This is a genomic window from Saccharopolyspora shandongensis (assembly GCF_900106995.1).
GTDB lineage: Bacteria > Actinomycetota > Actinomycetes > Mycobacteriales > Pseudonocardiaceae > Saccharopolyspora > Saccharopolyspora shandongensis.
The window spans coordinates 55,147-167,356 of sequence record NZ_FNOK01000013.1; the positions used below are offsets into that span (position 1 = coordinate 55,147).

The 112,210-nt window shown below is 70.1% G+C and carries 109 protein-coding genes and 1 pseudogene (2 of these 110 running past the window's edge); 52 read left to right on the plus strand and 58 right to left on the minus strand.

Translation table 11 applies throughout. The features are described from left to right. The 3 genes in view from BLW84_RS16085 to bioD are tightly spaced (each overlapping or abutting the next) and all read left to right on the plus strand, a layout consistent with a single transcriptional unit that may run on beyond the window. Nucleotides 1-655, plus strand: partial view of an adenosylmethionine--8-amino-7-oxononanoate transaminase gene (locus BLW84_RS16085; protein ID WP_093266169.1) — the 3' portion only. Its footprint begins 605 nt before the window's first position; the window shows 655 of its 1,260 coding nt (coding positions 606-1,260); the start codon falls outside the window, past its left edge; the stop codon is at nt 653-655. After that, nucleotides 652-1,791, plus strand: a complete 1,140-nt coding sequence (locus tag BLW84_RS16090; RefSeq protein ID WP_093266171.1) for an 8-amino-7-oxononanoate synthase — start codon at nt 652-654, stop codon at nt 1,789-1,791. Before BLW84_RS16085 ends, BLW84_RS16090 begins: the two co-directional genes overlap by 4 nt. Beyond that, nucleotides 1,788-2,471, plus strand: a complete 684-nt coding sequence (gene bioD, locus BLW84_RS16095) for a dethiobiotin synthase (protein ID WP_093266173.1) — start codon at nt 1,788-1,790, stop codon at nt 2,469-2,471. Before BLW84_RS16090 ends, bioD begins: the two co-directional genes overlap by 4 nt. Here bioD and BLW84_RS16100 read toward each other — a convergent pair. Continuing rightward, nucleotides 2,456-3,205, minus strand: coding sequence for an IclR family transcriptional regulator (locus tag BLW84_RS16100; RefSeq protein ID WP_093266175.1), 750 nt, complete (start codon nt 3,203-3,205; stop codon nt 2,456-2,458). The two genes, bioD and BLW84_RS16100, sit on opposite strands and share 16 nt — an antisense overlap. A 157-nt stretch (nt 3,206-3,362) precedes the next feature. Between BLW84_RS16100 and BLW84_RS16105 the strand changes: the two genes are divergently transcribed. The 4 genes from BLW84_RS16105 to BLW84_RS16120 all read left to right on the plus strand — a co-directional run bounded on the left by BLW84_RS16105 (nt 3,363) and on the right by BLW84_RS16120 (nt 10,131). Next, nucleotides 3,363-4,526 (plus strand): pyridoxal-phosphate-dependent aminotransferase family protein, encoded by a 1,164-nt coding sequence (locus BLW84_RS16105; protein WP_093266177.1) that lies wholly within the window; start codon nt 3,363-3,365, stop codon nt 4,524-4,526. A gap of 272 nt (nt 4,527-4,798) precedes the next feature. Beyond that, nucleotides 4,799-7,741, plus strand: a complete 2,943-nt coding sequence (locus tag BLW84_RS16110; RefSeq protein WP_093266179.1) for an FAD-binding and (Fe-S)-binding domain-containing protein — start codon at nt 4,799-4,801, stop codon at nt 7,739-7,741. A 247-nt stretch (nt 7,742-7,988) separates the two neighbouring features. Beyond that, nucleotides 7,989-8,741, plus strand: a complete 753-nt coding sequence (locus tag BLW84_RS16115; RefSeq protein WP_093266181.1) for a fumarylacetoacetate hydrolase family protein — start codon at nt 7,989-7,991, stop codon at nt 8,739-8,741. An 85-nt stretch (nt 8,742-8,826) separates the two neighbouring features. Next, nucleotides 8,827-10,131, plus strand: a complete 1,305-nt coding sequence (locus BLW84_RS16120; protein ID WP_093266183.1) for an SLC13 family permease — start codon at nt 8,827-8,829, stop codon at nt 10,129-10,131. A gap of 11 nt (nt 10,132-10,142) precedes the next feature. On the opposite strand, the gene BLW84_RS16125 is transcribed toward BLW84_RS16120, so the two are convergent. The 3 genes from BLW84_RS16125 to BLW84_RS16135 form a co-directional block, all read right to left on the minus strand. Beyond that, complete coding sequence (locus BLW84_RS16125; RefSeq protein WP_218157334.1) at nt 10,143-11,819, minus strand: hypothetical protein; 1,677 nt, start codon at nt 11,817-11,819, stop codon at nt 10,143-10,145. 158 nt (nt 11,820-11,977) lie between these two features. Continuing rightward, on the minus strand, nt 11,978-12,853 hold the full coding sequence (locus BLW84_RS16130; RefSeq protein WP_177226497.1) for a macrolide 2'-phosphotransferase: 876 nt from the start codon (nt 12,851-12,853) through the stop codon (nt 11,978-11,980). A gap of 43 nt (nt 12,854-12,896) precedes the next feature. Beyond that, the gene (locus BLW84_RS16135; protein WP_093266188.1) at nt 12,897-13,757 is read right to left on the minus strand and encodes an alpha/beta hydrolase; all 861 of its coding nucleotides are present in this window, start codon (nt 13,755-13,757) and stop codon (nt 12,897-12,899) included. A 163-nt stretch (nt 13,758-13,920) separates the two neighbouring features. Here BLW84_RS16135 and BLW84_RS16140 point away from each other — a divergent pair, with 163 nt between their 5' ends. The 11 genes from BLW84_RS16140 (at nt 13,921) to BLW84_RS16185 (ending at nt 26,681) form a co-directional block, all read left to right on the plus strand. After that, the gene (locus BLW84_RS16140) at nt 13,921-14,706 is read left to right on the plus strand and encodes an AraC family transcriptional regulator (RefSeq protein ID WP_093266190.1); all 786 of its coding nucleotides are present in this window, start codon (nt 13,921-13,923) and stop codon (nt 14,704-14,706) included. Nucleotides 14,707-14,911: 205 nt separating this feature from the next. Beyond that, on the plus strand, nt 14,912-15,958 hold the full coding sequence (locus BLW84_RS49095; RefSeq protein WP_245761181.1) for an AfsR/SARP family transcriptional regulator: 1,047 nt from the start codon (nt 14,912-14,914) through the stop codon (nt 15,956-15,958). Further along, nucleotides 15,876-18,047, plus strand: coding sequence for an ATP-binding protein (locus BLW84_RS16145; RefSeq protein ID WP_245761182.1), 2,172 nt, complete (start codon nt 15,876-15,878; stop codon nt 18,045-18,047). The genes BLW84_RS49095 and BLW84_RS16145 overlap by 83 nt, the downstream gene beginning before the upstream one ends. A gap of 68 nt (nt 18,048-18,115) precedes the next feature. Continuing rightward, nucleotides 18,116-19,603, plus strand: coding sequence for an MFS transporter (locus BLW84_RS16150; protein WP_093266192.1), 1,488 nt, complete (start codon nt 18,116-18,118; stop codon nt 19,601-19,603). Nucleotides 19,604-19,633: 30 nt separating this feature from the next. Then, complete coding sequence (locus tag BLW84_RS16155) at nt 19,634-19,834, plus strand: ferredoxin (RefSeq protein ID WP_093266194.1); 201 nt, start codon at nt 19,634-19,636, stop codon at nt 19,832-19,834. Continuing rightward, nucleotides 19,831-21,006, plus strand: coding sequence for an NAD(P)/FAD-dependent oxidoreductase (locus BLW84_RS16160; RefSeq protein ID WP_093266195.1), 1,176 nt, complete (start codon nt 19,831-19,833; stop codon nt 21,004-21,006). The genes BLW84_RS16155 and BLW84_RS16160 overlap by 4 nt, the downstream gene beginning before the upstream one ends. Continuing rightward, a complete protein-coding gene (locus tag BLW84_RS16165) occupies nt 21,006-22,205 on the plus strand; it encodes a cytochrome P450 (RefSeq protein WP_093266197.1) in 1,200 nt (399 codons plus the stop codon). Before BLW84_RS16160 ends, BLW84_RS16165 begins: the two co-directional genes overlap by 1 nt. A gap of 338 nt (nt 22,206-22,543) precedes the next feature. After that, a complete protein-coding gene (locus BLW84_RS16170; RefSeq protein ID WP_093266199.1) occupies nt 22,544-23,143 on the plus strand; it encodes a TetR/AcrR family transcriptional regulator in 600 nt (199 codons plus the stop codon). Then, entirely contained in the window at nt 23,140-24,795 is a 1,656-nt protein-coding gene (locus BLW84_RS16175; protein WP_245761183.1) for an MDR family MFS transporter, read from the plus strand. The genes BLW84_RS16170 and BLW84_RS16175 overlap by 4 nt, the downstream gene beginning before the upstream one ends. A 69-nt stretch (nt 24,796-24,864) precedes the next feature. Beyond that, a complete protein-coding gene (locus BLW84_RS16180) occupies nt 24,865-25,437 on the plus strand; it encodes a class I SAM-dependent methyltransferase (protein ID WP_093266201.1) in 573 nt (190 codons plus the stop codon). Between the two features lie 173 nt (nt 25,438-25,610). Continuing rightward, on the plus strand, nt 25,611-26,681 hold the full coding sequence (locus BLW84_RS16185; protein WP_093266203.1) for a DUF6924 domain-containing protein: 1,071 nt from the start codon (nt 25,611-25,613) through the stop codon (nt 26,679-26,681). Nucleotides 26,682-26,847: 166 nt separating this feature from the next. On the opposite strand, the gene BLW84_RS16190 is transcribed toward BLW84_RS16185, so the two are convergent. Further along, entirely contained in the window at nt 26,848-28,158 is a 1,311-nt protein-coding gene (locus tag BLW84_RS16190; protein ID WP_093266205.1) for an MFS transporter, read from the minus strand. Between the two features lie 226 nt (nt 28,159-28,384). On the opposite strand from BLW84_RS16190, the gene BLW84_RS16195 reads away from it, so the two are divergent. Next, the gene (locus BLW84_RS16195) at nt 28,385-29,566 is read left to right on the plus strand and encodes a PucR family transcriptional regulator (RefSeq protein ID WP_093266207.1); all 1,182 of its coding nucleotides are present in this window, start codon (nt 28,385-28,387) and stop codon (nt 29,564-29,566) included. A 192-nt stretch (nt 29,567-29,758) separates the two neighbouring features. Beyond that, nucleotides 29,759-31,033 (plus strand): M20 family metallo-hydrolase, encoded by a 1,275-nt coding sequence (locus tag BLW84_RS16200; protein ID WP_093266366.1) that lies wholly within the window; start codon nt 29,759-29,761, stop codon nt 31,031-31,033. A gap of 341 nt (nt 31,034-31,374) precedes the next feature. Here the strand turns inward: BLW84_RS16200 and BLW84_RS16205 are convergent, their stop codons facing one another. From BLW84_RS16205 to BLW84_RS16215, 3 genes are read right to left on the minus strand one after another with little or no spacing between them, the layout of a single operon-like run. Further along, nucleotides 31,375-31,740, minus strand: coding sequence for a hypothetical protein (locus BLW84_RS16205; protein ID WP_245761184.1), 366 nt, complete (start codon nt 31,738-31,740; stop codon nt 31,375-31,377). A 21-nt stretch (nt 31,741-31,761) separates the two neighbouring features. Beyond that, nucleotides 31,762-31,938 carry a DUF397 domain-containing protein gene (locus BLW84_RS16210; protein WP_093266367.1) on the minus strand — a complete coding sequence of 59 codons (177 nt, stop codon included), beginning with the start codon at nt 31,936-31,938 and terminating at the stop codon, nt 31,762-31,764. Further along, nucleotides 31,938-32,804 (minus strand): helix-turn-helix domain-containing protein, encoded by an 867-nt coding sequence (locus BLW84_RS16215; RefSeq protein ID WP_245761185.1) that lies wholly within the window; start codon nt 32,802-32,804, stop codon nt 31,938-31,940. Before BLW84_RS16215 ends, BLW84_RS16210 begins: the two co-directional genes overlap by 1 nt. Before the next feature lie 153 nt (nt 32,805-32,957). Here BLW84_RS16215 and BLW84_RS16220 point away from each other — a divergent pair, with 153 nt between their 5' ends. Beyond that, nucleotides 32,958-33,170 carry a hypothetical protein gene (locus BLW84_RS16220; RefSeq protein WP_093266213.1) on the plus strand — a complete coding sequence of 71 codons (213 nt, stop codon included), beginning with the start codon at nt 32,958-32,960 and terminating at the stop codon, nt 33,168-33,170. A 147-nt stretch (nt 33,171-33,317) separates the two neighbouring features. On the opposite strand, the gene katG is transcribed toward BLW84_RS16220, so the two are convergent. From katG to BLW84_RS49100, 3 genes are all read right to left on the minus strand, one after another. Next, complete coding sequence (gene katG, locus BLW84_RS16225) at nt 33,318-35,546, minus strand: catalase/peroxidase HPI (RefSeq protein ID WP_093266215.1); 2,229 nt, start codon at nt 35,544-35,546, stop codon at nt 33,318-33,320. 17 nt (nt 35,547-35,563) lie between these two features. Next, entirely contained in the window at nt 35,564-35,980 is a 417-nt protein-coding gene (locus tag BLW84_RS16230; protein WP_093266369.1) for a Fur family transcriptional regulator, read from the minus strand. A gap of 292 nt (nt 35,981-36,272) precedes the next feature. Next, nucleotides 36,273-36,425, minus strand: coding sequence for a hypothetical protein (locus BLW84_RS49100; protein ID WP_245761198.1), 153 nt, complete (start codon nt 36,423-36,425; stop codon nt 36,273-36,275). Here BLW84_RS49100 and BLW84_RS50650 point away from each other — a divergent pair. From BLW84_RS50650 to BLW84_RS49895, 5 genes and pseudogenes are all read left to right on the plus strand, one after another. After that, nucleotides 36,424-36,771 (plus strand): annotated as a pseudogene (locus BLW84_RS50650) (RsbRD N-terminal domain-containing protein); the annotation flags it as partial. The gene BLW84_RS49100 and the pseudogene BLW84_RS50650 sit on opposite strands and share 2 nt — an antisense overlap. Before the next feature lie 41 nt (nt 36,772-36,812). Beyond that, nucleotides 36,813-37,454: a hypothetical protein gene (locus BLW84_RS49105; protein WP_281247411.1), complete on the plus strand. Its 642-nt coding sequence runs from the start codon at nt 36,813-36,815 to the stop codon at nt 37,452-37,454. Between the two features lie 110 nt (nt 37,455-37,564). Further along, complete coding sequence (gene tnpA / locus BLW84_RS16240) at nt 37,565-37,963, plus strand: IS200/IS605 family transposase (protein ID WP_093266218.1); 399 nt, start codon at nt 37,565-37,567, stop codon at nt 37,961-37,963. A 4-nt stretch (nt 37,964-37,967) separates the two neighbouring features. Next, complete coding sequence (locus BLW84_RS16245; RefSeq protein ID WP_093266220.1) at nt 37,968-39,212, plus strand: RNA-guided endonuclease InsQ/TnpB family protein; 1,245 nt, start codon at nt 37,968-37,970, stop codon at nt 39,210-39,212. A gap of 43 nt (nt 39,213-39,255) precedes the next feature. Continuing rightward, entirely contained in the window at nt 39,256-39,390 is a 135-nt protein-coding gene (locus BLW84_RS49895; RefSeq protein ID WP_281247409.1) for a hypothetical protein, read from the plus strand. Nucleotides 39,391-39,404: 14 nt separating this feature from the next. On the opposite strand, the gene BLW84_RS16250 is transcribed toward BLW84_RS49895, so the two are convergent. From BLW84_RS16250 to BLW84_RS16265, 4 genes are all read right to left on the minus strand, one after another. Then, nucleotides 39,405-40,820: a phytoene desaturase family protein gene (locus BLW84_RS16250; RefSeq protein WP_093266221.1), complete on the minus strand. Its 1,416-nt coding sequence runs from the start codon at nt 40,818-40,820 to the stop codon at nt 39,405-39,407. Between the two features lie 114 nt (nt 40,821-40,934). After that, the gene (locus BLW84_RS16255; RefSeq protein ID WP_093266223.1) at nt 40,935-42,710 is read right to left on the minus strand and encodes a DUF3556 domain-containing protein; all 1,776 of its coding nucleotides are present in this window, start codon (nt 42,708-42,710) and stop codon (nt 40,935-40,937) included. 87 nt (nt 42,711-42,797) lie between these two features. Next, complete coding sequence (locus BLW84_RS16260; protein ID WP_093266224.1) at nt 42,798-44,261, minus strand: class I adenylate-forming enzyme family protein; 1,464 nt, start codon at nt 44,259-44,261, stop codon at nt 42,798-42,800. A 269-nt stretch (nt 44,262-44,530) separates the two neighbouring features. Continuing rightward, the gene (locus BLW84_RS16265; protein WP_093266226.1) at nt 44,531-45,097 is read right to left on the minus strand and encodes a TetR/AcrR family transcriptional regulator; all 567 of its coding nucleotides are present in this window, start codon (nt 45,095-45,097) and stop codon (nt 44,531-44,533) included. 97 nt (nt 45,098-45,194) lie between these two features. Here BLW84_RS16265 and BLW84_RS16270 point away from each other — a divergent pair, with 97 nt between their 5' ends. After that, on the plus strand, nt 45,195-46,118 hold the full coding sequence (locus tag BLW84_RS16270) for an NmrA family NAD(P)-binding protein (protein WP_093266227.1): 924 nt from the start codon (nt 45,195-45,197) through the stop codon (nt 46,116-46,118). A gap of 470 nt (nt 46,119-46,588) precedes the next feature. On the opposite strand, the gene BLW84_RS16275 is transcribed toward BLW84_RS16270, so the two are convergent. Continuing rightward, a complete protein-coding gene (locus BLW84_RS16275; RefSeq protein ID WP_093266229.1) occupies nt 46,589-47,350 on the minus strand; it encodes an SDR family oxidoreductase in 762 nt (253 codons plus the stop codon). Nucleotides 47,351-47,431: 81 nt separating this feature from the next. Here BLW84_RS16275 and BLW84_RS16280 point away from each other — a divergent pair, with 81 nt between their 5' ends. The 9 genes from BLW84_RS16280 to BLW84_RS16320 all read left to right on the plus strand — a co-directional run bounded on the left by BLW84_RS16280 (nt 47,432) and on the right by BLW84_RS16320 (nt 54,992). Then, nucleotides 47,432-48,190 carry an enoyl-CoA hydratase family protein gene (locus BLW84_RS16280; protein WP_093266230.1) on the plus strand — a complete coding sequence of 253 codons (759 nt, stop codon included), beginning with the start codon at nt 47,432-47,434 and terminating at the stop codon, nt 48,188-48,190. Beyond that, nucleotides 48,187-49,077 (plus strand): CoA transferase subunit A, encoded by an 891-nt coding sequence (locus tag BLW84_RS16285; protein ID WP_093266232.1) that lies wholly within the window; start codon nt 48,187-48,189, stop codon nt 49,075-49,077. Before BLW84_RS16280 ends, BLW84_RS16285 begins: the two co-directional genes overlap by 4 nt. Before the next feature lie 2 nt (nt 49,078-49,079). Next, nucleotides 49,080-49,847 carry a CoA-transferase subunit beta gene (locus BLW84_RS16290; RefSeq protein WP_093266233.1) on the plus strand — a complete coding sequence of 256 codons (768 nt, stop codon included), beginning with the start codon at nt 49,080-49,082 and terminating at the stop codon, nt 49,845-49,847. Next, complete coding sequence (locus tag BLW84_RS16295; RefSeq protein WP_093266235.1) at nt 49,844-50,914, plus strand: NAD(P)H-dependent flavin oxidoreductase; 1,071 nt, start codon at nt 49,844-49,846, stop codon at nt 50,912-50,914. Before BLW84_RS16290 ends, BLW84_RS16295 begins: the two co-directional genes overlap by 4 nt. Nucleotides 50,915-51,274: 360 nt before the next feature. Next, nucleotides 51,275-52,399 (plus strand): tyrosine-type recombinase/integrase, encoded by a 1,125-nt coding sequence (locus BLW84_RS16305; protein WP_177226499.1) that lies wholly within the window; start codon nt 51,275-51,277, stop codon nt 52,397-52,399. 195 nt (nt 52,400-52,594) lie between these two features. After that, entirely contained in the window at nt 52,595-53,131 is a 537-nt protein-coding gene (locus BLW84_RS46215) for a hypothetical protein (RefSeq protein WP_143060970.1), read from the plus strand. A 55-nt stretch (nt 53,132-53,186) separates the two neighbouring features. After that, nucleotides 53,187-53,459: a hypothetical protein gene (locus BLW84_RS16310; protein WP_093266239.1), complete on the plus strand. Its 273-nt coding sequence runs from the start codon at nt 53,187-53,189 to the stop codon at nt 53,457-53,459. Beyond that, complete coding sequence (locus tag BLW84_RS16315; protein WP_177226500.1) at nt 53,456-54,565, plus strand: AAA family ATPase; 1,110 nt, start codon at nt 53,456-53,458, stop codon at nt 54,563-54,565. The genes BLW84_RS16310 and BLW84_RS16315 overlap by 4 nt, the downstream gene beginning before the upstream one ends. 106 nt (nt 54,566-54,671) lie before the next feature. Further along, complete coding sequence (locus BLW84_RS16320) at nt 54,672-54,992, plus strand: hypothetical protein (protein WP_093266242.1); 321 nt, start codon at nt 54,672-54,674, stop codon at nt 54,990-54,992. 894 nt (nt 54,993-55,886) lie between these two features. On the opposite strand, the gene BLW84_RS50325 is transcribed toward BLW84_RS16320, so the two are convergent. From BLW84_RS50325 to BLW84_RS47490, 4 genes are all read right to left on the minus strand, one after another. Continuing rightward, on the minus strand, nt 55,887-56,177 hold the full coding sequence (locus BLW84_RS50325; protein WP_177226501.1) for a PIN domain-containing protein: 291 nt from the start codon (nt 56,175-56,177) through the stop codon (nt 55,887-55,889). A gap of 329 nt (nt 56,178-56,506) precedes the next feature. Continuing rightward, nucleotides 56,507-56,815 carry a hypothetical protein gene (locus BLW84_RS46220; protein WP_143060971.1) on the minus strand — a complete coding sequence of 103 codons (309 nt, stop codon included), beginning with the start codon at nt 56,813-56,815 and terminating at the stop codon, nt 56,507-56,509. A 2-nt stretch (nt 56,816-56,817) separates the two neighbouring features. Continuing rightward, a complete protein-coding gene (locus BLW84_RS16325) occupies nt 56,818-57,327 on the minus strand; it encodes a DUF3039 domain-containing protein (protein ID WP_093266244.1) in 510 nt (169 codons plus the stop codon). Continuing rightward, nucleotides 57,324-57,494: a hypothetical protein gene (locus BLW84_RS47490; protein ID WP_177226502.1), complete on the minus strand. Its 171-nt coding sequence runs from the start codon at nt 57,492-57,494 to the stop codon at nt 57,324-57,326. The genes BLW84_RS16325 and BLW84_RS47490 overlap by 4 nt, the downstream gene beginning before the upstream one ends. A 72-nt stretch (nt 57,495-57,566) precedes the next feature. Here BLW84_RS47490 and BLW84_RS16330 point away from each other — a divergent pair, with 72 nt between their 5' ends. Continuing rightward, complete coding sequence (locus BLW84_RS16330; protein ID WP_218157335.1) at nt 57,567-58,403, plus strand: helix-turn-helix domain-containing protein; 837 nt, start codon at nt 57,567-57,569, stop codon at nt 58,401-58,403. A 12-nt stretch (nt 58,404-58,415) separates the two neighbouring features. Then, nucleotides 58,416-58,973: a class IV adenylate cyclase gene (locus BLW84_RS16335; protein ID WP_093266245.1), complete on the plus strand. Its 558-nt coding sequence runs from the start codon at nt 58,416-58,418 to the stop codon at nt 58,971-58,973. An 86-nt stretch (nt 58,974-59,059) separates the two neighbouring features. Here the strand turns inward: BLW84_RS16335 and BLW84_RS16340 are convergent, their stop codons facing one another. Next, entirely contained in the window at nt 59,060-59,518 is a 459-nt protein-coding gene (locus BLW84_RS16340) for a mycothiol transferase (RefSeq protein WP_093266247.1), read from the minus strand. Between the two features lie 169 nt (nt 59,519-59,687). After that, complete coding sequence (locus tag BLW84_RS16345; RefSeq protein ID WP_093266248.1) at nt 59,688-60,182, minus strand: MarR family winged helix-turn-helix transcriptional regulator; 495 nt, start codon at nt 60,180-60,182, stop codon at nt 59,688-59,690. A gap of 91 nt (nt 60,183-60,273) precedes the next feature. Here BLW84_RS16345 and BLW84_RS16350 point away from each other — a divergent pair, with 91 nt between their 5' ends. Next, entirely contained in the window at nt 60,274-60,687 is a 414-nt protein-coding gene (locus BLW84_RS16350) for a RidA family protein (RefSeq protein ID WP_093266250.1), read from the plus strand. A 59-nt stretch (nt 60,688-60,746) separates the two neighbouring features. On the opposite strand, the gene BLW84_RS16355 is transcribed toward BLW84_RS16350, so the two are convergent. The 9 genes from BLW84_RS16355 to BLW84_RS16395 all read right to left on the minus strand — a co-directional run bounded on the left by BLW84_RS16355 (nt 60,747) and on the right by BLW84_RS16395 (nt 70,250). Then, nucleotides 60,747-61,562: a MaoC/PaaZ C-terminal domain-containing protein gene (locus BLW84_RS16355; protein ID WP_093266251.1), complete on the minus strand. Its 816-nt coding sequence runs from the start codon at nt 61,560-61,562 to the stop codon at nt 60,747-60,749. Continuing rightward, nucleotides 61,559-62,749 (minus strand): lipid-transfer protein, encoded by a 1,191-nt coding sequence (locus tag BLW84_RS16360; protein WP_093266253.1) that lies wholly within the window; start codon nt 62,747-62,749, stop codon nt 61,559-61,561. Before BLW84_RS16360 ends, BLW84_RS16355 begins: the two co-directional genes overlap by 4 nt. Continuing rightward, complete coding sequence (locus tag BLW84_RS16365; RefSeq protein WP_093266254.1) at nt 62,746-63,186, minus strand: MaoC family dehydratase; 441 nt, start codon at nt 63,184-63,186, stop codon at nt 62,746-62,748. The genes BLW84_RS16360 and BLW84_RS16365 overlap by 4 nt, the downstream gene beginning before the upstream one ends. Beyond that, complete coding sequence (locus BLW84_RS16370) at nt 63,183-64,295, minus strand: acyl-CoA dehydrogenase family protein (RefSeq protein ID WP_093266256.1); 1,113 nt, start codon at nt 64,293-64,295, stop codon at nt 63,183-63,185. Before BLW84_RS16370 ends, BLW84_RS16365 begins: the two co-directional genes overlap by 4 nt. Before the next feature lie 24 nt (nt 64,296-64,319). Continuing rightward, the gene (locus BLW84_RS16375; RefSeq protein WP_093266258.1) at nt 64,320-65,267 is read right to left on the minus strand and encodes a bifunctional MaoC family dehydratase N-terminal/OB-fold nucleic acid binding domain-containing protein; all 948 of its coding nucleotides are present in this window, start codon (nt 65,265-65,267) and stop codon (nt 64,320-64,322) included. Then, nucleotides 65,264-66,430: an acyl-CoA dehydrogenase family protein gene (locus tag BLW84_RS16380; RefSeq protein WP_093266259.1), complete on the minus strand. Its 1,167-nt coding sequence runs from the start codon at nt 66,428-66,430 to the stop codon at nt 65,264-65,266. Before BLW84_RS16380 ends, BLW84_RS16375 begins: the two co-directional genes overlap by 4 nt. 63 nt (nt 66,431-66,493) lie before the next feature. Further along, complete coding sequence (casI, locus tag BLW84_RS16385; RefSeq protein ID WP_093266261.1) at nt 66,494-68,155, minus strand: steroid-22-oyl-CoA synthetase; 1,662 nt, start codon at nt 68,153-68,155, stop codon at nt 66,494-66,496. 14 nt (nt 68,156-68,169) lie between these two features. Then, the gene (locus tag BLW84_RS16390) at nt 68,170-69,402 is read right to left on the minus strand and encodes an NADH:flavin oxidoreductase (protein WP_093266262.1); all 1,233 of its coding nucleotides are present in this window, start codon (nt 69,400-69,402) and stop codon (nt 68,170-68,172) included. An 86-nt stretch (nt 69,403-69,488) separates the two neighbouring features. Next, the gene (locus BLW84_RS16395; protein WP_093266263.1) at nt 69,489-70,250 is read right to left on the minus strand and encodes an SDR family NAD(P)-dependent oxidoreductase; all 762 of its coding nucleotides are present in this window, start codon (nt 70,248-70,250) and stop codon (nt 69,489-69,491) included. Nucleotides 70,251-70,456: 206 nt separating this feature from the next. Here BLW84_RS16395 and casG point away from each other — a divergent pair, with 206 nt between their 5' ends. Continuing rightward, a complete protein-coding gene (casG, locus tag BLW84_RS16400) occupies nt 70,457-72,091 on the plus strand; it encodes a steroid-24-oyl-CoA synthetase (protein ID WP_093266264.1) in 1,635 nt (544 codons plus the stop codon). A 60-nt stretch (nt 72,092-72,151) separates the two neighbouring features. Here the strand turns inward: casG and BLW84_RS16405 are convergent, their stop codons facing one another. The 3 genes from BLW84_RS16405 to BLW84_RS16415 form a co-directional block, all read right to left on the minus strand. Further along, the gene (locus tag BLW84_RS16405) at nt 72,152-72,997 is read right to left on the minus strand and encodes an alpha/beta fold hydrolase (RefSeq protein ID WP_093266266.1); all 846 of its coding nucleotides are present in this window, start codon (nt 72,995-72,997) and stop codon (nt 72,152-72,154) included. 291 nt (nt 72,998-73,288) lie between these two features. Continuing rightward, a complete protein-coding gene (locus tag BLW84_RS16410; RefSeq protein ID WP_093266267.1) occupies nt 73,289-74,260 on the minus strand; it encodes a nucleoside hydrolase in 972 nt (323 codons plus the stop codon). A gap of 79 nt (nt 74,261-74,339) precedes the next feature. After that, complete coding sequence (locus BLW84_RS16415) at nt 74,340-74,543, minus strand: hypothetical protein (RefSeq protein ID WP_093266269.1); 204 nt, start codon at nt 74,541-74,543, stop codon at nt 74,340-74,342. A gap of 227 nt (nt 74,544-74,770) precedes the next feature. Between BLW84_RS16415 and BLW84_RS16420 the strand changes: the two genes are divergently transcribed. Next, nucleotides 74,771-77,497, plus strand: a complete 2,727-nt coding sequence (locus BLW84_RS16420) for a sensor domain-containing protein (protein WP_093266270.1) — start codon at nt 74,771-74,773, stop codon at nt 77,495-77,497. A 300-nt stretch (nt 77,498-77,797) separates the two neighbouring features. On the opposite strand, the gene BLW84_RS16425 is transcribed toward BLW84_RS16420, so the two are convergent. The 4 genes from BLW84_RS16425 to BLW84_RS16440 all read right to left on the minus strand — a co-directional run bounded on the left by BLW84_RS16425 (nt 77,798) and on the right by BLW84_RS16440 (nt 82,911). Then, nucleotides 77,798-78,427, minus strand: a complete 630-nt coding sequence (locus tag BLW84_RS16425) for a PaaI family thioesterase (RefSeq protein WP_218157336.1) — start codon at nt 78,425-78,427, stop codon at nt 77,798-77,800. Further along, the gene (locus BLW84_RS16430) at nt 78,424-79,296 is read right to left on the minus strand and encodes a MaoC/PaaZ C-terminal domain-containing protein (protein WP_093266272.1); all 873 of its coding nucleotides are present in this window, start codon (nt 79,294-79,296) and stop codon (nt 78,424-78,426) included. The genes BLW84_RS16425 and BLW84_RS16430 overlap by 4 nt, the downstream gene beginning before the upstream one ends. Before the next feature lie 248 nt (nt 79,297-79,544). Next, complete coding sequence (locus tag BLW84_RS16435) at nt 79,545-81,749, minus strand: acyl-CoA dehydrogenase family protein (protein ID WP_093266273.1); 2,205 nt, start codon at nt 81,747-81,749, stop codon at nt 79,545-79,547. A 1-nt stretch (nt 81,750) separates the two neighbouring features. Next, nucleotides 81,751-82,911, minus strand: coding sequence for a steroid 3-ketoacyl-CoA thiolase (locus BLW84_RS16440; protein WP_093266275.1), 1,161 nt, complete (start codon nt 82,909-82,911; stop codon nt 81,751-81,753). Between the two features lie 211 nt (nt 82,912-83,122). On the opposite strand from BLW84_RS16440, the gene BLW84_RS16445 reads away from it, so the two are divergent. Then, entirely contained in the window at nt 83,123-84,055 is a 933-nt protein-coding gene (locus tag BLW84_RS16445; protein WP_093266276.1) for a 3-oxoacyl-ACP reductase, read from the plus strand. A gap of 182 nt (nt 84,056-84,237) precedes the next feature. Here BLW84_RS16445 and BLW84_RS16450 read toward each other — a convergent pair whose 3' ends face one another. Beyond that, entirely contained in the window at nt 84,238-84,870 is a 633-nt protein-coding gene (locus BLW84_RS16450) for a TetR/AcrR family transcriptional regulator (RefSeq protein ID WP_177226503.1), read from the minus strand. A gap of 238 nt (nt 84,871-85,108) precedes the next feature. Then, a complete protein-coding gene (gene hsaA, locus BLW84_RS16455) occupies nt 85,109-86,275 on the minus strand; it encodes a 3-hydroxy-9,10-secoandrosta-1,3,5(10)-triene-9,17-dione monooxygenase oxygenase subunit (protein WP_093266278.1) in 1,167 nt (388 codons plus the stop codon). 148 nt (nt 86,276-86,423) lie between these two features. Between hsaA and BLW84_RS16460 the strand changes: the two genes are divergently transcribed. Genes BLW84_RS16460 through BLW84_RS16470 form a run of 3 tightly spaced genes read left to right on the plus strand, consistent with a single transcriptional unit; the run spans nt 86,424 to nt 88,645 of the window. After that, nucleotides 86,424-87,572 carry a 3-ketosteroid-9-alpha-monooxygenase, oxygenase component gene (locus BLW84_RS16460; RefSeq protein ID WP_093266279.1) on the plus strand — a complete coding sequence of 383 codons (1,149 nt, stop codon included), beginning with the start codon at nt 86,424-86,426 and terminating at the stop codon, nt 87,570-87,572. Continuing rightward, the gene (locus BLW84_RS16465) at nt 87,572-87,844 is read left to right on the plus strand and encodes a ferredoxin (protein WP_093266281.1); all 273 of its coding nucleotides are present in this window, start codon (nt 87,572-87,574) and stop codon (nt 87,842-87,844) included. Before BLW84_RS16460 ends, BLW84_RS16465 begins: the two co-directional genes overlap by 1 nt. Further along, nucleotides 87,845-88,645: an SDR family NAD(P)-dependent oxidoreductase gene (locus tag BLW84_RS16470; protein WP_093266282.1), complete on the plus strand. Its 801-nt coding sequence runs from the start codon at nt 87,845-87,847 to the stop codon at nt 88,643-88,645. It begins immediately after the preceding gene. Between the two features lie 308 nt (nt 88,646-88,953). Here the strand turns inward: BLW84_RS16470 and BLW84_RS16475 are convergent, their stop codons facing one another. Next, nucleotides 88,954-89,442 (minus strand): hypothetical protein, encoded by a 489-nt coding sequence (locus BLW84_RS16475; RefSeq protein WP_093266284.1) that lies wholly within the window; start codon nt 89,440-89,442, stop codon nt 88,954-88,956. Nucleotides 89,443-89,507: 65 nt separating this feature from the next. On the opposite strand from BLW84_RS16475, the gene BLW84_RS16480 reads away from it, so the two are divergent. Beyond that, a complete protein-coding gene (locus BLW84_RS16480) occupies nt 89,508-90,473 on the plus strand; it encodes a helix-turn-helix transcriptional regulator (RefSeq protein WP_093266285.1) in 966 nt (321 codons plus the stop codon). 104 nt (nt 90,474-90,577) lie between these two features. Here the strand turns inward: BLW84_RS16480 and BLW84_RS16485 are convergent, their stop codons facing one another. From BLW84_RS16485 to BLW84_RS16500, 5 genes are all read right to left on the minus strand, one after another. Next, the gene (locus tag BLW84_RS16485) at nt 90,578-90,751 is read right to left on the minus strand and encodes a DUF397 domain-containing protein (RefSeq protein ID WP_093266287.1); all 174 of its coding nucleotides are present in this window, start codon (nt 90,749-90,751) and stop codon (nt 90,578-90,580) included. 28 nt (nt 90,752-90,779) lie between these two features. Beyond that, nucleotides 90,780-90,956, minus strand: a complete 177-nt coding sequence (locus tag BLW84_RS16490) for a DUF397 domain-containing protein (protein WP_177226504.1) — start codon at nt 90,954-90,956, stop codon at nt 90,780-90,782. Next, on the minus strand, nt 90,953-91,804 hold the full coding sequence (locus BLW84_RS16495) for a helix-turn-helix domain-containing protein (protein ID WP_177226505.1): 852 nt from the start codon (nt 91,802-91,804) through the stop codon (nt 90,953-90,955). Before BLW84_RS16495 ends, BLW84_RS16490 begins: the two co-directional genes overlap by 4 nt. 420 nt (nt 91,805-92,224) lie before the next feature. Then, a complete protein-coding gene (locus BLW84_RS46225) occupies nt 92,225-92,425 on the minus strand; it encodes a hypothetical protein (protein WP_143060973.1) in 201 nt (66 codons plus the stop codon). 49 nt (nt 92,426-92,474) lie between these two features. Then, the gene (locus BLW84_RS16500) at nt 92,475-93,734 is read right to left on the minus strand and encodes an MFS transporter (protein WP_245761186.1); all 1,260 of its coding nucleotides are present in this window, start codon (nt 93,732-93,734) and stop codon (nt 92,475-92,477) included. Nucleotides 93,735-93,898: 164 nt separating this feature from the next. Here BLW84_RS16500 and BLW84_RS16505 point away from each other — a divergent pair, with 164 nt between their 5' ends. Beyond that, nucleotides 93,899-94,831, plus strand: coding sequence for a helix-turn-helix transcriptional regulator (locus tag BLW84_RS16505; protein ID WP_093266290.1), 933 nt, complete (start codon nt 93,899-93,901; stop codon nt 94,829-94,831). 253 nt (nt 94,832-95,084) lie between these two features. On the opposite strand, the gene BLW84_RS16510 is transcribed toward BLW84_RS16505, so the two are convergent. The 9 genes from BLW84_RS16510 to BLW84_RS16550 form a co-directional block, all read right to left on the minus strand. Further along, the gene (locus BLW84_RS16510) at nt 95,085-96,557 is read right to left on the minus strand and encodes an FAD-dependent oxidoreductase (RefSeq protein ID WP_093266291.1); all 1,473 of its coding nucleotides are present in this window, start codon (nt 96,555-96,557) and stop codon (nt 95,085-95,087) included. Nucleotides 96,558-96,564: 7 nt separating this feature from the next. After that, entirely contained in the window at nt 96,565-97,485 is a 921-nt protein-coding gene (locus BLW84_RS16515) for a VOC family protein (protein WP_093266293.1), read from the minus strand. Nucleotides 97,486-97,518: 33 nt separating this feature from the next. Further along, a complete protein-coding gene (locus BLW84_RS16520) occupies nt 97,519-98,703 on the minus strand; it encodes an acyl-CoA dehydrogenase family protein (protein WP_093266294.1) in 1,185 nt (394 codons plus the stop codon). Then, nucleotides 98,703-99,749 (minus strand): 4-hydroxy-2-oxovalerate aldolase, encoded by a 1,047-nt coding sequence (gene dmpG, locus BLW84_RS16525; protein WP_093266296.1) that lies wholly within the window; start codon nt 99,747-99,749, stop codon nt 98,703-98,705. Before dmpG ends, BLW84_RS16520 begins: the two co-directional genes overlap by 1 nt. Nucleotides 99,750-99,756: 7 nt before the next feature. Beyond that, complete coding sequence (locus tag BLW84_RS16530; RefSeq protein WP_093266297.1) at nt 99,757-100,662, minus strand: acetaldehyde dehydrogenase (acetylating); 906 nt, start codon at nt 100,660-100,662, stop codon at nt 99,757-99,759. Between the two features lie 34 nt (nt 100,663-100,696). Continuing rightward, entirely contained in the window at nt 100,697-101,482 is a 786-nt protein-coding gene (locus BLW84_RS16535; protein WP_093266299.1) for a 2-keto-4-pentenoate hydratase, read from the minus strand. Between the two features lie 152 nt (nt 101,483-101,634). Next, the gene (locus BLW84_RS16540; protein ID WP_093266300.1) at nt 101,635-102,678 is read right to left on the minus strand and encodes a ferredoxin--NADP reductase; all 1,044 of its coding nucleotides are present in this window, start codon (nt 102,676-102,678) and stop codon (nt 101,635-101,637) included. 13 nt (nt 102,679-102,691) lie between these two features. Further along, nucleotides 102,692-104,344 carry an FAD-binding protein gene (locus BLW84_RS16545; protein ID WP_093266302.1) on the minus strand — a complete coding sequence of 551 codons (1,653 nt, stop codon included), beginning with the start codon at nt 104,342-104,344 and terminating at the stop codon, nt 102,692-102,694. Further along, nucleotides 104,341-105,207 (minus strand): alpha/beta fold hydrolase, encoded by an 867-nt coding sequence (locus BLW84_RS16550; RefSeq protein ID WP_093266304.1) that lies wholly within the window; start codon nt 105,205-105,207, stop codon nt 104,341-104,343. The genes BLW84_RS16545 and BLW84_RS16550 overlap by 4 nt, the downstream gene beginning before the upstream one ends. A gap of 223 nt (nt 105,208-105,430) precedes the next feature. On the opposite strand from BLW84_RS16550, the gene BLW84_RS16555 reads away from it, so the two are divergent. Then, on the plus strand, nt 105,431-106,012 hold the full coding sequence (locus BLW84_RS16555; protein ID WP_342743153.1) for a flavin reductase family protein: 582 nt from the start codon (nt 105,431-105,433) through the stop codon (nt 106,010-106,012). Nucleotides 106,013-106,061: 49 nt separating this feature from the next. Here the strand turns inward: BLW84_RS16555 and BLW84_RS16560 are convergent, their stop codons facing one another. After that, nucleotides 106,062-106,949: an IclR family transcriptional regulator gene (locus BLW84_RS16560; protein WP_218157337.1), complete on the minus strand. Its 888-nt coding sequence runs from the start codon at nt 106,947-106,949 to the stop codon at nt 106,062-106,064. A 231-nt stretch (nt 106,950-107,180) separates the two neighbouring features. Here BLW84_RS16560 and BLW84_RS16565 point away from each other — a divergent pair, with 231 nt between their 5' ends. From BLW84_RS16565 to BLW84_RS16575, 3 genes are read left to right on the plus strand one after another with little or no spacing between them, the layout of a single operon-like run. After that, a complete protein-coding gene (locus BLW84_RS16565; RefSeq protein ID WP_093266305.1) occupies nt 107,181-108,035 on the plus strand; it encodes a TIGR03619 family F420-dependent LLM class oxidoreductase in 855 nt (284 codons plus the stop codon). Between the two features lie 15 nt (nt 108,036-108,050). Beyond that, complete coding sequence (locus BLW84_RS16570; protein ID WP_093266307.1) at nt 108,051-108,560, plus strand: nuclear transport factor 2 family protein; 510 nt, start codon at nt 108,051-108,053, stop codon at nt 108,558-108,560. Then, nucleotides 108,557-108,964, plus strand: a complete 408-nt coding sequence (locus tag BLW84_RS16575) for a nuclear transport factor 2 family protein (RefSeq protein ID WP_093266309.1) — start codon at nt 108,557-108,559, stop codon at nt 108,962-108,964. Before BLW84_RS16570 ends, BLW84_RS16575 begins: the two co-directional genes overlap by 4 nt. A 214-nt stretch (nt 108,965-109,178) precedes the next feature. On the opposite strand, the gene BLW84_RS16580 is transcribed toward BLW84_RS16575, so the two are convergent. Continuing rightward, nucleotides 109,179-109,928, minus strand: coding sequence for a glucose 1-dehydrogenase (locus BLW84_RS16580; RefSeq protein WP_093266310.1), 750 nt, complete (start codon nt 109,926-109,928; stop codon nt 109,179-109,181). Between the two features lie 284 nt (nt 109,929-110,212). Here BLW84_RS16580 and BLW84_RS16585 point away from each other — a divergent pair, with 284 nt between their 5' ends. Next, complete coding sequence (locus tag BLW84_RS16585; RefSeq protein ID WP_093266312.1) at nt 110,213-111,676, plus strand: MFS transporter; 1,464 nt, start codon at nt 110,213-110,215, stop codon at nt 111,674-111,676. A 270-nt stretch (nt 111,677-111,946) separates the two neighbouring features. Here the strand turns inward: BLW84_RS16585 and BLW84_RS16590 are convergent, their stop codons facing one another. Then, nucleotides 111,947-112,210, minus strand: partial view of an SDR family oxidoreductase gene (locus BLW84_RS16590; protein WP_093266313.1) — the 3' portion only. It continues 513 nt past the right edge of the window; the window shows 264 of its 777 coding nt (coding positions 514-777); its start codon lies beyond the right edge, outside the window; the stop codon is at nt 111,947-111,949.

The window sequence follows — 112,210 nt, forward strand, 5'->3', positions numbered from 1 at the left end:
GGACCGGCTCGCCGGGCTGATCGTGGAGCCGCTGCTCCAGGGCGCCGGCGGCATGCACCCCTACCCGGCCGCATGCCTGCCGGTGTTCCGCGAGATCGCCGACGAGCACGGACTGGTGCTGGTCTTCGACGAGATCGCCACCGGATTCGGCCGCACCGGAACCCTTTTCGCCGCCGACGCCGCCGGGGTGACCCCGGACGTGCTGTGCGTCGGCAAGGCGCTCACCGGGGGCTACCTGTCGCTGGCCGCCACGCTCTGCACGGCGGAGGTCGCCCGTGGTGTGTCCGCCAGCGATTCCGGCGTCCTCATGCACGGCCCCACCTTCATGGGCAACCCGCTGGCCTGCTCGGTCGCCTCGGCCAGCCTGGATCTGCTGGCCACCGGCGACTGGGCGGCGGACGTGCGCCGGATCAACACCGGTTTGCAGGCGCTGCACGACATCGACGCCGTCGACGTGCGGGTCCTCGGCGCGGTCGGCGTGGTCCAGCTCGACCGCCCGGTCGACGTGGTCAAGGCGACCGAAGCCGCCCTGGAGCAGGGCGTGTGGCTGCGCCCGTTCCGCGACCTGATCTACGCGATGCCGCCGTACGTGTGCACCGACGACGACGTCGCCGCCATCTGCGCCGGGATCGCGGCCGCTGCGGAGGCGGGATGAGCGGCTGGGAAGCGTGGTTCGCCGAGCAGCGGGCCAAGCGCGAAGACGCCGGGTTGCAGCGAACGCTGCGGCCGCGGGCGGTCGAGGACGACGTCATCGACCTCGCCAACAACGACTACCTGGGGTTGAGCTGCGATCCCGAGGTGCGCCGGGCGGCCGCCGATGCCGCCCTCGCCTGGGGCGCCGGGTCGGGTGCCTCCCGGCTGGTCACCGGCACCACCACGCTGCACGCCGACCTGGAGCGCGAGCTCGCCGAGTTCACCGGCCGCGAGGCGGCGCTGGTCTTCTCGACCGGCTACCACGCCAACCTGTCGGCGGTGACCGTGCTGGCGGACAAGCAGACGCTGATCGTCTCGGACGCGCACGTGCACGCTTCGCTGATCGACGCCGCGCGGCTGTCCCGAGCGGCGATCGAGGTGGTCCCGCACAACGACGTCGCCGCGGTCCGGGCCGCGTTGGCCGAAACCGGTGACCGACGGGCGATCGTGCTGACCGAGTCGGTCTTCTCGGTGCTCGGCGACGCCGCTCCGCTGGCGGATCTGGCGGCGGCCTGCGCCGATCACGACGCGCTGCTCGTCGTCGACGAGGCGCACGGGCTCGGCGTGGTCGGTGACGGCGGCCGAGGACTGGTGCACGCCCACGGCCTGGCCGACGACCGGCACGTGGTGATGACCGCGACGCTGTCGAAATCGCTCGGCGCGATGGGCGGCGCGGTGCTCGGCTCCGCCGCGCTGATCGACCACCTCACCAACCGGGCCCGCCCGTTCATCTTCGACACCGGGCTGGCACCGGCACCCACCGCCGGCGCGCTGGCCGCCCTCCGCCGGCTGCGCGGGCGGCCCGGTTTCCCGGCCCGGATCCACCAGCGCGGCGGCGAGCTGGCCGACCGGCTCGGCGTGCCGCGGTCGGCGGGCGCCGTGCTCTCGGTGCCCATGCCGTCGCCGCAGGTCGCCGTCGCCGCGCAGGCCGCCGCGCTCGCAGCCGGAGTCCGGGTGGGCTGCTTCCGGCCGCCATCGGTGCCCGACGGGATCTCCCGGCTCCGGATCACCACCCACGTCGGCCTCGACGACGAGCGCTGGGCGCACGCCGTTGACGTGCTGGCCCGCACCATCGACGACCACGGGCGGCAGGCATGATCACCATCATCACGGGCACCGACACCGGTGTCGGCAAGACCGTGGCCACCGCGGCGCTCGCGGTCCGCTCCGGTCCGGGCACGATCGTCGTGAAGCCCGCGCAGACCGGCATCGGCACCGACGAGCCCGACATCTCCGTCGTGGCGCGGCTGGCGGGCTGCGAGGTCGCCGAGTTCACCCGGCTCGAAGATCCCCTCGCGCCGGACACGGCCGCCCGGCGGCGCGGCATCGAGATCCCGCCGATCGGCGAGCACGCGGCCCGCATCCGCGAGCTCGCCCGGACCCGCGACACCGTCATCGTCGAAGGCGCGGGCGGCCTCCTGGTCCGCCTCGACACCGAAGGCGGCACCCTGCTGGACCTCGCCACCGGGCTCGCCGTGGACCACCCGGTGCGGGTGTACGTCGTGACCCGGGCCGGGCTCGGCACCCTCAACCACACCGAACTCACGGTCAACGCCCTGCGTTCGCGACACCTGGAGCCGGCGGGACTCGTGCTCGGCGCGGTGCCGGAAACGCTTGGCCTGGCCGAGGAATGCAACCTCGCCGAGCTGCCCCGCGTCACGGGAGTTCCGATCGTGGCGGCGATCCCCGACGGCGCCGGCGGTCTCGAACCGGAGCAGTTCCGGGCGCGAGCCGACTCCTGGCTGGCCGGCTTCCGGGCCGGTTACGCCGTTTCGTAGCCGAGCCGGGCGCCGAGGTTCCTCGCCGCCTCGCGCACCGCGGCGCCGAAGACCGCTTCGTTCTCCTCGGTCAGGCGGCTCATCGGGATGTTCACGCTGAGGCTGGCGATCGGCTTCTCCGGGCCGTCCAGGACGGCGGCGGCGACCGAGCCGACGTCGGCCCGCCATTCCCCGTGGTTGAGCGCGAATCCGCGGTCCCGGATCCGGGCCAGCTCGGCGAGCATCTGGTCCGGGTCGGTGATCGTGTTGTCGGTGTAGCGCGGTAGCTCGTCGGCGAACAGGCGCTTGAGGACTTCCGGGCCGCTGTTGGCGAGGACCGCCTTGCCGTTGGCGGACGCGTGCAGGGGAAGCGCGTGCCCCAGGGCCATGCTGATGCGCAGCGGCTTGGACGTCTCCAGCCGCTCGATCAGGACGACCCTGTCCTCCTCGGGGACCGTGAGGTGGATCGTCTCCTCGGTGCGGCTGCGCAGGTCCTCCATGATCGGCCTGGCCGCGTCGCGCAGGCCGAGATCGCCGCTGGCGCGGCCGCCGATCGCGAGCGCCTTGGTGGTCATCACCCACCGCTTGACCTCGCCCGATGCCGGGCGGATCCACCCGGCCTCGTCGAGGGTGAGCAGCGAGCGCTGGACCGAGCTCTTGGGCATGTCCAGCGCGCGGGCCAGGTCACCGACGCCGATCGGCTGCCGCGCGGCGACCTCTTCCAGTACCCGCAGCGTGTTCAGGACGTTGCGCAATGCCTTGACTCCTCAGTCCGCCGTGCCTACTCTCTCGGCGCTTTCATACGGCACAGCGTACCACCTCACGGCACAGTGGTTTCACGATACGGCGACTTCCCGGCACAGCTGCTTCACGGCACGGCTTCGGCTACTCGGCGCAGAAGGGTTTGGTGCAATGGCCGCCAACAGCGGACGGCATTTCCTGCAGATCCCCGGACCGACCAACGTCCCCGACAGCGTGTTGCGCGCCATGGCGCAACCCACGATCGATCACCGCGGGCCGGACTTCGCGGAGCTCGCGCAGGACGTGCTGAGCGGGGTCCGCCCGGTGTTCGGCACCGATCGGCCCGTCGTCATCTACCCGTCCTCGGGCACCGGGGCCTGGGAGGCGGCGCTCGTCAACACCCTGTCCCCCGGCGATCGCGTGCTCGCGTTCGAAACCGGCCACTTCGCCACCTTGTGGCGCGACATGGCCGAAGGCCTCGGGCTGATCGTCGACTTCGTCCCGGGCGACTGGCGGCGAGGCGTCGACCCGGCCGTCGTCGCCGAGCGGCTGGCCGCGGACGAACAGCACGGCATCGCCGCGGTGATGGTCGTCCACAACGAGACGTCGACCGGGGCCACCAGCCGCGTGCCGGAGATCCGGGCGGCCATCGACGAAGCGAACCACCCCACACTGCTGCTGGTCGACACGATCTCCTCGCTGGGCTCCATCGACTACCGGCACGACGAGTGGGGCGTGGACGTCACGGTCAGCTGCTCGCAGAAGGGCCTGATGCTGCCGCCGGGACTGGGTTTCAACGCGATCAGCGAGAAGGCGCTCGCCGCCGCCGAAGGGGCGCGGCTGCCGAAGTCGTACTGGAACTGGGCGCCCATCCTCGAAGCCAACGAACGCAGCTTCTTCCCCTACACCCCGCCCACCAACCTCCTCTACGGACTGCGGGAAGCGCTGTCGCTCCTCGAAGCGGAGGGAATGCCCAACGTCTTCGCCCGGCACGACCGGCACGCCGGGGCGACCAGGGCCGCCGTGTGGGCCTGGGGCCTGGAAGTGCTGTGCGCCGACGAACGCGAGTACTCCAGCTCGCTGACCGCCGTGCGGTTGGGCGAGGAGCACGATGCGAACAAGGTCCGCGAGGTCATCCTCGACCGCTTCGACATGTCGCTGGGCGCCGGCCTGGGCAAGCTCACCGGTCGCGTGTTCCGCATCGGCCACCTCGGCGACTTCAACGACCTGACGCTGGCCGGCACCCTCGCCGGCGTCCAGATGGGACTCGAACTGTCCGGGGTGCCCATCGACCCCACCGGCCTCCAAGCAGCGCTGGAGGTGTTGCGCGCCTAGGGAATGTTTTGAATTCGGTTTGCGTGGCGGTGCGGGTGGCGGAACCTCAGGAGTCTTCTCGCTGTGGGATCCCCGACATCATGAATGACCTATTCACCACGTCGGGGCTGTCCTCGCGAGAAGCCCCCTGAGAACCCGCGGCGGTGCGAGGTGAGTCCCACACCGCAAGCGGCTACCGCCGCTTATAAAGCATGGCCTAGGTAAATCAGTGCGGCGCCCTGGCCCGGCCGGGCGCGGCGACTGCGAAGACGAATCGGTGGAGAGGAATCGCGATGACCGTCCCGACAACTGACGCTTCCGCCGCACAGCACACCCTCGGTTCGCGCCTGGAACGCGCGCTCCGCGCCGCGCTGGACGGCGAGGTCGCCTTCGACGACTACACCCGCCACCTCTTCTCGCGCGACGCCAGCATGTACTCGATCACGCCGCTGGGCGTCGCGTTCCCGCGCCACGACGAAGACGTCGCCGCGGCGGTGAAGGCCGCCGCCGAGCTCCGTGTGCCGGTCGTGCCCCGCGGCGCGGGAACGAGCCTGGTCGGCCAGACCGTGGGGCCCGGCCTGGTGCTCGATATGTCCCGGCACCTGAACCGGATCCTGGAGATCGACCCGGTGGCGCGCACCGCGCTGGTGGAGGTCGGCGTCGTGCAGGACCAGCTCAACCAGGCCGCCGCCGCGCACGGGCTGATGTTCGGCCCGGACACCTCCACCAGCAACCGGGCCACGATCGGCGGGATGATCGGGAACAACTCCGCGGGCAGCGGCTCGCTGACCTACGGCATGACGATCGACCACGTGCGGGCGCTGGACGTGGTGCTCGCCGACGGCTCGTGCACCCGGTTCGAGCCCGTCGACGAAGCCGAGCGGGCGCGCCGGGCTTCGGCGGAGACCCTCGAAGGCCGGATCTACCAAGCACTTCCGGGCCTGGTCACCGCCAACGAGCACGTCATCGAGGCGAAGATGCCGGCGTTCTGGCGCCGCGCCTGCGGCTACCGGCTCGACCGGCTGGTGGGCTTCGGGCCGGAAAAACCGTTCGACCTGGCGAAGTTCGTGGTGGGCGCGGAGGGCACGCTGGTCATCGCCACCCGCGCGCTGGTGGACCTGGTGCCCAAGCCCCGGCGGACGGTCTACGCCGTCGGTCACTTCACCGACACCGCGAGCGCCATCTCGGCCACCACGGACGCGTTGAGCTGCGATCCGCACCAGGTCGAGCTGATGGACCGGACGATCCTGGACCTGTCGCGGCAGAAGATCGAGTTCGCCGGCCTCGGGAACGTGCTGGTCGGCGACCCGGGCGCGCTGCTGTTCGTCTCCTTCACCGGCGACGACGAAGCGGATCTGGTCGCGCAGCTCGACCGGCTCGATGCGCGGTGGCAGCAGAGCGGGCACGGCTACCACACGCTCCGCGCGGTCACGGCCGCCGAGCAGTCGGCGCTGCTGAAGGTCCGGAAGTCCAGCCTGGGCCTGCTGATGGCCGCCGGTGAGGGGACCCGCCGCCCGCTGGCCTTCGTCGAGGACACCGCCGTGGACCCGGTGCACCTAGCCGAATACACCAAGCGGTTCAAGGAGATCCTCGACGAGCACCGGATGGAGGCGGGGTTCTACGGCCACTGCTCGGTGGGCTGCCTGCACATCCGCCCGTTCGTCGACCTGACCGACCCCGGCGAGGTCGCCAAGATGCGCGCCGTCGCGGAAGCCGTCAAAGACCTCGTCGCCGAGTACGGCGGTGTGAACTCCAGCGAACACGGCGACGGCCTCGCCCGCAGCGAGTTCAACCGGGAGATCTTCGGCGACGAGCTGTACGAGGCCATGCGCGAGGTCAAGCGGCTCTTCGACCCCGGCGGCGTCATGAACCCCGGCAAGATCGTCGATGCGCCGTCGATGACCGAGAACCTGCGCGACCGCGACGCGCTCCCGCCCGCCCCACCGCTGCGGACGGCGCTGGAGTTCGAGGTCGTCGGCGGCATGCGCGGCGCCGCCGACCGCTGCATGAACATCGGTGCCTGCCGGAAGTCCACCGCCGGCGTGATGTGCCCGTCCTACATCGCGACGAAGAACGAGGAGCACTCCACCCGCGGCCGCGCCAACGCGTTGGTGAAGGCGCTGTCCGAACCGGATCCGCACGCGGCGCTGGGCGGCGAGCGCCTCCACGAAATCCTCGACCTCTGCCTGATGTGCAAGGCGTGCAAGAGCGAATGCCCGATGAGCGTGGACATGGCCTCGCTGAAGGCCGAAACGCTCGCGCACCACCACGAGATCCACGGGACTCCGCTCCGGTCGCGCGTGTTCTCCTCGATCCGCGCGCTCAACCGGCTCGGCTCGGCCACCGCCCCGCTGTCCAATCTGCCCGGCCGGATCCCCCTCCTGCGCCGGATCCTGGATCGCACGCTCGGCATCGCGGCGGCCCGCCCGCTGCCCACGTTCCAGCGGGTCAGCCTGCTCCGCTGGTTCCGCCGCCGAACGCCCGCGCCGCCCGCCGCGCCGCAGGGCGCGGTCACCTGGCTCGCGGACTCGTTCACGACCTTCACCGAACCGCACATCGGCCGGGCGGGCATCGAGCTGCTGGAGCGGTCGGGTTGGCGGGTGGATCTCGCGGGCGGCGGCTGCTGCGGGCGGTCGAGCATGTCGAAGGGAATGCTGGACGACGCGAAGAAGAAGGCGACGGCGCTGGTCACCTCGCTGGAGCGGGACACCGCACCGGATTCGCCGATCGTGGGCTGCGAGCCGTCGTGCGTGTTGATGCTCCGCGAGGAGCACAAGGCGCTGCTGCCCGATTCCTCGGCGGTGCGCGCCGTGGCGGAGCGGGTCAAGCAGGTGGAGGAACTCCTCGTCGAGGCGATCGACGCGGGCCGGCTGGCCCTGCGCGGGGATTCGTGGCTCGCGGGGCGCCGCATCGTCTTCCACGGCCACTGCCACCAGAAGGCCGAAGTCGGCACCGCCGCCACGGTCGCCCTGCTGCGCCGGATCCCGGGGGCGGAGGTCGTGGAGATCGACGCGGGCTGCTGCGGGATGGCAGGCTCGTTCGGCTTCGAGTCGGAGCACTACGAAACGTCCATGACCGTCGGCGGGGACCGGTTGTTCCCGGCGCTGGCGGCGGAACCCGAGGACACGGTAGTGGCCGCGACCGGGATTTCGTGCCGGCAGCAGATCTTCCACGGCGCGGGGCGCACCGCGTGGCACCCCGTGGAGCTGGTGCGCGAGGCCCTGTCCGTCGGCTAGAGCCTGTTTCCGAACTTGCTCTGCTTGGCGGTGCCGGTAGCGGAACCTCAGGCGCCTTCTCGCTGTGGGATCCCCGACTCATGAAAGCCAATTCACCACATCGGGGCTGTCCTCGCGAGAAGACACCTGAGAACCCGCGGCGGTGCAAGCGGCGAGGGCGGGCTAAGCGGCTGCGCCGCTTCAAAGACAAGACCTCACGTTGCCACGCCGCACACCACGACATTCAAAAGAGCCGCTAGGAGGCACCATGCGAATAGTCCGCTACCGCCTCGGTGACCGGGTCGGCCGCGGCGTCGTCGTCGGCGACCTGGTGCACGAGCTGCCCGACGGCAACGACGCCCCGGGGCGAGTCGTGGGTCCGCTGTCGGGCGTCACGCTGCTCGCCCCGTGCGAGCCGCGCGTGATCGTCTGCGCGGGCAGCAATTACGCCGACCAGATCGCAGAGAAGGGCAGGCCCTGGCCGGAGCAGCCGTCGCTGTTCCTCAAGGCTCCCAACGCGATCACCGGTCCGGATGCGGAGGTGCTGCGGCCGCCCGAGGTGCGGCGGCTGGAGTACGAAGGCGAACTCGCCGTCGTCATCGGCCGCACCGCGCGCGACGTGCGGGCCGATCGCTTCGCCGACGTCGTGTTGGGCTACACCTGCGCGAACGACGTCACCGCGCACGACTGGCGCGCCGACGGCCAGTGGACGCGGGCGAAGAGCGCGGATACGTTCTGCCCGCTGGGCCCCTGGATCGAGACCGAGGTGTCCGACCCGTCCGCCCTGCGGATCACCACGAGGCTGGCCGGGGAGGTCGTCCAGCGGGGATCGGTCGCGGACATGGTGTTCGGGATCGGGGAACTGCTGGCCTTCGTCACCCGCTGGATCACCCTGGAGTCCGGTGACGTGCTGCTCACCGGCAGCCCGGCCGGGGTGGGACCGATGGCACCCGGAGACGCCGTCGAGGTCGAGATCTCCGAGGTGGGCGCGCTGCGCAACGTGGTGGCCGACCGGGTGTGACCCGGCCAGCCGACCGCCAGATTCCGTCGTCGTACCAACGAATCCACCAACCCCTGCGAGCCAACGTCTGCCTCGAGGAGTGTCGATGTCCTTACAGGTAATATCGATCATCGGCCTGGTTCTGATCTTCGCCTTCGCGACCGTGCGCTCGGTGAACATGGGAGCGGTCGCGTTCCTGGGCGCTTTCCTGCTCGGCACGTTCGTGTTCGACAAGTCCAACGACGATCTCTTCGCCGGCTTCCCGGGTAACCTGTTCGTCACCCTGGTCGGCGTGACCCTGCTGTTCGCCATCGCCAAGGCGAACGGCACGGTCGACTGGCTCATCCACAGCGGAGTGCGGGCCGTGCGGGGGCGAATAGCACTCATCCCGTGGGTGATGTTCCTGGTCACCAGCCTGCTGACGATGGTGGGCGCCGTGGTCCCCGGCGCGGTGGCGATGATGGCCCCCATCGGGATGAACTTCGCGACGCGCTACCGGATCAACCCGCTGCTCATGGGGTTGCTCATCATCAACGGCGCGAGCGCGGGCGGCTTCTCGCCGATCAGCATCTTCGGCAGCATCACCAACGGCGTGGTGGAACGCAGCGGCCTGCCCGGGAATCCCGTGCTGCTGTGGATCAGCTCGCTGCTGTTCAACACGCTGCTGAGCGTCGCGGTGTTCTTCATGTTCGGCGGGCGGCAACTGCTCGGCAGGCGGGTCAGCACCGATCCGGCGCAGCAGGAGGACGAACCGACGGGTGGCGGCGGCACGGCGACCGCGACCCGGACGACCACGGCCATCGAGGCGACCACCTTGAACGTGCAGCGGATCGCGACGCTCGTCGGGCTCGCCACGCTGGCCGTCGGCGCGCTGGTGCTGGAGTTCGACGTGGGCCTGCTCGCGCTGAGCATCGCCACGATCATCATCCTGCTGTGGCCCGGTGTCACCAAGAAGTGCGTTTCCGAGGTCGCGTGGCCGACCGTGCTGCTGGTCTGCGGCGTGGTGACGTACGTGAGCCTGATGGAGGACGTCGGCACCATCGAGTACCTGGGCAACGGCGTCGTCGGCATCGGGATCCCGCTGCTGGCCGCGTTCGTCATCTGCCTGATCGGCGGCGGGGTGTCCGCGTTCGCGTCGACCACCGGGATCCTCGGCGCGCTCATCCCGCTCGCGGTGCCGTTCCTGCAAACCGGCCAGGTCGGGGCGATCGGCCTGATCATCGCCCTGGCGATCTCGTCGTCCGTGGTCGACTCGTCCCCGTTCTCGACCAGCGGTGCGCTCGTCGTCGCCAGCACCCCGGAGGAGGCGCGGGACACCACGTTCAAGCGGCTGATGGCGTGGGGCATGAGCATGATCGTGGTCGCGCCCGTGTTGTCGGTCGCGATCTTCGTGCTGCCCGGCTGGCTCTGACGGAACCGTTCCTAGGGTGAATGGCCGCTGTTGGCCAGATCGCCACAATCCGGACTGACAGTCCGGTGATCTCCCGAACGGTCGTGGAGATCGGGGAACAACACGAGTTGCTCACCTCGGCGCAGACAGGTCTTCCCACCACGTCGTGGTGTGCCCGCTGTCCTCGGTGGTCGCGTGCGCCCACGTGGCCTGGGGGCGGGTGCGGTCTGGCCGGTAGCTCTCCGCAAACCGATCCTCCGGTCGGGTGCGGTCACACCTGGCCGACGCCGCACCCGGTGTCCCAGGCCACGTCTGCCGATGGCCACCGCGGCAGCGTGATGCCGCGTGACCACAGTCTTGCTTTGCCTTTGGAGTGGGGTTTTCCAGTGCTTCTCGCCCCACCTGCTGGTGTACGCCGGATCGACAGCGATCACCAGCAGCCCGGCGTGGTAGACCATCCCGCGAAGGCGTTCTCGAAACCGCGCGGTGGGAATCCCGGCCACGGTGCGGCGAAACCGCTTGCCGCGCTGGCCGCGTCCCATCGTTTCCCGGCCGGTGGTGCGGGCATCGGTGAAGCCGAGGTTTTCGATCGCGATCCCCACACACCCATGCTCGCGGGCGAGATAGATCAGGTCGCTGATCGCCTGGCGCAGCCTCCCGTCCCGCCTGGAGGCGGGCCCGGTGAGATCAAGCGGGATGGTGTGCGGTGCACCGACCGGGTTGCCGTGCGGGTCGACCACCGTTGCGGCGAGGTGATCGGCATTGAGGTCGGCACTCACCAAACGCCCACCCTCAGCGGCGATTTCGTCCGGGGTGGGAACAGCAGCCGTCGGTGTGGACCACGATGCGTCGATGTACCAGCGTCCCCGCTGCGGATCCTGCACGATGTCGTAGCGCACCGCGGTGTTCGCGGTGATGCGGTCGAGCCACTCGCTGCGGCGGTGGTGGAAGGTCACCGTGCACTCAAGCTGGTACCGGCCGCGCGCCGCATTCGCCAGATGCCGCAACGGCTCCGGCAACACGATCGTCACCACACCTGTATCCGGATGAACGCTGATGGTGTAGTTACCGAAGGACGCCCCGGATTCGCCGTCAGCGGTGAGAAAAAGGCGCGTAGCATCCCACTGTTCGCGCCACCGTTCGACGGTCAATCCCGCATCGTCAAGGCGATGGCGGGAGCGGGCGAGGCGTCGCCCGCCCACCACGATCGAGGGGCGGCCCTCCCGGATGAGCTGCTCGACCTTGGCCAACCGTGTCTGAAGCACCTGAGCGCGACGGTACTTCTGCCAACGCTCGCTGGCGTCGGCATATCCCCGGACCCCGTTCGTACGCTGACCACACGGCGCGGACAAGCGGCGCTTGATCGTCCTGATCGCCTGCTTGAGACTAATTCGCTCGGCGTGCAGGCACCGCATCGACAGCCGGTACTGATCCTCACTGACCCGGGTAATCGCACCCGCCCACCGCGACGACGACACCGCCGTCAGAGCTTTCTTCCGCCACGCCCGCCCGCTCTCCTTTGCCGAAACATCGCCGATACGGACTCGTTCGGCCAGATCAGCACGGGCAATACGGCCAAGATGCCGACCAACGAGCGCCAGAACCCTCTCATCAGCCGGTGAGACGCGGAGCCGGTCGCGAATGCGGGCCCCGGAAGGCGCGGCGACGGTAAACGACGCAGCAATCCGCCGTAACCGTCGCTTTCCCACCAGTCACACCCTCCACACAAGATCACAGAAAGACTAACAGTCAGTCACAACACCGCTCACACAGGGTGTCGAATGACCGACTCCGGCCAACAGCAGCAAAGACAGCTGACGACCCGGGGTTCGGTGGCGCGTGCCGCCGAACCCCGGGCCACCGAACGTCATTCCCGCAGGCGTTCCTGGGCGATCTTCACGTAGCCGTCGTGACCGGTGTCGATCCCGTGGATGCCGAGCGAGACGCTGAACAAGAACGACGACAGCTGCTCGACGTGCTCCCGGAAGTGCTCGCGCGGCCGTCCGCCCGCGTCGACGTAGGCGGCCAGCAGCCGGTCGAGGCCGGATTCGCCGAAGGCCCGGCGCGGGGCGATGAAGTCGAGCGCCGGATCGTCGACCGCGGCGTCGGTCCAGTCCAGGATTCCGGTCAGCATCCCGGAATCGTCCACGAGCAGGTGTCCCGGGTGCAGGTCGGCGTGCACCAGGTGGAGCCCGGCGGGCTCGCCGATCCAGTACCGGTCGTCGTCGATCCACTCCCGCCACCGGCGAGCCCGCCGCTCGGGAACGTCCAATTCGGACTCCGCGCGGCGGAGGTGGTCGTCGGCCTCGTCGCGCACCGCCGTGCGCGCCGACACCGGAACACCGAGCTCGGCGATCGCCGCCACTGGCGCGCGGTGGAGTTCCGCGATCACCGCGCCGAGGATCCCGAAGAGCTCTTCGGGCACGTCGATCCACCACTCGTACGCCAACGTCACCGGATCTTCCGGCGCCAACGGCGAACCGGGCAGCCGCCGGTAGGCGACGAACTCGGAGGTGCACACCTCCCACCGCGGCAACGCGACGTCCAACCGCGGCCGCAGGAACTCCAGCAGCCGCTGCTCCCCGGCGATCAGCTCGCTGACGTCGGGACGCCGCGGCACGCGCAGCACCCACCGCACGCCATCGGCATCCACGGCATGCCCGACCTGGAAATCCCAGCCCCTCTCATCGATTTCGAGCACGCGAACCTGCAGCCCGTGCTTGCGGGCGAGATCGACGAACACGCCACGAACCGTAGCGCCCGGAGGCCGCTCGCCGCGATTCATTTCAGGCGCCGCGGATCATGGCGAGCACCACCTCGCGCAGCGGACCGTCGGTGGCGAGCCGCTCCACGGCGTCGAAGTGATGGCCGTCGGCCTGGTCCACCACCTGGCACGGCACCTCGTGCGCCGACCACGCGCGCACGAGCTCCGCCTGCTGGCGCGCGAACTCCGACGACTCGGCTCCGCCGAAGGTCAGGATCAGCGGGGCGACATGGGCAGGCCGCTGCCGGACCGGGCTGTTGCGCCGCGCGGTCTCGCGCGTCATGCCCAGCTTCTCGTTGAGGTAGCAGGCCTGGATCGGTTCGAGGTCGTAGAGGCCGCTGATCGCGCACGCCCCGGTCACCAGGTCGGCGGGCAGGCCGAGATCTTCCCAGCGCGTGGCCATGGCCGTGGCCGCGAGGTGACCGCCGGCGGAGTGCCCGGCGACGAAGATCCGCCCCGGATCGGCCCCGAACTGCGGGGCGCGCCTGGTGATCTCGGCGATCCCGGCGCGCACATCGGCGACGATCTCGTCCATCCCCGCCTCGGGCGCGAGCCGGTAGTCCAGCGAGGCGAAGCAGATACCGCGGGCCGTGTACGGCGCGGCGAGGAAGCCGAACATCTCCTTGTCCAGCGACTGCCAGTACCCGCCGTGCACGAACACCAGCAGCGGATCAGCCCCGGTCGGCGCCGCCGGCGGGTAGACGTCGAACGCCTGCTTCGGATGGTCGCCGTAGCCGACCGACCGCACGTCCGCCGCGGAGCGCAGCTGCTCGCTCTCCGCGACCCACCGGGCGAAGATCTCCTCGTGGTCCGGGATCCCGGCGCGCACGTTGTACTCGGCGTCCAGCCACTCCCGGCTCCGCTCGATCCCATCGACGATCATCGCGCAAAATCCTCCGCGTAGTCCCTGCACAACAAGTCCGGCCGCTGCCTCCGACGTCTCGCGGGCACTCGATCACGCCCGTCGGCCGGCCGGACTACAGTCTCCGGCGGACAACCGCTGGCTGTCTCGCGCGAACCGGCCACACACCGTCGAAGGGCTGCCAATGTTCGGCAAGAGCGAGGACCGCGAGGACTACCAACGCACCGCCCGGCCGCTCGCCGCGATGGCTCGCGACCTGCCGGACGGCCACGCCATCCCGGAGCACTCGCACCGCCGGGCCCAGCTGATCTACGGGACGTCCGGAGCGATCACCGTCACCACCCCGGAGGGCACCTGGGTGGCACCGCCGCAGCGCGCGGTCTGGATCCCCGCCGGAGTCCGGCACGCGATGCGCACCTCCGGCCCGGTCCCGATGCGCACCGTCTACGTCGAGCCCGGTGCACGCCCGCACCTGCCGACGTCGTGCACCGTGGTGGCGGTCACGCCGTTGCTGCGCGAACTGCTGCTCGCGGCGACCAAGATCCCGATCGACTACGACCCGCGCGGCCGCGACGGCCTGGTCATGGAGCTGCTGCTGGACGAGTTCGCGCCCCTCGCGGTAGTCCCCCTGCAACTCCCGCTCCCCCGCGATCCCGTCCTGCTGCAGATGTGCCGGCGCCTCATCGGCGAACCGGAGCTGGCGTGGACCACCGCCGACGCGGCGAGCCACGCGCACATGAGCGAGCGGACGCTGGCCCGCCGATTCGTCGCCGAGGTCGGCTGCACGTTCGGCCGCTGGCGCCAGCAGGCGCGGCTGCTGGCGGCCATCGAGATGCTCGCCAAGGGCGAGTCGGTCACGAGGGTATCGGCGCAGCTGTCCTACGAGAGCCCAAGCGCGTTCACCGCGATGTTCCGCCGCAGCCTCGGCAAACCCCCGTCCCAGTACTTCGACGGCCTCCCGGCGGAATGACGGCGCGTCCCGATATTCCACTGTGGACCCGCATAGGCTGCGCCGCGAGCCCGAACGAGACCGGCCTGCCGGTGATTCCGGGTCCGCGTCGACGAGCGGGCTTCCCATTCCCGGACCAGGGCACGCGCCTGGCCCTACGATGAACTCGCCCGCGGTGTGGCTCGCCGCCCTCGGGGACGACGGGCGATGCGAAGGACTGGAGACCATGCGGGTAACGGTGCTCGGGCCGGTCGGAGCCTGCGCGGACGACGGGACCCCGATCCGCGTTCCGGGCGTCAGGCCGCGCATGCTGCTGGCCAGGCTCGCGCTGACCGCGGGCGAAAGCGTGCCGACCGGCGCTCTCATCGACGACCTCTGGTCCGGCGATCCGCCGACCGAGGCGGTCAACGCATTGCACGCGCTGGTGTACCGGCTGCGAAAGGCGTTGGGCAACGCCGTGGCGCTGGAGTCGATGGGAACGGGCTACCGGCTCGCGATGCCGGCGGAGAACGTCGACGCCCACCGGTTCGAGGAGATGGCCACACGGGGCAGGCAGGAACTAGCAGCGGACTTGCCGCGGGAAGCGACCGCATCGCTCGGCGCGGCGCTCGCGCTGTGGCAGGGCGCCGCCCTCTCCGACGTGCGCGACGCCCCGTTCGCGACCAGGGCGAGCGCGCGCCTGGAGGAACTCCGGATCGGCGCCCTCGAAGACCGTTTCGATGCGGAGCTGCGACTCGGTCACCACGCCGGGATCCTGGCCGACCTGGAGGCGCTCTCCGCAGAACACCCGCTCCGGGAACGGCTGGCCGCGCTGCGCATGCGCGCGCTGCACGCGGCCGGCCGCCAGGCCGACGCCCTGGCCGTGCACGAGGAACTTCGCCGCGCGCTCGCCGACGAGCTCGGCGTCGATCCCTCGGCAGAGGTGCGGGAGGCCCACCTGGCCGTGCTGCGCGGCGCGACGAACCGGCAGGGCACGGCCCGAATCGGCACCGGGCCGCCTACCCGCGCCGCTGACCGCGTTCGTCGGCCGGGACGACGAGTTGGAGCTGCTCGCCGAGTTGGTGGAAACCTCCCGGCTGGTCACGGTCCTCGGCCCCGGCGGGGTGGGCAAGACACGGCTGGCGGTGGAGGCGGCGTCCCGGCATCGGGCCCACCGGCGCGGCCGGTTGTGGCTGGTCCCGCTCGCCGGGGTGAGCGGACCGGACAGCGTGGCCGACGCGGTGCTCGGCGTGCTCAGTTCCCCGGACGGCAGGCTCTCCGGCGGCCAGGGTGATCCGCTGGACCGGGTGGTCGAGCTGCTCGGCGGCGGGGAGTCCGTGCTCGTCCTGGACAACTGCGAGCACGTCGTCGGGGCCGCCGCGGAGTTCGCCCGGCAGCTGCTGGAACGCCAGCCGCAGCTGGCCATCCTGGCCACCAGCCGGGAATCGCTGGAGGTCATGGGCGAGGCGCTGTGCCGCCTCGGGCCGCTCGACCTGCCGCGGCACCGCGCGGACCCGGCGGATGCGTCCAGGTCCGCCGCGGTGCGGTTGTTCGTCGACCGCGCGGCGGCCGTGCGACCGGGTTTCGAACTGAACACGTCCACTGTGGATGCTGTGGTGAACGTGGTGCGCAGGCTGGACGGCCTGCCGCTCGCCCTGGAGCTGGCCGCGGCGCGGCTGCGGGCGATGAGCCCCGAGCAGATCGAGCGGCGGCTCGACGACCGGTTCCGGTTGCTGTCCACCGGAAACCGAGCGGCGCAGCCGCGCCAGCGCACCCTGCACGCGGTGATCGAGTGGAGCTGGGACCTACTGACCGAGCAGGAAAGGCTGCTGGCACGGCGGATGTCGGTGTTCCCCGCCGGGACCGGTGGCGCCGCGGCGGAGGCGGTGTGCTCGGACGCGGCGGACCTGCCGGCCGACGATGTCGGCTACGTGCTCGACGCGCTCGTCGAGAAGTCCATCGTGGAGCAGGCCGGGAACGGGTACCGGATGCTGGAGAGCATTCGGGCCCATGCCGCGCAGAAACTCCGGCAGGCAGGGGAAGAAGAGCAGGTCCGAGGACGGTTCACGCGCTACTTCGCCGGGTTGGCCGAGGAGCACGAGCCGCTGCTGCGCTCCGCCCGGCAGCTGGAGTCCCTGCTGATCTTCGACTCCGAGTACGACAACCTGATGTTCGCACTGCGATCGGCCATCGACGACGGTGATCCGGGCACCGCGGTCCAGATCCTCGGCCCGCTGTACTGGTACTGGAACTCCCTGCGCTACGACGCGCGGACCGACAACTACGTGGCCAGGGTGGTCGAGTTCGGCGACGCTCTGCCCGAGGACGCCCGCGCCGCGTTCACCGCGATCCACCTGCTGGCCGGAGACAGCGGGCCGAAGGCCGACGCCGAGCGGACTCACGCCCTGATCGAGGACTGCGCACGCACGGGAGCGCTCCAGCGCTACCCGGTGCTGCTGATGGCGACCCTGCCGATGGGGCACTTCCTCGGCCTGGACGAGCTGGTCGCACGCCAGATGCGGGAGGTGCGCGCCCGCCCCGATCGGTGGGCCACCGCATGCACGTTCATGGTGGAAGCGTTCATCCACCACGATCACGGCGACTGGGTCGGCTGCTCGACGGCGCTAGCGCACGCGTTGCGCGGGTTCGAGGCGACCGGTGACCGCCTGTGGACGGCGATGGTGCTGTCCGGCCAGGCGCAGGTGCACTCCGTCGAGGGCGACCACGACGAAGCGATCGCCGCCTTCGAACGGAGCCTCGCGCTGACCCCGCAGGACGCGTTCTCGTACCGGGTCGGGCTCGCCACCGAACGGATGCGCAGCGGCGATCTCGACGGCGCCCGGCGCGACATCGACGCCGCCGAGCAGGAGGCCCGGGACCGCGGCCAGCGACTGCTGGAGACCGAAGCCCTGGTCGTCATGACCGAGTTCCACCGCCGCTCGGGACATCCGGACCGCGCGGACCGGGAGCTCGACCGGATGGCGCTGCTGGCCCGCGAGACGCCGCTGCCCGCCGATGCGATCGAGGCCCGGATCGCCTCGGCGAGAATGGCGAACCGGCTCGCAGCGGGCGACGCCGCGGCGGCACGCGAACTGCTTTCCAGCGCCGTTACCGCTGCATTCGCCCACCGGGACATCGCACCGGCCGCCCAGCAGCTCGCGATGCTGCTGCACCTGGAGGGCGATCCGGTCGGCGCGGCCACCGCACTGGGGATGAGCCAGACCATCCGCGGCGCGTTCGACCACGGCGACCCGGAACTGCGCGAGCTCGTCACCGAACTCGCACAGCGCCTCGGCCAGGCCGAATATGACGAGGCGTACCGCCGGGGCGCCGAAATGCCGCGCCATGAAGCGCTCGAGCGACTGACCGCTTACACGACCTGACAGCCGCGCGGCCGGGCTGTCAGGTCGCTGTCAGACGGCTGTCATCGCCGGTCGGCATCGTTGCCCGCGTGTCGAAAACGCAACGCAACCCACGACGCTGGCTCGTCCTGGTCGTGCTGTGCCTGAGCACCCTGGTCCTGACGATCGACAACCAGGTGCTCACGGTCGCGATCCCGGTGCTGGTCCAGGACCTGGCGGCGGACTCCCAGGACATCCAGTGGATCGGCGACGCCTACATCCTGACCACCGCGGGCCTGCTGCTCACCGCGGGCAGCCTGTCGGACCGGTACGGGCGACGGCGGGTGATGATCAACGGCCTGGCCCTCTTCGGGCTGTCCTCGCTGCTGGCGGCCGACGCGTCGAGCGCGGGCGAGCTGATCGCCTACCGCGCGCTGATGGGCGTGGGCTGCGCGCTCGTGCTGCCCAGCACGCTGTCGATCCTGATCACGGTGTTCGACGACGAGGAGCGGCGCAAGGCCACCTCGGTCTGGTCGTCGGTGCTGATGGTCGGCATGATCGGCGGCCCCATCCTCGGCGGGGTGCTGGTCACCGGCTTCGGCTGGGGATCGGTCTTCCTCATCAACGTGCCGATCGCGGTCGCGGCGATCATCGCCGCGCTCGCCCTGATGCCCGAGTCCAAGGCGCCCGCCCGCCGGGCCGATCCGCTCGGCGCGGTCCTGTCGATGATCGGGCTGACCGTGCTGGTGTGGGCGATCATCGAGCTCCCGGTGACCGGCCTGACCCACCCGGCCACCCTGATCCGGCTCGCGGTGGCCGCGGCCGTCCTGGTCGCGTTCGCGGTCTGGGAGACCAGGACGGCCTCCCCCATGGTCCCGCTCGGGCTGTACCGGGATCGCGACTTCTCCGGCGGTAGCTTCGCGCTGGTCCTGACGCAGGTCGGATTCGGCGGGCTGGTCCTGGTGTTCACCCAGTACCTGCAGTTCGTCCTCGGCTACACCCCGACCCAGGCCGGCGCGATGATGGTGCCGCTCGCGCTGGCCACCATCCTGACCAACGCCCTGGGCGCCACCCTCGGCGACAAGATCGGCAACCGGACCATGACCGCGGCCGGCCTGACCGTGGTGGCCGTCGGATTCGCCCTGCTGGGGAGCCTTTCCCCGGACAGCGGCGTCGTCTCGGTGGCGTTGGCGCTGGCGGTGTTCGGCGTCGGGGCCGGTCTGGCGCAGCCCGCCGCGGTCGCGGCGCTCATGAACGCCGTTCCGCCGGAGCACGCGGGCGTCGGCTCCGCGGTGAACGACACCATGCAGCAGGCCGGAGCTGCCCTCGGGATCGCCGTCCTCGGCAGCGTGCTGGCCGCGAACTACACCGCCGCGATGCCCGCGACCGCACCGGAACAGGCCCGCGCCTCGATCGGCGACGCGCTCGCGCTAGGGGATGCCGGGCTCGCGCAGGCCGCTCGTGAGGCGTTCAGCTCGGGCATGGCGATCACCTGCTGGGTCACCGCCGCGCTGGTGCTCGCCGCCGCCGCGCTCGCCCGACTCGTCATGAAGGGCCGCAACTCCCCCGCGCCGCAGCAGGTTTCCGCAGAAGTCTGACGTACGAACCCGAACGACTAGGAGCACAAAGTGAGAATCATCGTGGACGAAGCGAAGTGCACCGGCGGCGGCCAGTGCGTGCTCGCCGCCGAGGAGGTGTTCGACCAGCGCGACGACGACGGCGTCGTGGTGCTGCTCGACCCGGCGCCGCGGGCCGATCTGCACGATGCGGTGCGGGAAGCCGCGATGCTGTGCCCCGCCGCGGCGATCCGCATCGAGGAAACGCCGTGACCGTACCCGACGACGTGCTGATCGTCGGCGCGTCCGTGGGCGGCCTGACGGTGACGGAAGCCTTGCGCCGCAAGGGATTCACCGGCCGGATTAAGGTCGTCGGCGAAGAGCCGCGCCCGCCCTACGACCGACCGCCGCTGTCCAAGGAGGTCCTCATCGGACGGTGGTCCGCGGAGGCCGTCCACCTGCGTCCCGCCGGCGGGCTGGACGAGCTGGGGGTGGACTGGCTGCTCGGCCACCGCGCCGAGCAGCTGCGGCTCGACACCCGCACCGTCGTGCTGGACCGGGGCAAGGCCCTGTCGTACGGGGCGCTGGTGATCGCGACCGGTCTGGTGCCGCGCCGACCGGCCGGCTTCGCCGAGGCGCACACCCTCCGGACCCTGGACGACGCGCTCCGCCTGAGGAAAGAACTCCAGAACGCGCTGCGAGTCGCGGTGATCGGCGCGGGAGTTCTCGGCTGCGAGGTGGCAGCCGCCTGCTGCGCCCTCGGCAAGCAGGTGACGCTCATCGAGCCGGGACCGGCGCCGATGGCGTTGCAGCTCGGCACCGAGCTCGGCGGTCACGTCGCCGCACTGCACGAATCGCGCGGCGTGCGACTGCGCACCGGCGTCGGTGCCGCCCGGCTCATCAGCGAGGACGGCAAGACCTCCGGGGTGGAACTGACCTCGGGCGAGGTCGTCGAGGCCGATCTCGCGGTGCTGGCGGCCGGGTCAGCACCCGCCACCGGATGGCTGGTGGACAGCGGCCTTCGCCTGGACGACGGGGTGTGCTGCGACGACTCGCTGCGAGCCGCCGAGGACGTGTACGCGGTCGGCGACGTCGCCCGCTGGCACGAGCCCGGCACCGGCACCGCCGCGCGGCTGGAAACCCGCACCAACGCCACGGAACAGGCCCTGATCGTCGCCGAAAACATCCTCGGCGGTGACCGCCGGTACAGCCCGATCCCGTACTTCTGGTCGGACCAGCACGACACCAAGATCCAGGTGCACGGCGTCATCGCGCCGCATGCGCGGATCCGGATCGCCGAAGGCGATCCCCGCGAGGGCCGCTTCCTCGCGCTGGCCGAGGACGACGACGGGGTCACCGCCGCCATCGGCTGGAACCACCCCCGCGGCGTCCGCACCGCACGCCGCACGCTGCGAAATCCCTTACCAGTAGGAGGAAATCGATAATGACCGAACCGTTCACGAAGGCAGAGCTGCTGTTCCAGCGGTCTCCCGAGCACCCGTTCCACCTGCCGCCGGAACTTGTTCGCCTGCGCGAGGAACGGCCGCTCGTGCGGATGAGCTACCCGGACGGGCACGAGGGCTGGCTGGCGACCGGCTACGACCAGGCCCGCGCGGTGCTCGCGCATCCCGGGTTCAGCAACCGGTACGAGCTGCTGCACGTGCCGATGCCCGGTATCACCGAGCCGGCAGCGCCCGCGCTGCCGGGCGACTTCCTCGGGACGGACGCGCCGGTGCACACCCGCTACCGCAGGCTGCTGGCCGGGAAGTTCACCCCGCGCCGGATCCGCCTGCTGGCGGAGCAGGTGGCCGAGTTCACCACTGCGCGCCTGGACGCGATGCAGCGCCAGGGCTCCCCGGCGGACCTGATGGAATTGTACGCGAGGCCGATTCCGGCGCTGGTGATCTGCGAGCTGCTGGGCGTCCCCTACGCCGATCGCGAGAAGTTCCAGCACCTCGCGGACGGCATGGTGCTGCGGGACGGGGCCACCCCGGAGGACCAGATCGCCGCGATGAAGGGGCTGCAGGACTACGTCAGCGAGCTCGTCCTGGCCAAGCGCGCCAACCCCACAGACGACGTCCTCAGCGAGCTGACCACCAGCGACCTGACGGACGAGGAACTGTTCGGACTCGGCGGATTCCTCCTGTTCGCGGGCCTGCACACGACCGCGAGCGTGATCGGGATGGCCACCTTCGCCCTGCTGATCAACCCCGACCAGCTCACCGCCCTGCGCGAGGACCCGGACCTCGCCGACGGCGCCGTCGAGGAACTGCTGCGCTACACCGGAATCGGCCCCTGCACGGTGCGGGCGGCGCTGGAGGACGCGGAGATCGACGGCCAGGTGATCAAGGCGGGCGAAAGCGTCACCGTCTCCATGGACGCGGCCAACCGCGACCCGGCCAAGTTCCCGAACCCGGACGCGCTGGACCTGCGCCGCAACGCGGCGGGACACCTCACCTTCATCCACGGCGTGCACCAATGCCTCGGCCAGCACCTCGCGCGGATCGAGCTGCGCACAGCGCTCCCAGCACTCGTCACCCGCTTCCCAGACCTGCGCCTGGCGATCCCGGCGGAAGAAGTACCGATGCACACGAACTCGAACATCTACGAAGTGGAGAGACTCCCCCTGACCTGGAACGCCTGACCCGCCCCGGCCCAGCGAGACCCACCTCGCTGGGCCGAGTCATGCGCCGCGGCCGAGGTCGCTCATCGCCGCAGAGAAGTGCGCCTTCCCATGAGAACCTCGGAGACTTCAAGAACTCCGCGTCGCAGATGCGGAAGGTGACGCCGCGGGCCTTGACGCGGCGCGTGTACGGTCATCACAGCCTCGCACCCAGTGTCCTCACCAGGGTGACCGGAACACCGGCGGTCTCGATCTGTCGGGTGCGGTCGAGAGCACGGTGGGTATTGATGCACTCTGCAACCGAGAGTGCAATAATGCACTTTGAGATGAATCGTGCAACTAACCTTCGCGAGCGGCGCATGGCCGCGACCGCTGCTCAGGTGACCTCCGTCGCTCTTCGGCTCACCGCCGAACGCGGCCTTTCCGGGTTCACCGTCGAGGAAGTCTGCGAGCAGGTCGACATCTCCCGCCGCACCTTCTTCAACTACTTCGCCTCCAAGGACGACGCCGTCCTGGGAATCACCGCACGCAAGGACGAAGACGCACTCACGGACCAGTTCCTGGCGCGCGGCGACTCCGCGGGCACCGGACTCTCGCCGACCCTGCTCGACGACCTCGCCGAGCTGGCCGTGCAGCGCTGGGAGCGCGCGGACATCACGGCCGAGAGCATCCGTGACGTTCTCGCCGCGTTCGAACGCGAGCCCCGGTTGCTCACCCGGTTCGTCGAGAAGATGCAGCTCGACGAGCAGTCCGACGTGGAACTCGTCGAGCAGCGCGAGGGCCTCGCTCCCGGTGATCTCCGCGCCGCCGCCGCCGTGCAGGTCATCCGGGCCCTGATCTCGGCCGGCGTGCGGGAATTCCTCACCCTGACGAACTCCGACTCCTTCGCGGAGATCCTCGCCCGCCGGCTCGCCGCCGCCCGCGAGCTCTTCGCGCCGAACCTCGAACGGAAGTCATGACCACCACCGCGCCCGCCCCGTTACTGCTGACGCAGCGGCGGATCTGGATCATCTTCAGCGCGCTCATCGCGGGCATGCTGCTGTCCAGCCTCGACCAGACGATCGTCTCGACCGCCATGCCGACCATCGTCGGCGACCTCGGCGGCGTCGAGCACCAGGTGTGGATCACCACCGCCTACCTGCTCGCGACCACGATCGTCATGCCGATCTACGGCAAGTTCGGCGACGTCCTCGGCCGCCGCCGGCTGTTCCTCATCGCGATCGCGCTGTTCACGCTCGCCTCGGTGGGCTGCGCGTTCGCCACGGACTTCTGGACGTTCGTGGTGTTCCGGGCCATGCAGGGCCTCGGCGGCGGCGGGCTCATGATCCTGTCGCAGGCGATCATCGCCGACATCGTGCCCGCCAACGAGCGCGGCAAGTACCTCGGCCCGCTCGGCGGCATCTTCGGCCTGTCGGCCGTCGGCGGTCCCCTGCTCGGCGGGTTCTTCGTCGACCACCTCACCTGGCAGTGGGCGTTCTACATCAACATCCCGGTCGGCATCGCCGCCTTCGTCATCGCGCTCGTCGCGCTGACCCTGCCGAACAAGAAGGCGACCCAGCCGATCGACGTCCTCGGCGTCGTGTTCCTCTCCATCGCCACGACGTGCCTCATCTTCTTCACCGACTTCGGCGGCGACAAGGCGCACGGCTGGACCGCGATCGAGACGTGGGCCTGGGGCCTCGGCCTGCTCGCCGCGACGGTCGCGTTCGTCATCACCGAGGCGCGCGCCGCGGACCCGATCATCCCGCTGAGCCTGTTCCGCAACCCGATCTTCGTGAACGCCACCGCGATCGGCCTCGCGCTGGGCCTCGGCATGTTCGCCGCCATCGGCTTCGTGCCGACGTTCCTGCAGATGTCGTCGGGCACCTCGGCGGCCGCCTCCGGCCTGCTGCTCCTGCCGATGATGGTGGGCCTCATCGGCACCTCGATCGCCTCGGGCGCCGCGATCACCAGGACCGGCCGCTACCGGATCTTCCCGATCGTCGGCACGATCATCACCGCCGTCGCCATGGTCCTGATGACGACGCTCGCCGCCGACACCCCGATCTGGCTGATCTGCGTCTACCTGTTCATCTTCGGCGCGGGCCTCGGCCTGATCATGCAGGTGGTCGTGCTGGTGGTGCAGAACGCGGTCCCGCCGGCCATGATCGGCACCGCGACGAGCACCAACAACTACTTCCGCGAGGTCGGTGCCGCGCTCGGCACCGCGGTGTTCGGCACGATCTTCACCACCCGCCTCACCGAGAACCTCACCGGGGTCTTCACCGCCTCCGGCGCCTCGGCGGCGGACGCCTCGACCGCGACCGCGACGCTCGACCCCAAGACGCTGAGCCAGCTCCCCGAACAGATCCGCGACGGCGTGGTCACGGCCTACGCCGACGCCCTCGCGCCCGTGTTCTGGTACCTGCTGCCGTTCATCGGCATCGCCTTCCTCCTCGCCCTGGTCCTCAAGCAGATCCCGCTCTCGGACGTCGCCGGGCTCGTCGCCCGTGGCGAGGCGATCGGCGGCGAGGAGGCGGAGCGGCTGGAAGCCGAGCAGCGCACGCAGAAGGAGCCGGCGGCCGACCCGGCGAGCGCACGCCGGGAAGGATCCGAAGATCTGGTCCGCTGACCGCCACCTGCGAGTACTACTGGCCTGCCGGTAGTACTCGCAGGTCTCCGGGAATGCGAAGATCGAGCCATGCCTGAAGGACGCGACACCGCCACCGCACCCGCCGAGTGGGACGGCGAGGACTACCAGCGGCGCTTCGACGCCTTGGCGGCCTCCGGTGCGGATGTCCACGGCGAAGCGGGCTTCGTCCGCGCCTACTCCCCCGCGAGCGTCCTCGACGCCGGTTGCGGGACGGGCCGCGTGGCGATCGAGCTGGCCCGGCACGACATCGAGGTCGTCGGGACCGACGTCGACGGCTCGATGTTGACCACCGCCCGCCGCCTGGCCCCGGGCATCTCCTGGGTCCAGGCCGACCTGGCCGGGCTCGACCTCGGGCGGACCTTCGACGTGGTCGTCATGGCCGGCAACGTCCCGCTGTTCACGCCGCCCGGCACCCAAGCGGCACTCGTCGCGGGCGTGGCCCGCCACGTGCGGCCCGCGGGCGTGCTCATCGCCGGTTTCAGCCTCGGCCGCGGTTACCGGATCGCCGACTACGACGCGCACGCGGCGGCGGCCGGGCTCACGCTGAGCGACCGGTTCGCCACCTGGGACCGGGCCCCCTTCACCGACGGCGACTACGCGGTTTCGGTCCACACTCGCTGAAGTCCACAACAGACAGTCGGGCATTCCGCTGCCCATTCAGGCTTCGCAACCTGCCCGCCGGGACAGTCCTCGCCGGATGCGGCGCTGCCTGTCATGGCGCCTGGCTACGTTGAGCCTCTCGTGAGGTGCCGCCGGGCTGGGTGTTCCGGCGCCGTGGTTGTGAGGAGACTTCTGTGCAGTCGGCTTCGGGCGACGCTTCGGTGTTCGTCTTTCGCATGTGGCGGCGCGATCTTGCGGCCGTGGAGTGGGAACCAGGCCCCCGGCTGCTGGTGCACATCGCCGAAGACGAGAGCGCGGTGCCGGAGCAGCTGTCCTGGGTCACGCGGGACGGCGCGGAGTCCTCACTCGCCTTCGCGCCGGACATGAGCAATTGCTTCGGCCACCGCCGAGCGGACAGCGCCCACCTGATCCAGGTTCGCGGCGAGCTCGAAGGCCGGGCGGCCCTTGAGGACGCCGACGGTGTCCACGGGTTCGAGTTCACCACCGAAACCCTGTCCAAGGGGTGGCACCCGGCGGGGCGGCTGCGGTTCCTCATCGACGACGGCGAGGAGTCGCCCCTGCAGTGGGTGGCGTGGCGAGACCGGTCGGGCACCGCGTACTCGGCCGGGCTGTGGAAGCCCGGTTGGTCCGGCGAGTCCGAGGAATTCACGGTCGCCGGCTTGACCCTCAAGAAAGCCGGCGCCGAATTCATGGGCTACCGCCAACCGGCGGGCCACGCCCCGGCCGCATACCGGGGCACGCTCGTGGAGCCCCCTGAGGCGTCGCCGTTCGAAAAGGCGCGCGAACCGGTGGCACCGGCGGAGGTTCCGGCCGGCACGCCGCAGCTGCCGCTGATCGAGTCGGTGCCGCTGGTGCGCACCGATTTCTCCGACGACGAGGCGTGGGCCGCGGCGAGCAGCCAGGTGACCGCACCGCGCCAGGTGTTCGAGGACGACGTCTTCACCGCGGACATGGAACTCGTCGACGACATCAGGTTCGACGGCCTGACGGCCGCACAACTCGTCCAGCTGGTGCCCCCGGACGCCGACTGGGCGCTGCTGGTCGTCGCCGACAAGGCGACCATGGAATCCCCGGAGCGCCACGTGCTGGTCGTCGATCTCGACGAGGAGAACCTCGGCCAGACCTTCCGCGCCACTCCGCCGGCGATCCAGGAGATCGAGAACAACCTGTCGATCGCGAACATGGACTGGGAGGACTTCGCCGACAACGTGGACGAGAACGGCATCGTGCAACCGATGCTCTAGAGCCTGTTTCCAGACTCGGTCTGCGTGGCGGTGCGGGTGGCGGCCCCCTGCCGGAGTTGCTGTCGCCTTCTCGCTGTGGGATCCCCGACTCATGAATGCCACCTCACACCAGGACATTCAAAACAGTCTCCCTAGCAGCGCGGTCAGCATCCGCCCGCGAGCGGGCTCATGCGGCGCTCACGTCGTCCTCGATCCGCAGCCGCTCGCCGATCGCTCCGCCCAAGGCCGTCAGCACGGACAGTCCCACGAGCAGCAGCGCCACCGACCACGACTGCTTCCCGCTCGCCGCCAGCACCGCCGTCGCCGCGAACGGCACGAACCCGCTGACCACGCCGCCCAGGTTGAACGCGATCGACACGCCGCTGTAGCGGAGCTGCGGCGGGAACAGTTCGGTGAGCAGCGATCCCGCGACCGCGTACGGCACCGACAGGCATGCCACGCCCGCGGTGATCGCCAGCACGACCAGGGCCGGGTTCTTCGTGTCGATCAGCCAGAACACCGGGAACGCGACCAGCGCGGAGGCGACGCCGCCCACCACGCACACGTTGCCCGGTCCCCACCGCTCGGCGAGCCGCCCGAAGGCGAGCAGGATCGCGATCTCCACCACCGCCGCCACGAGCGTCGCCCCGAGCATCAACGAGCGGGGCAGGTGCAGCGTTTCCGTGCCGTAGCTGATCGCGAACGTCGTCAGGAGGTAGAACCCGCCGACCCCGAGCAGCGACGCGGACAGGCCCACCAGCACCCGGCCGAAGGACCTGCGCAGCACCTCGACGACCGGCGAGGACGAGCGCTCCTGCTGCTGGAGCAACTCGGTGAACAGCGGCGACTCCTCGATCCTCCGCCGCAGGTACAGGGCGACGAACAGCAGCGGGATGGCCGCCAGGAAGGGCAGTCGCCACCCCCAGGAGTCGAAGGCGTCGGCGGGCAGCAGCGACACCAGCGCGAACGCTCCCGACGAGAGGAGCGTGCCGATCGGCGAGCCGACCTGGGGCAGCGCCGCGTACCGACCGCGGCGCTCCGGCGGGGCGTGCTCGACGGCCAGCGTGACCGCACCGCCCCATTCGCCGCCGACCGCGATGCCCTGGAACACGCGGAGCAGCGTCAGCAGGATCGGGGCGGCCACCCCGATGGCGGCGAAGTCCGGCAGGAGCCCGATCAGCGCGGTCACCACCCCGATCATCGTCACCGTGATGATCAGCGACGCCCGTCGCCCGCGGCGGTCGCCGACGTGCCCGAAGATCACCGCGCCGATCGGGCGAGCGACGAACCCGACCGCGAACGACGCGAACGCGGCCAGCGTGGCCACCACCGGATCGCCGCTCACGAAGTACAAGCGGTTGAACACGATCGAGGCGGCGGTGCCGTAGAGGAAGTAGTCGTACCACTCGAGCGCGGTCCCGACGAAAGCGGCGAAGGCGATCCGCCGCGCTTCCGCATCGGTGACGCGCGGTTCGTCGCGCATTGCAGCACTTCTCATCGGAACTCCGTTGCACAGTGGGAACCCGGTGATCCTGTGCGGACAGCGTGCTCGCACCGACACCCCGGCACAATGACGAAATGCCGCTACTTCCCGGGAGCGGCTTGGGCAAATGCACACGAGCCGCGGCCCGTGATCGCCCGCAGCGCACTCCCCCCAGGTCGACCGCTCACCCGCACAATGAAGCGGACGACCTGGAAGATCGCGACGGAATGGGCGCATACACATGTCGGACGTCGATATCGCGCCGGGCGGCCCGCTGCGCGGCCTGGTGCACGCGTGCTTGGACGACCTGGACGAGCTGGTCGACGACTTCATCGCGGAGCTGAGCGCGATCGAGCCCTACGCCAGCGGCGCGGTGCCGAACGAGGAGCTGCGCGAGGACGCCGAAGCCAGCATCGAAATGCTCCTGCGCACCGTCGCGGGACTACCCGTGCCGCAGCGGATCGGCGACACCGGCGAGCGGATCGGGCGCAGGCGCGCGCACCTCGGCGTCCCCCTGGAAGTCCTGCTTCGCGCGGTGCGACTGGACTTCCGGGTGATGTGGTCGGCGTTCCTGCGCCGGGTGGACCGGTCCGAGCTCCCGCTCCTGGTGCACAACACCGTTCGCGTCTGGGACGTGGTCGAGGAGTACAGCGCCCGGGTGCACCTGGCCTACGAGGACGAAGCCGCCGTGCTGGCCAGGGAACGGGAGGACGAACGCAACCGCCTGGTGGATTCGCTGCTGGCCGGCGGGGGACGTGATCCGCAGTTCGTCGAGCAGGTCGCGCGGGCGCTCGGCATGAACGCGAACGGCGACTTCCTGGTCGCGGCAGCCCCCGTCGACGCGCCGCGCCCGCTGCGCCAGGCGGCCGACCGGCTGCGGGCCGCGTCCGTTCCGGCCCACCTGCAGGACGTCGACCGGCGTCAGGTGCTCATCGCCGAGCTGCCGAACCGGTCGCCGGGGACACCGGCGCGGTGGCTCGACTCCGTGCCGTGCGGCGTCGGGCCGATCGCGAACGGGCTCGCCGACGTGCGCCGGGCGGTGCGGATCAGCGTGGCGGTGGCCGCGACGATCAGCGGCGAGGACGGCCGGCCGCACAACCTCGTCGAACAGTGGCCGCATGTCGTCGGCGCTCGCCTGGGCGAGATCGCGGCAGCCCTGCGGGACGAGGTGCTCCCCGCACCGGCCGCCGGCACGCCGCACGAGCGGGCTCGCATGTTGGAGACCGTGCGGGCATATCTGCGGTCTGGTTCGATCAACGCGGTCGCGAACGAGGTCTTCTGCCACCGCAACACCGTGCTCAACCGGTTGCACCGGTTCGCCGAGCTCACCGGGCACGACGTGACCCGGCCGGAGCACGCCGCCGCGGTCCTGGTCGCGCTGGCCTGCCGAGACCGCGCGGACGGCGAGGCCGACCCTGGTTGATCGGCTTGTGCATACGCCCAAGAAAATCGACGATTCCGGAGGCGGGCGGCAGTTCTCCACGAGCCCGGGTTCGGGTCGAATGGACGGCACGGCCCGTCAACGAGCCCCGCCGACGATCACGACGGCAGCGACTACAGGGATCCGGCCGACCGGCGGATCCGCGACCGCTACCCCGCCCAGAAGGACTTGATCATGAGAAGCGACTCCGCCTCGCCGGCCCCGGACGAGCAGAACACCGCACTGCTGAAGGACTTCGCGACGCTCTCGGCATTCGGAGCGACACCCGGCGGCGGAGTCGATCGCCAGGCCGCCACCGCTGCCGACGGCGAACAGCGCGCCTGGCTGCACGACTGGCTGATCGGCCACGGCTTCGAAGTGCACTACGACGCCGTGGGCAACCAGTTCGGCCTGTTCACCATCACGCCGGGCGCGCCGTACGTCCTCAGCGGCTCGCACCTGGACAGCCAGCCGCTCGGGGGCCGCTACGACGGCGCCTACGGCGTTCTGGCGGCAGCCCACGCCGCGCACCGAGCCGTCGAGCGCTGGAGGAGCTCCGGCGCTTCCCCGCGATACAACGTCGCCGTCGTCAACTGGTTCAACGAGGAAGGTTCCCGGTTCAAGCCGAGCATGATGGGCAGCGCGGTCTTCACCGGGAAGCTGCCCGCCGAGACCGCGCTCGCCACGACCGACCCGGCGGGGACCTCGGTGCGGGCCGCGCTCCGCGAGATCGGGACGATCGGCGACCACGCCGGGCCGGAGCTGGCCGCATACGCCGAGATCCACATCGAGCAGGGGCGAGAACTCGAGAACGCGGGCACCACGATCGGACTCGTGGGCTCGACCTGGGCGGCGCGCAAGTACCAGGTGATCGTCCGCGGCGAGCAGTCGCACACCGGGTCGACGATCATGGCGGACCGGCGCGACGCGCTGTTCGGCGCCTCCCTGCTGGTCGTGGCCGTCCGCGAACTGGCGGAGCGGGCCGCGGCCGTCCCGCTGCACACCTCGGTGAGCGAGATGTACGTCGAACCCAACTCGCCGGTGGTGGTGGCGCGCGAGGTGCGGATGCACGTCGACCTGCGGTCACCCGACGAGGCCTTCCTCGACGACGCGGCGCAGGAGCTCGCCGAGTCCGTCTCCGGCATCGAGGAGCGCGCGGCGGTCGACATCGAGGTGGTGCAGACGCACGGATGGGGCGTGGCGCCCTTCCCGAAAGCCGGGGTGGACCTCGCCGCCGAGGCGGCCGACGAGCTGGGGCTCCGGCACCGGACCATGATGACCATCGCCGGTCATGACTCGGTGAACATGAAGGACGTCACGCCCGCGGTCATGCTCTTCGTCCCCAGCGCCGACGGCATTTCCCACAACGAAGGCGAATTCACCCCCGATCACGACATCTGCGCGGGCACCGACCTGCTGACCGAGGTGCTCCACCGCCTCATGTCAGGCGCCCTGGAATCCCGGCCGTAGCACCGGAAAACGGCGAGACCCCGCCCTGACGGACGGGGTCTCACTGTCCTCTTCGGACCGTTTCAGTTCACCAGAGGCGTCCCGGACTTCGAAGGTCTGGGCATCCTCCGACGCCGGCTTCCACGTGGTGCCCAGATCACGAAGAAGTCGTTGGTCAGCTCGCCCGGGGCGCTGGTGAGGGCACCGCCGAACCGTCGTAATTCACGCCGGGAATCCGGAGACGCCGACGAGCACGGTCATCTCCGTAGCACTCAACGTGAGCCGATTCGCCCTGTTCTCGGGGGCCCATTGCACACACTTCCCCCACGCTTCACCCCCCACACGACTGGATGCAGCGGGCGTTAGTCGCGCTCAGCTCCATCCGGCCAAATGAGGGTGACCGGTAGATCACGCTCGCGAGCGGCATCCACGACATCGGCCGTTCCGCCGTAGCCCCGAGCGGGCTCGCCGTCCCACACTGCGACGAGGCGGTCTGCCGACTCGATCATTTTGACGCTGGCGGCCATGTGGGACTCGGATGTGGAGTCTGGGAAGTCGAGCCGGATGATCTCCGAGGCGCGGCCGAACAGTTCGTCGTAGTCGGCGTGGTGCTCTTCAGGAAGCTTCTCGCGATAGTTCGCAGCCGGAACGATGACGATCAACGCCCCGCCTTGATCGAGGACTGCCCGTGCGAAGAGCGTATCCGCGCCGTCTGCGATGCAGCTCAACAGCGCAGCTTCCGCCTCCGATCAGTGCAGATGACGCAAGAACGCCCGCCACGCGGCGTGGCCGACCACGATGCGCCCATCCTCCGGCGCCTTCGAATCCCGCACCGCCACAGCCTGATCCGTTAATCGGACCTCGACGCAGGCGTCACTGGCTGCGGCGCTTCGGCTGCTTTTGAACCACCCGGTGTCGTAAGCCATCACTCAAGCTCCTTCAGCTTGTCGATCAGCATTGCGCGAGACGCATCTTGGTCCAGCGCGAGTTCCTGCACCCGCCTGTAGGCATGGAACATGGGCACAGTGTCCGCTTCTTGATCGTGGTATGTCGATGGCCCGTAGGGCGCGGGAACAAACGCGATCCGAGGTGCTGAGCTACCGAAGTCGAGTGTGATGAGCCCACCGCCGAGAAGCGGGTTGTTCAGCACTGTCCTGGGCAGCACCTGAACCGCGACGTTCGGTCGTTCACCGAGCTGGAGCAAGTGCAGAACTTGCCCGCGCAGCACGGAGAAACTACCGATGACCTCGTCAAGCGCTCGTTCGGCCATGACGAAGGAGAGATCCTTCGGTTCGTCAGCGTCCAGGACACGCCGTTGAAGTTCCGATCGGAAGGCAACGCGACCCTCCACCTCCTCCTGCGACGACTCCCACCAGACCCCATCACCTGCGTTGATCACAGCTCGCATGTAGTCGGCCGACTGGGCCAAGCCAGGCACGATGCTGGATTCGTAGAACCCGATCGCCTTCGCATCGGCCTGAAGATCGGCCAGACGCTCGAAAGCGAGCGGCAACTGGTCGGTGTAGCCGCGACCGCGTTGGCGCTTGCGAGCTTGTGCGCCGAGTTCGAGGACCGTCTGACGTTCAGCCTCATCTACGCAATAGAAGTCCAGCAGGGCATCCAGTTCTTCGAGGCTGAAGGAACCCTTGGCCGTTTCAACCTGGCTGATGCGGGCCGTGTCTCGGCCGATCGCGCGGGCGGCCTGCTGTTGCGTCTTGCCCGCTCGGTCGCGAAAACGGCGCAGCATCAGACCGAGTTGACGGCGTTCCACCGTTTGACGTCCGGCCGGCACACGACCTCCTTCGTCCGACGATCACCCAACTCGGGCAATGCCAAAGCTCTCCAACAATCCCTATCCTCACCGTAAGGCTCTAACAAGAGCCTTACGGATTTCGTCAGATGAACTGTATCGAGTTCGGGCGGTGTGCCCGGAGGGGAGTCAGCCGTGTACCGAGGGCGAGGGGTTGAGACGGCCACGCTGGTCGGGATCTCGGAGATGGTCGACGTGAGCCATGAGTACGACGAGTGCTCCGACGAAGTGACCCTGATCTTCCGCGGCAACGACGAGCTGGTGCTCAGTTGCACCCGGCGCGGCTTCGCCGTGCTCCGCGATGCGGTCGCCGACGCCAACCGGGACCTGATCACCCGAGCGGTTTGAGGCGAGCGGCTTGGTCGACTAGGAGCCCGCGCAGATTGAACTGGTGGGTTTCGGACGCATGGACGGCGCCGGAAACAGCGAGACCCCGCTCTGGTGAACGGGGTCTCGCTGTCCTCTTAGGACCGACGTCCGGCGCGGACGTCGGGATCAGGCGAGGTCGAACCGGTCGAGGTTCATCACCTTGTCCCACGCGGCGACGAAGTCGCGCACGAACTTCTCCTTCGCGTCATCGCTCGCGTAGACCTCCGCGAGCGCCCGCAGCTCGGAGTTCGAGCCGAACACGAGGTCGGCGCGGCTGCCGGTCCACTTGACCTCGCCGGAGTCGTCGCGAGCTTCGAAGGTCTGGGCGTCCTCCGACGCCGGCTTCCACGTGGTGCCCAGGTCGAGCAGGTTCACGAAGAAGTCGTTGGTCAGCTTGCCCGGGGTGCCGGTGAGGACACCGAGCGCCGAGCCGTCGTAGTTCGCGCCGAGGACGCGGAGACCGCCGACGAGCACGGTCGCCTCCGGGGCGCTCAGCGTGAGCAGGTTCGCCTTGTCCAGCAGCAGGTACTCGGCCGGCAGCCGGTTGCCCTTGCCCTGGTAGTTGCGGAACCCGTCCGCAGCGGGCTCGAGCGCGGCGAACGACTCCGCGTCGGTCTGCTCCTGCGACGCGTCCACGCGGCCCGGCGCGAACGGCACCTCGACGTCGTAGCCCGCGGCCTTGGCCGCCTGCTCGACGGCCGCAGCCCCACCGAGCACGATCAGGTCGGCCAGCGAGACCTTCTTGCCGCCGGTCTGAGCGGCGTTGAACGACTCCTGGACGCCCTCCAGGGCGCTCAGCACCTTCGCCAGCTCGTCGGGGTTGTTGACCTCCCACCCCTTCTGCGGCTCCAAGCGGATGCGCGCGCCGTTGGCGCCACCGCGCTTGTCGCTGCCGCGGAACGTCGAGGCCGACGCCCACGCGGCCGAAACCAGCTGCGAGACGCTCAGGTCCGAGTCGAGGATCCGGGCCTTCAGGCCGGCGATGTCCTCGGCGCCGATGAGCTCGTGGTCGACCGCGGGGAGCGGGTCCTGCCACAGCAGGGTCTCCGCAGGCACCTCCGGGCCGAGGTAGAGCGACTTCGGCCCCAGGTCGCGGTGGGTGAGCTTGAACCACGCCCGGGCGAACGCGTCGGCGAACTCGTCGGGGTTCTCCATGAAGCGCCGCGCGATCGGCTCGTAGACCGGGTCGTACCGCAGCGAGAGGTCGGTGGTCAGCATGCTCGGCGCAATCCGCTTCGACGAATCGTGGGCGTGCGGCACCGTGCCCTCGCCCGCGCCGCCCTTCGGCTTCCACTGCTTCGCGCCGGCCGGGCTCTCGGTCAGCTCCCACTCGAAGCTGAAGAGGTTCCAGAGGAAGTTGGTGGTCCACTTCGTCGGCGTCGAGGTCCACGTGACCTCGAGACCGCTGGTGATGGTGTCGGCGCCCTTGCCGGTGCCGAAGGAGTTCTTCCAGCCCAGGCCCTGCTCTTCGAGGGCGGCGCCTTCGGGGTCGGAGCCGAGGTTGCTGTCCGGCGCCGCGCCGTGGGTCTTGCCGAAGGTGTGACCACCGGCGATCAGCGCGACGGTCTCCTCGTCGTTCATCGCCATGCGGCGGAAGGTCTCGCGGATGTCGCGGGCCGCGGCGATCGGGTCCGGGTTGCCGTTGGGGCCCTCCGGGTTGACGTAGATGAGGCCCATCTGGACCGCGGCCAGCGGGTTCTCAAGCTCCCGGTCACCGGTGTAGCGCTCGTCGTCGAGCCACGTGGTCTCGGGGCCCCAGTACACGTCCTCGTCGGGCTCCCAGACGTCCACGCGACCACCGGCGAAGCCGAAGGTCTTGAAGCCCATCGACTCCAGCGCGACGTTGCCGGCCAGGATCAGCAGGTCGGCCCAGGAGATCTTCTGGCCGTACTTCTTCTTGACCGGCCACAGCAGGCGGCGGGCCTTGTCGAGGTTGACGTTGTCCGGCCAGCTGTTCAGCGGCGCGAAGCGCTGCTGACCGGCGCCGGCGCCACCGCGGCCGTCGCTGATGCGGTAGGTGCCCGCGCTGTGCCACGCCATCCGGATGATGAGCGGCCCGTAGTGACCGAAGTCGGCAGGCCACCAGTCCTGCGAGGTGGTCAGGACCTCTTCGATGTCCCGCTTGACGGCGGGCAGGTCGAGGGTCTCGAACTCCGCGGCGTAGTCGAACTCCTCACCCAGCGGGTTGGCAACCGGGGGGTTCTTCGCGAGGATCTTGAGGTTGAGCCGGTTCGGCCACCACTGGCGGTTCCCCCCGCCCTGGGTCGGGTGCGGGGCGCGCCCGTGCGCGACCGGGCACTGGCCTGCGCTCGCCTCCTTGTTGTCTCCAACAACGGCGTCGGGGCTGTCAGTCACGGGAGTCCCTTTCAGATTCAGCTGTTCTGTTCAGCGGCGGGGTCGGGTGAGCAGGAGGAGCACAGGCCCCAGTAGATGACCTCGGCCTCGTCGATCGTGAAGCCGTGGGCATGGGAGGCGGCCAGGCAGGGCGCGACACCAACCGCGCAGTCGACGTCGACGATGGCATCGCACGACCGGCACGCGAGGTGGTGGTGGTTGTCCCCGACTCGCGCCTCGTAGCGGGCCACGGACCCCATCGGCTGGATGCGACGGAGCAAACCCGTTTCGGTCAGGGCGCGCAACACGTCGTAGACGGCCTGGCGGGAAACCTTCGGGAGCTCTCTGCGCACGACACCGACGATCGAGTCCGTATCGGCATGCGGATGTGCACGCACCGCCGACAACACCGCGACCCGAGGGCGGGTCACGCGCAGCGCAGCCTTGCGCAACATGTGCTCGAGGTCCGCAGTGGTCGTTGGCACGAGCAGAGCCTGCCAGAACTTTCTGGAACTAATCAAGAGTGAACCTCGCCTCACGCGGATCCGCTCCCACGTGCACGTGGCCTCCCCCGCGCTCGCCTCGACGGCGAACACGACCGGTAAGCATCTCGCGAGCCCGGCCGCGCTCCCCCGCGCGTCCGAAGGTGGCCCGGCCCAGATTGTCACTCGTGCACAAATGGACCGCCGATCTTGTGCTCGCGCGCCGTGGAACGGCACACGGCCGAGCCATGGGCTTGTGCCCAGTTCACAGGGCCTGCCCGGAGGTGACAGCGGTGTCCCCAGCTGCGTCGAGGGCGTTGTCCGCGATGACGGGCGACGCCGACCCGGAGGTCAGGTCTCTGGTTTCCGAGACCGCGCGGCGGCTCAACGACCAGCTGCCCGGTCTCGCGCGGGACATGAGCGACCTGCTCGCGCACCGCATCGACAAGCTGGATTCCGACGGCTACCTCGTGCAGCTGCTGCTGGCCAGCGTCGATGCCAACATCAAGACGATCGTGCACGTGCTCACCAACCACATCCCGATCGAGCACCTGCAGCCGACCACGGCGGCGGTGGAGTACGCGCCTCGCCTGGCGCAGCGCGACATCCCCGGCAACTCGCTGGTGCGCGCCTACCACATGGGACAGGACTACCTGATCCAGCACGTCTACGACGAGGTGCGACGGCTCGACTGCTCCGCCCACACCCGGCTGCTGGTGCTGCACCACATCTCGCGCGTGGTCTACCAGTACATCGACTGGATCTCGCTGTACGTCATCGACGCCTACGAGGAGGAGCGCAAGCGCTGGAACAACACGCGCGGCAGCGTGGTGCACAAGATCCTCAGCGACGATCCCCTGCCCGCGGCGGCCTTCGAAGCCGAAACGGCCTACCGGCTGGGCAGTTCCACATCGCCGCGATCATCTGGAGCCCCGACTCGTCCACCGATCAGCTGCGCACCCTCGAAGGACGCGCGCGAAGCCTCGCGGTCCGCTGGAACTCGTGCGGTCCGCCGATCGTCACCGCCATCAATCGCGCCACGCTGTGGGCGTGGATCCCGCGCGGGAGGAACACGGAGGCGATCGGCATGGCCGATGTCCGCCGTTTCGCCGAGGAGGCGGGTGATTGCCGCATCGCGCTCGGCCTGCCCGGCCGCGGAACCGCCGGATTCCGGCGCTCGCACGCGCAGGCCCAGGCCGCCCGGTCGGTGGCGTTGGCGTCGCCGGACGACCAGACGCCGCCGGCGGTCGGCTTCGGCGACCAGGGCGTCGCGATCGTGTCCATGCTCGCCAAGGACGTCGACGAGACCCGGCAGTGGGTGCGCGACGTCCTCGGCCAGCTCGCCGTCGCCAACGAGCACGCCGCCACGCTGCGGGAGACGATGCGCTTCTTCTTCCGCACCGGCGAGAACTACGCCCGGACCGCGGAACTGATCGAAAGATCGTAGCGCGCAGACTCCCGGATTTATCCGTGGGGTAAGCGCATCAAATCCCAGCTCGACGCGTCCAGTGGTAACTCAGCCAACGTTAGATAGCTTCATGTTGTATATTGTTAGGTATGGCCGTCACGCTGCGATCGAACGCGAACATCACCTTCCAGTGCGCGTTCCACGTTGTGTGGTGCCCGAAGTACCGGCGCCGGGTCATCGGTGGCCAGATGGAAGAACGACTGAAACAGGTCATCCGCGAAGTTGTTGACGAGAAAGGGGCGTGGCTGGTGGAGCTAGAAACCATGCCCGACCACGTGCACATTCTCGTTGAAGTTGACCCGCAGTACGGGGTTCACCGCCTGGTCAAGGCCATCAAGGGTCGTTCGTCGCGCGTGTTGCGGGATGAGTTTCCGTGGCTGCGGTCGAAACTGCCGACACTGTGGACTAACAGCTACTTCGTCGCGACCGTGGGCCTTGCTCCGCTGTCGGCGATCAAGCGGTATGTCGAGCAGCAGAAAACCCGGTGACACGATGCTGACGGGACGTCGCTATCGGTTGTCGTTGACGCCGGAGCAGGCTGAGCAGTGCGAGTTGTTCGGCGGGATCTGCCGGAGCGTGTGGAACACCGCACTGGAACAGCGCCGGGAGTGCCGCAGGCGGGGTGCGTGGATCAACTACAACGAACAAGCCACCCAGCTCGCCGACGCGAAAACCGAGCACGGCTGGCTCAAGCAGGCCCCGTCGCACGTCCTGCAGCAGACCCTTATGGACCTTGACCGGGCGTGCCGTGCACACGGCACGTTCCGGGTGAGGTGGCGTTCTGGGCGTCGGTGGTCGCCGTCGTTCCGGTTTCCCGCAGGGAAACAGATCACCGTGGAGCGGTTGGGTCGCAAGTGGGGGCGGGCGAAACTCCCGAAGCTGGGATGGGTGCGGTTCCGCTGGTCCCGCGCACTCGACGGCATGGTGAGGTCCGCGACGGTGTCTCGCGACGGCGCCGACTGGTTCGTGTCGTTCCTCGTTGAGGACGGAGCCACCACCCCAGAGCGGCACGCCGCACCCAACAGCGGTGTCGGTGTTGACCGAGGCGTCGCAACCGCTGTGGCCACCAGTGACGGTGACCTGTTGGACCGGGAGTTCCGCACCAAGGGTGAGGCCAAGCGTTACCGGAGGTTGCAGCAGAAACTCGCACGCCAACAACGTGGATCGACCAACCGCAAGAAGGCCCTCGCTAAGGCGCGGCGCATCAAGCGCCGTGAAACCGATCGTCGGGACGACTTCTGCAACCAAACCGCACACCAGCTCGCAACCCACAACGTGCTGGTCGCCATCGAAGATCTGCGCACCCGCAACATGACTGCCTCAGCCAAGGGCACCACCGAAGAACCGGGTAAGCGAGTTGCGCAGAAGTCCGGGTTGAACCGGTCGATCCTGGACAAGGGTTGGCACAAGCTTCAGCTCGCCGTGGAAAACGTTGCCCGGTACACGGGAACCAAGATCGTAAAAGTACCTGCTGCGTACACGTCTCAGACGTGCTCAGCATGCCGCGTTGTGGACCCGAAATCGCGTGAGAGCCAAGCGCGGTTCCGGTGCACCCAGTGCGGACACGCGGAGCACGCCGACGTCAACGCAGCGAAGAACATCCTCGCCGCCGGACGGGCGGTGTCAGCCTGTGGAGACCTCGGGAATGCCCGGTCCGTGAAGCAGGAACCAGCGGGAAACCGTGAGGAAGTACCGCGCCGACCAGCGCTAGAGCTGATTGGAACCCCCCACATTTAGGCGTGGGGAGGACGTCAAGCACCTGCACCGGAACACACACACGGTGAAGTACCGGATGAACAAGGTCTTCGGCGAGGGCAGCACGCCGACCTCCTACGACCGGATGGACGTCGCCCTGGCCCTGGAGGTCTGCCACTTCCTGGGAGAACGCGTCCTCCACCAACCAGACCACCCCTGACTCCCGGCGGAGAGTCAGCGGCGGAGGTGGCGCAGCGCGCGGGCGGCCGCGTTCGCGCCGCACATGCCGTGGGCGCCCGGCCCCGGTGGGGTCGCCGCCGAGCACTGGAAGTGGCCCGGCAGCCCGACGTCGTAGGGCTGCAGGGTGGTGCGGGGGCCGAAGGTCAGCTGCCGGACGTCCTTCGCGCCCGTCAGGATGTCGCCGCCGACGAAATTGGCGTTCTCCCGGGCGAATCCGGCCGGGGTGCGGACCGCGGTGCCGACGATCCGGTCCCGGAACCCGGGGGCGAACCGCTCGATCTGCGCGATGATCGCTTCGGTCGCGTCGCCGGTGTACCCGTGCGGGACGTGCGCATAGGTCCACAGTGGATGCACATCGCCCACCGAACGCGTCGGGTCGGCGAGGTACTGCTGGCCGACCAGCACGAACGGCCGGTCGGGCAGCCGCCCGGCGTGCACCGCCCGTTCGGCCGCCGCCACCTCCGCCGCGGTGCCGCAGACGTGCACCGAACCGGCCCGCCGGGCGTGCTCCGCGGCCCAGGGCACGCCGCCCTCGACCGCGAAGTCGATTTTGAAAGCGGCGGGCCCGCGCCGGAACCGGCGGTAGGCGCGGGAGATCCGCGCGGGCAGCCGGTCGCCCAGCGCGTCGGCCACCGCGGTCGGCGCGACGTCCCACACCACGACGTCCGACGGCGGGAGCTGCGCAGCCGAGCGCACCACGACCCCGGTCTCGATCTTCCCGCCGTGCTCCCGCAGCAGCTCGGCCAGCGCATCCGAGATGGCACGCGAACCGCCCTCGGCGACCGCCCAGCCGTGCCGGTGGCCGGCGGTCAGGATGCCGAGCCCGATCGCCGAGGACAGCGGCAGGTCCAGCGGCCGGAACGCGTGCGCGGCCACACCGAGCCACAAGGCCCGCGCCTGCTCGGTGCGGAACATCCGCGCCAGCGCCGTCGCAGGCAGCAGCGTCGGAATGCCGAACCGGGCGAGCCGCAACGGATGCCGCGGCAGGCGCAGGATCGGACGCAGGATGTCCTCGCTCAGCGCGTCGTAGCCGCGGGCCGGTCGCTCGAACAGCGCGCGCCAGCGGCGGCCGTCGGGTCCCAGTCCGCGGGCCGTCTCGGCCACCGAGCGGTGCAGGACGCCGGCGGTGCCGTCGTCGAGCAGGTGCGCGCAGTCGATCTCCGGCAGGCGCCAGCGCAGGCCGTGGCGGTCGAGTCCCAGATCGCGCAGGACGTGCGAGCCGACCGCCATCGGGTGCGTCGCCGAGCAGTGGTCGTGCAGCAGGCCGGGCACGATCGCCTCGATGGTGCGGGTGCCGCCGCCGATCTCGTCGGCCGCCTCCAGCACGGTGACCTCGACGCCCGCCCGGGCCAGGACGGCGGCGGCGGTGAGCCCGTTGGGGCCGCTGCCGATCACGGTCGCGGTGCTCATCGGAATTCCCTCCCGGGGTCGTGTCGTGCGCTTCCTGGGCGGGCGGAGGGCGGGCCGGTTTCGCCCTCCGCCCCGGAGTCTTCCAGCCGGCAGACCGATCGGCCCGGCCTGCGGTCAGGCGGTCGTGCGGACCGCCGGATCGGGCTCGCGGGCCCACGTGACGTCCAGCGGGATCGGCCCGTCCGGCAGCCACGGCTGGGCGGCCACCGCGTCCGAGACCTTCCAGGTGCCGCGCTCGATCACGCCGAGCGCGGCGTCGATCACCTTGTAGCGCTGGACCTTCGAGTGGATGGCCTGCGACTCGACCCACACCACCAGCCACTCGCCGGGGGCGAACCCGACGCGGGACTGCACCGCGCGGATCAGGTCCTCGTCGTGCAGGTGGCCGTCGCCGAAGTTGAAGCCGATCAGCGAGTTGCAGGCGAACTCGGCCTCGCGCACCGTGCGCCGGTCCAGGTCGGGCACGTTCTTCAGCAGCACCGAAAAAAGGCCGCGGCCCTGGCTGTGCATCGACCGCCAGGCGATCGTCTGCTGCATCGTGATCTCCGCGACCACCGGCGGATAGCCCATCGCCCGCAGCTGGTCGACCTGGTTCTCCGTCGGCCGGTGCGGCAGCGAGTTGAGCTTCTCCTCCGCGCCCGGCGCGAACACCCACAGCGCCGAGGCCCAGTTGCCCGCGTACTGCCGCATCGACGGCAGGAACGAGACCAGGTCGGGACGCAGGTTGCCCAGGACCGGGAAGAACGCCAGGGCGGCGACGATCGCGGCGGTCAGCCACGGCGAGGACATGTCGCCGACGCCGTAGCCGTCCCAGGCGGGGAAGCCGAGGAACAGGAAGATCGCGAGGTAGCCGAAGAGGATGTTCCACTCCAGCGGCACGGCCAGCGGGAACGTCGAGGTGATGAACAGGTGGAACACCACCATCAGCGCCACCCCGGCGAGCGTGAGCCAGTGGTTCGTGGAGAACAGCAGCACCAGCGGCGTGATGATCTCCACGGTGGTGCCGCCGACGTGCGCCATGAACGTCGCGAGGCCCGATGGCCGGATGTCGCGCGGGAAGTCGCGGTAATGCGCGCGCTTGAGCCACTTTGCGGGCACGCACGGGCTGTTGGACACCATCGGCGGCACGACGTTGGTGAAGTGCAGGCCGAACTTCGACACGCCCGCGCCGATCCACACCGCGCAGATCAGCAGCTTCGCCGCGATGATCAGGTCGCCGAACGGCAGCACGGCGAAGAACACCAAGCTGGGCAGGTACTGCTCGCCGCGCGCGGCCAGGAAGATCGTCTTGTCCCGCAACCCGTTCAGCACGTACAGCGCGATCAGCAGCGCCGGGGCGACCAGGCCGGCGGTGTTGTCCGGGAGCACCGCGCTCAGCGACGCGCTCGGCACCCCGGGCAGCAGGACGGCCGCCAGCAGGCTCGCGAGGAATGCCAGGTACAGGACGACGTCGAACGCCGTCCGGCGGTCGCCGCCGGTGAACGGCACCCGCCGCCACGGGCGCAGCCGGATCGTGCCCGGTCTCGCCCAGAAGAGCACGCCGCCGGTCATCGGCTTGAACTTGCCGGCGATCGGGCCCCAGGATCCGGCGACGCCGAACGCTTCGAGGAACACCGTCCACAGCACGAGCTTCTGGTAGACGATCGGCTCGTCCCACCAGTTCCCCACGTCCCAGAACGGCCCGGCCCCGGAGGTCCAGGTCGCCAGCGCCGTGCCGGCCAGGACGTGCAGGAAGAGCAGCTTGACCACGTAGGTCGCCGGGATCATCTTCGGCGACCCGAAACCGGACTGCACCCAGTGCAGGGCCAGCGCCTTCAACCGCTCCCGGAGGGGCTTGTCCAGGAAGGTCTCCAGGTCCACGGGCGGGAAATCGCCTGTCTTGAACCCCATTGTTCTCACCTCTCGAGCGAATTCGTCCGGGCACGACGGATCGCGCCCGGAAACCGCGTTCGGGCGGGGAATGCCGACTGGAATCGCCTACGAGCGCACGGCCAGCTCGCGGAGGCGCGGCTTGTCGACCTTGCCGACAGGGTTCTTCGGCAGCTCGTCGACCAGGTGGATCGCCACCGGGTGCTTGACCTTGGTGAGGTCTCGCCGGCAGCGTTCGAAGAGGTCCTCGGCGGTCGGGGAGGTGCCCGGGTAGGCGACGACCCACGCCACCGGCACCTCGCCGTAGACGGGGTGCGGCGCCCCGACGACGGCCGCTTCGAGGACGTCCGGGTGCCCGTGCAGGACCGCCTCGATCTCCTTGGGGTACAGGTTCTCCCCGCCGCGGATGATCATGTCCTTGATCCGGTCGACGAGGGTGAGGTAGCCGTCCTCGTCGATCCACCCGACGTCACCGGTGCGCAGCCGGCCGCCGGCGAGCGTCGCCGCGGTGTCCTCGGGGCGGTTCAGGTAGCCGCCCATGACGTTCGGGCCGGAGATGACGACCTCCCCCACCGCGCCGGTGGGCAGCGGCTCGCCGTCGGGGCCGAGCACCGCGATCCGCTGACCTGGCAGCGCCGGGCCGACCGTGCCCGGCTTCCGCACGCCGTCGACCGGGTTGCACGTCGACGCGCACGTCCCCTCGGTCAGCCCGTAGCCCTCGACCAGCACGAAACCGAACCGCTCCTCGGTGCGTTCGAGCAGCTCCCGCGACACCGGCGCGGCGCCGCAGACGGCGAAGCGCAGCGAGCTCGTGTCGGCGCGCACGGACTCCGGCAACTCCGCCAACCGCGCGTAAATCGTTGGCACGGCGGCGAAGTAGGTGGGCCGGTGGTGCTCGACGGCGGCCAGGAACGGCGCCGGGCCGAACCGTTCGAGCACGGTGAGCTGCCCGCCGGCGAGCATGCTGGCGAGGAAGCTCAAGCAGATCGCGTTGACGTGGAACAGCGGCAGCACCAGCAGGCAGTGGTCCGCCTCGGTCAGTCCGAAGTGGTCGACCATCATCGACGCCATCGCGTGCAGGTTCGCGTGCGTCAGCATCACGCCCTTGGGCCGCCCGGTGGAACCGCTGGTGTAGACGAGCAGCGCGAGGTCCGCGCCCCGCGGATCGTGCTGCGGGAGTCCGACCTCTGTGCCCGGCCGGGCGAGGTCGTCCACCGCGATCGACGGCAGCCCGCCCGTGGGGGCGTCCGGCCCGGCGTTGACGACGAGCTTGGCGCCCGAATCGATCAGCTGGAACTCGGCCTCGTTCGCGGTGAAGGCGGGGTTGAGCGGGGTCGCCGTGGCGCCGAGCCGCCAGGCGGCCAGCAGCACCAGGAGCAGCTCGATGCGGTTGGGCAGCATCACGGCGACCACGTCCCCGGCCCCGATCCCCCGGCCGGCGAGCTGACCCGCGACCGCGTCGACCCGGCGCACGACCTCGGCGTAGCTGTACTCGTGGCGCGCGTCCCGCAGGCACGGACGCGACGCGTCCCGGCCAGGCCGGGTCCAGGGCAGATATCCGAAAGTCACCATTCACCTCGCCATTGCGGTGTACGTGACCCGGAACACTAGGAGCGCCGAGCAGCCGCGCCCATATCCAGCATCGCCGAAGACCCGAGACGCCGTTGTGCACGATCGACAACCGGCCGCGGCGGAGGACTCGGCGACGCCGACGTTCGCCTCGTCGGCGGATGGACAGCATCGTGCACAAAGCATTCGGGTCGTCCGACGATCGCTCGGTCCCCTGCTCGACCGGGCAGGGGACCGAGCTCATTCCCGAATCCCTTTGGGCAGCAACCAGATCACGCCTGTGGGCTCAGCCCCGCCACAGCGAGCCGGAACAGCCGGTCGGCTTGGGCTGCGGGGTCCGGATAGTGCTCGGTGGCCAGGGCGATGCCGACGATCAGCGTGATCAGGTCCGCGACGGTGACTGCGGTCGGCACCGCGCCGTCCTGCGCGGCGCGGTGCAGTAGCGGACCTGCCGCTTCTTCCAGCGCCGCCGAGCAGCTGTTCTCGTGCGCCGGGTCCGTCCCGGCACCGTCGTAGGCCAGCGCGGCCGCCAGTCCCCGGGCGGAGACGCAGTAGGCGACGACCTCACCCAGCCATTCCAGCAGCGCGTCACGGCTGTCGCCCTCGCCGGTCAGTTCCTGGGCGCGGGCGCGCAGGACCTCGATCCGTTCCCGGGAGACCGCCTCCAGCAGTGCGCGGCGGGTCGGGAAGTGCCGGCGCACGGTCGCCGAGCCGACCCCCGCGGTGCGGGCGATCTGTTCCAGGGAGGCGCCGGCGCCTTGGACGGCGACCTCTTCCGCGGCCACGGCGAGGATGCGCGCGTAGTTGCGCCGGGCGTCCGCGCGCTGGCGCTCGGACATGACGTCACCTCCAGTTTTGCTAAACGGCGGGCCCCGCCGTATCGTACTCGAACGAAAACGGCGGGCCCCGCCGTTTAAGTTCCGAACGAGGAGCACCATGTCCGCAGCTTCCGCACCCGTCCTGGTCACCGGCGCCACCGGCAAGCAGGGCGGCGCCACCGCCCGCACCCTGCTGGCGGCAGGCGTTCCCGTCCGCGCCCTGGTGCGAGATCCGGCCACCGATCGGGCAAAGGCCGTCGAGGCGCTCGGCGCCGAACTGGTCACCGGCGATCTTCACGACCGCGATTCCGTGCTCCGGGCCGCCGAGGGCGCCCGCGCCGTCTTCTCCGTGCAGATGCCCGAGATGACCAACGAAGGCCCCGATTTCGCCGGAGAGGTGACCCAGGGCGTCAACCTCGTCGAGGCCGCACTGGCCGCCGGAGTCCCGCAGTTCGTGCACACCTCCGTCTCCGGCGCCGGCCAGCACACCGAAACTCCCGGCTGGGCCGAAGGACGCTGGGCGGCGCTAGAACCCACCCTCGGCGCGAAAAGCGCGATCCAGGACCGCATCCGTGCGGCCGGCTTCCCCCGCTGGACCCTCCTCAAGCCGGTCTTCTTCATGGAGAACTTCCTCCCGTCCATGGCCTACCTGTTCCCGCGCGGCATCGAGGGCGGCCTGGTGAGCGTCCTGAACCCCGAGACCCGGCTGCCCCTGGTCGCGGTGGACGACATCGGCGCGGCGGCCGCCGCGGCCATCGCCGCACCGGAGCGATTCCACGAGGTCGAGCTGGAACTGGCGAGCGACCACCTGTCGATGACGGAGATCGCCGAGGCCCTCTCCCGCGCACTGGGCACGCCGCTGTCCGCGCCGGACATGACCGAGGAGGAGGCCCTAGCGGCCGGAATGCCCGCGATGGGCGCCTCGCACGAGTGGCTCAACGTGGCCGGGCAGCCGGGCCGGCCCGAGTACGCCAGGGACCTCGGCATCCCGCTCACCGGCTTCGAGCGGTGGGCGCAGGAGCACATGCGAGCCGACGCCTGACACGGTCCCGATCGCCGCGGTCGAGCGCCCAACTACTTGGACAGCCGGGAAGACCAACGAGGAACTCGCCCAGGGCCGGATCCGCGCGCCGTCGAACGTCGACGACTTCTACAAGTCGTGCGTGCCGGGATGCGAGGTTCGACGGCACTGCTCCAGGTCGCCGTCCCGGACGCGCTGCGCGGGCGCGTGATGAACGCGCTCAAGGCGGTGAACGCGATGTGACTACTACCTGGGAACACGCATCGCACCCCGGGAGGCGGCGACGTTGGCGCGCTCCGCGACCACAAGCGAACCCATAATCCACAATGGACTGTCCGTATCGCCTGGATTGCAATTTCCGAGGGGGAGCCGACAGTCCGGGTGTTCGGTTGCCGGGGCGGTCGGCATGCTGGTGTTCTGGGCCAGTCGTGGGCCGCGTGGCGCAGTCAGGCCAGGGAACACATCCCGCTCCCCTTCGGTCGCCCTGCTCTTCAGAGGGCTCGGGTGGCGAAGAGGAAGGCCGGCGGCTCTCCTCCCCCGTGGCATTCGACGGAGGCCCCGCTGACGTACGAGGCGAGGTCGGAGGCCAGGAAGAGCGCGACGTTGGCGACCTCCTCCGGCCGCGCCATCCGTCCCAGCGGGATGGTGCGCTCGATGGCCGCGACGCTCTCGTCGCCGCCGTAGTGGCCGCCGGTCAGCTCGGTGCGGCACAGGCCGACGTTGATGGAGTTCAGCCGCACCTTCGGCGCCCACTCCACGGCCAGCGAGCGGGTGATCGAGTCCAGCCCCGCCTTCGCCGCGCCGTAGGCAGCCGTGCCCGGCGAGGGCCGGAGGGCGCTGACGGAGGAGATGTTCACGATCGAGCCGCCGGTGTCCTGCTGCTGCATGGCGGCGTTCGCGACCTGGGCGACTAGCAGCGGCCCCGAGAAGTTGAGATCCATGATCTTGCCGTGGAAGCGCGGTGACGCGTCCGCCGCCAGGGCGTACGGCGCTCCGCCCGCGTTGTTCACCGCCACGTCGATCCGGCCGTGCCGCGCGAGCAAGTCGGCCATCATCGCCCGGACCGACTCCTCGTCCCGCACATCGCACCGCAGGTGCGTCGTGCCCGCGACCGGCTCGTCCGCTTCGGACCGCGCGCACGTCACCACCTGCGCGCCGGCCTCGACGAAGGCCGCGGAGATGGCCCGGCCGATGCCCTTGGTGCCCCCGGTCACCAGGACCACCCGTCCCGTCAAATCCAGCTGAACCGCCACGCGTCTCTCCGATGGGTCGGGAACCAAGCAGATGTTAGGGTACCAAGCAAATGGTAGGTCAAGAAGCCCGGAAGGTGGCACATGGGCATCACCTCGGACTTGCGTGACGACGGCATCCGCGTCGTCACGGTCGACTACCCGCCTGTCAACGCGCTCCCCGTTCGGGGCTGGTTCGACCTCGCCGCGGCGCTCGACGAGGCGGGCGCCGACCTGGACACCCACGTCGTCGTCCTGCGCGCGGAGGGCAAGGGCTTCAACGCGGGCGTCGACATCAAGGAAATGCAGCACACCGATGGATTCGACGCCCTGATCGGCGCGAACCGGGGCTGCCACGCCGCGTTCAAGGCGGTCTACGAGTGCGCCGTGCCGGTCATCGCCGCCGTCAACGGGTTCTGCCTCGGCGGCGGCGTCGGCCTGGTCGGCAACGCCGACACGATCGTCGCCTCCGAAGACGCCTACTTCGGCGTGCCGGAGGTGGACCGCGGTGCCCTCGGCGCCGCGACCCACCTCGCCCGCCTCGTTCCGCCGCACCTGCTGCGCACCCTCTACTTCACCGGCCGCAACATCCCCGCCACCGACCTCGTCGGGCACGGCTCCGTCCTCGAAGTCGTGCCCCGCGACCGCCTCGACGAGGCGGCCCTCGCGGTCGCGGCCGAGATCGCCGCGAAGGACACCCGGGTCATCCGGATGGCGAAGGAGGCCATCAACGGCATCGACCCCGTCGACGTCAACCGCAGCTACCGGTTCGAGCAGGGCTTCACCATGGAGCTCAACCTCGCCGGGGTGGCGGACGAGCACCGGGACCGGTTCGCCGGCACCGAGAAAGCGAGGAGCGAATGAGCAAGCCACGCGACAAGCGCATGACCGCGGACGACGTGGTCGCCCGGCTCGAAGACGACATGACCATCGGCATCGGCGGCTGGGGCCCGCGGCGCAAGCCGATGGCGCTGGTCCGCGCGATCCTGCGCTCGAACCTGACCGACCTCACCCTGGTCTCCTGGGGCGGCGCCGACGTCGGACTCCTCGCCCGCGCCGGACGCATCCGCAAGCTGGTGTACGCGTTCGTCTCGCTGGACTCCGTGCCGCTCGAACCGAACTTCCAGCAGGCGCGGCAGAACCGGACGATCCCCGAGGTCGTCGAGCTCGACGAGGGCATGTTCCAGGGCGGGCTGCGCGCCGCCGCCCAGCGCCTGCCGTTCCTGCCCATGCGCGCCGGGCTCGGCTCCGACGTCATGGTGAACAACCCCGGCCTGCGCACCGTGACCAGCCCGTACCCCGCCGCGGACGGCGTCTTCGAGGAACTCGTCGCCGTTCCGGCGCTGCACCTCGACGCCGCGCTGGTGCACATGAACCGCGCGGACCAGCACGGCAACGCCACCTACCTCGGCCCGGATCCCTACTTCGACGACCTGTTCTGCATGGCGGCCGACAAGGCGTTCGTGACCTGCGAGCGGATCGTCGACACCGCGGAGCTCACCCGCGAAACCGCCGTCCAGCGCCTGCTGATCAGCCGGATGATGGTCGACGGCGTCGTCGAAACGCCCAACGGGGCCCACTTCAGCACGTGCACCCCGGACTACGAGCGGGACGAGAAGTTCCAGCGCGCTTACGCCGCCGCGGCCGCCGACCCGTCGGCCTGGGAAGCCTTCGAACGGCGCTTCCTGAGCGGCACCGAGGACGACTACCAGGCCGCCGTGAAGGCGTTCCACGAAGAGCAGGAGGCGTGAGGATGTCCGACGTGACGCGTGCCGAGATCTGCGCGGCGGCCATCGCCGACGCGTTCGCCGACGACGGCGAGATCTTCGGCAGCCCGATGGGCCTGCTGCCCACCCTGGGAGTGCGGCTGGCCAAGCTGACGAGCAATCCCGATCTGGTGATCTCCGACGGTGAATCCCGCTTCCTCGCCGAGGTTCCCGAGCTCGGGGGCGCATCCGATGCGGTGGAGGGCTGGATCCCGTTCCGGAAGGTCTTCGACGTGGTCGCCTACGGGAAGCGGCACGTCATGATGGGCGCCACCCAGATCGACCGGCACGGCAACCAGAACATCTCGGCGATCGGCGATTTCGCGCAGCCCAAGCGCCAGCTGCTCGGCTCCCGCGGCGCCCCCGGCAACACCGCGAACAACCGCACCTCGTACTGGGTTCCGAAGCACGCGCCCCGGGTCTTCGTGGAACGGGTGGACATCGTCTCCGGCATCGGCCCGAAGGCTGCCGAGCAGGCCGGACCGGCCGCAGCCCGGTACAACGACATCCACCGCATCGTCTCGAACCTCGCGGTCCTCGACCTGGGCGGCCCCGACCGCACGTTGCGGCTGCGCTCGGTGCACCCGGGCGTCACCGTCGACGACGTGCGCGCGGCCAGCGGGTGCGAGATCCACGCCGACGACGAGGTTCCGGAGACCCGCACGCCCACCGAGGCGGAGCTGACCCTCATCCGCGAGGTGATCGACCCGAAGAACCTGCGCGACCGCGAGGTCAAGCCGGAGGCCGCCCGATGAGCACCGAGCAGCTCCTGCGCACCCCGCTCAGCGACCTGGTCGGCATCCGGCATCCGGTCGTGCAGACCGGCATGGGCTGGGTGGCCGGGCCGAGCCTGGTCGGCGGCACGGCGAACGCCGGCGGCCTGGGCATCCTGGCCAGCGCGACGATGAGCCTTGCGGAGCTGGAGCAGGCGATCATCGCGGTCAAGCGTCGCACCGACCAGCCCTTCGGCGTCAACCTCCGGGCCGACGCCGGCGACGCGCCGCAGCGGGTCGACCTGCTGATCGAGCACGGGGTGAAGGTCGCGTCGTTCGCGCTGGCGCCGAAGAAGGAGCTGATCGCCAAGCTCAAGGACCACGGCATCGTCGTGATGCCTTCGGTCGGCGCGCCCCGCCACGCCGAGAAGGTGGCGGCGTGGGGCGCCGACGCGGTCATGGTCCAGGGCGGCGAGGGTGGTGGCCACACCGGCTCGGTGCCCACCACGCTGCTCCTGCCGAGCGTGCTCGACGCCGTCGACATCCCCGTCGTCGCGGCGGGCGGCTTCTTCGACGGCCGCGGCCTCGCGGCGGCTTTGTCCTACGGCGCGGCGGGAATCGGCATGGGCACCCGCTTCCTGCTCACCAAGGACAGCGCCGTTCCCGATGCCGTGAAGCGGCTGTACCTCTCCCACGACGTCAACGGGACCGTCGTCACCGACAAGGTCGACGGCATGCCGCACCGCATGCTGCGCACCCGGTTCGTGGAGGAGCTGCAGGAGACGAGCATCCTGAAGCGGCTGGGGCCGACCATCCGGCGGACCCTGAAGTTCAAGAAGCTGAGCGGGATGAGCTGGCGCGAGCTCGCCGCCGACGGCCGGTCGATGAAGCACGGCAGCGGCCGCTCCTGGGCGCAGATGGTGCTCGCGGCCAACACCCCGATGATGCTCAAGGCCGGCCTCGTCGAAGGCGACACGAACGCCGGCGTGCTCGCCGCCGGTCAGGTGGTCGGCGTGCTGGACGACCTGCCGACCTGCGAAGAGCTCATCGACCGGGTGGTCACCGAGGCCGCCGAATGCCTGCGGCAGACCCAGAAGTACACCCTCTGAACGAAAAGCGGTGCCCACGACGCAGTGGGCACCGCTTCTTCTTGGGCTGCTTCGGAATTCCCGGAGCCCAGGCGGCAATTCCCGCCGGAGTCCGCCTCACTCGCCGACTTCGCCATCGGCGAGTTCGCGCAGGAGGTCGAGGTGGCCGACGTGCCGGCCGTCTGCCGACAGGTCATCCGGGCACTTTTCGCGGGTCCGCGCTGGGACCGGTCGTGACCTGCACGGATGCGGGTGATGCGTGGGGCGTGCCCCACGAGTCGCCCCACGAGATCATCTTCCGTGCTCGACGCGGCCGTCCCACGCGGGCTAGCGTGCCCCCTGGTCGTGCATGGCGCTGAACCTTACGAGAGAGGTTCAGCGATGAGTAAGCAGGTATGGGCCGAGGAACTTCCCTCCGGCAACTGGTCCGCCCGGTACCGCCACCCGATCACGCGCCGCAAGGAACGCGCCGGATCGCACCCCAGCGAAGACGCGGCACTGGCCGCCGCTCGCAAGGCGGTGCGGGAGCTGGTTCGCCTCTACAACGGCGACCCGGACCTCTCGCCGGTCTCGGGTGCGCCGACGCTGGCGGAGTACGCGGCGGAGGCGATCGACGCGCTCCCGCACGTGCGCCCGTCGACCCGCAAGCGGTATCACTCGATCGCCCGCCAGTTGGTGAAGCACTTCGGCGACCGGGTGCGGGTCGATCAGCTCGACGAGTCGTCGGCCCGGTCTGTGGTGGCGGCGGCCAACCGCGCCGGACTGTCGCACTCGACGTGCGAGGGGCGCGTGACCGTGCTCGGCCACATCGTCGACCAGGCGGGCCGCGACGGGTACACGACGGTCCGCTCCGTGGACTGGCAGGTGCCGTTGCCGACGGAGGTGCGGCGGCAACGGGAACTACTCGACAACGACACGGTAGGGCTGCTGACGTGCGCGATGCCGTACCGGCTATGGGTGGCGATCCTGGTCTCCCGTGACACCGGGTTGCGGATCTCCGAGGTCGCCGGGCTGCGGGTGCAGGATGTGAACCTCGCCCGCCGACTGCTCCGGCTGGTCGGCTCTTTCGACCCTGACGGCGTGTGGCGCGAGCACACCAAAGGCCACCGCGCCGGGATCGAACTGCCCTTGACGCGACGTCTGACGGCCGCGCTCGAACACCACATCCGCAACAACGTCCGCCAGGGACAGACATGGTTGTTCGCCTACCCCGACGGCGAGCCGGTCGGGATCCGGAACATGCGCGCCGCGTTCGACCGGGCCCGCACGGTGGCGGGCGTTCCTGACGCGGTGTGGCACGACATGCGCCGGACCCTGCTCACGACGTTGAGCGACGAAGGTACGCCGCTCCAGCACTTGCAGGCGCTCGCCGGACATGCCAACCCCAAAACGACACGCAACTACATTCAGCGGGTCCGGGCCGAAGACCTCGCCCGCTGGACGGACACCATTGACCGGCCGACGACGCCGCCGGAGCCGCCGACGCGGCATCTCGTAGCCGTCTAGTCCGCACACGAACGCCCCGGAGCGACCACGCTCCGGGGCGCCTTCGCGTCTGTGAAATACGTCACATTCATTGCCTTTGGGGTCGGCTTCACGAGGCGCGGGAACGTGTCTCGCGGATGAGGCTAATTCTCCCGAAAGCGGGAGAAGTGTTCCGTGAGTCGGCATTCTTATCGGCGCCAACATCAATCGTGTTCGATGGCTGAGTTCCATTTCTGGGAATTCATGCGTGTGCGTCGTGTGTCGCATGAGGATCGGTCGCCGCGTCTTCGCACGCTCGCAGCGTGGTTGCATCAAGACGCTCGTAGGTTTGATGCTGGGAAAACACCACGCATCAACGAAAAACGCAGCGCCGTGTACGACCAGCAGTTCCACTGTGGACGTCGCATTGTTGATTCACACGGGAGGACCCGCATGCCCGCTGTCATGCAGACCGCCGCCATTCTGTCGGCCGACCCGAACGAGCTCGTCACCAGCCACCAGGCACAGGAATTGCTCGGCGTCCGTAAGCCGGTGTGGCGGGAAATGGTCCGCAACGGCGACGTCGCGATCTTCCAGCCCGCCGCCGGACCCCGCGCCGGCCTACCTGTTCATGCGGTCGCTTCAGGACTACGTGCAGCGCCGGGAAGCCCGCGCCGAGGAGCAGCGGCACAAGCGTTTCCGCGCCGCGCAGCGCTGCAAGACGGCCGCCTGAGAACGCGGAAGGCGGGCGCCCAGCAGCCGGCGCCCGCCTGATCCGCGCAACACCGAACACGCACCGATCGACCAACCACGGGAAGGAAAGCCGAACGTGACCACCGATCCTATCCCGCCCCCGGCGGTCCGCGAAGTCCCCAAGCCGGTCGAGCTTCCGCTGTGGCGCTTGGCGGACGCCGACCTCGACCGGCTCGTCCCCGGGCTCGACCAGGCCGCCCGGCTCTGCGCGGACATCGCCACCCCGGAAGCTGAAGACCTTCGTTACTGCGCCGCGTCGGCCCGGATCGAACGCCGCCGACGGCGCCGAGACCGCGCCGTCGCCGATGCTCGCGCCCTGCTCGCCAGCGTTGGGGGCGGTACCGCGTGAGCCTGGCTCACCAGCACAACGGGTCGGTCGACATCGATGAGTTCGACGCCGACCCTCCCGCAGTGTCAGAACTGTCAGAAACACGACAACGTCGTGGCCAGCGGGAACGCTTGCCTTCTGACACTTCTGACAGTTCTGACACACCGTCGGGAAACGCTGACCTTCTCGACGGTGTGCGGGACGGCGCGTGGCTGGACGCCCAAGATTTCCCGCCGCTGGACTACGCCGTCGACGGGCTCGTCCCCGAAGGCTTCTCGATCCTCATTGGACCACCGAAAGCCGGGAAGTCATGGCTCGCGCTCGAAGTGCTTCTCGCCGTCGCCTGCGGCGGACACGCGCTCGGCAAGGTCCATACAGGACCACCGCGCCGCGTCCTGTACCTCGCGCTCGAAGACGGCGACCGCCGGATGCAAGACCGCTGCCGAGCCTTGCTCGACGGGCATCCCATCCCGGAGCTATTCCACTACCTCACCCGCGTGCGGCCCGGACGTCTCGTCGCCACCATGCGCGCCTTCCTGAAGCGCTACCCGGATACCGGCTTGATCGTGGTCGACACGCTCGGGAAGGTCACGCCTCCGGCGATGCCCGGAGAGGGCGCCTACCAACGCGATTACCGGATCTCCGGCGACATCAAGGCCGTTGCCGACGAGCATCCCGGCCTGACCGTCACAGCACTTCATCACGACCGCAAGGCCGCCTCGGACGACTTCGTCGACTCCGTATCCGGCACACATGGACTCGCCGGAGCCGCCGACACGATCCTTGTCCTTGCCCGTAAACGCCAGGCCAAAGACGCACTCCTGAAGGTCACCGGGCGCGACGTTCCCGAAGCCGAGTACGCCGTGACGCTTGCCGAATCGGGACGCTGGACCCTCGCCGCCGCGAACCTTGACGAAGCCGCAGAGCTTGCCCGCCAACGGTCCGAATCGGAGGGTCGGAGCGAAACCTCGATGGCGATCGTTCAGTTCGTCCGCGAACATCCCGACGGCGTAAGTGCCAAGGATGTCGCGAACAAGTTCGGCGACATCGCGTACCGCTACCTCCGGCGGCTCGCCGACGACGCGTTCATCACCACGTCCAAACGGGGGTGGTACACGCCCACCTAACCCGTGTCAGAACCGTCAGAAGTGTCAGAAACCCAGGTCATCGGCTCGCCAACTTCTGACTCCCGGTGGTCAGAAGTGTCTGAAAGAACAAGGAGACCTACGGAGCATGGGCACCACATCCGAACCGTCCACACCGGACGCCGATCCACCGCCGGCCGAACCCCAGACCGAGATCACTCCGATGTGGTGGGGAGCCGACGAACGCACCCGCCAACGTCCCGACGTCACCAGTCGCCCGCACGTCGCCGGGCCTCCGACACCTGCCAGCGATCGCGGCACCGAACGCGGATGGCGACCGACCAGGAAGGGAGCGGCCGTCAAGAACGCGGTGAGCAACCCGTTCGCGAAACAGAAGGTGAGCCCAGGAGCGCGACGCGACGCCGAAGCGTTCAACCCCGGCAACCAAGTCCCGGTCAACCAGTACTGACCGGCCCGGCCGCCGCTTCCGACCCGAACGGGCGCGGCGGTCACCGCCGGACCTCTCAAACGCTCGCAGAGCAACGAATACGACGCGAAGGTCTCAGACATCGACGAGGCGGGAGCGGGCGCGAGAGGCGGTCTCAGAGCCCAGGGGGGTAACCCCCTCGCGGGGTGCGTCCCTCCCGCGTCGGTTCTGCACTTTCCCGAGCGTACGGCGATCAGAGTTGCGCGCAGCTACCCGCACGGTCCTGCCGTTACCCGGACGGCCGGTTGCAGACATCGCACCACAACTGGACGCATGGTTCCGAGCGTTCGTCGAATTTCCAAGCGACCTCAGAGGCGCGCAGGACTGCGCCGTTCGCTAGGTAAAGGAGCTGGCCTTACCTCGGGAACTTTCCTCACCAATCCTTCTGAACAAATTTCTCTCCGCCGGAACCGACGGGCGGATCGATCATCTCGTATTCATTTCTAATATGTCCAAAAGGTCCGATATCGACTACATTTGCGGATTCTACGCTCCCTGATTCGGTCATAGTGAGAACCACCGTAATCTTTGCTTTAAAGCTAGATAGAATCTTCGTGTAATCCGGACCCCACTTGCCGTAACTTGCGGCAAATTCCTGAGTCGCTCCCCATAGTGCGCGAGAGGCAATCAATGTCTTTCCATTATTCTCCCAGGCGATCGACTGGCGATTCCCAGCAATGCCTTCAATGGAAATAAGTCGAAGATCGGATATGGAATCGCGGTGGGTGACGGTAGAGAAGTGGTGCTTGACAACCGAGACCGGGAGTTTCCTGCCGAGGGCCTCGGTGACTGATTCAACGACGACTTCATTCCTTATTAAGTCGTGCTTGTTCAGTGGGTGCGTGGCGACTTTTCCAACGCTATACAGGAATGATTCTATCCCGTCGTAGTAGTGGAAGCGTGCATAGTATCCCCTAGTAGGGTTCGCGCCTCGTCGACGAGATCTTTCTTTAGTTCGCCCTTCCCAAAGTCTTTGGTGTTAGCGGAAACGAAGTAGACGTCCTCCTGTCGATCACGGCACGCATGGAGCGCGGTAAGCCAGATGACCGCATCTCTCGCGCCACTGCCTGGGTTATTCCAGTCTGTTTTTGCGGGAACTTTTCGGCGAGCCTCTCGCAACATCGCTTCTTTGTGTGCACTGTCGGGCGCCTCAAGGATGGTCACCATTTCTTCGATGCTAGCTCGCCGTTTTCGCTCGGCCTCGTCTGCTTGGGGCTTTCCTTCCCTTTCGATCCATCCAGGAATCACGTGCCGCAAGCGTTTTTGGCACCGAAGTAGTTCACTTATGTCTCGTCGAGTTCATGTCGATATTGCGCCATATACTCTTCGAGGACCAGTTCGGGCATTCCGATTGTATGCCCAATGCTCCTGCTCACGTTTTTTAAGGCTGTCGCCAATGGCCCTCCGGGTGCTGGAGGTAGAAAATTTGATTCGTGTCCAAAATGATCATTCCGCATTCTATCAGAGCTCTATATTTCCGAATTGCTTCGTTGTGTCTATCTGCGGGTGTGAAGTGCTGAGAATTGGGAAACGCGTGGCGTTCCATCTTCCCGCGCCTTCAGTAGCCGTTGTAATCCAGCGAGCACGTCGGCGAGGAGCTTTCGCGTGATCGTCGGTGGGCTGCACGCGATGTGTTTCTCGGCGGCGCGTGCTTTCCCGTCGGCGAGCGTCGGCGCAGCACCGACCCTGGTTTCTGGGCAGCCGACCGCCGGGAGATTGGCGACGTCGTCGGCGAGATCACCAGTCCAGCTCGCGCGGTACCCGGCGGCGACAATGCCCGTGTGCCGATGTTTTCCCGCTGCCATGCCTAGGAGTTCTCCTCGCTCGCAATCTCGATGCACTCCTCACACATCGGCCACCCGTCCGGCGGGCGCGTGTGCGGCCCCCGCCCGATTTCTCCGCAGAGACCGGCGACGACGGTCCCACTTCTCCCGTACTTCTGCATCGGCGCTTTGGAGTGTGCGTAGTGGACGACGCGCTCGCGCCATGACGGCGCGTACAGCAGCATTGCGCCTGGAGACTCGACGGCGCCGTCCGTCGGGGGCGTCGGGAGCTCCGGAGACGGCGGCGAGGTTTCGAGCTCGGCGCGTGAGACCGGCGGCGCGTCGCTTGCGAGCGTGGCGAGCATCAAGCATTGCGGGCACGGATTGCCCGTGAACGGCTCGACGATCTCGACTTCGCCCGGCTTCACCGTGTCGCCGCACGGAGCCACCCACACGACGTGATCGACGCAGTAGGCGTGCACTTCCGGTGGCCGATCCGGTGGCGCGTACTCCGGCCGTAGCCGTGCCAGGATCACGGAGCGTTGGCCGTTCACGCGGCACGTCCCGGAGTGCGGCGGCGGAGCCGTTCCTCCCGACGCCGGGCCGCTGCCTTGAGTGCTTGCTTCTCGCGATGTCCTGGCAGCCACCACACGATGAACAGCGGAACGAAGATCACCGACCAGGCCAGCAGCCCGAGCAACATCCCCAGCGCCTCATACATGTCTTGAACATCGCCAGTTTCGCCCGGTTAGCCCATATCACCTCGGTTATCTCACCGTGAGATAGTTTCCTGATGGCCACCTGGGAGACCCTGATCATTCCCCCGTCCGTGTGGAACGCGGACCACATGCGGGAGGCGTGCCAAAAACGCGACGTCGCCGGAATCCTCCGGGCAGTCCAGCGCGGCACCGGAGCGAGCCAGACGCAGTTGGCAATGGCAACCGGCATCCTGCAAGGCCGCATCTCCGAGATCCTGCGGGGAACCCGCACGGTGACCGCGTTCGAGGTGTTCGAACGCATCGCCGACGGGCTCGCCATGCCCGACGAGACTCGCGTACTGCTCGGTCTCGCCCCGGTGCATCCGTCCGGGCTCGACCATCTCGGACCGATCGGACGTGCCGAGATGCTGGCCGCCTACCGGTCGCAGGCCGACGCCACACCCGAGATCCGGCAGGCTGCCTCGACAGCCCAGAGAATCGACATCCTCGCGGTGCGCGGGCTCGGCATCATCGGCATGAACGACTCGCTTCTCCGCGCCACCGTCGCCCAGAACCGCCCCGTGTTCCGGGCGTTGCTCCTGGATCCGGACAGTGCCGCCGCCCGACGTCGCGCCGCAGAGGTCGGCGAATCGCACGAGTCGTTCGCCTCCGGCGTCAGCTTGTGCGTCGCTCGGCTGCGGGAACTGCGGGAGCAAACCGGCGCTCAGGTCGAGGTGTACTTCTACGACATGTTGCCAACGTGGCGAGTGCTGGCACTCGACGATGTGCAGTTCGTCTCCGCGTTCGGCGAAGAACACGAGGGGCACACCTCGCCCATGTACAAGATCGCAGCGTCGGCGCATGGCGCGCTGCATCGTGGGTTCCGTAGGTTCACCGACGAACTACGGGCGCAGTCCCGGCAGGTGATCTAGGGAGGTTCCACGGTGGCGGTCGAGGCAGAACTCAAGGCTCGTGTCAGCGACCCCGAAACCATCCGGGCGCGGCTACGCGAGCGAGCCGAGGAGCAGGTTCAGACCTACCGCGACCGGTATTTCGACTGGCCGTCCGGCAGCCTCGACAGACAGGGCTACGAGGTCCGTGTGCGCGTGGTGGAAACGGCCGCGACAACCACGAGCGTGCTCACGTTCAAAGAGCCCCCGGTGCACGACAGCGGGTCGAAACCGGAGCACGAGACCACCCTCGCCGACGCCGAGCCGGTCGCCGCCCTGCTAGCGACGCTCGGCCTGGTCGAGCACATCGCGTTCGAGAAGCACTGCCGGAACTTCCGGCTCACCGAACACGGCCGCGACGTGCTCGCCACCCTGGTGCACGTGCCAGAGCTGGACGGCACCTTCATCGAGGTCGAGACAATCGTCCCGGACGCGACCGACGTCGCCGCCGGTCTCGACGCGGTGCGGGCCGTGCTCGACTCGCTCGGCATCACTAACGACGACCTCACGACGGAGACGTACACCGACGCAGTCGCCGCCCGGCGCAGTTAAAACGCCCTTGCCCGTGGGGCAAACCGTGATCAACCGCGTGGGGCAAACGTGGGCCCAAAGCAATCACGCTGCGTACCAACAGCAGGTCAGCAGTGTCTATACTGCGTATGACCAAACCGCCGGTCACACCACCCGTGACCAGCGTTTTCCCAGGTCAGCGCCAAGCCGCGTAGAAAAGGGCTCTTTCCGGCGAGCGCGGCGGCGGAGTGTTCCCACTCCGCCTCGTACGCCGCGATGACGGCCTGGGGCGAGTCCGCGTCGGAAAGGTCCCACGACGGGTCCGGGCTGCCCGGCCACAGTGATGGCAAGGCGGCTCCGGCGCCCACGATCGAAATCCAGTGGCGTTCCACGGCGGTGAGGTGCTTGATCACGCCGAGCGCGGTCAACCTGGGCGACGGGGCGATCGGTGCCGCGGTGGCGAGCGCGCGGCCGAGCCCGTCGGCCTTGCCGACGGCGGTGTGCCGCAGGAACTGGAGAAACTCCCAGTAGAGCCGCAGTTCGTCTGTCGCGCGTTCGTCCGGCCAGCGCCGATGGTGCGTCGTCACGCGGTGCTCCTCTGACGTGCCGGCATGGTCTTGCCCACCGTCGTGGCCAGTGAATCACGGGACGACCACCGCGGGATGCCGGTCACCGATCTTGAAGAGTGCGCGATGCCCGTCCAGAGCGCCTTCGCGGATCAGGGCGGAACCGTTCGGGAACGACCTCTAGGCCCCTTCAGGCCAGGTCGGCCGGTCGTACCCGCAGCTTGGCCGCGATGCGGGCCAGCGCCTGCTGGTCGGCGTCGGTGAGCGGGTCGAGGACGAGCCGCCGCACCGCGCGCACGTGCGTGGGCGCGGCGGCGACGACCACCTCGTAGCCGGCGTCGGTGAGCGCGGCGACGGTGTACCGGCCGTCGTCGGGATCGGGCGAACGCGCCACCCAGCCCCGCTGCTCGAACCGCTTGACGACGTTGGACAGGCGCGAGAGGGAACCGTTGGCCAGGTAGGCCAGCTCGCTCATCCGCAGGCGGCGTTCCGGGGCCTCCGAGATGTGGCTGAGGGCCAGGTACTCGAAGAGGGTCAGGCCGGCCTCCTGCTGCAGCGGCGACTCCAGCCGCCCCGGCAGCAGCAGGATCAGCGAGACCAGCCCGGTCCAGGCCTCCTTCTCGTCCGGGTTCAGCCACGGCGTCTCGTCCGGGGCGTGCCCGCCTGGGGTTGCGGTGGTGGCCATGGCGGCACCCTACCCAGCGGTCATGACTTCACGCGTGAAGTAAAACCGTGCTACTTTGACTTCACACGTGAAGTGATCACGAAAGGACCCCATGAGCGAGCCGGAATTCTTAGCCACGCCCGGGTACGGCGCGCGGCAGCTGACCGACATGCACTACAACCAGGCGGTTCGAATCGGCGACCGCGTCGAGACCTCGGGCCAAGGAGGCTGGGACGACGACTGGAACTTCCCCGAATCTCTCGAAGACGAGATCGTGCAGGCCTTCGAGAACGTCGAGCGAACCCTCGCCACGGCCGGTGCCACGTGGCGCGACGTCATCTCCGTGAACTCCTACCACGTCCCCGAATCCGCCGAGTTCATCGGCGAGGTCCACAACCGCGTCATGGTGGAGCAGTTCCGCGAGCGCATGGGCGACCGCGCGCCCATCTGGACCGAGATCGGCGTGCCCGCCCTCGGCGCCCCGAAGATGCGCGTCGAGATCCGCGTGACGGCCATCGTCGGCTGACCGCCCGCCGCCTCCGATGCGCCTGCCGACCGGACGCCCCCGGCCGGCAGGCGCCGGCGCTAGCCGAACGAGACCGTCCCACCGGTCAGGACGGCGCGCTCCGCGACCGCGGCGCCGAAGGCGACCGCGTTCGCGTCGGCTCCCCAGCAGTCGACCGAGAGCCGGTCGCCGGGGAAGACGGGAGCGGCGAAGCGGCCCTCCAACCGGCGCAGATCGGCCGGATGGGCACCGTAGCGCCGCGCCACCTCCAGGGTCGTGCCCGCCAGGGTGCACAGGCCGTGCAGGAACGGCCGCGGCTGCCCGGCGGCCTCGGCCGCTTCGGGGTCGATGTGCATGTGGTGGCGATCCCCCAGCAGCCGGTACAGCGCCGCCTGGTTCGGCGCGGTGGCGACGTCGAGCCGGTGGTCGACCGGGGCTTCCGGCCGCTTCGGGCTCGACGGGCCGCGCTCGCCGCCGAATCCGCCGCAGCCGGGGGCGAACAGCGCCCAGGTGGCGACGAAGTAGTCGCTCTCCACCGCCACCTCGAAGATCGCCGACGAGCCCTTGTCCCACACCTCCGCCACGGACGCGGTCATCGCCAGGGAACCCGAGCGGGGCAGCGGGGCGAGCACTTCGAGCCGCTGGGAGCCGTGCACGGCGGTGCGGATGTCGAAAGCGCCTCGGGAGCCCAGTGCGTCGGGAGCCCACTGCGCGAGCGTCAGCGCGAAGGTCGGCAGCACGCGCAGCCGCTCTTCGAAGACCAGGTCCAGGTCCGTTGCGGCGGCGCCGACCGCCAGCGCGTAGAGGATCGCGTCCCGCTCGGTGTAGTCGACCACGCGGCTGCCGAGCTCGACGCCGCGCCACTCGCCCGCCGGGCGGGCCGTTTCCGCCGTCATCGCGCCGCTCCCACGATCAGGCCGCTGGTCGGCACCCCGGTTCCCGCGGTGACCACCACGTTCCGCACTCCCGCCGGCTGGTTGACCGAGGTGCCCCGGACCAGCCGGACGGCCTCGGCGATGCCGTTCATGCCGTGCAGGTAGGCCTCGCCGAGCTGGCCGCCGTGGGTGTTGGTGGGCAGCCTGCCGTCCAGTTCGAGGTGACCGTCCCGGATGAAGTCCTTCGCCTCCCCCCTGGCGCAGAAGCCGAGCTCCTCCAGCTGCGGGAGCACCAGCGGGGTGAAGTGGTCGTAGAGGATCGCGGCCTGCACGTCGTCGGGGCGCAGCCCGCTCTGCGACCACAGCTGGTCTCCGACCAGCCCCATCTCCGGGATGCCCGAGATCGACGGCCGGTAGTAGCTCGTCATCATGTGCTGGTCGGCGCCGGAACCCTGCGCCGCGGCGAGCACGTCCACCGGGGCGTGCGGCAGGTCCCGGGCGCGCTCCGCGGAGACCAGCACCAGCGCCTGGCCACCGTCGGTCTCCTGGCAGCAGTCCAGCAGGTGCAGCGGCTCGGCGATCCACCGCGACGCCTGGTGGTCCGCCAGGGTGATCGGGCGCCCGTAGAACCAGGCGTTGGGGTTGGTGGCGGCGTGCTTGCGGTCCAGCACCGCGACCCGCCCGAAATCCTCCGACGTGGCCCCGTATTCGTGCAGGTAGCGGCGCGCGAACATGGCCACCCACTGGGCGGGGGTGTTCAGGCCGTACGGCGTCATCCACGAGTACGCGGCCCGGTCGGCGCTGGTGTCCATCGCGCGGTCGGCCTGGCCCAGCCCGTAGCGCTCCCCCGACCGCTCGTTGAAGGCCCGCCAGCAGACCACGACCGACGCCAGCCCGGTGGCGATGGCGGCCGCGGCGTGCGCCACCGTCCCGCACGCGGCCCCGCCGCCGTAGCCGACGCGGGAGAAGAAGGTGAGCTCGCCGATCCCCGCGTTGCGGGCGACGTGGATGTCGGAGCTCGACTCCGCGGTGTAGGTCACCATGCCGTCGACGTCGGCCGGCGTCAGCCCGGCATCGGCCACGGCGGCGAGCACCGCCTCGGTGGCGAGCTGCAGTTCGCTGCGGCCGGACTTCTTGGAGAACTCCGTCGCGCCGATGCCGACGATCGCGGCCGAACGGGACAGCGGGGTGCCGCTGGCCGGGCTCATGCGGACTCCTTCGGGGTACCGGGAAGCTGGACGTCGACCGTGCCGGTGACGTGCGCGCCGAGGCCGTTCTCGCCCCGGACCGAGACCTGGACGCGCCGGTCCGGCTCGTCCTTGCCGGTCACCTCGCCGCTGAGGACCATCGTGTCGCCCGGGTAGTTGGGCGCCCCGAGCCGGATCCGGATGGCCTTGACCACCGCGGCCGGGCCGGCCCACGAGGTCACGAACCGGTCCACGAAGCCGTTGGTCGTGAGGATGTTCATGAACACGTCCTGGGAGCCGCGCTCGGCCGCCAGCCCCGGATCGTGGTGCACGTCCTGGAAGTCCCGGCTCGCGATGGCGGTGGCCACGACGAGGGTGCGGGTCAGCGGGATCTCCAGTCCCGGGAGGACGTCCCCGACGCGCACCGCGTCGAAGGTCCGCGTCGGCGGGATCGTCACGAGGCCACCTCCTCGACGGCCAGGCGCTCGCCCAGGTCGGCGAGGGCCGCCTCGGCTCCGCCGAACGTGCCGGAGATCTGCTTGCCCCACAGGAAGAACCGGTGGGCCGGGTAGTCGACGTCGGCGCCGATGCCGCCGTGCACGTGCTGCGTGCGGTGCACGACGTCCAGCCCGGCCTGGTCCGCCCACCACTTCGCCACCAGCACGGCGGCGTCGGCGCCGGGCGCCTCGTCGGCGAGCGAGGTGAGCGCCTGCCACAGCGTCACCCGCATGGCCTCGATGTCGATGTAGCAGTCGGCCAGCTGGTGCTGGACCGCCTGGAAGGTGGCCAGGGGACGGCCGAACTGGTGCCGCTCGCCGAGGTAACCGGCGGCGAGCGCCAGCGCTCCTCGTGCGACTCCGGCCTGGATCGCCGCGAGGGCGGCGGTGGCGCGGCGCAGGGTCTGACGGAGTGCGTCGCCGCCCGGATCGCCGACCGCGTGCCCGACGGCTCCGTCGAGGTGGAGGTGCCCGCTGAGGTCTCTGGTCGTGGTCTCGGCCTGTTCCCACCGCCCGCCTCCGGCGTCCGCCTGCACCAGGAACAGCCCCGGTCCCCGGTCCGTGGTCGCGGACACGACCACCGCGTCGGCGCCCTGCGGGGCCGGCACGACCGCCTTGGTTCCCGTTAGCCGCCAGGCACTTCCGTCGACGGTCGCGGTGCAAGCCGGTGCGTCGGGCTCGGCGGGGGCGAACTCCTCCAGCGCCAGGGCCAGCCGCAGGCTCCCGTCGGCCGCCGCCGGCAGGATCCGGCCGCGCTGCTCCTCGTCGCCGTGGGCGGCAACCGCCAGCGCCGCCACGCCCGCCGTCCACAGTGGAACAGGCGCGACGAACCGGCCCTGCTCCTCCAGCAGCACGCACAGGCCGGCGAGGCCGAGGCCCGCTCCGCCGTGCTCCTCGGGCAGCGCGATGCCCACCAGCCCGGCCCCGGCCAGGTCCGCCCAGAGGCGCTCGTCGACGCGCGTCTCCGACGCCTCCACCTCCCGGATCCGGTCGGTGGTGGCCCGGTCGGCGAAGATGCTGCGGGCCAGGTCCTGCACCGCGACCAGCTCGTCGCTGAGGTGGAAGTCCATTCGTGGTTCTCCTTCTCCGGCTGGTCAGGGCCGGTCGGTCACGGGGCGGAACACGGGCAGCGTCAGCTCCGGGTCCGCTTCGAGCCAGTCGAGCCGGACCGGCATGCCGATGGCGACGTCGTCCGGGGCCACGCCCACCAGGTTGGTGATCAGCCGGGTGCCCTCCGCGAGTTCGACGACCGCGATCAGCAGCGGGTACTCGAACGCCGGGTGCGGCGGGTGGTGCGCGACCACGTAGCTGTAGACGGTGCCGCGCCCGGATGCCGTCACGGTGTCCCAGTCGAAGGACTGGCAGTGCGGGCAGCACGGGCCGGGCGGGTGGCGCAGGGTCTCGCAGGATCGGCACCGCTGGACGACCAGCCGCCGCTCCTTCGCCGCGGCGAACCAGAACTCGTTGTCCTGGTTCACGGCGGGCCGGGGCCGCAGCGCCTTCTTCGCCGCGGGCCGGAACCGCAGGGTGCGCCACTTCTGGGTCGCCACCGCGGTTCCGCTCGCGTCGCGATAGGTGCGCACCGTGGTGACGAACCGCCCCGCGCCGAGCCCGGTGCGCTTCTCCGGGGAGATCGACTCCACGACCTCCTCGGTGCTGATCTCGTCGCCGGGCACGAGCTCGCGGTGGAACTCGAACTCGGAGTCGGTGGCCACCACCGAGGTGTAGCCGCCCTCCGCGAGCAGGGCGACGAGTTCGTCGAAGGGCGTGGGATCGTGCGGTGCCGTGGTGGCGGCGTAGCCCCGCATGGTCCACGCCTGCATCATCGAGGCCGGGGCGACGACGCCGTCGCGGCCCGTGGCCCGCGCGGCCTCGGCCGAGAGGTAGACCGGGTTGACGTCGCCCATCGCCTCGACCCAGTGGCGGATCATCGGCACGTTGACCGGGTCCTGGCCCGGCCTGCCCGGCACGAGCACGCTTCCCACGTAGGCCTGGAGGCGCTGCTCGTACGCCGCCTCCGGGGTCATCTGCTCGCCGCTCATGCGCCCCTCTTCGCCCGGGGCAGGCCGAGGCCCTGGGTGGCGACCATGTCGCGCAGCACCTCGTTCACGCCGCCACCGAAGGTGTTGACGATGCCCTGCCTGGAAAGTTGCTCGATCTGCCCGCCGAGCGCGGCCTCCGGCGAATCCGGCCGGATCCGGCCCGCCGCGCCGAGCACCTGGGTCAGCGTGCGCTGGACGTCGATGTGGGTCTCGGTGCCGTACGCCTTCGCGGCACCGGCGGTCGCGCCGGTCAGCGTGCCCTCCGCGACGGCCGTGGTCATCTTCCAGTTCATCAGGCGCATCGCTTCGAGCTTCGCGTAGGTCCGGGCCATTTCCCTCCGCACCCAGGGCTTTTCGGCGACCCCGGTGCGCTTCGCCCAGGCCAGCACCTGCTCCCAGAGCTGGATCATCCGCCCGCCGAGCGCGGCCAGGCCGACGCGCTCGTGGTTGAGCTGGGCGGTGATCAGCCGCCATCCGCCGTCGACGTCGCCGACGACATCTCCGGCCGGGACGCGGATGTCGCTGTAGTAGGTGGCGGTGACCACCATGCCGCCGACGGCCTGGATCGGGCTCCAGGAGAAACCCGGTGCGCCGGTGGGCACGATCAGGATCGAGATGCCCTTGTGCTTGGGCGCTTCCGCGTTGGTGCGGGCCGCGAGCCACACGTAGTCCGCGGTGTTCGCGCCCGAGGTGAAGATCTTCTGCCCGTTGACCACGAACTCGTCGCCGTCGCGCACCGCCCGGGTCTTGAGCGAGGCGAGGTCGGTGCCCGCGTCGGGTTCGGTGTAGCCGATGGCGAAGACGACGTCGCCGCTGAGGATTCCGGGCAGGTACGCCTTCTTCTGCTCCTCCGTGCCGTACTCCATCAGCGTGGGGCCGACGGTGTTCACGGTGACGAACGGGAACGGCAGCCCGGCGCGCTGCACCTCGTCGAAGAAGACGTACTGCTCCTCGATCGACCGGCCCTGGCCGCCGTACTCGCGCGGCCAGCCGATGCCCAGCCAGCCATCGCGGCCGAGCATCTTGACGACCTCCCGGAACCTGTCTCCGCCGACGCCCTCCTCCCCCACTCGTCTGCGTTCGTCCGCGGGCAGCAGCCCGGCGAAGTAGCCGCGCAGCTCCTGCCGGAGCCGGCGCTGCTCGGGTGTTTCACGCAAATCCATTCGGGAGTCCTCGTTCCTGGGCTCGGTGCGGCCGGTCCCGGCCGGTGGTGCGGCTGCGGAAGGTCAAGGCAGGAAGCGCAGCCGGCCGTTCGCGGCGAACTGCTCGCGGAGGGACACCTTGTCCGCCGCGGTCATCGGCTCGTACGACGGCTCGCCGCGACCGGCCCACCAGTACACGTCGTCGGTGGTCCGCCAGCCGTCCGCCTGCATCTCCTTCTTGCGGAGCTTGTTCGAGCCGGTCGTGGGCAGCCGGTGCGACACGCGGATGTAGCGCGGCGCGCCCTTGGCGCCCAGATCTTCCTGCGCCGTGAGGAAATCCGGTAGGCCGAGGCCCTCGAAGCTCATCCGCTCGGGAATCTCGACGGCCGCCATCACCTGGTCCCCCGAGCGCGGGTCCGGCACCGCGAAGACACCGGCGGCGACGACATCGGGGTGGCGGCGCAGGATCCGCTCGGTCAGCAGCGCGGAGATGTTCTCGCCGTCCACCCGGATCCAGTCGCCCGAGCGGCCGGCGAAGTAGAAGTAGCCCGCCGGATCGACGTACCCGAGGTCGCCCGTCCAGTACCAGCCGTGGCGCACCCGCTCGGCGTTGGCAGCCGGATTCTTGTAGTAGCCCTCGAACTTCGCGGCGCCCTCGGTGTTGACGATCTCGCCGATGGCGAGCTCGGCGTTGAGCACCCGGCCGTGCTCGTCCAGCTTCGCGGGCGGGCACGTCTCGCGGGTCTCCGGGTTGACGACCCGGACACCGGCGTGCGCGGGCACCCCGAGCGCTGCGGGCGGCCCGTCCGGGGCCTGGTTGATCATCCCGGCGCCTTCGCTGGACCCGTAGCCCTCGTACAGCGTCGCCGCGAAGCGGCGCTTGAACTCGGCCTGGTCCTCCGGCGACGCCTCGGTGCCGAAGCCGTGCGTCAGCGTGTTGTCGGCGTCGTCCGGTCGTTCCGGCTGGCCGAGGATGTAGCCGAGCGCCTTGCCGACGTAGGTGAAATACGTTGCGCCGTAATGGCGAACGTCGGCGAGGAAGCCCGACGCGGTGAACTTCGGCGTGAGCACGACGCACGCCCCCGCGAGCAGGGCGGGCGCCCAGAGGGCCATCAGCGCGTTGCCGTGGAACAGCGGCATGCAGCAGTAGCAGACGTCGTCGCGGCCGATGCGGTACTTCGCGGTGTTCTGGTACGCCAGCCCGACGAGCCGGCCCTGGGAGCAGATCGCGGCCTTCGACGCGCCGGTGGTCCCGGAGGTGAACAGCAGCAGCATCCGGGTCGCGGCCGTGACCGACGGGTCCTTGGCCGGCTCGGGCCGGTTCGGGAGCTGCTCGGCGTACTCCGCCGAATCCACCAGCAGGAAGCGATCCCGCGCCACGCCGATGTCGAGGCCGTCGAGGATCTCCAGCCCCGCCGCGTCGGTCACCACCAGCTGGAGGTCGGTGTTGCGCACCTCCTCCTCCAGGTAGGCGCCGCGGCGGGTGGGGTTGATGCCCACCACCGTCGCGCCGCTGAGCGCTGCGGCGCCCAGCCAGAGGATGAACTCCGGGACGTTGTCCAGGAGGATCCCGACGTGGAACGGCCGGTCATCGTCGCGCAACCGCCGCAGCAGGCCGGCGCGGGCGGCGCTGTCCCGGACGACCTCGTCCCAGGTCCAGGTCCGCTCCCGGGAACGGAGCCCCGGCCGGTGGTCGCCGAGGCGGTCGAGCAGCAGGTCGGCGATGGTCTCTCGTCGTTGGCTCATCGGTCCTCGCCGCTTCAGGAGACGTACCCGGCATCGGTGCCCCAGGTCTCGGAGCGCGTGGTGCTCCGGTCGACCAGGACACAGCGCGTGCCGGTGAAATTCGTTGGCATGCAACGGTTGTTGTGGTTGCACAGCGACCGGACGCCCGCGTCGGCCTCGATCCGGTTCACCAGGTCGGGCTCGCGGAGCAGGGCGCGCGCCATCGCCACGAACTCGAAGCCCCCGGCCATCGCCCGGTCCATGATCTCCCGGTTCGTGATGCCGCCGAGCAGGATCATCGGCAGCTTGACGGCGGCCCGGATCTGGCGGGCATCCTCCAGCAGGTAGCCGTCCCGGTAGGGATACTCCCGAAGCACCTTGTTCCCGACCAGCTTGACGCCGAGCTTGATGGGCTGGGGCATGACATCGGCGAACGCCTCCAGCGGCGCGTCGCCCTTGAACAGGTACATGGGGTTGCTCAGCGAGCTGCCCGCGGTCATCTCCAGGGCGTCGACGGTGCCGTCGGACTCCAGCCAGCGGGTCACCGCGATCGCCTCGTCGAGCCAGAAGCCGCCCGGCACGCCGTCGTCCATGTTCATCTTGGCGATGATCGCGATCCGGCCGTCCACGGCCTCGCGGACCGCCGTCATGATCTCCCGCGCGAACCGCGCCCGGTTCTCCAGGCTCCCGCCGTAGGAATCGGTGCGGTGGTTGATCTTCGGGCTCAGGAAGGAGCTGGCCAGGTAGTTGTGGCCCAGGTGCACCTCGACCGCGTCGAAGCCCGCCTCGATGGCCATGCGCGCCGCCCGGGCGTGATCCTGGACGATGCGGCGCAGGTCGTCCCGCGTGGCTTCCTTGGCGAAGCTGAGCGTGGTCTTGTGGAAGTGCCGGCTCGGCGAGAGAGCGGGCGCACCGTTGCCCTTGGGGTTGGCGACCGGGCCGGCGTGCCCGATCTGCGCCGACGCGGCGGCGCCCTCGGCGTGGACCGCGGCGGTTAGCTTCTGCAGGCCCGGCAGCGATTCCGGCGTCCACAGGACCTGGTGCCGGTCGGTACGCCCTTCGGGAGACACCGCGCAGTAGGCGACCGTGGTCATGCCCACGCCGCCGGCCGCGTGCCGGACGTGGAAGTCGACGAGATCCCGGGTGACCCTGCCCTGGTGGCTGAGACCTTCGTAGGTGGCGGCCTTGATGGTCCGGTTCCGGAGGGTCAGGGGGCCGATCCTGCCGGGGCTGAAGACGTCCGGGACGGTCCTGTCGGTGGTGGTCACGAAAGCTCCTGTTCGGTTTCTGCGCGGACGGTAGGTCGCCGGGGCGGTCCCGCACCCCGGCGATCCCGCTCATCGGGAGGGCCGGGTCAGCCGAAGAACGCCTGGCCGCCGTCCAGCGGCACGGTGGCCCCGGTCAGGTAGCGCAGGTCCGGGCCGACCAGGGCGACGACCGCGCGTCCGATGTCCGCCTCGCACTCGCCGATGCGGCCGAGCGGGATGGACTTGACGAACTCGGCGGCCTCCTCCGGATTGCTCGCCACCCATGACTCCAGCCCCGGGGACAGGGCGTGGGGCGCGATGGAGTTCGCGCGGATCCCGTCGCGTCCCCACTCCGCCGCCGCGGTCCGGGTGAGCGAGCGCAGGGCCTGCTTCGCCGCGGCGTACGCGCCGTAGGTCGTGGGGTCCCAGCGGACCATCGCGGAGGTGACGAGGTTGACGATGGAACCGCCGCCGCGGGCCTTCAGGTGCGGGTGGCAGGCCTTCATGAAGGCGAAGGCGGCGAACGGCGCGGTCCGGAAGCCCCGCTGGAAGTCGTCGTCGCTCATCGACAGCAGCGGCCCGTAGCTGCCGGTGTAGGCGTTGTTGACCAGCACGTCGACGCCGCCCAGCGCGCCGACGACCTGCTCCACCAGCGGCGGGATGGCGGCGGTGTCCGCCACGTCGACCGTGAACGGCACGGCCTCGGCGCCGCGTTCGCGGATCAGCTCGCAGGTGGCGCTCAGCTTCGCCTCGGTGCGGCCGACCACGGCCACGGACGCGCCCTCCCCGGCCAGCGCGAGCGCGATGCCCTGCCCGACGCCCTGCCCTGCCCCGGTGACCAGTGCGACCTTGCCCTGCAAGATGCCCATGCGGCGACTCCCAGATCGACGTGTGCTGCGCCTGTCCCGCAACAGTGGGGCGGATCGCGGCGCCGCCGAGCGGACCGTCCCGCTCAGCGGGAAGACGGGCGAGCGCACGTCCCGATAAACGGAAACCTGCGCCTGTTGTCCGCACCGGGTGCCGCACGATTTGATGCGCTCAACGTCCCGGCCAGCAGCTGGAGGAACGCCCACGCATGAGCACGACTGAACCTGCTGCCGTCATGACCGCCCTGACCAGCCCTGGCGGCGCTTTCGAACTCGCCGAAGAAGACGTGCTCGGCACGCGGCTGCCGGTGTTCAAGAACCGGGCCGGGTCGCTCGCCGAGATCCTCGCCGGATCCACCGCGCACGGCGACCGCGACTACATCGTCACCGCCGACCGGCGGATCTCCTTCCGCGAGCACGCCGAGCAGGTCGCCGCGCTGGCCGCCGCCCTGCGCGAGGAGTACGGCGTCGGCAAGGGCGACCGGGTCGCGATCGCCGCTGCCAACACGCCGGAATGGATCCTCGCGTTCTGGGCCACGATGGCCGTGGGCGGCATCGCCGTCGGGTTCAACGCCTGGTGGTCGGCCCGCGAGCTGGACCACGGCGTCGGGCTCGTCGAGCCGCGCGTGATCGTCGCCGACACCAAGCGCGCCGCCTTGCTGGAGAACGGCTCGGTGCCGCTGCTGCGCATGGAGCGGCAGGTCGGCGACCTGGTCCGGCGGTACGCGGGCGCGCCGCTGCCCACCGTGGACGTGGCCGAGGACGACCCCGCGATCGTCCTGTTCACCAGCGGGACGTCCGGCCGCCCCAAGGGAGCCGTCCACTCGCACCGCAACGTGTGCTCGGTCGTCGAGTACCACCGCATGAACGATGCCCTCGCCGCAGCGCTGAGCGACCCGGTCGCCCCGCAGGACCGGCGATACCTGTTGGCGCTGCCCCTGTTCCACATCGCCAGCCTGCACAACCTGGCGGTGCCGAGGCTCGCGACCGGCAGCACCGTCGTCATGCACCAGGGCGCTTTCGACATGGACGAGGTGCTCGGCCTGGTGGCGCGGGAGCGGGTGACCAACTGGGGCGCGGTGCCGACCCAGGCCCACCGGTTGCTGGAGCACGGCGACGTGTCGAAGTACGACCTCTCGGCCCTCACCGCGTTCTCCCTCGCCTCCGCGCCGTCGTCCACGGCGTTCAAGCAGCGCCTGCGCGAGAAGCTCCCCTTCGCGGAGAAGTCCCTTGTGGACAGCTACGGGATGACCGAGACCTGCACGGCGCTCACGGCCGCGAGCCCGGCGGATCTCGCCGAGACGCCGGGCACCCTCGGCCGGCCGATCGCGGGCGTCCAGCTCGAGATCCGCGACCCGCTCGGAATCCCCTTGCCGGACGGCGAAGAGGGCGAGGTGTGCGTCCGCAGCGCCTACAACATGCTCGGCTACTGGAACGACCCGCAGGCGACGAGCAACACCATCCGGGAAGACCGGTGGCTGCACACCGGCGACATCGGGGTGGTCGAGCGGGGCAGGCTCCGGCTCAGCAGCCGGCGCTCGGACCTGATCATCCGCGGCGGGGAGAACGTCTACCCGGCGGAGGTCGAGGGCGTTCTCGCCGAGCACCCGGAGGTCCAGGAGTGCGCCGTGCTGGGCGTGCCGCACGCCGACCTCGGCCAGGAGGTGTTCGCGGTGGTGGTCACCGCGCCCGGCAGCGGGCTCACCGAGGAGCAGCTGCGCGACTACGCCCGGGACCAGCTGGCCTACTTCAAGGTGCCGTCGCAGTGGCGGATCACCCACGACCGGCTGCCGCGCAACGCCACGGGCAAGGTGATCCGGACAGCGGTCCGCAACGACATCTAGTGCCCGCCGGGGACGTCGGCGTCGTCTCGAGGTTGCGCCGCCGCCCTGATCAACGACCGCTTACAACGCGAGCATCGCCGCGGCGACCTCATCGGCGGCTGCGGCGGGGATCGCGGTCGCGGCCTGTTCGAGCACGAGCAGCCGCGCGCCGGGGATCTCGCGCGCGAGCGCCTCGCCGTTGCCGACCGGGAAGAACATGTCGTGGCGACCGTGCACCACGAGCGCCGGAATCGCGAGCTCGGGCAGGCGCTCGCGCCAGCGCGGCTTGCAGTCGAGCTTGGAGAACACCATGCCCATCTGGTTGGCCAGCTGGACCGCGGGCTCCGTGCCCGGCGTGCGGTCGAAGACGCGCTCGGCGGTCGCGCGTGCCGCGGCGGGGTCGTTGCCGAGGACCTCCGCGCCGGCGGCGGCGAACTCCGCCACGGCGGCGCGGTCGGACCAGTCGGGCATCGGGATCGCGAACAACCGCTTCATCGTCGCCGCGTCGTGGTCGGGCAGGTCGTCGTCGACCGGGCCCGGTGCGACGGGCCGCGTCCCGGCGAGGGTGAGCGCCGAGAACGCGTCCGGGTGGTCGAGCGCGGCGACCTGGGCGACCATCCCGTCGACGCCGATGCCGGCCAGGTGCGCCGGCCGGTCGTCGAGCCCGCGGGCGAGCGCGGCGGCGTCGGCGGCGAGGTCGCGCAGCGTGTACGCCGGGGCCTCGGGGTCGGCGGTCGTCGACGCGCCGGAGTCGCGCAGGTCGTAACGCACGACGTGACGTCCGCCGCGAGCGAGCGCCTCGCAGAGTGCGTCGGGCCAGGAGAGCATGGTCGTGCCGCCCGCGAGCAGCACGAGGGGCGCCGACGCATCGCCGAAGTGCTCGACGCCGAGCGTGACTCCGTCGGGCGTGTGGACCGTCGAATGCATCGTCAACCTCCGGAACAGCTGCGTGACCGCGGCACACGTTACGCGCGAAACATCGTCCGCAGCCTCGATATCAGGGATCCGGCCAGAGCGCAGTTCCGCGCCGCGACCGGTCGCTGCGACGCGCGAACGAACGCCTGCCGAGATGGGCGATCAGGCGGACGCGGACGTTCCTCGGTACGGCGCCGAACCGGCGACTCGCGAAGCCCCCGGCCGTTCCGCTCCGGCCGGACGACCGGGGTCTCCGGGGCTCGCGCGCTGATCGTCCGACGACGCCTGGCGTCGTCCCGGGGTTCAGTTCGGCCGGCCGGTGCGAGCGTCGAGGGCGAAAGTACTGGTGAGGAGCTCGGATAGCATGCGTGCGTCCGCGCTGAACGCGATGTGCGCGTTGGGTTCCTGCGGCGTGTCCAGGCGGGTGTCGATGACCGTTCGGCCGATGGTGAGCGAGCTGGTCGTGTCCACGGCGACGGGCAGGTGCCGTGTCGTGACGATCTCGGGCCGCACGAGGTAGGCCGTGCAGAGCACGTCGTGCACCGGTGCCGCGTGCTCGGTCGTCATCGCCGTCGCGTAGGCGTCGATCCGGCGCCTGATGATCCGGGCAGCCGCGATTCCTGCTGGGGTCGCAAGCTTTTCGAGCGCGTCGCAGTCCTCCAGCGTGATCAACGCTTGATGGGTCGCGTCCAGCGTCACGAGGGTGAGGCGATCGAAGCCGGCCGAGAGGACGATGGCCGCCGCTTCGGGGTCGGCCCAGACGTTGAACTCGGCGGACGCGGTCACGTTGGTGACACCGTGGCCACCGCCCATGACGACCAACTCGTCGACGGCTTCGGTCAAAGACGGGTCGATCGCGAGCGCAGTGGCGATGTTGCTCAACGGGCCGACCGGGACCAAGGTGATCCGCTCGGTGGTCGATCGCAGGGTTTCCACCAGGTACTCGACGGCTCCGGTGTCCCGAACCTTGCTGTGCGGGGCCGGAATTGGCAGCTCGCTGCCGTGCGGGTCCTGATCGGTGTCCCGTTCGAAGTGCCTCCCCCCGGGGAAACCCCGGCGGGCAACGGGCCTCGACAGGCCTGCGAAGACCGGGATGTCCGGCCGCCCGATCCAGTCCACGACCCGCAGCGTGTTGTCCACGGTGTTCTCCAGCGGCACATTGCCGTTGACCGTGGTTATGCCTATCAGATCGAGATCGGGGTGCAGCGCGGCGAACATGATGGCGACGGCATCGTCCGTGCCGGTGTCGACATCGAGGATGATCCTGCGGCCCATGAGTTAAATCCCTTCGACTCCGGTTCGACCGAGCAGTCGAACCGGAGTCCAGTAGATCAAGAACGGGAAACGGTGCCGATCACGCCTCTCGACGCAAGCACCGGGCACCCGCGAGCTGCTCTTGGCGGAGCTCGACCGCCGCGCCAAGCTCGCCGAGCTCTGCATGAACCACGCGCTCGAACAGCAGTGCTGGGACTTCGTGCGGCGGCACCGTCGCGAAGTGCTCGTCGTCCGAGCAGAGACCAGTCGGCGCCTGAACGCCCTCGAGGACTCCCACGGCCACGTGGCGTCACACCTCGCTCCCCGGCATCACACGCGGACCACCGTTTTCGCTGGACACAGCGCCGATCAGCGACTTGATCGGTCAAGTTCAACCTTGAACGAACCCGGCTTGAATGCGCGTCGGAACACGTCTAGAAATGACGGCACGCCATGGTGGATCGCCTGCCCGAGCGGGAGTCCGATCGGGCGGCTTTTTCCCACCCTTTTCCTGGTGGTTTCCGGAGGGCTATGACCGAGCCACATGATGCCGATGAGTTCGCGGTGGTCGATCGCGAGCTTCTGGACGCGGTGTGGTCGTTGAACGAGGCGGTCCCCTGGTCGTTCGGCCTCGCCCATGACGAGCCGACCTGGGCGGCCGGCCTGGGCGCCCTGCTGGGCCTGCCCGACGCGGCCCACGACGACCTCCGCGCCCGATTCATCGAGCTCATCCGCCCGCTGATCGCGATCATCCGCTCTTCCCCGGCCGGGAAGGTCTTCGGGCACGAACAGCGCTACACCACGGCGACCGGGAACGAGCGGCTGCTCCGTTCCCGCGCCCGCTTGGTCGGGGACACCCGCACCGGTCGCCTGCTCGGGATCACCACCGATGTCACGCAGGCGCGGGAGGACCGGCGGGCAATGTCCGACCTGGCCGCCCGTTACCGGGTCTTCGTCGAGCACAGCCCGGACGCGATCTGGGTCCACCAAGATCAGAAGGCCGTCTACGCCAACCCCGCTACCGTCCGCATGCTCGCGGCCGAGTCCAGCGCGCAGATCGTCGGCCGCCCGATCGTCGACCTCGTCGCCGGGCACTCGCTGCCGGGCGTTCAGGCGCGGCTCGCGGCGCTGACCACCCCGGGAACGGCCACGATGCCGGCCGAGGTCGAGATGCGGTGTTTCGACGGCAGCATCATCCCGGTCGAATCAGTGGCCGTGCGAATCAACTGGGCGGGCCGCCCCGCGTTCCAGATCATCCAACGGGACGTCACGGCCCACCAACCGGCCGAGGTGGTGCTGCACCACCAGGCCGCACTGGTCCAGCACGTCAGCGACGCGATCATCGCCACCACCCGGGACGGGATGGTGACCAGCTGGAACCGGGCAGCAGCGGCCATCTACGGGCTGTCCGCCGAGCAGGCCATCGGCCGGCACATCGGCGCGGTGGTCGGCGCGCCGCTGGATCCCGCGGCGCTGCTCGACGCCGGCGGCATCACCGAAGCGCGACACCTGCGCGCCGACGGATCCGCATTGGCCATCCGCGTCTCCGCCGCGGAGATGCCGTCCGGTTTCGTCCTGGTGTGCGCCGACGAGACAGCGAGCCGACGGGCCGAGCAGGACTACGCCACCGTCGTGAACGCGCTGGACGAAGGAGTGATCGTGACCGACGCCAAGGGGCTCGTCCTGTCCGCGAACCCCGCGGCGGCGCACATTCTCGGCACCACCCGGGAGGAGGTGGTGGGCTCGGACCTCGGGGACTGGCCGCTGTTCGACGAGACCGGGGCGCCGATCCCGCTGGACGCTCGCCCGTCGACGCAAACCCAACGCACCGGAGCCCCGCAGAACGCCCGGGTGATCGGCGCCCGCCGAGGCGATGGACGCAGCGTGTGGCTCGCGGTGACCTCGCGATCGCTCACGCTGGACAACGACGCGCCGCACCCGATCGTCCTCTCGTTCACCGACATCACCGAATCCCGGGCAATCCGGGAGCGGCTGGAGCGGGAGGCCACGCACGACCCGCTGACCGGCCTGGCCAACCGCACCCTGGTGCTCCGGCACCTCGATTCCGCGTTGCGATCCGCCCACCCCGTCGGGGTGCTGTTCATCGACCTGGACGAGTTCAAGGTCATCAACGACTCGCTGGGGCACGGTGTCGGCGACGAGGTGCTGCGCGTCGTGGGCGAGCGGCTGCAGCAGCTGGTGGGCGAGGGCGAAGTGGTCGGCCGGCTCGGTGGTGACGAGTTCGTCGTCATCGCTCGCGCCGAGGACGATCGCAGGAAGCTCCGTTTGCTCGCCGAAGAGCTGCGCCGGAATCTCGCCGATCCGATCAGCGTGGAGGGCCGGAAGCTGCGCGTCGATGCCAGCATCGGGATCGTGCTGGCGCCGTCCGATGATCCGAGGACGGCCGCGGATGCGCTCCGCGACGCCGATGTGGCCATGTACCACGCCAAAACGCTCGGCCGCGGCCGGACCGCGTTCTTCGACGTGCGACTGCGCGAACGCATGCAGCGCCACCTCCTCCTGCAGCAAGACCTCCGCGAAGCGGCGCAGAAGGACCAGCTCTGGATGGCCTACCAGCCCATCATCGATCTGGGCACCGGACGGACTGTCGCCGTGGAAGGACTGCTGCGGTGGACGCACCCGTTGTACGGCACGGTGTCGCCCGCGGAGTTCATCCCGCTGGCCGAGGAAAGCGACGTCATCCACGGAATCGGAGCCCACATGCTGCGCATGGCCAGCCGTGAACTAGCGGCCTACCGCGCCCGGCGCCAGCTCGATCTCCGGCTCAAGGTGAACCTCTCCGCACGACAGCTCGAGGACCCCTACCTGCACAACGACGTGCACGAAGCCCTCGCCGAAGCGGGGCTTCCGGCCGGCTCCGTCTGCTTGGAAGTCACCGAAAGCGCCCTCATGCACGACCCGACGGCGGCGGCGCAGGTGCTCAGCAACCTGCGCCGACTCGGGGTGAGGCTGGCGATCGACGATTTCGGGACGGGCTACTCCTCACTCGCCCAGCTCCAACGACTCCCCCTGGACACGCTCAAGATCGACCGCTCGTTCATCACCGGGGTGGACGAGAATCCCGACGCCGAAGCGATCGTCAGCAGCATCATCGCCTTGGCGCACGCGGTAAAGCTCACGGTGGTGGCCGAAGGCGTCGAAACGGCGGGGCAACTGGACCTCCTCCGCCGCCTCGGGTGCGACCAAGCCCAAGGCTTCTACATCGGCAGACCGACGCCCGCCGACCAACTCGCCTAAAACCACTGGCCGTCGTCACCGGCATACGAACCCCACCATCGAAGAACTCCGCGCTGGAGCCACTCCGCCAACCCCGGGCAGCCCGCCGCACCTCTTCGAGCAAAGTCCACTAGGGACGAATATTTCCCCACCCTCGACGTCAGAACCACCGTGGCAGCGCGCAAACCGGGCGAGAGCAAGCGCGAAATCGGCACTCCGTATGAGAGCGGGGCGGCGATCTCGCGCGAAATCGCCGCCCCGCGCTCCAGGCGGCCGTACCTCGCACGTGCCCGCACCGGTCGGGAGCCCCTCCGGTTCGGGTCAGCGTGGTCGCGGCAGGTGCTTCGCGATGAACAGGCCGTCCGCCGACACGCAGACCTCGCCCCGGGCCGTGATCGCGCCCCTCGTGCGGATCTTGCGCCCGTCGACCGCGATCTGCTCGCCGGTGACGGTCAGCTGCTCAAACAACGGGGTCGGCCGGTGGTAGCGCAGCGTGAGCTCCGCCGTCATCCCCGACTGCCCCGCCCAGTGGTTCGCGACGCCGAGGGTGTGGTCGAGCAGGAGCGCCGAGATCCCGCCGTGCACGTGCCCGGGCGGCCCCTGGTACGGCAGGCCCAGCGCCACCACTCCCTCGACCGAGCCGTCGTCCTTCCCGGTCAGGTGCAGCGGCGGCGCGATCGTGTTCTCGGGGCCGGTCACGGGGTCGTGGCGGGTGATGCCCTCCCCCGACCACATGTCCACCATCCGCTGGTCCATCGCGGGCGCGTGCTCATCGAGGTGGTCCGCGACGGCGTTGAGCCGGTCCGCGACCTCCTTCATCTCCGCCGCCGACCCGTCCCCGGCGTGCAGCAGCGACGCGATCACCCGGCGGGCCGCCGACACCGCGGCGTCGACGCCCTCGTTGTGCGAGATGGCGGTCAGCTCCAGCGGCTGTTCCCGGGCGGCGGTCACGACGTCACCTCCGCGGTGGCGTGGGTCAGCACCGGCGCGTCGCCGCGCTCGGGACACGTCGAGCGCAGCACCAACTGCCCGCCGTCGCGCCACACCTCGGTCCGGATGGTCTCCCCGGGCAGCAGCGAGCCGGCGAACCGCACCTCGAACGCGCGCAGCCGGGCGGCATCGCCGTCGAGCAGCCCGTCGACGATCGCCTTGGCGACCAGCCCGTAGGAGGCCAGGCCGTGCAGGATGGGCCGGTCGAAACCGGCCGCCCTGGCGAAGCCGGGATCGGCGTGGAGCGGATTCATGTCGCCGTTGAGCCGGTAGATCAGCGCCTGGGCGGGCGTCGTGGGCGACTCCAGCACGGCATCCGGTTCGCGCTCCGGCAGTTCGGCGGCGACGTCCGGTCCCGGTTCTCCGCCGAACCCGCCCTCGCCGCGCGCCCAGATCTGCATGGTCGTCGTCCACAGCGCCGCGCCGGCGCCGTCCGCCGCGGTCGCTTCGAGCACGATCACCGCCGCCTTGCCCTTGTCCCACACGTCCGCGACGCGACTGGTGACGGTGGCCGTGCCGGACGCGGGCAGCGACCGGTGCACGCGGAGCGCCTGGCCCGCGTGCAGGATCTTGCGGAGGTCGATGTCGATCCCGGGCAGTTCCAGGCCCGGCGCGGCGCGGTCGCCGGTGGAAATCCCCTGCCCCGCCACCATCGCGAAGGTCGGCAGCACCTGGAGGCCGTCCTCGTAGGTGTAGGGCAGCTCCGGCTCGGTGTCGGCGCGGGCGCCGGCGCCGAGCGAGAGGTGGTAGAGCAGCACGTCCCGCCGCGTCCACGCGATCTCGCGGGTCGCGGGCCGGGCGTTCAGCGCCTCGTCGAGGTCGATCGCCATTCTTGCGTTTCTCCTGTGTGCGTCGAGCCGGTCTTGATCCCAGTTTTTGATCTTCGCCTTTGAAACGGCGCCAGCCGCTTGGCCCACCCTCGCAATTCGCACCGCCGCGGGTTCTCAGACGTCTTCTCGTGAGGACAGCCCCGATGCCGCGTATTGGTCCATACGTAAGTCGGGGATCCCACAGCGAGAAGGCGTCTGAGGTTCCGCCACCCGCGCCGCCACGCAGAACGAGTTCGGAGACAGGCACTTCAGGACTTGGGTCGGGGCTCGGGGTCGCGTGGGAGCCCCAGCAGCCGCTCGCCGACGATGTTGAGCTGGACCTCGGTGGTGCCGCCCGCGATCGACAGACACCGGGTGTTGAGGAACTTCCAGGTCGCGCCGGGGGAATCCGCGGACGGCCGCTGGCCGTTGAGCAGCGCCGCCGGCCCCTGCCACTCCATCGCGGTCTCCCACACCTGCTGGATGTGCTCCACGCCGAGGAGTTTGGCGATGGACGACTCCGATCCCGGCTGCTGGCCGCTCAGTGAGCGGATCGTCTGGCGGAGGCCGAGCAACGCGCCCGCCTGGGCGTCGGAGAGGATCTGCCCCAGCACGGCGAGGCGGTGGTCGTCGGCTTCCGCGGCCGCCAGTTCGAGCAGCGCTTCGCCGCCCGAGCCCAGCGACGAGTCGTGCGAGAGCGCGACGCGCTCGTTGGCCAGGGTGGTGCGGGCGAGCTTCCAGCCGTCGCCGGGCTCGGCGACCAGCATGTCGTCGGGCACGAAGACGTCGTCCAGGAACACCTCGTTGAACAGGGCGTCGCCGGTCAGCTCGCGCAGCGGCCTGATGGTGATGCCCGGGGCGTCCATGTGCAGCAGGAAGTACGACAGTCCCTTGTGCTTGGCCGCGTTCGGGTCGGTCCGGGCGAGGAGGATGCCGTAGTGCGCCTCGCGGGCCATGGAGGTCCACACCTTCTGGCCGTTGATCTTCCAGCCGCCGTCGACCTTCTCCGCCTTGGTGGACAGGCCGGCCAGGTCGGATCCCGCGCCCGGCTCGGAGAACAGCTGGCACCAGGTGATGTCCCCGCGGAGCGTCGCCGGGAGGAACCGGCGCTGCTGCTCCTCGTCGCCGTGCTGGATCAGGGTGGGCACCACCCAGTTCCCGATCACCATGTCGTGCGCGCGCACCTGCGCGGCCCGCATCTCCTCCGCGATGGTGAGCTGCTCGACGGCGTCGGCGCCCCGGCCCCACGGCTTCGGCAGGTGTGGCGCGGTGTAGCCGTGCTCGGCGAGGTAGCCGATGCGCTCCTCGCCCTGCAATGCGGCCGCCTCGGCGAGTTCCGCGCGCACCACCGCCCGGATCTCCTCCGCCTCCGGCGGCAGGTCCACCGAAACCTCGCGACGGGTGCCGTCCAGCGCCAGGCGCGCCACCCGCTGGTGCCAGTGGCCGGTCGCCCCCAGCAGCAGCCGCGACGTCTGAGCGCGGCGCAGGTGGAGACCGGCGTCGTGCTCCCAGGTGAACCCGATGCCGCCGAGCACCTGGATGCAGTCCTTCGCGGTGCTGAACCCGGCCTCGATGCCGGTGGCTCCCGCGACGGCGACGGCCAGCTCCACCTCGCCGGCGGCGTCCTGCGCGTCTTGCGCGCGGGCGGCGTCCCAGGCGCAGGCCCGGGCGGCTTCGGTGCGGGCCAGCATGCGGGCGCAGCGGTGCTTGACGCCCTGGAACTGCCCGATCGGCCGGCCGAACTGCTCCCGCACCCGGGCGTACTCGGCGGCGGTCGTGGTGCACCAGTCGGCGATGCCGCACGCCTCCGCCGCGAAGAGCGTGGCGGCGAGGTCGTGCGGCCGGTGCGGCGCGATGTCGAGGACGTCCTCGGCGGGCACCTGCGCGTGGGAGATCGCGACCTCGGCGAGCCGCCTGGTGAGGTCGTGGCTGGGCACCTCGGCGACCTCGGCCACGGAGCGGGGCAGCACCACCCACGCCTGCTCCCCCTCCAGCGCGACGCGGAGGACGAGCACGTCCGCGAGGTGCGCGCCGAGCACCGGCTTGGCGGTCCCGGAGACGAGGATGCCGCCGTCCGCGGTGCGCTCGGCGGTGAACCCGTCGCCGAGGGCGAGCGCGCCGGTCGCCGTTCCGTCCGCGAGCGCCGGGAGGTGCGCGTGGTGCCCCGCCTCGCGCAGCACCGCGCTGGTGAGCGCGGTCGGCAGGAAGGGACCGGGCGCCAGGCAGCGGCCGAGTTCTTCGAGGACGACCGCGAGTTCGAGCAGCCCGTAACCGGCGCCGCCGTCGGCCTCCGGCAGGTGCAACCCGAGCAGGCCCTGCGCGGCCAGCTGCTTCCAGAAGGGCGGCAGCTGCTCCGCGTCGGCATCGACCGCTGCGCGCACCTCGGTCTCGGTGATGTGGCGGCCGGCGAAGGCCCGCACGGAGTCCCGCAGGTCGCGGTGCTCCTCGCTCAACCCCAGAGTTCCCTGTGTCATCTCAGATCCGTTCGACGATGGTGGCCGTGGCGTGCGCGCCGCCGGCGCACATGGTGATCAGCGCGGTGGAGCGGTCGCTGCGTTCGAGTTCGTGGACGGCCTGGGTGATCAGCCGGGCGCCCGTGGAGCCGACGGCGTGCCCGAGCGCGATCGCGCCGCCGTTGACGTTGACCTTGTCCATGTCGGCCCGGTGCACCTGCGCCCACGACAGCACGACGGACGCGAAGGCCTCGTTGATCTCCACCAGGTCGATGTCGCCGAGCGCCATGCCCGCCTTCTCCAGCACGTGCGCCGTGGCGTGCACGGGGCCGTCGAGGTGGTAGTACGGGTCGGAGCCCACCATCCCGGAGGCGACGATCCGCACCCGCGGCCGCAGGCCCTCCGCCTCGGCCCGCTCCCGGCTCATCAGCAGCACCGCCGCCGCCCCGTCGCTGATCTGCGAGGAGTTGCCCGCGGTGTGGATGCCGTCGGTGATCACCGGCTTGAGCTTGGCGAGGCCCTCGGCCGTGGTCTCGCGCAGCCCCTGGTCCCGGTTCACCAGGGCGGTTTCGCCGGTGGGGCCGTCCTCGGTCAGGACCGGCGCGTCGACGGGGATGATCTGGCCGTCGAAGCGCCCCTCGGACCAGGCGACCGCCGCCTTCTGCTGGGAGGCCGCGCCGAGCGCGTCGGCGTCGGCGCGGGTGATGCCGCGGTTGCGGGCGATCCGCTCGGCGGCGGTGAACTGGTCGGGCATGTCGATCGACCAAGAGTCCGGCACTGGACTGCCGGTGCCCGGCGCCAGGGCCGAGCCGAGGAAGACGCGGCTCATCGCTTCGACGCCGCAGGCGATCCCGGTGTCGATGGCGCCGCCGGCGATCAACCCGGCGATCAGGTGCACGGCCTGCTGGGAGGAGCCGCAGGCGCAGTCGATGCTGGTGCACGCGGTGGCGTGGGGCAGGCCGGCGTGCAGCCAGGCGTTCCGGGTGACGTTGTTGGACTGCTCCCCCACCTGCGTCACGCAGCCGCCGACGACCTGGCCGACCTTCGCCGGGGCCAGGCCGGCCCGGTCGAGCACGCCCCGCTGGGCGAGGCCGAGGAGTTCGGCGGGATGCAGCCCGGACAGGGCTCCGTAGCGCTTGCCGACCGGCGTGCGACCGGCCTCGACGATGACGGCCTCGGGCATCTGGCTTCTCCATCCGCATGCGGGACGACACGCCCCGCAGCACTAGAATTCATTATCTATCTGCATTGAAACACCCACACAACGAGCAAGAACTGATTCAGTTCACTCAATGGGACACGGGCTCGCCAGCTGGGAGAATGAATACTAGTTTTCGGCGCGAGACCGGGCACGGCCGTGCCGGGACCGCCGGATGCAGGACAAGGAGCACGCAATGAGCGACAGCACGCTGGAGGGCCGCACCGCGGTCGTGACCGGCGCCGGCGCAGGGCTCGGGCGCGCGGAAGCGCTCGCGCTCGCGGCCCAGGGGGCCAACGTGGTCGTGAACGACATGGGCCCGGCCGCCGACGCCGTCGTCGACGAGATCAAGTCCGCGGGCGGCGACGCGGTGGCGGTGACCGGCGACGTGGGCGACTGGGCCACCGGCGACCGGCTGGTCGAGGCGGCCGTGGACACCTTCGGCGGCCTGGACGTCGTGGTGAATAATGCGGGCGTCCTGCGGGACACGATGATCTTCAACCTCACCGAGCGCGACTGGGACGACGTCATCCACGTCCACCTCAAGGGCCACGCGGCCGTCTCGCGCGCTGCGGCGGTGCACTGGCGCAACGCCAGCAAGGCGGCGGGCGGGCCCGTGTACGGCCGCATCGTGAACACCACGTCGGAGGCGTTCCTGTTCGGCCCCGCGGGGCAGCCGAACTACTCGGCGGCGAAGGCCGGCATCACCGCGCTGACCCTGTCGAGCGCGCAGGGGCTGTCGCGATACGGGGTGCGCGCCAACGCGATCTGCCCGCGGGCGCGGACCGGGATGACGGCGCACGTGTTCAGCGACGACCCGAACGGCAGCGACCTGGACATCCTGGCGCCGGAGCGGGTGGGCGCGTTCGTGGCCTACCTGGCCTCCCCGGTGGCGGACGAGATCAACGGCCAGGTCTTCGTGGTCTACGGCGACATGGTCGCGCTGCTGGCCGCGCCCACGGTGGAGCGGAAGTTCACGGCGGCGGCGGGCGCCTTCAGCGTTGCGGAGCTCGACGACCAGCTCACGCCGTACTTCGCGGGCCGGAGCCCGTACCAGAACTACGCGGCCTACAGCGTCGCGGAGCTGGACACCACGGGAGTGCAGAACATCGCGCCCCGGAAGAAGTAGCCGCCCCGATCCGGTCCGCGATTTCCCTTGAGGATTTTCGTCCTCGTTGTGCGTGGCGGTGCGGGTGGCGCCCCCCTGCGGGAGTTACAGCGTCCGCCTGGACTGCGGGTGCCCAACCTGATGTGTGTCCAGGTCCGACTTCAATGGAAATCGCGGACCGAGGATCGGGCCGGTGGGCCGGGTCAGTCGTCCAGGGAGGTCTGGTCCGGTGCGTTCGAGCGGGCCGCCAGGAGGAGGCCGCAGGCGAGCCGGATCTCCACCTCGACGTCGGCCATGGAGATCCGGCCGTTGAGCGCCGAGCTCAGCATTCCGTACCAGCACTCGATGACGAGGCTCACGAGGCGGACGTCGCGGGCCGTCGGGCTCTCGAGGCCGAGCATCCGGAACACCGCCTCGTTCATCATCTTGTCGATGCGGATGGCCTCGTTCACCGTCGCCGCGTTGGCCTGGACGTTGGACTGCATCATCGCGCTGGCCAGCAGCGGCTTGCTCAGCAGCTGGCGGGTGGACCGCAGCAGCAGTTCGCACACCGCGTCCACCGGATCCTGGTCCGAGCGCGGCGGGCGCGCCAGCTTGTCCAGCTGCTCCACCTGCTCGGCCATGACGGCGGTGAACAGGTGCGTCTTCGAGGGGAAGTAGCGGTAGAGCGTGGCGATCGCGACGCCCGCTTCCTTGGCCACGTCGTGCATCTGCACGCGGTCGAGCCCTCGCTCGGCGGCGAGGCCCGCGGCGGCGCGCAGGATCCGGCGCTGGCGCGCCTTCTGCTCCTGCGAGCTCGGCTCCGCGGCCGGCCGGGCCTCAGCGATTCTCGGCACGTGTCCCCCCTCGGTTGATCCGCATCGACACCTGATTGTGCGGGTTCGCCTCGTGGCCGTCTCCGTCAACGTACCGCTCACCGGGACGACCGGGCCCGCACCACGGGCTTCCGCCTCATCCGGGCCTACCGGCGAGCTGATCAGCGAGGAGGACGCGACTACCTGCGCAGCCCGGTCGGCGCGGCGACCGACGAGCGGCCGGAGGCGTCCCACCCCGGCATCGCACGGCGGTGGCGAATCACACCAGCGTGTCCTCGACGGGGAGGCTGAACGCGCCCTTGCCGTACAGCGCCAGGGCGCGCTGCGCGTCGTTGGCCACGTGCATGCTGCCCGCGTGCGCGTCGCGCCAGGCCCGTTCGATGGGGTTTCCCCGGCGCAGCGAGTTCCCGCCCGCGCTCTGGAACAGCAGGTCGATCGCCGCCAGCGCGCGCTCGGTGGCGCGCACCTGGTCCCGGCGGGCGCGCAGCCGCAGCTCCATCGGGATCTCCGCGTCCCGAACCGCGTGGTCGTAGAGGTCGGCCATGTTGCGGTCCAGCTGCAGCACCGCCGCGTCGATCTCGGACGCCGCCCGCGCCACGGCCACCTGCGCGCCCTGGTCCTCCACGAACCGGCCGCCGCCGAGGCTCAGCCGCACCCGGTCGCGCATGGCCGCCACGTAGGTTTCGTAGCAGCCCGACACGACTCCCACGACGGGTGCGGCGACGGCGGTGGTGAACACCGCGCCGAACGGCAGCGCGAACAGCGGGCCCGGGTTCACCGCCCGGCCGGGGGCGCGCAGCTGCGACACGTCGTAGTTGCGGACGATCCGGTGCGCGGGCACGAACGCCTTGTCCACGACGATGTCGTTGCTGCCGGTGCCGCGCAGCCCCACCGGATCCCACACGTCCAGCACCTGGAAGTCCGCGCGCGGCACGAGGACGCTGAGGAAGTCGACCGGCCGTCCCTCGTCGCCGACGACCAGCCCGCCGAGCAGCGCCCAGCTCGCGTGATCGCATCCGGACGCGAAGCTCCACCGGCCGCTGAGCAGGTAGCCGCCCTCGACCGCGGTCAGGCGCCCGATGGGCGCGTACGACGAGCAGATCAGCACGTCCGGGCCGCCCGCCCAGACCTCGTCCTGCGCTTCGCGGGGAAACAGGCCGACGTGCCACGGATGCACGCCGAGGATCGAGAGCACCCAGCCGCTGGAACCGCACACTGTGGACACTTCCCGGACCACCTCGTAGAAGCGCACGGGATCGCTTTCCAGGCCGCCGTAGCGCTTCGGCTGCAGCATCCGGAACGCGCCGACCGAAACCAGGTCGGCCACCGTCTCCGCCGGCAGCCGCCGGTCCTCCTCCGCGACCGGGTTGCGCCCCGCGATCGCCGGCAGGAGGTCGCGGACCCGCTCCAGCACCTCGTCGGTCATGCTCGTCCTCCCGTTGCGACGTCAGGTTTCCCATCGTGCGGCCTGCCGTCCGCGGCGGTCGCCGGGAGGTACCGGTGAGTGGGATCACCGGCGGTTCCCGCGGCCGCCGCCGCCTACCTTCGCGATGACTCACCGCTGACGGGAAGGGATGACGAGCATGACCGCTGTGGAGGAGGTCCGGAAGATCGAGGTGGACGAGGCGCCCACCCGGTTCGCGCGCGGCTGGCACTGCCTCGGGCTCGCCAAGGACTTCAAGGACGGCAAGCCGCACACGGTGCAGGCGTTCGGCCAGAAGCTGGTGGTCTGGGCCGATTCCCACGGCGAGCTGAACGTGCTCGACGCGTACTGCCGGCACATGGGCGGCGACCTGTCGCAGGGCTCGGTGAAGGGCGACGAGATCGCCTGCCCGTTCCACGACTGGCGGTGGGGCGGCGACGGCAAGTGCAAGAGCATCCCCTACGCGCGCCGGGTTCCGCTGCGCGCGCGGACGGCGGCGTGGCCGACCCTGGAGCAGGACGGGATGTTCTTCGTGTGGAACGACCCCGAGGGCAACCCGCCGCCCGCCGACGTGACCATCCCTCGCATCGAAGGCGCCACCAGCGACGAGTGGACCGACTGGCAGTGGTACTCGGTCACCATCGAGAACGCGCACTGCCGCGAGATCGTGGACAACGTGGTGGACATGGCGCACTTCTTCTACGTCCACTACTCGTTCCCGACGTACTTCAAGAACATCTTCGAGGGCCACACCGCGACGCAGATCCAGAACGGCGTCGGGCGGGAGGACGCCCGCCCGCAGGAGTCCGGCAGCGGCGCGCCCCGCATGCTGGGCAACACGTCGGTGGCCGCCTACCACGGCCCGTCGTTCATGATCGACGACCTGACCTACCACTACAGCGACGGCGACGTCGAGTCGGTGCTGATCAACTGCCACTACCCGGTCACCGCGAACTCCTTCGTGCTGCAGTACGGGATCATCGTCAAGCGCACCGATCGGCTGCGGGGCGAGGACGCGGACGGGATGGCCCGCAAGATGGGCGATTTCATCAAGATCGGCTTCGAGCAGGACGTGCAGATCTGGAAGAACAAGACCCGCATCGACAACCCGCTGCTGTGCGAGGAGGACGGCCCGGTCTACCAGCTGCGCCGGTGGTACGAGCAGTTCTACGTCGACGCGGCGGACGTGACGCCCGAGATGGTGGAGCGGTTCGAGTTCGAGATCGACACCACCAGGCCCAACGAGGCCTGGCGCCGCGAGGTCGAGGAGAACCTGGTCCGGAAGGCGCAGGCGGTCTGATGGCGGTGCGCGCAGACGGCCGGCTGGTCGATTCGCCCATGCAGCCCGTGCAGTGCGGCACCTGCGGTGGCCGCGTCGAGGTCCGCAAGAGCAGCTGGGACCAGACCAGCATCCAGTGGCACGAAGAGGCCGTCCGAGCCTGCGCGGAGCGCCGAGACGCGCCTCCGGGGTCCGGCCCGAACGGCCGGTTCTTCAGCGGCTGCAAGGCATTGCGGGATTCCGTGCGCGAAGCGGCGGCCCGCGGCGAGATCCCGATCCAGGCGGAGGACTGAGTGCTCGACACCACGAAGTACGGACCATGGGCGGTCATCGCCGGCGGATCCGAAGGCGTGGGCGCCTCGTTCGCCCACCGGCTCGCCGACGCCGGGATCAACCTGGTGCTGATCGCGCGGAAACCGGGGCCGCTGGCGGCCACAGCGGATGCGGTGCGGGCCAAGGGCGTGCAGGTGCGCGCCCTGGAGCTCGACCTGCTCGACCCGGGCGCGTTGCGGGCCATCAGGGACGTCACCGACGACCTCGACGTCGGCCTGCTGATCTTCAACGCGGGCGCCAACAGCTACGGCCACGAGTTCGTCACGGGCGACCTCGACCGCGTGCGCGGCGTGATCGACCTGAACATCACCGCGCAGCTCGCGCTCACCCACCACTTCGGCGCGCTGCTGAAGGAGCGGGGCCGCGGCGGGGTGATCCTGGTCGGCTCGATGGCGGGCTACCTGGGCCAGGCGCAGATCAGCATCTACTCGGCGGTGAAGGCCTTCTCGCGGGTGTTCGCCGAGGGCCTGTGGCTCGAACTGCGGGAGCACGGCGTGGACGTCCTGGAGCTGGTGCTCGGCGTGACCCGGACGCCGGCGATGGAACGCGCCGGGCTCAACTTCGACATCCCGGGCTTGAACGTCGCCGAACCCGACGACGTGGCCCGGGAAGGGCTCGAACGGCTGCCGCACGGGCCGGTGTGGGTGGCGGGCGGCAACGCCGAGGCGGCGGCGAAGCGCAGCGGCCCCAATCGGGCGGAACTCGCCCTCGGCGCCCACGAAGCCTCGAAACGCCTGCTACCACCCGAGTCGAAGGCCTGACGCGGCACGGATCACCGCAGCCCATGGTCGGCTGAGCAGCTGGGCCGCGGTTTCCCGCGTCGCTCTTGACCTATTCGCTCGGGCGGATCGCCAGCAAAGTCCTCAGTGGACCTCCAATCACTCGCCCATGGTCATCAGCAGATGACCCCGGCGGAACCGTTCCCCCTCGCGCAGCATCCGACCGAGCCGCGGCTTGTCGCAGAACGATCTTGGATGCCCGTCTGCGCTCCCGGTGGACGCTCAGGAGCCGGGCCGACTGCCCAGGCTGTGACCACCGGCGAGGAGGCCCGAAGACGTGGCAGCCGCCGTTACGCGACGCGGTCGGTGGCCGTGCGCCGGGTGAAGTTCATGTGCCAGTTGGTGATCCAGGTCCGCCCGTCGTCGAGGGAGAACGCCTGCTCCCAGTGGGCGCGGTCGGTGGTGATACCGGACCAGATGAAGCGCGCCTTGACCTTGCGGCCGTCGTGTTCGTCGTCGCCGTGGAAGACGCCGGTGCCGTCGGCGCCGAAGCTGCCGGTGACGGGTGGGAAGAGGGTGCCGGTGCGCTTGCTGGCCCAGTACAGCGACCACTGTGCGGTCGCCGGGTTGAACAGCCGCAGGGTCAGCCCGGAGAAGCCCTTGGTCGGGAACTCGATCTCGTCGAAGCTGGCGGCGCCGTCGAAGTGGCGGGAGGCGCGGGTGATGCCGGGGAACTCCTCCCAACGGTCGTCGCCCTCCGTCGGATCGAGGAAGTCCTTGCGCCAGCGGTTGACGACGTCGTAGGTGCCGGCGAAGAACGCGAAGTCGTTGTTCGTCATGCCGCAGACGTTAGGACCGGTTCCCTGACATCCTGTGTCAGTGGACCGGCCGTAGATTTGCGACCATGCGCGCCGGTCGACTCCTCTCGCTTCTGCTCCTGCTGCAAAACCGCGGCCGGATGACCGCCGATGAGTTGGCGGCGGCGCTAGAGGTGTCGGTGCGCACGGTGTACCGGGATGTGCAGGCGCTGATCGCGGCGGGCGTGCCGGTCTACGGCGAGGCAGGGCACGCGGGCGGCTACGCCCTGCTCGACGGCTACCGCACGCGGCTGACCGGGCTGACCGCGGCCGAGGCGCAGGCCCTGTTCCTGGCCGGTCTCCCCGGGCCGGCGGCCGAGCTGGGGATGGGCTCGGTCCTGGCAGCGGCCGAGCTCAAGATCGAGGCGGCCCTGCCGGTCGCGCTGCAGGACCAGGTCCGGCGGATCCGTGAGTGCTTCCACCTCGACGCCCCGGGCTGGTACCGGCAGGCGGACGAGGTGCCGCATCTTCCGACGGTGGCGGCCGCGGTGTGGGAGCGGCGGGCCATCCGCGTGCGCTACCGCCGGTGGCATACCCCGCAGCTGGTTGAGCGGCGCCTGGAGCCCTACGGGATCGTGCTCAAGGCCGGACGCTGGTACACCGTCGCCCGTGCCGGCGATGACCTGCGCACCTACCGGATCGGGCAGATCCTCGACCTGGAGCCGCTGGACGAGGTGTTCGACCCACCGGCCCGCTTCGACCTGGCTCGTCACTGGCAGTCCCATACGGCGCGACTGCAGGATCGGCTGTGGCAGGGCGAAGCGGAGATACGCATCTCACCGGTCGGCATCACCCGCCTCCAGGACGTCGCGGCGCAGGCGGTGCTCGATGGCGTGAACCAGGGAAAGCTGGAGCCCGGCGGCTGGCGCCGGGCCGTCATCCCCATCGAGAGCCTCGCCCACGCGGAGGCAGAGCTGCTGCGGCTAGGCCCGGAGGTGGAGGTGCTCGCACCGTCGGAGCTTCGGGAGCGCATCGCCACATCGGCACGGACCATGGCGACGCTCTACGACTGAAGTCCGCCAAGTGGAGCACTCAGCCACACCCGGACGCACCGTCAGCATTGGTCGTGAGCGCAAAAGCCGGTTTCTAGCCGGAATTCGCACTCACGACCCACCGCTCACCGCTCGAAACGCCCAGCCTTGACGGCCCGCAGGAAGCCAGCGACATCGACGTCCAGACGCGGCCCCTCCGGATCCTTCGAGTCCCGGATCAGCCCGAGCGGGCTGGATAACTCCACACAGTTGCCGTTGGCATTGGAGTAGCTGGACTTCTGCCAGGCGTGGGTGCTCATCTTTCCTCCAAAGACGAACTTCCCGCAGTCATCGGTCGAACCGGCCAGCCTTGACAGCCCGTACAAAGGCAGCGACGTCAGCACGCAGCACCGGCCCGTCACAATCCTTCGAGTCCCGGATCAGACCGGGCGGGCTGGACAACTCGACGCAGTGCGTTTCTTGGCCGCTGTAGCTGCTCTTGCGCCACTGGGTTTGCTTGATCATCCGCTTGCCTCCAACTCTCGGACCACATCGAGGACGAACGCTGATGAATCTTCGGGACTGATCGCGGCGCGGCGAATCGCTGCCGATGCGCGCCGGTAGGTCACCACGTCGTCGTCTTCGTAGAGGAACACCGACGACCGGTGGTTCTCGATCGCGATGATCGCCGGTGACTCCTTGAAACCGTAGATGACGAATGGCCCCATCAAGCCGGGATGCCATCCGCCACCGGTCGGCACGATCTGGATCGCCGTCCCTTTCTTCCCGTTGAGCTCCACCAACCGACGAAGCTGCTCGATGAGAACTGCCTTCCCACCAATGCACTGGCGAAGTGCGGGCTCGCCGATCAGCACAGTGTGATCAACTGATCGATCATCGCGTTGAGCCAGTTGGTCCTGGCGGTCGAGTCGGAGCTTTACGCGCGTCTCGACCACGTGCGACGCCAAGGCATCGTCATCGCCGATGATCGCCTTTGCATACTCGTAGGTTTGAAGGAGTCCGGATACGACGAGCGGGCACCAGTCGACGATCTCGATGGCAGTTCGTTCGCATTCGACGATGCCTGCCAGCTGCTCCGAGACGCCACCGGCGAGCCAGTTCGACTCACGTGCATTGCGAGCCAGGTCGAGGATCTGCCGTCGCCGTTTGCCGGTCACACCGAGCACGGCGAGAAACGCGGAGACGTCATCGGTAGTCGGCACTCGCTTGCCGGTCTGCCACTGCGAGATCGTGCTGTGGGACTTGTCGAGCAGGCGTCCAGCCTGCCGCGCTGTCAGATCGGAGTCGTCGAGCGCTCCCCGCAATGCGGCGGCTAGCGCGCGAGTTCGCGGTGTACCAGCGGTGTCGCCCACGTTCCACAGCTTACGGCGTTCTTGAGTCATTTCGGATACCACCCAAAAGGTTGAGGGCAACGAGCTTGCGGTCTCAGCCCGTGACCAGGAATTAATTGACCTGGGTGGTTCGTGACCGGTTGCGAAGCGATCACGTCCCAATATAGCCGAAGAGCGTCGTGGAGGTGGTTTCGTTGGTGCTGGAGGCGTGGCCTCGGTGGTTGCCGTCGCCTGGATTGCGGGCGTTGGACACGCATCTCGTGCTTCGACCCGGCGGCGCCGGCGAGTGCGGTGCCGAGGTGATGTGGGCCGCCGTCGGGCATCCGACCACGACCCGGCCACGCTGCTCGGTTTGCGTGCGGATCACGAAAGCGCGCAAGAACGCCTCGAATCCAGTCCGATCCGGCGCGGCGGTAACGCACTTGCGGAAGCAGCGGTGCGTCAAGCGAGAACGGTGATCTGACCACATCGGACGGTGACCAGGCCGGGAGGCGTCATGTTCTGGTTGCAGCTGGGCACGCTCATCGCGTTCAACGTCGTCATCTTCGCGATGCTGTTCATCCCGGCATCGAATCCGCAGCACGCCAGTCGCCAGGCAAGCCAGGGAACATCACCGGGGGCGTGCATCACGGCACCAAGCATGATTTTCTCCTCGTGCGAATAACTTCTGCGGATAACCGGCAAATCCGGGTCAACTCACCGCAGCAGGAACAGGGGTGTCGTCTTCGTGCTCATGACGGCCTCCGGGCGCATCGGCCTCGGCGCGTCGAGTCGTGGCAACGGCGAGCAGTCCGATCGGCAGCAGCGCGGCACCGGTCACGACAGCGCCCAGCGCGGCAGGTCCGACCAGACCCCACGAGGTCGACAGGGTGGCCCCGGCCACCGCGGCGCCGACTGCGGTGCCCAGGTTGAACGCCGCGGTCGCCAACGAGGACGCCAGCGTCGAACCGTTGCCCGCGTGGCGCAGCGTCTGGGCGATCAGCACCGGGTTGGCCCCCAGTCCCGACGCCCCGAGCAGGACGACCAGCGCGACCACGACCGTCGACCGGGTCGAGCTGAACACGATCAGCACCAGCAACAACGAGGTCAGCGCGAACGCTCCGGCGACGGTCGCGAGCGGACGACGGTCGCCGAGACGACCGCCCACGGCCGTGCCCACCAGCGCGCCGATCCCGAACCCGACCAGCACCAGGGGCACGAACTCGACCGGGATGCCGGCGCCGTCGGTGAGCAGCGGGCTGATGTAGCTGTAGGCGCCGAGGAATCCGGCCTGGGCGAGCCCGATCGCACCCAGCACGACCCACAACCGCCACGGCCGCAGCGCGGCCAGCTCCCCGCGCACCGTGACCTCCGCGCGTTGGGTGCCGCTGGTGGTCGGCATGAATCGCAGCACTGCGGCGATGGCCAGGAACGTCAGGCCCGCCAGCATCCAGAACGGGCCCCGCCAACCGGTGTACTGCCCGACGAAGGTGCCCAACGGCACACCGGCGACCACGGCCAGGCTCAGCCCGCCCGACATCACCGACAGCGCCCGGGCACTCTTCCCCGGACCGGCGGCCGTGGTGGCCACCACGGCACCGACCGCCCAGAACGTCCCGGTGGCCAGCGCGGTGACCACCCGCGAGACGGTCACCACGGCGAACGAACCGCTCAACGCCGCCACGACGTGCCCCACCGCGAACACCACCAGCGACAGCACCAACGTCGCCCGCTGGGGCAGGCGCAGAGTGGCCAGCGCCATCACCGGCGGCCCGACGATCATCCCGACCGCGAACGCGGACACCAACAGCCCCGCTCGTGCGACATCCACGCCCAAGTCGGCAGCCGCCTCGGGCAGCAGCCCCGCGATCATGAACTCGGTGGTGCCCATCAGGAAGATGCCCGCCGCGATCACGTAGACCAGTCCCGGCGTCCGCGTGCTGCTCGTGGCACCCCGCAGCGATGTGCTCAACGTCTCCGCCCCTCCAGGTGGCTCTCCATCGGGTCCGTAGCGGATCCCGACGCCCAGGAAACTCCGCACGTCGCGGGTGTGGGAGGCGGCGTTCAGGGGGGTGCTGGCAGCACCCCCCTCGCAGAACCTGGCAGCGGTGGACCGGGCGTCGTAACGTCGGCGGCATGGGCAAGCAGCACCACGCGGAGATCGGCGAGTTCCTGACGTCGCGGCGGGCCCGGATCACTCCCGACCAGGTCGGGCTGCCGGTCTACGACGCCGCCAAACGCCGCGTGCCCGGACTGCGCCGCCAGGAGGTCGCCACCCTCGCCGGGCTTTCGGTCGACTACTACACGCAGATCGAGCGCGGGAAGGTCAACGGCGTCTCCGAATCGGTGCTCGACGCGATCGCCCGCGCACTGCAACTGGACGAGGCCGAGCGCTCCCACTTGTTCGACCTGCACCGCAGCGCCACCACCAGCCCGCAGCGGCCCCGGCCCCGCCGCACGAAGGCCATCCGGCCGATGGTGCAGCGCCTGGTGGACTCCATGACGGTGCCGGCGTTCGTGCGCAACGCCCGCCACGACTTCGTCTGCGGCAACCAGCTGGCCTACGCCTTCTACTCCCCGCTCTACCCCGACCCGCTGCACCCCGACCCCGGCCAACCGGTCAACTTCGTCCGGTTCTGCTTCCTCGACCCCCGGGCACGGGACTTCTACCCCGACTGGGAATGGATGGCCGACAGCGCGGTCAACCTGCTGCGCACCGACGCCGGCCGCGACCCCTACGACCGGGGAATCTCCGATCTGGTCGGAGAATTGTCCACCCGCAGCGAGGAATTCCGGGTGCGCTGGGCCAAGCACAACGTGCGGCTGCACTACACCGGCACCAAGACCTTCCACCACCCCGTCGTCGGCGACATCACGGTCACCTACGAAACGATGCCGCTGCCCGCCGACCCCGGCCTGGTCCTCACCATCTACAGCCCCGAACCCGGGACCGCGTCCGCCGACGCCATGACCCTCCTCGCCACCTGGGCCGCCACCCACCTCGGCGAAACCGCGCCCACAGCCGACGACCAAGCCGAGCGGTCGCCATCCCAGCGCCCCGAGCACTGACGTCCCGCTCCTCCTCGCAATGTCCGCAGTGGACCGACCGGTGGGAGCGAGGAACTGCGCGCGACTTTCCAGGACACTTCCGGGACCAAGCTGTTCGCCTGCATGCCAGCCGACCAGACGACGGCGGAAAACTGCCGCAGCTCATCGAGGATCCCCGAACGGGGTCTCGTGAGTGTTCACTCCGGTTCTTACCGGCGCGAACACTCACGAGGACTAGGGCCGCTACCAGGCGTCGCCGTCGCGGCAGTCGCGGTTAGCCCCCTGCTGCGGCGCGGCCCGCGCGGCGGCCGAAGAACGTTCCGTCGCCCAGTGATGTGCCGCTCACGTAGCCTTCGCCGTGGATTCCGGAACTCGCCCGCCCCGCCGCGAAAAGCCCCGCGATCGGGCTGCCGGAGACGTCGAGCACGGCACCGTCCACTGTGGTGTGCAGGCCGCCGAGGGTGAACCCGGCGATGCCCGTGCCCGGCGGCACCGCGTCGCTGCCCCCCGGGTCGAACCCGAGCGCCGGGTTCACCGCCGCGAACGGCGGCTTGAGCTCGCGCAGCCACGCCGGGTTCTTGTGGAAGTGGGGATCGTCGCCCTCGGCGGCGTGCCGGTTGTACGTCGCCACGGTCGTTTCGAGCGCACCTGCCGGGATTCCGAGCTCCTCTTCCAGCTCGGCGAGGGTCTCGGCGACGTGCTGCGGTCGCACGCCCCAGAGGTCGCGCTCGGGGATGGCGTCGTAGCCCTCCTCGTCGATGATCACCCACCACGGCGCCGGGTTGTGCAGCGCGGCGTGGCTGAACATGCCCGGGTACACGTCCTCGTTGATGAACCGCTGGCCCCGCGCGTTGACGAGCATGCCGCGGCAGACCATCGCCGGCAGCGCGGTCAGCGCCGCCTCCACCTGCGCCATCCGCCGGGTGGCCGCGCCGAGGGCGGCGGCCATCCGGATCCCGCTCCCGTCGTCGAGGCCGTCGCTGACCTTGCCGTGCCCGAGGAGCACCGGCGCGTGGTCGGCGAGCATCTCCTCGTCGTCCACGAAGCCGCCGGTGGTGAGCACCACGCCGCGGCGGGCGCGGTAGTGGACGGTCTTGCCGTAGTTGCTCGCCACCACCCCGACGACCCGCCCGGACTCGTCGACGACGAGCGCGGTGGCGAGCGTGTCGGCGTGCGTCCGCGCCCCGGCCTCGTGCGCGGCCGACGCGAGGCGCTCCATGATCAGCCAACCGCCGAAGTTCTCCGCGGCGGGCCGGTGGCCGCGCGGCACCGGCCGCGCGATCGTGTTGTAGGGCCAGGCGTTCTCCCCCAGCCACATCAGCCCGTCGCGGGTCGGCGGCATCCAGCTCGGGGCGTCGTACATCGACTCCTCGAAGGTCAGCCCGCGGGCGCGGAACCACTCGAAGTGCTCCACGCTCTCGTCGCAGTACAGCCGCAGCTTCTCCGCGTCGGCGTGCGGGCCGAGGGCCGCTTCGAGGTAGGCGTACATCTCGTCCGGCGTGTCGTCGAAACCGCACGCCCGCTGGACGCGCGTGCCGCCGCCGAGGTACAGCTCACCGCCGGACAGCGCCGAGGACCCGCCAGGGCCCCCGGCGCGTTCCAGGACGATGACGTCGGCGCCGGCGGAGGACGCCTCGAAGGCCGCCGCCGCGCCGGCGCACCCGAAGCCGACCACGAGGACGTCGGCTTCGTGCTCGAACGCTTCTACCTGCGACAGCGGCACCGGGCGCACCGGCCGGGAGCTCATCGGCCGCTCACCGTTCCTGGCTGAACGCCGCGAGCGGTTCGGAACCGGACCAGTCGTGGCCCCAGTAGCTGTCCGCGGTGATCTCCTCGGCCGTGTAGTACGTCTCGTCGACGAGCAGGCCGTCGCAGCCGTACTCGATGTCCCAGCCGCCGGGCGCGCGGACGTAGAAGGAGATCGCTTTGTCGTTGGTGTGCCTGCCCAGCGTCGACGACAGCGAGAAGCCGCGCCGGTTGACCTCGTCGAGGGCCCGGCCCACGGTGTCGATCTCCTCGACCTCGACCATCAGGTGCACCAGGCCCGGCGGCTCGCCGTGCGGGGCCGGGCAGACCGCGAGGCTGTGGTGGCGCTGGTTCACGCCCATGAACCGCACCCGGCTCGGCGGGGCGTCCGGGGTTCCGCCGCCGACGCGGATGGCGCCGCGCGGCAGGAAGCCGAGCACCTCGGCGTAGAACTCGACCGTCTCCTGTGGACAGGTCGTCGGCAGCACCACGTGGCCCATGCCCTGATCGCCGGTGACGAACCGGTGGGCGTGCTTGGTGACGACCGGGCTGTGGTCGAGCACCGGCCCGAAGAACACCTCGACGGGAGTGCCGGCCGGGTCCTCGAAGGCGATCCCGGCCTCGACGCGCCGCTCGTCGCATTCCGCCTGCGACAACGCCTTGACCGCCGTGCCCGCCGCCGCCACGTCGCGGGCGACGGCCGCGAGCCCGAACTGGTCGCGCACCTCCCAGCCGACGGAGACCACCTTGTCGGCGTCGCCGGGCAGCACGATCAGCCGGGCGGCCCGCTCGTCCATGCGCAGGTAGAGCCCGTCGGCGTGGGGGCCGGTGGTCTCCTGGAGCCCGAGGGCGTCGATCGTGAGCTCGCGCCAGCGGTCGATGTCCCGGGTCTGCACCGTGAGGTATCCGAGACCGCGGATCTGGGGCATGTGCGTTCTTCCAATCTCTGTGCGGCGGGGCGGTCAGATCATCGAGCGCATCGGGCCCGGCGGCGGCTCGATGCCCAGTTCGGTCAGCGCGGACACGTGGAAGACGGCGCCCGGGACGTGGATGGCGTGCACCATGCCCATGTGGCCGTCGCGCCAGAAGCGCTGGATCGGGTTGTCCATGCGCAGGCCGTTGCCGCCGGAGCGGGCGACGATCTCGTCCATCGCGCGGACGGCGCGCCACGCCGCGGCGACCTGGGTGCGGCGGCTGACCGCGCGCTCCTCGAAGCCGATCTCCACGCCCGCGGCCACCTTGTCGTAGATCCGCGACACGTTGTCGAGCAACGCGACGCGGGAAGCGTGGATCTCAGCCGCCGCCTCGCCGATCGCGAACAGCACGTAGGGATCGTCCTTGATCTTGGTGCCGGTGATCTGCACGCGCTTCTGCTGGTAGGCCATGTGGTGCGCGAGGGCGCCCTCGCAGATGCCGATCACCGCGGAGGTGATGCCCAGCGGGAAGGCCGTGGTGAACGGCACGTGGTAGGTCGGGTTCTCCAGCCCGGCGTCCCGGGGCGCCGACCCGTCGAGCATCGTGCTGAACGGGATCACCCGGTACGACGGGACGAACGCGTCCTTGACGATGACGTCCTTGCTGCCGGTGCCGCGCAGGCCCACGACGTCCCAGGAGTCCTCGACGATCTCGTAGTCCGACCGCGGCAGGATCACGTGGTAGGCCACCGGCGGCTGGGCCACGTCGCCCTCCTCGTCGCCCATGAAGGCGCCGAGGAAGATCCAGTCGCAGTGGTCGGTCCCGGAGGAGAACTGCCAGTGCCCGTTGAAGACGTAGCCGCCGTCGACCGGCTTGAGCACGCCGAGCGGGGCGTACGGCGAGGCGATCCACGTGTCGGTGTTCTCGCCCCAGATCTCCTCCTGCACCCGGGGATCGGCCATCGCCATCTCCCACGGGTGGACGCCGACGATCCCGGCGACCCAGCCAGTGGAGCCGTCGTGGCTCGCGACCTTCATCACGGTCTCGGCGAACTCGGCAGGGTGCGCCTCGGCCCCGCCGTACCGGGCGGGCTGCAGCATCTTGATCACGCCGGTCTCGCGGAGCACCTTGGCCGCTCGGTCGTCGAGCCTGCCGAGCCGCTCGTTCGAGGCGGCGGCCCCGGCGATCTCCTCGGCTCGCTCCTCGACCGCCGTCAGAACCGGGTTGGACATCAGCTGGCCCTCGCTTCGGTGTCGGTGCCGCGCGCGGCGAGGCCCACGGCGAGTTCGATCAGCTGGTCCTCCTGGCCGCCGATCAGCTTGCGCTTGCCCGCCTCGACGAGGATTTCGGCGCCGGAAACGCCGTACTTCTTCGCGGCGCGGTCGGCGTGCTTGAGGAAGCTGGAGTAGACGCCGGCGTAGCCCATGGTCAGCGAGAGCCGGTCGAGCAGGCACTCGCCGTCCATCACCGGCCGGACCACGTCCTCGGCGGCGTCGATGATCTTCAGGGTGTCGACGCCCGTGCGGATGCCGAGCTTCTCGGCGACCGCGACGAACGCCTCGACGGGGGTGTTCCCAGCGCCGGCGCCGAAGCGCCGGGTGGAGCCGTCGATCTGGGTCGCCCCGGCGCGCACGGCGAGCACGGAGTTGGCCACGCCGAGGCCCAGGTTCTCGTGGCCGTGGAAGCCGACCTGGGCGTCGTCGCCGAGCTCGGCGACCAGCGCCGCGATCCGCTCGCTGGTGTCCTCCAGCACGAGTGCGCCGGCGGAGTCCACGACGTAGACGCACTGGCAGCCCGCGTCGGCCATGATCCGGGCCTGCTGCGCCAGCACCTCCGGTGGCTGGCTGTGCGACATCATCAGGAAGCCCACCGTCTCCAGGCCCAGCTCGCGGGCGAGCCCGAAGTGCTGCACGGAGACATCGGCCTCCGTGCAGTGCGTGGCGATCCGGCAGATGGCAGCCCCGTTGTCGGCAGCCGCGCGGATGTCGTCCTTCACCCCGACGCCGGGGAGCATCAGGAAGGCGATCTTGGCGCGCTTCGCCGTGGCCACCGCGGTCTTGATCAGCTCCTGCTCGGGGGTGTGGCTGAAGCCGTAGTTGAACGACGAGCCGCCGAGGCCGTCGCCGTGGGTCACCTCGATGACCGGGACCCCGGCGCCGTCGAGGGCGGCCACGATGTCCCGCACGTGCTCGGTGGTGAACTGGTGCTGCTTGGCGTGCGATCCGTCGCGCAGCGAGGAATCGGTGATCCTGATGCCGAGATCGGTGCTGTAGGCCATGGGTTTCTCACTGCCCCTTCTGCGCGCGGATCCGCCGGGCGAAGCCCGCGCCGACGCCCGCCGCGGCGGCGGTCATGATGTCGAGGTTCCCGGAGTACGGCGGGAGGAAGTCGCCGGCGCCCTCCACTTCGAGGAACACCGCGACGCGGGCCATGCCACCGTTCACAGTGGACGGATCGTCGAACTGCGGCTCGGCGCGCAGGCGATAGCCGGGCACGTAGCTCGCGACGGCCGCGACGACCTCGTGGATGGACCGGGCGATCGCGTCCCGGTCGCAGTCCGCCGGGATCGCGCAGAACACGGTGTCGCGCATCAGCATCGGCGGCTCGGCCGGGTTCAGGATGATGATCGCCTTGCCCCGCCGCGCACCGCCGATCTTCTCGATGCCGCGGGAGGTCGTGATGGTGAACTCGTCGATGTTCGCCCGCGTGCCGGGCCCGGCCGACGGCGAGGCCACGCTGGCCACGATCTCGGCGTAGGCGACCTCCACCACGCGCGAGACGGCGTGCACGATCGGGATGGTGGCCTGGCCGCCGCAGGTGATCAGGTTGACGTTGGGCGCGTCGAGGTGCTCGCCGAGGTTGACCGCGGGCACGACCGCGGGCCCCAGCGCGGCCGGGGTCAGGTCGATCGCCTGGATGCCCCGCTCGGCGTACTTCGGCGCGTTCTCCCGGTGCACGTAGGCCGAGGTCGCCTCGAACACGATGTCCGGCTGCTCGTCCTGCGCCAGCAGCCAGTCCACGCCCTCGGCGGAGCTGATCAGCCCCTCGCCGTGCGCGCGCTTGAGGCCGGGGCTGTCCGGGTCCACGCCGATCATCCAGCGCGGCTCGATGTATTCGGAGCGCAGCAGCTTGTACATCAGATCGGTGCCGATGTTGCCGGAGCCCACGATGGCGGCGGTCGCCTTGGTCACTGTTCCCACTCGTCCTTTCAATTCCCGGTGCGCCTCACGCGAACCGGGCCGTGACCGACCCGAGGCCGGTGAAGTCGGCGCGGTACTCCTCGCCCGGCGCGACGTCGACGGCCCTGGTGCACGAGCCCGGCAGGATCACGTGCCCCGCTTCGAGCCGGACGCCGAAGGTGGCGACCTTGCGGGCCAGCCAGGCCACCGCGGTGGTGGGGTTCCCGAGCACCGCGCTGGTGTTCCCGCGGGCGATCTCGGTGCCGCCGGAGAACAGCACGGCCTCGATGTCGGCGAGGTCCAGCTCGCCGGGCTTGGCCCGCGCGGCGCCGAGGACGACGCCCGCGGAGGAGGCGTTGTCGGCGATGGTGTCGGCGAGGCCGATCCGCCAGTCCCGGATCCGGCTGTCGATCAGCTCCAGGCTCGGGACGACGTACTCGGTGGCGGCGAGCACGTCCTCCTCCGTGCACCCCTCGCCCGGCAGCGAATCGCCCAGGACGTAACCGATCTCGACCTCGATGCGCGGGTAGCAGTAGCGCGCGGTTTCGACCGCGCGGTCCTCCGCCAGGAACATCGTGTCGAGGAGGTGGCCGTAGTCGGGCTCGTCGACGCCCATCATCCGCTGCATCACGGGGGACGACAGCCCGACCTTGTGACCGCGCACCACCGCGCCGGCGGCGAGCTGCCGGCGGATGTTCAGCAGCTGGATCTCGTAGGCGTCGACCACGTCGATGCCGGGGAACCGCTCGGTGAGCGGATCGATCGGCGCGCGATCGGACTGCGCGGCCCGGAGGGCGTCGGCGGCAGCCTGTCGAGTTGTCGCATCGAGCATGCCTGAACGGTGCCAGCCGATCTCCCGCAGCTGGGATTCCTCTCCCGCTCACCGGGACCGCCCGGTCGCGGAACTCCGTCGGGACAAGCGAAAACCCGCGGTGCAGGATCGCACCGCGGGTTCTCCCTCCCGCTCACCGGGACCCCGTCCGGTCAGTAGTCGTAGGTCAACTTCAGCCGGTCGGTGAGCGGCACGGCCTGGCAGCCGAGGACGATGCCCTCGGCGAGGTCGTTGGCGTCGAGCACTTCGTTGCGCTCGAGGTCGACCTCGCCTTCGAGCAGCACGCAGGCGCAAGCGCTGCAGGCGCCTTCCCGGCAGGAGTACGGCGCGTCCAGGCCCGCGGCCAGGAGCACGTCGAGCAGCTTGCGGCTCCGGGGCCACGACAGGGTGCGCGTCTCCCCGTCGAGGGTCACCTCGACCTCGCTCACCGGCCCGTCCTCGGCGGGCTCCGGCAGGATCTCGTTGGCGGCGAACGGATCGCCGGTCAGCGAGGTGAAGCGCTCGACGTGCACCCGCTTCGGCGGCGCGCCGAGCGCGGTCAGCGATTCGAGTACCAGGTCCATGAACACCTTGGGCCCGCAGATGAAAGCCTCGCGGTCGGCGTAGGGCCGCAGCAGCTCCCGCACGCCCGCCGCGGTCGGCAGCCCCTGCACGGATTCCAGCCAGTGCAGCACGGTGAGCCGGTCGCCGTGCTCGTCGAGCCCGAGCGTCTGCAGTTCGTCGCGGAATATCACCGAGTTCTCGTCGCGGTTGGCGTAGAGCAAGGTGATCCGGCCCCCGCCCGCGCGGAGCGCGGACTTCAGGATCGAGAGCACCGGGGTGATCCCGCTGCCGGCGGCGACGAGCAGCAGATCGGTGTCCAGCGACGCGGGCGTGAACGTCCCCGACGGGCTCAGCACGTCGAGCACGTCGCCCGCGACGACGTTGTCGCAGATCCAGTTCGAGCCGTAGCCGTCCCTGGTCCGCTTGACCGTGACCTTCAGCTTCTCGTCGCAGACGGGGGAGCTGCACAGCGAATAGCAGCGGGCGGCCCCGCCCGGCCGCTCCGAGGGGATCCGGATGGTCAGGAACTGACCGGGCAGGTAGCCGAACGGCTCACCCGGCTGCTCGGAGTGCTCCAGGACCAGGGTGTGCGCGTCGGCGGTCTCCCGGATCACCTCGACGACGCGAAGCTTCCACACCGTTGGCGGCGTCATGTTTCCTCCCGCCTCATCGGAGAACTCCCGCGGCGTGCTTCGCCGCGATGTAGCCGAAGACGATGGACGGACCGATGGTGGCGCCGGGGCCCGCGTACTCGTTGGCCATGACCGACGCGGTGGTGTTGCCGGTGGCGTAGAGGCCCTCGATCGCCGAATCGTCCGCTCGTAGGACCCGGCCGAGCTCGTCGGTGACCAGCCCGCCCTTCGTGCCGAGATCGCCCGTCTCGATCCGCACCGCGTAGAACGGCGCCTTGTCGATCACGTCCAGGTTGGGGTTGTTCAGGGTGGGATCACCGTAGTAGCGGTCGTAGGCGCTGTTGCCGCGGCCGTAGTCCGCGTCCTCGCCCGCGCGGGCGAAGCCGTTGAACCGCTCGACGGTCTGCTGCAGCGCGTCCGCCGGGACGTCGATCCGTTCCGCGAGTTCCGCGATCGTGCCGGCGCGGTGCACGATGCCCGCGTCGTAGAAGCTCTGCGGGAACGGCATGCCGGGCAGGATCTGCGCGAACGGGTACCTCGCGCGCGCCCTCGCGTCCATGATGAACCAGATCGGCCGGTGCTTGCCCGCCAGCTGCGCGTGCACGAAGTTCGTGTACGGCGCCGATTCGTTGGTGAACCGCTTCCCGTCCGCCGACACGATGATCTGGCCCGGGATGGCGCGCTCGGAGACCAGCGGGATCGTGGCGCCCGAGGGATGTTCGACCGAGGGCATCCACCAGGCGTCGTCCATGAAGTCCAGGGCCGCGCCCAGCTTCCGGCCCGCCTCGATGCCGTCTCCGACGTTCTCCACCGCGCCGAGGCTGTGGTTCTCCTGGCCGCCCTCGGGTAGGTATTCGGCCCGCATCTCGCCGTTGTGGTCGAAGCCGCCTGTCGCGAGCAGCACGCCGCGACGCGCGCGGATGCGCTGCTGCTCGCCGTCGCGGCGCACGACGACACCCGCCACGCGGCCGTCCTCGACCACCAGGTCGGTCATCGGGGCCCGCAGCCACAGCGGGATTCCGGCGTCCTTGAGCGCCATCCGCATCCGCGCCACCAGGGCCCGGCCGCCGGTGGACATGTGTCGCCGCCGGACGACGTTGGAGGACACCCGCCAGGCGGCGATCACCGACGCCCAGCGGCCCCGCCAGGTGCGCTTGACCATGGCCAGGTCGTGGTAGTCCTTGCCCGTGACCCACAGGCCCAGCGGGCCCTTCATGCTGTTGGGGCGCTGGAACTTCTCGTCCGCGCCGAGTTTCCGCGTGTCGAAGGGCAGCGGCTCGACGGATCGCCCCATCGGCCGCCCGCCCTCGTACTCCGGGTGGTAGTCGGCGTACCCCTTGGTCCAGTAGAACCGCATCCACCTGCTGCGGCACAGCAGTTCCATCGCCGCGGGGCCGTGGTCGACGTAGGCGTCGAGGCGGGCGGCCGGCACCTTGCCCTCGGTGAGCAGGTCCAGGTACCGGCGGATCGACTCGCGGCTGTCGTCGTGGCCCTTGGCCCGCAGCACCGGGTTGTTGGGGATCCAGATGCCGCCGCCGGACATCCCGGTGCTGCCGCCGTACTTCCCGGCCTTCTCGACGACCACCGTCGACAGGCCCGCGTCGGTGGCGGTGAGCGCGGCGGTCATCCCGCCGCCGCCGGAGCCGACGACGACGAGGTCGAACTCGTGGTCCCAGGACGCGGTCACGGCGCGTCCTTCCGCGTCAAGAACGCCAGCACCGCGCTCTCCCAGGCCTCCTTCTGCTCGATCATCGTCCAGTGCCCGCAGTTGGGGAAGATGTGCAGTTCGGCGTCGGGAATCGTGCGCATGGGGACCAGCGCCATGTCGACCGGGCTGACCCGGTCGTCGCGTCCCCACGTGATCAGCGTCCGGGCCCGGACCTTGTGCAGCATCGCCCAGTACGGCGGCTCGTCGGAGTTCGCCGCGGCGGCGGCGACGGCCTCGAAAGCCTTGCGGCCGTACATCTTCCGCGCGCTGGCGAGGGTGCTCGGATCGGTGGCGTGCGCCCAGCGCTCCTCGATCAGCTCCTCGGTCACCAGCGACCGGTCGTACACCATGGAGTTCAGCCACGCCACGAGCCGCTCCCGCGTGGGTTCGTCGGTGAACTCCATCAGCAGGTTGATGCCCTCGCCCGGCGAGGGGCTGAAGAGGGCACGGCCCACCCCGCCGATGGTGACCAGCCGGCGCACGCGGTCCGGTTCGTCGATGGCGAACCTGGTCGCGACGATGCCGCCCATGGAGTTGCCGATCACGTCGACCTGCTGGAGGCCGAGGCCGTCCAGGAAGCGCCGGACGGCGGCGGGGGCGGCGGCCATGGGGTGCTCGTCGGTGGGGTCGCTGACGCCGAAGCCGGGGAATTCCAGGACCAGGCAGCGGAAGTGCTCGGCGAAGACCGGGAGGTTGCCGCGGAAGTTCCGCCACCCGGTGACGCCGGGGCCGGACCCGTGCAGCATCAGCAGCGGCGGCCCGTCGCCGGCTTCGTGGTAGCGCAGGGTTCCGCGGTCCGTCTGCAGCTCGCGCAGCGTGGACTCGTAGCTCAGTTCCGTCATCTCACGCCCAAGCTCTCGAGGACTTTCAGTGGTTTCGCCGCTGCACGTTAAGGGCGGGCGCCCCGGCAGGGCTGCACGGACTCCCGATCAGCGGGATCGCGGGCTCCCGATCAACGGGATCGCGACCGCCCGCGGAATCCGCTTCCGAGGGCATGGGCAGTGCCTCCCGCTCAACGGGACGACGTGGCGAGAACGCCGCAACCGCGCGCCTAACGTCGATTCCGTGAACACCCAGCGAGCAGCGGAAGATCCTCAGGTCACGGTGGACGACGCCCCCGCGGCGGTGGCGCCCACGCCGCTGGAGATGCGGCGGGCGATGGGCACCTTCGCCAGCGGCGTCACGGTGGTGACCGGTTACGACGGCGAACCGGCGGGCTTCGCCTGCCAGTCCTTCGCCTCGGTGTCCCTGGAACCACCGCTCGTGCTGTTCTGCGCCGACCACCGGGGCCGGGCCTGGCCGCGGATCCGCAGCACCGGGCGCTTCTGCGTGAACGTGCTCGCCGAGCGGCAGACCGACCTGTGCGACCGGTTCGGTTCCAGCCGGGGAACCAAGTTCGAGGGACTGCCCTGGCAGCTGTCCCGGTGGGGCAGCCCGGTGCTGCCCGGCGTGCTCCTGCGGGTGCACGCGGAGGTGCACGACGTGCACGCCGCCGGCGACCACGACGTGGTGATCGGCCGGGTGCTGGAGCTGGAGACGCCCGCCGACGCGCCGCCGATGGTCTTCTTCCGGGGCAAGTTCGGGATCACACCGGAGCCGGAATTCGTCATGCCGGACGCCTGGGGCTGGGGCGACACCTGGGCCTGAGCCGGCGCGGGATTTCCGCGGTGCGCGGCCGGAATCCGGCGCCCGGCGGTCAGAGCCAGTCGCCGGTTCCCGCCGCCATCATGCGGTCGAGCGTCGCGGTCGACCAGGTCTTCTCGGGCGCGACAACGCTCATCTGGCGGCACGAGCGCGGTTTCGCCGCGGCCGGGTAGAGCACCTGCGACACCGTCCTGGCGGCGTCCACGACCAGCGGCGCCACCTTCTCCAACGGCGCCTGGACGTACCCCACCAGGGAGATGCTGCCCACCGGTCCCTCCGGGCCGCGGACGGCGGCCGCCGCGCAGGCGAGCGACGGAATGCACTCGCCCCGCTCGAAGGCGAGGCCGCGGCGGCGCCGGATGCGGTTGAGCTCCTGGTGCAGGGTGCCGATGTCGCCGATGGTGCGGTCGGTCAGCCGCCCGATGCGGTCGCCGAGCAGCTCGTCCACGGTCTCGGGCGCGAGCCCGGCCAGAATCGCCTTGCCCAGGGCCGTCGAGTGCGCCGGGGCCCGGCCGCCGACGCACGAGGGCACCGACGCGGCGAACCGGCCGCCCACCTTGTCGAGGTAGTGGATCTCGCCGCCCTCCAGCACCCCGAGGTGAACGACCATTCCAGTTTTCATCTGGAGGCCGTGGAGCAGCGGCGCGGCGGCGCCGCGGAGCTCGTCGTGGGCGTTGGCCTGGCCGCCGAGGCTGAGCGCGCGGCGCCCGAGCGAGTAGCCCGCGGCGCTGTGCCGGAGCCAGTCGAGCCGGACCAGCTGATCGAGGATCCGGTGCGCTGTCGACCTGGGCAGATTCGTGCTTCGAGCCACGTCTTCCAGGGTGAGCCGGGCGGAGCAGCGTTCGAAGGAGTCGAGGATCAGGGTCATCCGTTCCACCATCGACGGCGGCAGCTCGCGGCGCGGGGAGTCAGCGTGCTCGCGAGCGAAAGGGACAGTCATGGTTCTCCCCTCAGCCCGGCGTACCGGAAGTAAAACTGAAATGAATTCCACCTATCCGGAAACGGTAGCAGCGGCGCGCGAGCTGCGGAAGTCTCCCGCCGGGGTTTCGCCCGTGTTTCGGGGAGCACCCGGCTCCCGGTGACCGGGACGAGCCGGGAGCTCGCGAGGCGGCTCGGCTAAACCTTGTCGACGGCCCGGTGACACCGGCGCCGCGCGAGGAAAGGTCTGCAGATGAGAGTCGGCATCGCAAGCCCGGTGGTGACGCAGGTACCGGGCGTGCATTCGGAGTGGGAGCGCACGGCGGGCATCGAGGAGCTCGGCAGGATCGCCGAGACCGCCGACCGGCTGGGCTTCCACCACCTGACGTGCAGCGAGCACGTGGGCATTCCCCGGGAGGTCGCCGAGCAGCGCGGCGCGACCTACTGGGACCCGCTGGCCACGCTCGGATACCTGGCCGCGCGCACCACGCGGATCCGGCTCGCCACGCAGGTCCTGGTGCTCGGCTACCACCACCCGCTGGAGATCGCCAAGCGCTACGGCACCCTCGACCGCGTCTCGGGCGGCCGCCTGGTCCTCGGGCTCGGCGTGGGCAGCCTGGAAGAGGAGTTCGCGCTGATCGGCGCGCAGTTCGAGGGGCGCGGTGCCCGGGCCGACGATGCCCTCGCCGCCTTGCGCGCCAGCCTGTCTCAGCGGGAGCCGGAGTACCACGGCGAGCACTACGACTACGCGGGCTTCGTCGTGGAGCCGCACGCCGTGCAGGCCCGCGTGCCGATGTGGATCGGCGGCCGGACGTTGCGCTCCCTCCGCCGCGCGGCGAAGCACGGCGACGGCTGGGTGCCCTTCGGCCTCGACTTGGCTCAGCTGCGGGAGATGCTGACCAAGGTCGAACTTCCGGCGGGCTTCGAGGTCGTGCTCTCCTCCGGCGCGCTGGACCCGATGGAAAAGCCGACGGCGGCCGAGGCGGCGCTGGTGCAGGTGCGCGAAGCGGGCGCCACGCTCGTCGGCGCCCAGCTGCGGGCGCGATCCGCCGACCACTACTGCGAGCAGCTCGAAGCCCTGGCCGGCATCGCGGCCGGCCTCGATTGACGGGACGAGGTACCGATGGCTGAGGAATCCACCGATCTCGCCGAGCGGCTCGCCGCGCTGGAGGAGCGCCTGCGGCGGCTCGAAGACCAGCAGGAGATCGCCCGGCTCATCGCGAGCTACGGCCCGCTGGTCGACAGCGGCAGCGCCGAGGCCGTGGCCGACCGCTGGGAGGTCGACGGCACCTACGAGGTCGACGGGTGGTCGATGAACGGCCGCGCCGAGATCGTCGCGATGGTCACCGGCGCGACGCACCAGGGCTGGATCGAGGGCGGCTGCGCCCACTTCCTCGGCCCCGCGCACATCACGGTCGAGGGCGACGAGGCCGTCGCCGTGGGCCACTCGCTGATGGTGCTGCACAACGGCGGGGAGTTCGTCGTGCGCCGCGCCACCGCCAACCGGTGGCGGCTGCGGCGCGGGCCGGCGGGCTGGCGCGTCACCCGCCGGACGGGCCGGGTCCTCGACGGCCGCGAGGAGTCCCCGCGACTGCTCGCCGCGCTCGATCCCGGTGCGGTGGAGGCGGAATGACCGCCCGGGAGGAGATCGTGGAGCGGCTCGCCGAGCTGGCGGCCGCGATCGACGGGCGGGACTGGACGGCGGTCGCGGCCGCCTTCCTCCCGGACGCCCACGGGTACAGCGGGGACGGCGTCGAGGCGATCGTGCGGCAGATGCGCGATCACCTCGACGGGTGCGGCCCGACGCAGCACCTGCTCGGCAACCACCGGGTGGCGGTGGACGGCGACACCGCGCGTTCGCTGACCTACGCGCGCGTGCACCACGTCGGGGCCGGACCGATGGCCGGGCGGTTCTTCGAGTGCATGGGCGAGTACGACGACCGCTGGGTGCGCACGCCCGGCGGCTGGCGGCTGTCGTCGCGCACCTTCGACATGCGGATCACCCTGGGCGACTTCGCCGTGCTCCGCCCGGCCTGAGCGCGAACCCCTCGGCGTCCACATAGGACTCGTCTTGCCTCGGGAGCCGTTTCAGAACGGCTCATCCGAAGGCGTCCGATGACTGAGGATGCGGCGGTTTCGCGCGAAACCGCCATATCCCCTCACGCGAAACGCCGGTTTCGCGCGAAACCGCCGCCCTGCGCCCCGGGCGGGCACGCCCCGCGCATGCCCGCACCCGTTCCGGAACGCCTCCTCAGAACCCGGCCCCTGCGGTCATCCCGCCGTCGGCGACGAACTCCGCACCGGTGCAGTAGCTCGACTCGTCGGAGGCGAGGAACAGCACCACGTTGCTGATCTCCTGCGGTCGGGCGTAGCGGGGAATGGGCAGCCTGCGGATCACGCCGCCGGTCCGGTCCTCCAGCTCGTCCTCCTCCCTGCCGGTCATCGGCGTGGCCACGCTGCCGGGATGCACGGAGTTGACCCGGATCCCGCGGGGCCCGAGCTCCAGCGCCGCGGACCTCGTCAGGCCCCGGATGCCGAACTTGCTCGCGCTGTAGCCGGCGAATCCCGCTCCGCCGACCAGCCCGTTGACCAACGAGATGTTCACGATCGAGCCGCCCTCCCGCATGACCGGCGCGGTGTGCTTGATGCCGAGCCACTGCGAAACCAGGTTGACCTCGAGGATCTGCCGGAAGTCCTCGACGTTCGCGTCGGCGTAGGACTGGAACCGCAGGATTCCCGCGTTGTTGACCAGGACGTCGAGCCCGCCGAACGTCGAAACCGTGTGGTCGACGATCGCCGACCAGTCGTCGGTCACGGTCACGTCGTGCAGGAAGAACCGGCAATCGTGGCCGAGTTCCCCCGCCAGCCGCCGGCCTTCGTCGGCCAGCACGTCGCCGAAGACGACCCGGGCCCCTTCCGCCGCAAGGGTGCGGACGTGGGCGGCGCCCATGCCCCGCGCGCCTCCGGTGACCAGTGCGACCTTGCCGTCCAGCTTGCCCATCGACCCGCTCCTCCGAATCCGTCGTGTGGACGCAGCATGGTGGCGAAGTGCTCGGCGCACCGGCCCGATCCCGCTGAATGAGCAGCTCCCGCCGCAGCCGGCCGGTCCCGTGGCCGTCTCGGTGACCGAGACCTCATCGGAAGCACCCTGGTCGACTCGTTAGCGTCCGCTGGCACGCCCGCTCCGGGCATCCCCCGGGCGCCGCGCGGCTGGCCAGAACTCCCTTCCGCCGGCCCGAATTCGATGATCATCGCAGCCAATCCCGACTCAGCGAGGAGTCCAGAATGGATCATGCATCGCTGCCGCAAAGACCCGCGCCCGCCGGACCGGACACCGACGGCGAATCCGTTCGCCATGAGCGGTCCACCGGGCAGAACTACGCGATCATCGCGCTTCTCGTGCTGCTGGTGGAGATCACCGGGCTCGCCTACACGATGGTGACGCCGGTGCTGTCGAACATCGCCGCCGCGTACCGATCGCCGGACATCTCCTGGATCATCACCGCCGTCACCCTGGTCGGCGCGATCGCCTTCGCGGTGTGCGGCAAGCTGGGCGACATCTACGGCAAGAAGAAGGTCGCGCTGGGCTGCACCGCCGTGTTCGCCGTCGGCACCGCGCTGTGCGCGACGGCGCCGGTGCTGCCGCTGATGATCGCCGGTCGTGCGCTGCAGGGCTTCGGCCTGGCCGTCCTGTCGCTGGCGTACGGGCTGGTCCGGGACGTGCTGCCGAGGCGGCTGATCCCGATCGCGCTGGGCTTCATCGGCACCGGGATGGGGGCCAGCACGATCATCGGCCCGCTCATCAGCGGAATCCTGCTCGGCACCTTCTCCTTCCGCGGCGTCTTCTGGTTCCAGCTCTGCTACGCGGTCGTGGTGGGCCTGCTGGTGTGGCGGTTGATCCCCGAAAGCGGCCTGCGCGCCAAGGTCGGCGTGGACTGGCTCGGCGCGGCGCTGCTGGGACTCGGCGCGCTGGCCTTCCTCGCCGGCGTCGGGATGGCCAAGAAAGCGGGCTGGGTCTCGGTGCCCACGCTGGGCGGGATCATCGCGGGCGTGCTGCTCATCGCGGGCTGGGTCGCCTACGAACGGCGGGCGTCCGCACCGCTCGTCCACATCGGACTCCTCACGCGCCGCCGGGTCGGCCTGCCCATGATCGCCAACGCCTGCGTGCAGTTCGCGCTGGTCGGCAACTCGATGCTGGTGCCGATGTTCGCGATGTCGTCGCCGGAAGGCGGCTTCGGGTTCGGCTCGTCGGCGTTCGAGGTGGCGGGATTCCTCGCCGCAGCGGGGGTTTCCGCGATGATCGCGGGGCCGGTCAGCGGGCTGGTCTCGCGGCGCTTCGGGCCCCGCGCCGGCCTGGCCTTCGGCGCCTCGGCGCTCACCGCCGGCGCGACCCTGATCGCGTTCGTCCACGACACCGCGGGGATCCTCCTGCTGTCCCAGCTGATCTTCGGGATCGGCATCGGGGCCGCGACGGCGTCGCTGCCGAACATCATCATGCACGCGGTGCCCGCCGACGTGCAGGGCGTCAGCGGCGGAATGCTGAACCTGGTGGGCAGTTTCGGCAGTTCGATCGGATCGCAGGTGCTGGTGGTGCTGCTACTGCTGCCGGGCGCGACCTATCTCGGCGCCGAGGTGCACTACGCCGAATCAGGCTTCGTGCTGGCCTTCCTCGCAACTGCGGTGTGCGGCGCCGTCGCCCTGATCAGCTCCCTCTCCACCGGCCCCCTCCGCGGTCAGCACACGCTGTAGGGCTGCCCGGCGGAGCCGCACCCAGCCGGGCGCGGTGGCACGACCTCGCCCGGCTGGTGTGGAGTGAACGGCCTGTTCGCCTCAATAGACGAGGCAAACAGGCCGTTCACTTCACCCACCCAACACCGGCATGCACCATCGGTGTGAGGTGAACGGACCGTTCGCCTCGATAGGCGCCAGGGTCGGTGGGCGCTTTGGTTCGGCCACTGCGCATCGAGAGCGGGGCTGCGGTCGCACACCGCAGCCCCGTTCTCGACCGCTTCCGGCCCGCTAGAAGACCTCCGGGCCTCGCAAGGTGGCGTCGGCGCCACCATCCACATAGATCACCTGCCCGGTCATGTGCGTGTTCCCGGTGCTGATCAGCCAGTCCAGCGCCGCGGCGATCACGCCCGGTTCCGCATACCCGTTCAGCGGCATCGGCACCGCCTCGTCCATGACCTTCTTCATCGCCTCGTCCTCGAGGAGCGGCGCCGCCATCGGGCTGAGGACCACGCCCGGCGCCACGGCGTTGAGCGGGATTCCCGCACCCGCCCA

Excerpts from the sequence above, each read along its gene's own strand:
- BLW84_RS16090 (WP_093266171.1), top strand. The coding sequence starts at position 652 with ATGAGCGGCTGGGAAGCGTGGTTCGCCGAGCAGCGGGCCAAGCGCGAA.
- bioD (WP_093266173.1), top strand. The coding sequence starts at position 1,788 with ATGATCACCATCATCACGGGCACCGACACCGGTGTCGGCAAGACCGTG.
- BLW84_RS16105 (WP_093266177.1), top strand. The coding sequence starts at position 3,363 with ATGGCCGCCAACAGCGGACGGCATTTCCTGCAGATCCCCGGACCGACC.
- BLW84_RS16110 (WP_093266179.1), top strand. The coding sequence starts at position 4,799 with ATGACCGTCCCGACAACTGACGCTTCCGCCGCACAGCACACCCTCGGT.
- BLW84_RS16115 (WP_093266181.1), top strand. The coding sequence starts at position 7,989 with ATGCGAATAGTCCGCTACCGCCTCGGTGACCGGGTCGGCCGCGGCGTC.
- BLW84_RS16120 (WP_093266183.1), top strand. The coding sequence starts at position 8,827 with ATGTCCTTACAGGTAATATCGATCATCGGCCTGGTTCTGATCTTCGCC.
- BLW84_RS16135 (WP_093266188.1), bottom strand. The coding sequence starts at position 13,757 with ATGATCGTCGATGGGATCGAGCGGAGCCGGGAGTGGCTGGACGCCGAG.
- BLW84_RS16140 (WP_093266190.1), top strand. The coding sequence starts at position 13,921 with ATGTTCGGCAAGAGCGAGGACCGCGAGGACTACCAACGCACCGCCCGG.
- BLW84_RS49095 (WP_245761181.1), top strand. The coding sequence starts at position 14,912 with ATGCGGGTAACGGTGCTCGGGCCGGTCGGAGCCTGCGCGGACGACGGG.
- BLW84_RS16165 (WP_093266197.1), top strand. The coding sequence starts at position 21,006 with ATGACCGAACCGTTCACGAAGGCAGAGCTGCTGTTCCAGCGGTCTCCC.
- BLW84_RS16170 (WP_093266199.1), top strand. The coding sequence starts at position 22,544 with ATGGCCGCGACCGCTGCTCAGGTGACCTCCGTCGCTCTTCGGCTCACC.
- BLW84_RS16175 (WP_245761183.1), top strand. The coding sequence starts at position 23,140 with ATGACCACCACCGCGCCCGCCCCGTTACTGCTGACGCAGCGGCGGATC.
- BLW84_RS16180 (WP_093266201.1), top strand. The coding sequence starts at position 24,865 with ATGCCTGAAGGACGCGACACCGCCACCGCACCCGCCGAGTGGGACGGC.
- BLW84_RS16190 (WP_093266205.1), bottom strand. The coding sequence starts at position 28,158 with ATGAGAAGTGCTGCAATGCGCGACGAACCGCGCGTCACCGATGCGGAA.
- BLW84_RS16195 (WP_093266207.1), top strand. The coding sequence starts at position 28,385 with ATGTCGGACGTCGATATCGCGCCGGGCGGCCCGCTGCGCGGCCTGGTG.
- BLW84_RS16200 (WP_093266366.1), top strand. The coding sequence starts at position 29,759 with ATGAGAAGCGACTCCGCCTCGCCGGCCCCGGACGAGCAGAACACCGCA.
- BLW84_RS16210 (WP_093266367.1), bottom strand. The coding sequence starts at position 31,938 with ATGGCTTACGACACCGGGTGGTTCAAAAGCAGCCGAAGCGCCGCAGCC.
- BLW84_RS16230 (WP_093266369.1), bottom strand. The coding sequence starts at position 35,980 with ATGTTGCGCAAGGCTGCGCTGCGCGTGACCCGCCCTCGGGTCGCGGTG.
- BLW84_RS49100 (WP_245761198.1), bottom strand. The coding sequence starts at position 36,425 with ATGTCCCGCGCGAGACCGGGCAGCTGGTCGTTGAGCCGCCGCGCGGTC.
- tnpA (WP_093266218.1), top strand. The coding sequence starts at position 37,565 with ATGGCCGTCACGCTGCGATCGAACGCGAACATCACCTTCCAGTGCGCG.
- BLW84_RS16245 (WP_093266220.1), top strand. The coding sequence starts at position 37,968 with ATGCTGACGGGACGTCGCTATCGGTTGTCGTTGACGCCGGAGCAGGCT.
- BLW84_RS16250 (WP_093266221.1), bottom strand. The coding sequence starts at position 40,820 with ATGAGCACCGCGACCGTGATCGGCAGCGGCCCCAACGGGCTCACCGCC.
- BLW84_RS16255 (WP_093266223.1), bottom strand. The coding sequence starts at position 42,710 with ATGGGGTTCAAGACAGGCGATTTCCCGCCCGTGGACCTGGAGACCTTC.
- BLW84_RS16260 (WP_093266224.1), bottom strand. The coding sequence starts at position 44,261 with ATGGTGACTTTCGGATATCTGCCCTGGACCCGGCCTGGCCGGGACGCG.
- BLW84_RS16265 (WP_093266226.1), bottom strand. The coding sequence starts at position 45,097 with ATGTCCGAGCGCCAGCGCGCGGACGCCCGGCGCAACTACGCGCGCATC.
- BLW84_RS16270 (WP_093266227.1), top strand. The coding sequence starts at position 45,195 with ATGTCCGCAGCTTCCGCACCCGTCCTGGTCACCGGCGCCACCGGCAAG.
- BLW84_RS16280 (WP_093266230.1), top strand. The coding sequence starts at position 47,432 with ATGGGCATCACCTCGGACTTGCGTGACGACGGCATCCGCGTCGTCACG.
- BLW84_RS16285 (WP_093266232.1), top strand. The coding sequence starts at position 48,187 with ATGAGCAAGCCACGCGACAAGCGCATGACCGCGGACGACGTGGTCGCC.
- BLW84_RS16290 (WP_093266233.1), top strand. The coding sequence starts at position 49,080 with ATGTCCGACGTGACGCGTGCCGAGATCTGCGCGGCGGCCATCGCCGAC.
- BLW84_RS16295 (WP_093266235.1), top strand. The coding sequence starts at position 49,844 with ATGAGCACCGAGCAGCTCCTGCGCACCCCGCTCAGCGACCTGGTCGGC.
- BLW84_RS16305 (WP_177226499.1), top strand. The coding sequence starts at position 51,275 with ATGAGTAAGCAGGTATGGGCCGAGGAACTTCCCTCCGGCAACTGGTCC.
- BLW84_RS46215 (WP_143060970.1), top strand. The coding sequence starts at position 52,595 with ATGGCTGAGTTCCATTTCTGGGAATTCATGCGTGTGCGTCGTGTGTCG.
- BLW84_RS16320 (WP_093266242.1), top strand. The coding sequence starts at position 54,672 with ATGGGCACCACATCCGAACCGTCCACACCGGACGCCGATCCACCGCCG.
- BLW84_RS50325 (WP_177226501.1), bottom strand. The coding sequence starts at position 56,177 with ATGGTGACCATCCTTGAGGCGCCCGACAGTGCACACAAAGAAGCGATG.
- BLW84_RS46220 (WP_143060971.1), bottom strand. The coding sequence starts at position 56,815 with ATGGCAGCGGGAAAACATCGGCACACGGGCATTGTCGCCGCCGGGTAC.
- BLW84_RS47490 (WP_177226502.1), bottom strand. The coding sequence starts at position 57,494 with ATGTATGAGGCGCTGGGGATGTTGCTCGGGCTGCTGGCCTGGTCGGTG.
- BLW84_RS16330 (WP_218157335.1), top strand. The coding sequence starts at position 57,567 with ATGGCCACCTGGGAGACCCTGATCATTCCCCCGTCCGTGTGGAACGCG.
- BLW84_RS16345 (WP_093266248.1), bottom strand. The coding sequence starts at position 60,182 with ATGGCCACCACCGCAACCCCAGGCGGGCACGCCCCGGACGAGACGCCG.
- BLW84_RS16350 (WP_093266250.1), top strand. The coding sequence starts at position 60,274 with ATGAGCGAGCCGGAATTCTTAGCCACGCCCGGGTACGGCGCGCGGCAG.
- BLW84_RS16355 (WP_093266251.1), bottom strand. The coding sequence starts at position 61,562 with ATGACGGCGGAAACGGCCCGCCCGGCGGGCGAGTGGCGCGGCGTCGAG.
- BLW84_RS16360 (WP_093266253.1), bottom strand. The coding sequence starts at position 62,749 with ATGAGCCCGGCCAGCGGCACCCCGCTGTCCCGTTCGGCCGCGATCGTC.
- BLW84_RS16370 (WP_093266256.1), bottom strand. The coding sequence starts at position 64,295 with ATGGACTTCCACCTCAGCGACGAGCTGGTCGCGGTGCAGGACCTGGCC.
- BLW84_RS16375 (WP_093266258.1), bottom strand. The coding sequence starts at position 65,267 with ATGAGCGGCGAGCAGATGACCCCGGAGGCGGCGTACGAGCAGCGCCTC.
- BLW84_RS16380 (WP_093266259.1), bottom strand. The coding sequence starts at position 66,430 with ATGGATTTGCGTGAAACACCCGAGCAGCGCCGGCTCCGGCAGGAGCTG.
- casI (WP_093266261.1), bottom strand. The coding sequence starts at position 68,155 with ATGAGCCAACGACGAGAGACCATCGCCGACCTGCTGCTCGACCGCCTC.
- BLW84_RS16395 (WP_093266263.1), bottom strand. The coding sequence starts at position 70,250 with ATGGGCATCTTGCAGGGCAAGGTCGCACTGGTCACCGGGGCAGGGCAG.
- casG (WP_093266264.1), top strand. The coding sequence starts at position 70,457 with ATGAGCACGACTGAACCTGCTGCCGTCATGACCGCCCTGACCAGCCCT.
- BLW84_RS16405 (WP_093266266.1), bottom strand. The coding sequence starts at position 72,997 with ATGCATTCGACGGTCCACACGCCCGACGGAGTCACGCTCGGCGTCGAG.
- BLW84_RS16410 (WP_093266267.1), bottom strand. The coding sequence starts at position 74,260 with ATGGGCCGCAGGATCATCCTCGATGTCGACACCGGCACGGACGATGCC.
- BLW84_RS16420 (WP_093266270.1), top strand. The coding sequence starts at position 74,771 with ATGACCGAGCCACATGATGCCGATGAGTTCGCGGTGGTCGATCGCGAG.
- BLW84_RS16430 (WP_093266272.1), bottom strand. The coding sequence starts at position 79,296 with ATGGCGATCGACCTCGACGAGGCGCTGAACGCCCGGCCCGCGACCCGC.
- BLW84_RS16435 (WP_093266273.1), bottom strand. The coding sequence starts at position 81,749 with ATGACACAGGGAACTCTGGGGTTGAGCGAGGAGCACCGCGACCTGCGG.
- BLW84_RS16440 (WP_093266275.1), bottom strand. The coding sequence starts at position 82,911 with ATGCCCGAGGCCGTCATCGTCGAGGCCGGTCGCACGCCGGTCGGCAAG.
- BLW84_RS16445 (WP_093266276.1), top strand. The coding sequence starts at position 83,123 with ATGAGCGACAGCACGCTGGAGGGCCGCACCGCGGTCGTGACCGGCGCC.
- hsaA (WP_093266278.1), bottom strand. The coding sequence starts at position 86,275 with ATGACCGACGAGGTGCTGGAGCGGGTCCGCGACCTCCTGCCGGCGATC.
- BLW84_RS16460 (WP_093266279.1), top strand. The coding sequence starts at position 86,424 with ATGACGAGCATGACCGCTGTGGAGGAGGTCCGGAAGATCGAGGTGGAC.
- BLW84_RS16465 (WP_093266281.1), top strand. The coding sequence starts at position 87,572 with ATGGCGGTGCGCGCAGACGGCCGGCTGGTCGATTCGCCCATGCAGCCC.
- BLW84_RS16475 (WP_093266284.1), bottom strand. The coding sequence starts at position 89,442 with ATGACGAACAACGACTTCGCGTTCTTCGCCGGCACCTACGACGTCGTC.
- BLW84_RS16480 (WP_093266285.1), top strand. The coding sequence starts at position 89,508 with ATGCGCGCCGGTCGACTCCTCTCGCTTCTGCTCCTGCTGCAAAACCGC.
- BLW84_RS16485 (WP_093266287.1), bottom strand. The coding sequence starts at position 90,751 with ATGAGCACCCACGCCTGGCAGAAGTCCAGCTACTCCAATGCCAACGGC.
- BLW84_RS16490 (WP_177226504.1), bottom strand. The coding sequence starts at position 90,956 with ATGATCAAGCAAACCCAGTGGCGCAAGAGCAGCTACAGCGGCCAAGAA.
- BLW84_RS46225 (WP_143060973.1), bottom strand. The coding sequence starts at position 92,425 with ATGCTTGGTGCCGTGATGCACGCCCCCGGTGATGTTCCCTGGCTTGCC.
- BLW84_RS16505 (WP_093266290.1), top strand. The coding sequence starts at position 93,899 with ATGGGCAAGCAGCACCACGCGGAGATCGGCGAGTTCCTGACGTCGCGG.
- BLW84_RS16510 (WP_093266291.1), bottom strand. The coding sequence starts at position 96,557 with ATGAGCTCCCGGCCGGTGCGCCCGGTGCCGCTGTCGCAGGTAGAAGCG.
- BLW84_RS16515 (WP_093266293.1), bottom strand. The coding sequence starts at position 97,485 with ATGCCCCAGATCCGCGGTCTCGGATACCTCACGGTGCAGACCCGGGAC.
- BLW84_RS16520 (WP_093266294.1), bottom strand. The coding sequence starts at position 98,703 with ATGTCCAACCCGGTTCTGACGGCGGTCGAGGAGCGAGCCGAGGAGATC.
- dmpG (WP_093266296.1), bottom strand. The coding sequence starts at position 99,749 with ATGGCCTACAGCACCGATCTCGGCATCAGGATCACCGATTCCTCGCTG.
- BLW84_RS16535 (WP_093266299.1), bottom strand. The coding sequence starts at position 101,482 with ATGCTCGATGCGACAACTCGACAGGCTGCCGCCGACGCCCTCCGGGCC.
- BLW84_RS16540 (WP_093266300.1), bottom strand. The coding sequence starts at position 102,678 with ATGACGCCGCCAACGGTGTGGAAGCTTCGCGTCGTCGAGGTGATCCGG.
- BLW84_RS16550 (WP_093266304.1), bottom strand. The coding sequence starts at position 105,207 with ATGACGGAACTGAGCTACGAGTCCACGCTGCGCGAGCTGCAGACGGAC.
- BLW84_RS16560 (WP_218157337.1), bottom strand. The coding sequence starts at position 106,949 with ATGACTGTCCCTTTCGCTCGCGAGCACGCTGACTCCCCGCGCCGCGAG.
- BLW84_RS16565 (WP_093266305.1), top strand. The coding sequence starts at position 107,181 with ATGAGAGTCGGCATCGCAAGCCCGGTGGTGACGCAGGTACCGGGCGTG.
- BLW84_RS16570 (WP_093266307.1), top strand. The coding sequence starts at position 108,051 with ATGGCTGAGGAATCCACCGATCTCGCCGAGCGGCTCGCCGCGCTGGAG.
- BLW84_RS16575 (WP_093266309.1), top strand. The coding sequence starts at position 108,557 with ATGACCGCCCGGGAGGAGATCGTGGAGCGGCTCGCCGAGCTGGCGGCC.
- BLW84_RS16580 (WP_093266310.1), bottom strand. The coding sequence starts at position 109,928 with ATGGGCAAGCTGGACGGCAAGGTCGCACTGGTCACCGGAGGCGCGCGG.
- BLW84_RS16585 (WP_093266312.1), top strand. The coding sequence starts at position 110,213 with ATGGATCATGCATCGCTGCCGCAAAGACCCGCGCCCGCCGGACCGGAC.